General features: G+C 43.5%; 127 protein-coding genes and 1 pseudogene (1 of these 128 cut by a window edge). 83 read left to right on the top strand and 45 right to left on the bottom strand.

The features are described 5' to 3' along the window. The 5 genes from ICN48_RS02520 to ICN48_RS02500 form a co-directional block, all read left to right on the top strand. Positions 1–942: the 3' portion of a hypothetical protein gene (locus ICN48_RS02520; protein WP_216152187.1), read on the top strand. Its footprint begins 381 nt before the window's first position; the window shows 942 of its 1323 coding nt (coding positions 382–1323); its start codon lies beyond the left edge, outside the window; its stop codon occupies positions 940–942. A gap of 47 nt (positions 943–989) precedes the next feature. After that, positions 990–1910, top strand: coding sequence for a DUF6492 family protein (locus tag ICN48_RS02515; protein ID WP_255539430.1), 921 nt, complete (start codon positions 990–992; stop codon positions 1908–1910). 140 nt (positions 1911–2050) lie between these two features. Next, positions 2051–2734 carry a DUF5672 family protein gene (locus tag ICN48_RS02510; RefSeq protein ID WP_216152185.1) on the top strand — a complete coding sequence of 228 codons (684 nt, stop codon included), beginning with the start codon at positions 2051–2053 and terminating at the stop codon, positions 2732–2734. A 4-nt stretch (positions 2735–2738) separates the two neighbouring features. Continuing rightward, positions 2739–4085, top strand: a complete 1347-nt coding sequence (locus ICN48_RS02505; RefSeq protein ID WP_216152184.1) for an O-antigen ligase family protein — start codon at positions 2739–2741, stop codon at positions 4083–4085. Between the two features lie 14 nt (positions 4086–4099). Next, positions 4100–5008 carry a hypothetical protein gene (locus ICN48_RS02500; protein WP_216152183.1) on the top strand — a complete coding sequence of 303 codons (909 nt, stop codon included), beginning with the start codon at positions 4100–4102 and terminating at the stop codon, positions 5006–5008. Here ICN48_RS02500 and ICN48_RS02495 read toward each other — a convergent pair. Beyond that, positions 4995–5843 carry a hypothetical protein gene (locus ICN48_RS02495; RefSeq protein WP_216152182.1) on the bottom strand — a complete coding sequence of 283 codons (849 nt, stop codon included), beginning with the start codon at positions 5841–5843 and terminating at the stop codon, positions 4995–4997. The two genes, ICN48_RS02500 and ICN48_RS02495, sit on opposite strands and share 14 nt — an antisense overlap. Positions 5844–5853: 10 nt before the next feature. Continuing rightward, positions 5854–6651, bottom strand: coding sequence for a hypothetical protein (locus ICN48_RS02490; RefSeq protein WP_216152181.1), 798 nt, complete (start codon positions 6649–6651; stop codon positions 5854–5856). Positions 6652–6755: 104 nt separating this feature from the next. Between ICN48_RS02490 and rfbB the strand changes: the two genes are divergently transcribed. The 5 genes from rfbB to waaC are packed head-to-tail and all read left to right on the top strand — an operon-like array spanning position 6756 to position 11459. Further along, on the top strand, positions 6756–7814 hold the full coding sequence (gene rfbB / locus ICN48_RS02485; RefSeq protein WP_216152180.1) for a dTDP-glucose 4,6-dehydratase: 1059 nt from the start codon (positions 6756–6758) through the stop codon (positions 7812–7814). A gap of 27 nt (positions 7815–7841) precedes the next feature. Then, a complete protein-coding gene (rfbD, locus tag ICN48_RS02480; protein WP_216152179.1) occupies positions 7842–8816 on the top strand; it encodes a dTDP-4-dehydrorhamnose reductase in 975 nt (324 codons plus the stop codon). Between the two features lie 41 nt (positions 8817–8857). Next, positions 8858–9787: a glucose-1-phosphate thymidylyltransferase RfbA gene (gene rfbA / locus ICN48_RS02475; protein WP_216152178.1), complete on the top strand. Its 930-nt coding sequence runs from the start codon at positions 8858–8860 to the stop codon at positions 9785–9787. Beyond that, positions 9784–10350 carry a dTDP-4-dehydrorhamnose 3,5-epimerase gene (rfbC, locus tag ICN48_RS02470; protein WP_216152177.1) on the top strand — a complete coding sequence of 189 codons (567 nt, stop codon included), beginning with the start codon at positions 9784–9786 and terminating at the stop codon, positions 10348–10350. Before rfbA ends, rfbC begins: the two co-directional genes overlap by 4 nt. Before the next feature lie 41 nt (positions 10351–10391). Further along, positions 10392–11459, top strand: a complete 1068-nt coding sequence (waaC, locus tag ICN48_RS02465) for a lipopolysaccharide heptosyltransferase I (RefSeq protein ID WP_216152176.1) — start codon at positions 10392–10394, stop codon at positions 11457–11459. Here the strand turns inward: waaC and ICN48_RS02460 are convergent. After that, positions 11456–13081: a TolC family protein gene (locus ICN48_RS02460; protein WP_216152175.1), complete on the bottom strand. Its 1626-nt coding sequence runs from the start codon at positions 13079–13081 to the stop codon at positions 11456–11458. The genes waaC and ICN48_RS02460 overlap by 4 nt on opposite strands. Positions 13082–13201: 120 nt before the next feature. On the opposite strand from ICN48_RS02460, the gene ICN48_RS02455 reads away from it, so the two are divergent. Genes ICN48_RS02455 through trmB form a run of 4 tightly spaced genes read left to right on the top strand, consistent with a single transcriptional unit; the run spans position 13202 to position 16328 of the window. Beyond that, entirely contained in the window at positions 13202–14047 is an 846-nt protein-coding gene (locus ICN48_RS02455) for an undecaprenyl-diphosphate phosphatase (protein ID WP_216152174.1), read from the top strand. A gap of 39 nt (positions 14048–14086) precedes the next feature. Continuing rightward, positions 14087–14548: a DUF2721 domain-containing protein gene (locus tag ICN48_RS02450; RefSeq protein WP_216152173.1), complete on the top strand. Its 462-nt coding sequence runs from the start codon at positions 14087–14089 to the stop codon at positions 14546–14548. Between the two features lie 38 nt (positions 14549–14586). Next, on the top strand, positions 14587–15522 hold the full coding sequence (locus ICN48_RS02445; protein WP_216152172.1) for a UDP-glucuronic acid decarboxylase family protein: 936 nt from the start codon (positions 14587–14589) through the stop codon (positions 15520–15522). A 2-nt stretch (positions 15523–15524) separates the two neighbouring features. Then, entirely contained in the window at positions 15525–16328 is an 804-nt protein-coding gene (gene trmB, locus ICN48_RS02440) for a tRNA (guanosine(46)-N7)-methyltransferase TrmB (RefSeq protein WP_370624125.1), read from the top strand. Between the two features lie 64 nt (positions 16329–16392). On the opposite strand, the gene ICN48_RS02435 is transcribed toward trmB, so the two are convergent. The 4 genes from ICN48_RS02435 to ribBA form a co-directional block, all read right to left on the bottom strand. Beyond that, positions 16393–17865, bottom strand: coding sequence for an NAD-dependent succinate-semialdehyde dehydrogenase (locus ICN48_RS02435; protein WP_216152170.1), 1473 nt, complete (start codon positions 17863–17865; stop codon positions 16393–16395). A gap of 123 nt (positions 17866–17988) precedes the next feature. Next, entirely contained in the window at positions 17989–18498 is a 510-nt protein-coding gene (gene nusB / locus ICN48_RS02430) for a transcription antitermination factor NusB (protein WP_216152169.1), read from the bottom strand. Between the two features lie 5 nt (positions 18499–18503). Further along, a complete protein-coding gene (ribH, locus tag ICN48_RS02425) occupies positions 18504–19016 on the bottom strand; it encodes a 6,7-dimethyl-8-ribityllumazine synthase (RefSeq protein ID WP_216152168.1) in 513 nt (170 codons plus the stop codon). Between the two features lie 46 nt (positions 19017–19062). After that, positions 19063–20193 carry a bifunctional 3,4-dihydroxy-2-butanone-4-phosphate synthase/GTP cyclohydrolase II gene (gene ribBA, locus ICN48_RS02420; protein WP_216152167.1) on the bottom strand — a complete coding sequence of 377 codons (1131 nt, stop codon included), beginning with the start codon at positions 20191–20193 and terminating at the stop codon, positions 19063–19065. A gap of 375 nt (positions 20194–20568) precedes the next feature. Between ribBA and ICN48_RS02415 the strand changes: the two genes are divergently transcribed. From ICN48_RS02415 to ICN48_RS02395, 5 genes are all read left to right on the top strand, one after another. Beyond that, positions 20569–21222, top strand: a complete 654-nt coding sequence (locus ICN48_RS02415; protein ID WP_216152166.1) for a hypothetical protein — start codon at positions 20569–20571, stop codon at positions 21220–21222. 71 nt (positions 21223–21293) lie between these two features. Next, positions 21294–21548: a hypothetical protein gene (locus ICN48_RS02410; RefSeq protein WP_255539428.1), complete on the top strand. Its 255-nt coding sequence runs from the start codon at positions 21294–21296 to the stop codon at positions 21546–21548. Beyond that, positions 21541–22095 carry a Tfp pilus assembly protein FimT/FimU gene (locus tag ICN48_RS02405; protein WP_255539427.1) on the top strand — a complete coding sequence of 185 codons (555 nt, stop codon included), beginning with the start codon at positions 21541–21543 and terminating at the stop codon, positions 22093–22095. Before ICN48_RS02410 ends, ICN48_RS02405 begins: the two co-directional genes overlap by 8 nt. 17 nt (positions 22096–22112) lie before the next feature. Beyond that, the gene (gene ribD / locus ICN48_RS02400) at positions 22113–23228 is read left to right on the top strand and encodes a bifunctional diaminohydroxyphosphoribosylaminopyrimidine deaminase/5-amino-6-(5-phosphoribosylamino)uracil reductase RibD (protein ID WP_216152164.1); all 1116 of its coding nucleotides are present in this window, start codon (positions 22113–22115) and stop codon (positions 23226–23228) included. Positions 23229–23238: 10 nt separating this feature from the next. Continuing rightward, complete coding sequence (locus ICN48_RS02395; protein ID WP_216152163.1) at positions 23239–23850, top strand: riboflavin synthase; 612 nt, start codon at positions 23239–23241, stop codon at positions 23848–23850. On the opposite strand, the gene ICN48_RS02390 is transcribed toward ICN48_RS02395, so the two are convergent. Continuing rightward, a complete protein-coding gene (locus ICN48_RS02390; protein ID WP_216152162.1) occupies positions 23847–24092 on the bottom strand; it encodes a type II toxin-antitoxin system prevent-host-death family antitoxin in 246 nt (81 codons plus the stop codon). The genes ICN48_RS02395 and ICN48_RS02390 overlap by 4 nt on opposite strands. 93 nt (positions 24093–24185) lie before the next feature. Here ICN48_RS02390 and ICN48_RS02385 point away from each other — a divergent pair, with 93 nt between their 5' ends. Beyond that, on the top strand, positions 24186–24491 hold the full coding sequence (locus ICN48_RS02385; RefSeq protein ID WP_216152161.1) for a type II toxin-antitoxin system HigB family toxin: 306 nt from the start codon (positions 24186–24188) through the stop codon (positions 24489–24491). Further along, the gene (locus ICN48_RS02380; RefSeq protein WP_216152160.1) at positions 24488–24874 is read left to right on the top strand and encodes a type II toxin-antitoxin system HigA family antitoxin; all 387 of its coding nucleotides are present in this window, start codon (positions 24488–24490) and stop codon (positions 24872–24874) included. The genes ICN48_RS02385 and ICN48_RS02380 overlap by 4 nt, the downstream gene beginning before the upstream one ends. Positions 24875–24879: 5 nt before the next feature. Here the strand turns inward: ICN48_RS02380 and queC are convergent, their stop codons facing one another. The 7 genes from queC to tolQ form a co-directional block, all read right to left on the bottom strand. Then, a complete protein-coding gene (gene queC, locus ICN48_RS02375; protein ID WP_216152159.1) occupies positions 24880–25623 on the bottom strand; it encodes a 7-cyano-7-deazaguanine synthase QueC in 744 nt (247 codons plus the stop codon). Positions 25624–25633: 10 nt separating this feature from the next. Then, positions 25634–26365 carry a tol-pal system protein YbgF gene (gene ybgF, locus ICN48_RS02370; protein WP_216152158.1) on the bottom strand — a complete coding sequence of 244 codons (732 nt, stop codon included), beginning with the start codon at positions 26363–26365 and terminating at the stop codon, positions 25634–25636. After that, complete coding sequence (gene pal, locus ICN48_RS02365; protein WP_216152157.1) at positions 26366–26872, bottom strand: peptidoglycan-associated lipoprotein Pal; 507 nt, start codon at positions 26870–26872, stop codon at positions 26366–26368. A gap of 142 nt (positions 26873–27014) precedes the next feature. Continuing rightward, a complete protein-coding gene (gene tolB, locus ICN48_RS02360) occupies positions 27015–28337 on the bottom strand; it encodes a Tol-Pal system beta propeller repeat protein TolB (RefSeq protein WP_216152156.1) in 1323 nt (440 codons plus the stop codon). A gap of 3 nt (positions 28338–28340) precedes the next feature. After that, positions 28341–29171: a cell envelope integrity protein TolA gene (locus tag ICN48_RS02355; RefSeq protein ID WP_216152155.1), complete on the bottom strand. Its 831-nt coding sequence runs from the start codon at positions 29169–29171 to the stop codon at positions 28341–28343. Positions 29172–29194: 23 nt separating this feature from the next. Continuing rightward, positions 29195–29614: a protein TolR gene (tolR, locus tag ICN48_RS02350; protein ID WP_216152154.1), complete on the bottom strand. Its 420-nt coding sequence runs from the start codon at positions 29612–29614 to the stop codon at positions 29195–29197. 36 nt (positions 29615–29650) lie between these two features. After that, a complete protein-coding gene (tolQ, locus tag ICN48_RS02345) occupies positions 29651–30307 on the bottom strand; it encodes a protein TolQ (protein ID WP_215359106.1) in 657 nt (218 codons plus the stop codon). A gap of 76 nt (positions 30308–30383) precedes the next feature. On the opposite strand from tolQ, the gene glyA reads away from it, so the two are divergent. Together glyA and nrdR are read left to right on the top strand one after the other, a co-directional pair. Further along, positions 30384–31628, top strand: a complete 1245-nt coding sequence (gene glyA, locus ICN48_RS02340; protein WP_216152153.1) for a serine hydroxymethyltransferase — start codon at positions 30384–30386, stop codon at positions 31626–31628. 39 nt (positions 31629–31667) lie between these two features. After that, positions 31668–32114, top strand: coding sequence for a transcriptional regulator NrdR (gene nrdR, locus ICN48_RS02335; protein WP_216152152.1), 447 nt, complete (start codon positions 31668–31670; stop codon positions 32112–32114). A gap of 64 nt (positions 32115–32178) precedes the next feature. Here nrdR and adk read toward each other — a convergent pair whose 3' ends face one another. The 6 genes from adk to ICN48_RS02305 form a co-directional block, all read right to left on the bottom strand. After that, entirely contained in the window at positions 32179–32844 is a 666-nt protein-coding gene (adk, locus tag ICN48_RS02330; protein WP_216152151.1) for an adenylate kinase, read from the bottom strand. A gap of 124 nt (positions 32845–32968) precedes the next feature. Then, complete coding sequence (gene kdsB / locus ICN48_RS02325; RefSeq protein WP_216152378.1) at positions 32969–33733, bottom strand: 3-deoxy-manno-octulosonate cytidylyltransferase; 765 nt, start codon at positions 33731–33733, stop codon at positions 32969–32971. 20 nt (positions 33734–33753) lie between these two features. After that, positions 33754–33933, bottom strand: a complete 180-nt coding sequence (locus ICN48_RS02320) for a Trm112 family protein (RefSeq protein WP_216152150.1) — start codon at positions 33931–33933, stop codon at positions 33754–33756. Between the two features lie 75 nt (positions 33934–34008). Next, on the bottom strand, positions 34009–35100 hold the full coding sequence (gene lpxK / locus ICN48_RS02315) for a tetraacyldisaccharide 4'-kinase (RefSeq protein ID WP_216152149.1): 1092 nt from the start codon (positions 35098–35100) through the stop codon (positions 34009–34011). A gap of 26 nt (positions 35101–35126) precedes the next feature. Then, positions 35127–35603 (bottom strand): biopolymer transporter ExbD, encoded by a 477-nt coding sequence (locus ICN48_RS02310; RefSeq protein ID WP_216152148.1) that lies wholly within the window; start codon positions 35601–35603, stop codon positions 35127–35129. Further along, positions 35600–36250 carry a MotA/TolQ/ExbB proton channel family protein gene (locus ICN48_RS02305; protein ID WP_216152147.1) on the bottom strand — a complete coding sequence of 217 codons (651 nt, stop codon included), beginning with the start codon at positions 36248–36250 and terminating at the stop codon, positions 35600–35602. Before ICN48_RS02305 ends, ICN48_RS02310 begins: the two co-directional genes overlap by 4 nt. 313 nt (positions 36251–36563) lie before the next feature. On the opposite strand from ICN48_RS02305, the gene xseA reads away from it, so the two are divergent. After that, positions 36564–37772 carry an exodeoxyribonuclease VII large subunit gene (gene xseA / locus ICN48_RS02300; protein WP_216152146.1) on the top strand — a complete coding sequence of 403 codons (1209 nt, stop codon included), beginning with the start codon at positions 36564–36566 and terminating at the stop codon, positions 37770–37772. Positions 37773–37809: 37 nt separating this feature from the next. On the opposite strand, the gene murB is transcribed toward xseA, so the two are convergent. Next, on the bottom strand, positions 37810–38847 hold the full coding sequence (gene murB, locus ICN48_RS02295; protein WP_216152145.1) for a UDP-N-acetylmuramate dehydrogenase: 1038 nt from the start codon (positions 38845–38847) through the stop codon (positions 37810–37812). A 123-nt stretch (positions 38848–38970) separates the two neighbouring features. Between murB and ICN48_RS02290 the strand changes: the two genes are divergently transcribed. From ICN48_RS02290 to ICN48_RS02230, 13 genes are all read left to right on the top strand, one after another. After that, a complete protein-coding gene (locus ICN48_RS02290) occupies positions 38971–39456 on the top strand; it encodes a YajQ family cyclic di-GMP-binding protein (RefSeq protein WP_216152144.1) in 486 nt (161 codons plus the stop codon). Positions 39457–39525: 69 nt separating this feature from the next. Further along, positions 39526–39825, top strand: coding sequence for a BrnT family toxin (locus tag ICN48_RS02285; RefSeq protein WP_216152143.1), 300 nt, complete (start codon positions 39526–39528; stop codon positions 39823–39825). Next, the gene (locus tag ICN48_RS02280) at positions 39812–40084 is read left to right on the top strand and encodes a BrnA antitoxin family protein (protein WP_216152142.1); all 273 of its coding nucleotides are present in this window, start codon (positions 39812–39814) and stop codon (positions 40082–40084) included. Before ICN48_RS02285 ends, ICN48_RS02280 begins: the two co-directional genes overlap by 14 nt. Positions 40085–40114: 30 nt before the next feature. Further along, a complete protein-coding gene (gene xerD / locus ICN48_RS02275) occupies positions 40115–41038 on the top strand; it encodes a site-specific tyrosine recombinase XerD (RefSeq protein ID WP_216152141.1) in 924 nt (307 codons plus the stop codon). A 92-nt stretch (positions 41039–41130) separates the two neighbouring features. Next, on the top strand, positions 41131–42249 hold the full coding sequence (locus ICN48_RS02270; RefSeq protein WP_216152140.1) for a Fic family protein: 1119 nt from the start codon (positions 41131–41133) through the stop codon (positions 42247–42249). A 103-nt stretch (positions 42250–42352) separates the two neighbouring features. Next, complete coding sequence (plsY, locus tag ICN48_RS02265; protein WP_216152139.1) at positions 42353–42985, top strand: glycerol-3-phosphate 1-O-acyltransferase PlsY; 633 nt, start codon at positions 42353–42355, stop codon at positions 42983–42985. Further along, on the top strand, positions 42982–43353 hold the full coding sequence (locus tag ICN48_RS02260) for an MAPEG family protein (protein ID WP_216152138.1): 372 nt from the start codon (positions 42982–42984) through the stop codon (positions 43351–43353). Before plsY ends, ICN48_RS02260 begins: the two co-directional genes overlap by 4 nt. Before the next feature lie 142 nt (positions 43354–43495). Next, the gene (locus tag ICN48_RS02255; protein ID WP_216152137.1) at positions 43496–43747 is read left to right on the top strand and encodes an antitoxin; all 252 of its coding nucleotides are present in this window, start codon (positions 43496–43498) and stop codon (positions 43745–43747) included. Between the two features lies 1 nt (position 43748). After that, entirely contained in the window at positions 43749–44156 is a 408-nt protein-coding gene (locus ICN48_RS02250) for a type II toxin-antitoxin system VapC family toxin (RefSeq protein WP_216152136.1), read from the top strand. A 40-nt stretch (positions 44157–44196) separates the two neighbouring features. Continuing rightward, complete coding sequence (gene folE / locus ICN48_RS02245; protein ID WP_216152135.1) at positions 44197–45000, top strand: GTP cyclohydrolase I; 804 nt, start codon at positions 44197–44199, stop codon at positions 44998–45000. Between the two features lie 4 nt (positions 45001–45004). Then, positions 45005–45961 carry a hypothetical protein gene (locus ICN48_RS02240; protein WP_216152134.1) on the top strand — a complete coding sequence of 319 codons (957 nt, stop codon included), beginning with the start codon at positions 45005–45007 and terminating at the stop codon, positions 45959–45961. A gap of 67 nt (positions 45962–46028) precedes the next feature. After that, positions 46029–46184: a hypothetical protein gene (locus ICN48_RS02235; protein WP_255539424.1), complete on the top strand. Its 156-nt coding sequence runs from the start codon at positions 46029–46031 to the stop codon at positions 46182–46184. A gap of 194 nt (positions 46185–46378) precedes the next feature. Further along, positions 46379–46687 carry a high-potential iron-sulfur protein gene (locus tag ICN48_RS02230; protein WP_216152132.1) on the top strand — a complete coding sequence of 103 codons (309 nt, stop codon included), beginning with the start codon at positions 46379–46381 and terminating at the stop codon, positions 46685–46687. Between the two features lie 141 nt (positions 46688–46828). Here the strand turns inward: ICN48_RS02230 and ICN48_RS02225 are convergent, their stop codons facing one another. Then, positions 46829–46975 carry a hypothetical protein gene (locus ICN48_RS02225; RefSeq protein ID WP_216152131.1) on the bottom strand — a complete coding sequence of 49 codons (147 nt, stop codon included), beginning with the start codon at positions 46973–46975 and terminating at the stop codon, positions 46829–46831. A gap of 118 nt (positions 46976–47093) precedes the next feature. Further along, positions 47094–48452, bottom strand: coding sequence for an undecaprenyl-phosphate glucose phosphotransferase (locus ICN48_RS02220; RefSeq protein ID WP_216152130.1), 1359 nt, complete (start codon positions 48450–48452; stop codon positions 47094–47096). Positions 48453–48635: 183 nt separating this feature from the next. On the opposite strand from ICN48_RS02220, the gene ICN48_RS02215 reads away from it, so the two are divergent. The 22 genes and pseudogenes from ICN48_RS02215 to ICN48_RS02110 all read left to right on the top strand — a co-directional run bounded on the left by ICN48_RS02215 (position 48636) and on the right by ICN48_RS02110 (position 75867). After that, positions 48636–49955 carry an oligosaccharide flippase family protein gene (locus ICN48_RS02215; RefSeq protein WP_216152129.1) on the top strand — a complete coding sequence of 440 codons (1320 nt, stop codon included), beginning with the start codon at positions 48636–48638 and terminating at the stop codon, positions 49953–49955. A 27-nt stretch (positions 49956–49982) separates the two neighbouring features. Then, positions 49983–51143 (top strand): glycosyltransferase family 1 protein, encoded by a 1161-nt coding sequence (locus ICN48_RS02210; RefSeq protein WP_216152128.1) that lies wholly within the window; start codon positions 49983–49985, stop codon positions 51141–51143. A 150-nt stretch (positions 51144–51293) separates the two neighbouring features. Then, a pseudogene (locus tag ICN48_RS02205) lies at positions 51294–52394 on the top strand (glycosyltransferase family 4 protein); the annotation flags it as partial. A gap of 371 nt (positions 52395–52765) precedes the next feature. Next, the gene (locus ICN48_RS02200) at positions 52766–54205 is read left to right on the top strand and encodes a mannose-1-phosphate guanylyltransferase/mannose-6-phosphate isomerase (RefSeq protein WP_216152127.1); all 1440 of its coding nucleotides are present in this window, start codon (positions 52766–52768) and stop codon (positions 54203–54205) included. A gap of 36 nt (positions 54206–54241) precedes the next feature. Then, positions 54242–55276 (top strand): GDP-mannose 4,6-dehydratase, encoded by a 1035-nt coding sequence (gene gmd, locus ICN48_RS02195; protein ID WP_216152126.1) that lies wholly within the window; start codon positions 54242–54244, stop codon positions 55274–55276. A gap of 2 nt (positions 55277–55278) precedes the next feature. Next, on the top strand, positions 55279–56139 hold the full coding sequence (locus ICN48_RS02190) for an NAD-dependent epimerase/dehydratase family protein (RefSeq protein ID WP_216152125.1): 861 nt from the start codon (positions 55279–55281) through the stop codon (positions 56137–56139). An 88-nt stretch (positions 56140–56227) separates the two neighbouring features. Then, positions 56228–57019 carry an ABC transporter permease gene (locus ICN48_RS02185; RefSeq protein ID WP_370624124.1) on the top strand — a complete coding sequence of 264 codons (792 nt, stop codon included), beginning with the start codon at positions 56228–56230 and terminating at the stop codon, positions 57017–57019. Next, positions 57019–58239 (top strand): ABC transporter ATP-binding protein, encoded by a 1221-nt coding sequence (locus tag ICN48_RS02180; RefSeq protein WP_216152124.1) that lies wholly within the window; start codon positions 57019–57021, stop codon positions 58237–58239. Before ICN48_RS02185 ends, ICN48_RS02180 begins: the two co-directional genes overlap by 1 nt. A gap of 22 nt (positions 58240–58261) precedes the next feature. After that, positions 58262–59551, top strand: coding sequence for a glycosyltransferase family 1 protein (locus ICN48_RS02175; protein ID WP_216152123.1), 1290 nt, complete (start codon positions 58262–58264; stop codon positions 59549–59551). A 99-nt stretch (positions 59552–59650) separates the two neighbouring features. After that, positions 59651–61654 carry a hypothetical protein gene (locus tag ICN48_RS02170; protein WP_216152122.1) on the top strand — a complete coding sequence of 668 codons (2004 nt, stop codon included), beginning with the start codon at positions 59651–59653 and terminating at the stop codon, positions 61652–61654. Positions 61655–61662: 8 nt separating this feature from the next. Next, a complete protein-coding gene (locus ICN48_RS02165; protein ID WP_216152121.1) occupies positions 61663–63633 on the top strand; it encodes a hypothetical protein in 1971 nt (656 codons plus the stop codon). Between the two features lies 1 nt (position 63634). Next, on the top strand, positions 63635–65926 hold the full coding sequence (locus tag ICN48_RS02160; protein WP_216152120.1) for a hypothetical protein: 2292 nt from the start codon (positions 63635–63637) through the stop codon (positions 65924–65926). A 5-nt stretch (positions 65927–65931) separates the two neighbouring features. Then, the gene (locus tag ICN48_RS02155; protein WP_216152119.1) at positions 65932–66498 is read left to right on the top strand and encodes a hypothetical protein; all 567 of its coding nucleotides are present in this window, start codon (positions 65932–65934) and stop codon (positions 66496–66498) included. Between the two features lie 124 nt (positions 66499–66622). Further along, on the top strand, positions 66623–67390 hold the full coding sequence (gene rfbF, locus ICN48_RS02150; RefSeq protein WP_216152118.1) for a glucose-1-phosphate cytidylyltransferase: 768 nt from the start codon (positions 66623–66625) through the stop codon (positions 67388–67390). After that, positions 67387–68481, top strand: a complete 1095-nt coding sequence (gene rfbG, locus ICN48_RS02145) for a CDP-glucose 4,6-dehydratase (protein ID WP_216152117.1) — start codon at positions 67387–67389, stop codon at positions 68479–68481. The genes rfbF and rfbG overlap by 4 nt, the downstream gene beginning before the upstream one ends. 35 nt (positions 68482–68516) lie before the next feature. Continuing rightward, positions 68517–69860, top strand: a complete 1344-nt coding sequence (gene rfbH, locus ICN48_RS02140; RefSeq protein ID WP_216152116.1) for a lipopolysaccharide biosynthesis protein RfbH — start codon at positions 68517–68519, stop codon at positions 69858–69860. After that, a complete protein-coding gene (locus ICN48_RS02135; protein ID WP_216152115.1) occupies positions 69860–71728 on the top strand; it encodes a thiamine pyrophosphate-binding protein in 1869 nt (622 codons plus the stop codon). The genes rfbH and ICN48_RS02135 overlap by 1 nt, the downstream gene beginning before the upstream one ends. Further along, the gene (locus ICN48_RS02130) at positions 71728–72387 is read left to right on the top strand and encodes an HAD-IA family hydrolase (protein ID WP_216152114.1); all 660 of its coding nucleotides are present in this window, start codon (positions 71728–71730) and stop codon (positions 72385–72387) included. Before ICN48_RS02135 ends, ICN48_RS02130 begins: the two co-directional genes overlap by 1 nt. 57 nt (positions 72388–72444) lie before the next feature. Beyond that, positions 72445–73533 (top strand): N-acetylneuraminate synthase family protein, encoded by a 1089-nt coding sequence (locus ICN48_RS02125; RefSeq protein ID WP_216152113.1) that lies wholly within the window; start codon positions 72445–72447, stop codon positions 73531–73533. Positions 73534–73562: 29 nt separating this feature from the next. Continuing rightward, positions 73563–74519, top strand: coding sequence for an NAD(P)-dependent oxidoreductase (locus ICN48_RS02120; protein ID WP_216152112.1), 957 nt, complete (start codon positions 73563–73565; stop codon positions 74517–74519). Beyond that, positions 74512–74901 (top strand): GtrA family protein, encoded by a 390-nt coding sequence (locus ICN48_RS02115; RefSeq protein ID WP_216152111.1) that lies wholly within the window; start codon positions 74512–74514, stop codon positions 74899–74901. The genes ICN48_RS02120 and ICN48_RS02115 overlap by 8 nt, the downstream gene beginning before the upstream one ends. Before the next feature lie 27 nt (positions 74902–74928). Next, entirely contained in the window at positions 74929–75867 is a 939-nt protein-coding gene (locus tag ICN48_RS02110; protein WP_216152110.1) for a glycosyltransferase family 2 protein, read from the top strand. A gap of 40 nt (positions 75868–75907) precedes the next feature. Here ICN48_RS02110 and ICN48_RS02105 read toward each other — a convergent pair whose 3' ends face one another. After that, a complete protein-coding gene (locus tag ICN48_RS02105) occupies positions 75908–76927 on the bottom strand; it encodes a calcium:proton antiporter (RefSeq protein ID WP_216152109.1) in 1020 nt (339 codons plus the stop codon). A gap of 107 nt (positions 76928–77034) precedes the next feature. Between ICN48_RS02105 and ICN48_RS02100 the strand changes: the two genes are divergently transcribed. Then, the gene (locus ICN48_RS02100) at positions 77035–77397 is read left to right on the top strand and encodes a sirohydrochlorin chelatase (RefSeq protein ID WP_216152108.1); all 363 of its coding nucleotides are present in this window, start codon (positions 77035–77037) and stop codon (positions 77395–77397) included. Here ICN48_RS02100 and cobA read toward each other — a convergent pair. From cobA to ICN48_RS02085, 3 genes are read right to left on the bottom strand one after another with little or no spacing between them, the layout of a single operon-like run. Next, positions 77320–78204 carry a uroporphyrinogen-III C-methyltransferase gene (gene cobA / locus ICN48_RS02095; protein ID WP_216152107.1) on the bottom strand — a complete coding sequence of 295 codons (885 nt, stop codon included), beginning with the start codon at positions 78202–78204 and terminating at the stop codon, positions 77320–77322. The two genes, ICN48_RS02100 and cobA, sit on opposite strands and share 78 nt — an antisense overlap. Positions 78205–78217: 13 nt before the next feature. Beyond that, positions 78218–78799, bottom strand: coding sequence for a DUF934 domain-containing protein (locus tag ICN48_RS02090; RefSeq protein ID WP_216152106.1), 582 nt, complete (start codon positions 78797–78799; stop codon positions 78218–78220). After that, positions 78796–80505 carry a nitrite/sulfite reductase gene (locus ICN48_RS02085; protein WP_216152105.1) on the bottom strand — a complete coding sequence of 570 codons (1710 nt, stop codon included), beginning with the start codon at positions 80503–80505 and terminating at the stop codon, positions 78796–78798. The genes ICN48_RS02090 and ICN48_RS02085 overlap by 4 nt, the downstream gene beginning before the upstream one ends. Positions 80506–80688: 183 nt before the next feature. On the opposite strand from ICN48_RS02085, the gene ICN48_RS02080 reads away from it, so the two are divergent. The 4 genes from ICN48_RS02080 (at position 80689) to ICN48_RS02065 (ending at position 83737) form a co-directional block, all read left to right on the top strand. After that, on the top strand, positions 80689–81972 hold the full coding sequence (locus tag ICN48_RS02080; protein ID WP_216152104.1) for a serine hydrolase: 1284 nt from the start codon (positions 80689–80691) through the stop codon (positions 81970–81972). Positions 81973–82083: 111 nt separating this feature from the next. Continuing rightward, positions 82084–82278, top strand: a complete 195-nt coding sequence (locus ICN48_RS02075; protein ID WP_216152103.1) for a hypothetical protein — start codon at positions 82084–82086, stop codon at positions 82276–82278. 249 nt (positions 82279–82527) lie between these two features. Next, a complete protein-coding gene (locus tag ICN48_RS02070) occupies positions 82528–83019 on the top strand; it encodes a helix-turn-helix domain-containing protein (RefSeq protein WP_216152102.1) in 492 nt (163 codons plus the stop codon). Further along, positions 83012–83737 (top strand): nucleotidyl transferase AbiEii/AbiGii toxin family protein, encoded by a 726-nt coding sequence (locus ICN48_RS02065; protein ID WP_216152101.1) that lies wholly within the window; start codon positions 83012–83014, stop codon positions 83735–83737. The genes ICN48_RS02070 and ICN48_RS02065 overlap by 8 nt, the downstream gene beginning before the upstream one ends. Before the next feature lie 4 nt (positions 83738–83741). On the opposite strand, the gene ICN48_RS02060 is transcribed toward ICN48_RS02065, so the two are convergent. The 4 genes from ICN48_RS02060 to ICN48_RS02045 all read right to left on the bottom strand — a co-directional run bounded on the left by ICN48_RS02060 (position 83742) and on the right by ICN48_RS02045 (position 86319). After that, entirely contained in the window at positions 83742–84113 is a 372-nt protein-coding gene (locus ICN48_RS02060) for a hypothetical protein (protein ID WP_216152100.1), read from the bottom strand. A 15-nt stretch (positions 84114–84128) separates the two neighbouring features. Continuing rightward, positions 84129–84353, bottom strand: a complete 225-nt coding sequence (locus tag ICN48_RS02055; protein WP_216152099.1) for a hypothetical protein — start codon at positions 84351–84353, stop codon at positions 84129–84131. A gap of 72 nt (positions 84354–84425) precedes the next feature. Beyond that, a complete protein-coding gene (locus tag ICN48_RS02050; RefSeq protein WP_216152098.1) occupies positions 84426–85337 on the bottom strand; it encodes an amidohydrolase in 912 nt (303 codons plus the stop codon). Next, the gene (locus ICN48_RS02045; protein WP_216152097.1) at positions 85324–86319 is read right to left on the bottom strand and encodes a tripartite tricarboxylate transporter substrate binding protein; all 996 of its coding nucleotides are present in this window, start codon (positions 86317–86319) and stop codon (positions 85324–85326) included. Before ICN48_RS02045 ends, ICN48_RS02050 begins: the two co-directional genes overlap by 14 nt. Before the next feature lie 134 nt (positions 86320–86453). Here ICN48_RS02045 and pcaD point away from each other — a divergent pair, with 134 nt between their 5' ends. The 7 genes from pcaD to ICN48_RS02010 all read left to right on the top strand — a co-directional run bounded on the left by pcaD (position 86454) and on the right by ICN48_RS02010 (position 93415). Then, positions 86454–87269 (top strand): 3-oxoadipate enol-lactonase, encoded by an 816-nt coding sequence (gene pcaD / locus ICN48_RS02040; RefSeq protein ID WP_216152096.1) that lies wholly within the window; start codon positions 86454–86456, stop codon positions 87267–87269. A gap of 56 nt (positions 87270–87325) precedes the next feature. Beyond that, positions 87326–87904 (top strand): HdeD family acid-resistance protein, encoded by a 579-nt coding sequence (locus tag ICN48_RS02035; protein ID WP_216152095.1) that lies wholly within the window; start codon positions 87326–87328, stop codon positions 87902–87904. Between the two features lie 91 nt (positions 87905–87995). After that, positions 87996–88172 (top strand): hypothetical protein, encoded by a 177-nt coding sequence (locus ICN48_RS02030; RefSeq protein WP_215359267.1) that lies wholly within the window; start codon positions 87996–87998, stop codon positions 88170–88172. A gap of 21 nt (positions 88173–88193) precedes the next feature. After that, positions 88194–90353 carry a TonB-dependent receptor gene (locus ICN48_RS02025; protein WP_216152094.1) on the top strand — a complete coding sequence of 720 codons (2160 nt, stop codon included), beginning with the start codon at positions 88194–88196 and terminating at the stop codon, positions 90351–90353. Between the two features lie 108 nt (positions 90354–90461). Beyond that, positions 90462–91700 carry a sorbosone dehydrogenase family protein gene (locus ICN48_RS02020; RefSeq protein ID WP_255539423.1) on the top strand — a complete coding sequence of 413 codons (1239 nt, stop codon included), beginning with the start codon at positions 90462–90464 and terminating at the stop codon, positions 91698–91700. Between the two features lie 32 nt (positions 91701–91732). Further along, positions 91733–92296, top strand: a complete 564-nt coding sequence (locus ICN48_RS02015; protein WP_216152093.1) for a c-type cytochrome — start codon at positions 91733–91735, stop codon at positions 92294–92296. A 30-nt stretch (positions 92297–92326) separates the two neighbouring features. Beyond that, a complete protein-coding gene (locus ICN48_RS02010) occupies positions 92327–93415 on the top strand; it encodes an acyltransferase (RefSeq protein WP_216152092.1) in 1089 nt (362 codons plus the stop codon). Here ICN48_RS02010 and yjgA read toward each other — a convergent pair. From yjgA to ICN48_RS13790, 4 genes are read right to left on the bottom strand one after another with little or no spacing between them, the layout of a single operon-like run. Then, the gene (gene yjgA, locus ICN48_RS02005; protein ID WP_216152091.1) at positions 93412–93939 is read right to left on the bottom strand and encodes a ribosome biogenesis factor YjgA; all 528 of its coding nucleotides are present in this window, start codon (positions 93937–93939) and stop codon (positions 93412–93414) included. The two genes, ICN48_RS02010 and yjgA, sit on opposite strands and share 4 nt — an antisense overlap. A gap of 31 nt (positions 93940–93970) precedes the next feature. Next, complete coding sequence (locus ICN48_RS02000) at positions 93971–94288, bottom strand: helix-turn-helix domain-containing protein (RefSeq protein ID WP_216152090.1); 318 nt, start codon at positions 94286–94288, stop codon at positions 93971–93973. Positions 94289–94328: 40 nt separating this feature from the next. Continuing rightward, positions 94329–94448 (bottom strand): hypothetical protein, encoded by a 120-nt coding sequence (locus ICN48_RS13795; protein ID WP_255539421.1) that lies wholly within the window; start codon positions 94446–94448, stop codon positions 94329–94331. A gap of 46 nt (positions 94449–94494) precedes the next feature. Beyond that, a complete protein-coding gene (locus ICN48_RS13790) occupies positions 94495–94632 on the bottom strand; it encodes a type II toxin-antitoxin system RelE/ParE family toxin (protein WP_255539420.1) in 138 nt (45 codons plus the stop codon). A gap of 115 nt (positions 94633–94747) precedes the next feature. Between ICN48_RS13790 and ICN48_RS01990 the strand changes: the two genes are divergently transcribed. From ICN48_RS01990 to ICN48_RS01965, 6 genes are all read left to right on the top strand, one after another. Next, entirely contained in the window at positions 94748–96373 is a 1626-nt protein-coding gene (locus ICN48_RS01990) for a GMC family oxidoreductase (protein WP_216152089.1), read from the top strand. Positions 96374–96395: 22 nt separating this feature from the next. Then, positions 96396–97283, top strand: a complete 888-nt coding sequence (locus ICN48_RS01985) for an EamA family transporter (protein ID WP_216152374.1) — start codon at positions 96396–96398, stop codon at positions 97281–97283. 131 nt (positions 97284–97414) lie between these two features. After that, positions 97415–98599 carry an ABC transporter substrate-binding protein gene (locus ICN48_RS01980; protein WP_216152088.1) on the top strand — a complete coding sequence of 395 codons (1185 nt, stop codon included), beginning with the start codon at positions 97415–97417 and terminating at the stop codon, positions 98597–98599. 141 nt (positions 98600–98740) lie between these two features. Further along, positions 98741–99619 carry a branched-chain amino acid ABC transporter permease gene (locus tag ICN48_RS01975; protein ID WP_216152087.1) on the top strand — a complete coding sequence of 293 codons (879 nt, stop codon included), beginning with the start codon at positions 98741–98743 and terminating at the stop codon, positions 99617–99619. A 2-nt stretch (positions 99620–99621) separates the two neighbouring features. Continuing rightward, on the top strand, positions 99622–101550 hold the full coding sequence (locus ICN48_RS01970) for an ATP-binding cassette domain-containing protein (RefSeq protein ID WP_216152373.1): 1929 nt from the start codon (positions 99622–99624) through the stop codon (positions 101548–101550). A gap of 30 nt (positions 101551–101580) precedes the next feature. Next, a complete protein-coding gene (locus tag ICN48_RS01965; protein ID WP_215348454.1) occupies positions 101581–102309 on the top strand; it encodes an ABC transporter ATP-binding protein in 729 nt (242 codons plus the stop codon). A gap of 81 nt (positions 102310–102390) precedes the next feature. Here the strand turns inward: ICN48_RS01965 and ICN48_RS01960 are convergent, their stop codons facing one another. Together ICN48_RS01960 and ICN48_RS01955 are read right to left on the bottom strand one after the other, a co-directional pair. Next, positions 102391–102891: a hypothetical protein gene (locus tag ICN48_RS01960; protein ID WP_216152086.1), complete on the bottom strand. Its 501-nt coding sequence runs from the start codon at positions 102889–102891 to the stop codon at positions 102391–102393. Between the two features lie 59 nt (positions 102892–102950). Then, positions 102951–103772 (bottom strand): sulfite exporter TauE/SafE family protein, encoded by an 822-nt coding sequence (locus ICN48_RS01955; protein ID WP_216152085.1) that lies wholly within the window; start codon positions 103770–103772, stop codon positions 102951–102953. A 102-nt stretch (positions 103773–103874) separates the two neighbouring features. Here ICN48_RS01955 and ICN48_RS01950 point away from each other — a divergent pair, with 102 nt between their 5' ends. The 4 genes from ICN48_RS01950 (at position 103875) to ICN48_RS01935 (ending at position 105894) form a co-directional block, all read left to right on the top strand. Next, positions 103875–104735: an MBL fold metallo-hydrolase gene (locus tag ICN48_RS01950; RefSeq protein WP_216152372.1), complete on the top strand. Its 861-nt coding sequence runs from the start codon at positions 103875–103877 to the stop codon at positions 104733–104735. 1 nt (position 104736) lies between these two features. Further along, the gene (locus tag ICN48_RS01945; RefSeq protein ID WP_216152084.1) at positions 104737–105048 is read left to right on the top strand and encodes a metalloregulator ArsR/SmtB family transcription factor; all 312 of its coding nucleotides are present in this window, start codon (positions 104737–104739) and stop codon (positions 105046–105048) included. A gap of 45 nt (positions 105049–105093) precedes the next feature. Next, the gene (locus tag ICN48_RS01940; protein WP_216152083.1) at positions 105094–105306 is read left to right on the top strand and encodes a DUF2892 domain-containing protein; all 213 of its coding nucleotides are present in this window, start codon (positions 105094–105096) and stop codon (positions 105304–105306) included. 72 nt (positions 105307–105378) lie between these two features. Further along, entirely contained in the window at positions 105379–105894 is a 516-nt protein-coding gene (locus tag ICN48_RS01935; protein WP_216152082.1) for a DUF6803 family protein, read from the top strand. Here the strand turns inward: ICN48_RS01935 and ICN48_RS01930 are convergent. The 5 genes from ICN48_RS01930 to ICN48_RS01910 are packed head-to-tail and all read right to left on the bottom strand — an operon-like array spanning position 105891 to position 108820. Further along, positions 105891–106316: a hypothetical protein gene (locus ICN48_RS01930; RefSeq protein WP_216152081.1), complete on the bottom strand. Its 426-nt coding sequence runs from the start codon at positions 106314–106316 to the stop codon at positions 105891–105893. The genes ICN48_RS01935 and ICN48_RS01930 overlap by 4 nt on opposite strands. Further along, a complete protein-coding gene (locus ICN48_RS01925; protein WP_216152080.1) occupies positions 106313–107134 on the bottom strand; it encodes an FAD:protein FMN transferase in 822 nt (273 codons plus the stop codon). The genes ICN48_RS01930 and ICN48_RS01925 overlap by 4 nt, the downstream gene beginning before the upstream one ends. Next, the gene (locus ICN48_RS01920; protein ID WP_216152079.1) at positions 107131–107706 is read right to left on the bottom strand and encodes an FMN-binding protein; all 576 of its coding nucleotides are present in this window, start codon (positions 107704–107706) and stop codon (positions 107131–107133) included. The genes ICN48_RS01925 and ICN48_RS01920 overlap by 4 nt, the downstream gene beginning before the upstream one ends. Before the next feature lie 6 nt (positions 107707–107712). Then, positions 107713–107892: a hypothetical protein gene (locus ICN48_RS01915; protein ID WP_216152078.1), complete on the bottom strand. Its 180-nt coding sequence runs from the start codon at positions 107890–107892 to the stop codon at positions 107713–107715. Positions 107893–107911: 19 nt separating this feature from the next. Next, entirely contained in the window at positions 107912–108820 is a 909-nt protein-coding gene (locus tag ICN48_RS01910; RefSeq protein WP_255539419.1) for a DUF6662 family protein, read from the bottom strand. A gap of 157 nt (positions 108821–108977) precedes the next feature. Here ICN48_RS01910 and ICN48_RS01905 point away from each other — a divergent pair, with 157 nt between their 5' ends. Continuing rightward, positions 108978–109220, top strand: coding sequence for a DUF3820 family protein (locus ICN48_RS01905; protein WP_216152077.1), 243 nt, complete (start codon positions 108978–108980; stop codon positions 109218–109220). On the opposite strand, the gene ICN48_RS01900 is transcribed toward ICN48_RS01905, so the two are convergent. Continuing rightward, positions 109212–110237, bottom strand: a complete 1026-nt coding sequence (locus ICN48_RS01900; protein WP_216152076.1) for a DNA/RNA non-specific endonuclease — start codon at positions 110235–110237, stop codon at positions 109212–109214. The genes ICN48_RS01905 and ICN48_RS01900 overlap by 9 nt on opposite strands. 539 nt (positions 110238–110776) lie before the next feature. Between ICN48_RS01900 and ICN48_RS01895 the strand changes: the two genes are divergently transcribed. Further along, positions 110777–111736: a lytic transglycosylase domain-containing protein gene (locus ICN48_RS01895; RefSeq protein ID WP_255539446.1), complete on the top strand. Its 960-nt coding sequence runs from the start codon at positions 110777–110779 to the stop codon at positions 111734–111736. 76 nt (positions 111737–111812) lie between these two features. On the opposite strand, the gene ICN48_RS01890 is transcribed toward ICN48_RS01895, so the two are convergent. Beyond that, positions 111813–111895, bottom strand: an 83-nt coding sequence (locus ICN48_RS01890; protein WP_216152370.1) for an IS3 family transposase, incomplete at its 5' end; no start/stop codon positions are given.

Below are 111895 nucleotides of genomic sequence, written 5' to 3'. Positions count from 1 at the left end.
TCCGGTCAAATTGATGTGGTGTACTCTACGGGTGGAGCCTGGTCTGCGCATTTGGCAGGATTATGGTTAAAAAAGATGACTGGCGTCAAATGGATTGTAGAAGTTCATGATCCATTGGTGATTCGTACCAGCCCAGCGGATGATGGCAGGGGCAAATCCAAAAACAGAGATGCCCAATTTCGTCAATACCTAGAAAAGCAAATTACTAGATTTGCAGATTTTGCCTGGTGGTTTACGGATGGAGCGTTGCACTATGCCAAGGTTCGTAATACGAATTTAAATACAACTGCTGGCGCTCATGGATTTATGGTTCTGCCTGGTGCTGAGCCACCTGGGGGCTTAAAAAAAGATCAAGTTCATCAATACTCGGAGCACTTAAATCTTTGTCACTTCGGCTCTTTGGCAAGAGATCGCTCTTTGGCAACAGTTTTATATGCCATAGATGATTTGCTTAAAAAATATCCTCAAGCACGAAATCAAATTCGGGTTCACGCGTATGGTGCACCCTTAGATGCGCTAACGAATGAGGCGATAGAACAATTTGGATTTGAAGACATTCTGATTGCACATGGTCGACTTGAAAAAGATCCTCTTACTGGCAAGTCCGGTAGGGAGCAGATAGCAGAGAAGATGCAGAACGCGGATGTACTCGTCCTTCTTCATGGCAACGATGAATGGTGTGCAGAATACATCCCATCTAAGTTCTATGAATATTTATGGGCTGATCGCCCGATTTGGGGCATCACCCATCGAAACTCTCAATTGGATCAAATGCTCTTAGAGCGAGGCGCCTATTTAAGCCCTCAAGACAACCCTAGCGGTATTGGTATGGCTTTAGAAAGAATCTGGTTAGATTGGCGGCAAAAGAATCTATCAAGTCCTGTGGGTGAGCCTATTGGGGTTAGACAGGCTGTGACTACAATCTTAGATACCGTACAGTAAGTTAGAAGCCGATTAACCCCGCCACACATTTACTCTTTAAGTTAACTATGCTGAATATTGTTTTGTATTGCTGCACTTTCCGGAAGGACTTGAAAAGAACCGTCAAGCTTGCGCAAAGTATTCAGAAACACAATAAAGGAAATATTCCTTTCTATATTTCAGTGCCAGCTGAAGATGTAGATCTATTTAGAGGATATTTAAAGGATGTTGATGTCATCATCTTTGATGAAAAAGATATCTTTAAAGCCAATCCAAAGCTCGATATTCAAAAGCTCTATGAGATTCGTGGTGGCCTCAGACAGCAAGTGATTAAATCCGAGTTTTGGAGATTGGATATCTCTGAAAACTATCTAGTCTTAGACTCCGATTGCATCTTTATTCGCGATTTTGATGAGACAGATTTCATCGCTAATGGCGATGTACCGTATTCGGTCATTCACGAAGGGCGCGATGTATTGCAAGCAACAGAACGCTTTGGCCCCAAGAAAATTCGTCAACACTTTTTGGCTGACCGTGAACCCATCAAAGCTGCTTTGGGCCGTAAGGGTGTTACATACGATTTTGGATATGCCCCATTCTTGTGGAGTAGAAAAGTTTGGAGATCTTTAGACCAAAACTACCTTACTCCAAACCATATGAATTTCTTGGATGCCGTTTTTCTATGTGGATCAGAATTCACTTGGTATGGTGAAGCACTCATTAACTTCAGAGCCATTCCGATATATCCGCGCGAACAGTTATTCATGCACTATCACTATGAGCATCAATTATGGGCTCATCAAGTAATAGGATACAAAGAAGAGCTCCTCGCCCATGATTATTTGGGGGTTGTATATCAATCCAATTGGGAAAGTTGGGGAGACTTTGGCCCTTCGAATAAAAGCATCTCTTCCCGAGTGTGGAGAACAGTTAAGCGTGTACTGAAGAAGACTCAATTTAAGTTATCTTTATTGCTTGGCTTTATCTAACTAACCCCATAACCACTCTAAATCAGCAACGAATGCTCAATTTATCCAATATCACTTTGCTATGTGTGGAAACACGCGAGCCAGAGTTAGCACATTGGGCAATAGATCGCTGCTTAAGTGGCACGCAGTTTGCCAAAGTAGTGCTCATTACGAATTTAGATCGTCTTAAGGCAAAAAGAGCTGATATTGAGTATGCGCAAGCTCCGCCTATCAGAACTATCAAAGACTATTCTGAGCTTTTATTAACAGGACTTGATCAATACGTAGATGGCACCCATGTTTTAGTTATTCAGTGGGATAGTTTTGTAATTCATCCTCAGCTATGGAACGATGAGTTTCTCAAGTATGACTACATTGGACCTGTTTGGCCGCATCATCCCAAAACCCCGGTCGGCAATGGAGGATTCTCTTTGCGCTCAAAGAGGCTGCTCCAGATAATCCAACAACCCAATTTTGTGAAAAAGCATCCAGAGGACTACTGTATTTGTGCAGATAACAAAGATTTCTTGAAACAGAAAAATATCCAGATTGCCCCGGTTGATATTGCTGAGCAGTTTGCGGTTGAGCGAACAGCATGGCATCCAGCATTTGGGTTTCATGGATTTTTCAACTTCGGTAGAGTTCTGAATGATTCAGAATTAAAGACATTTATTAACATCCTGCCAGAAAATTATTTGAGCAGTCTTGATGCCTATGATTTGATTGCTTCATTATGCGAGCAAGGTAGAACTCGATTGGCAAAAGAGATTGCTGAAAAAGTACGATTCAAGTGGAAAATGCGAAAACATTATATGAAACTAAAATTTTGGCAACTAAGTACTTAAAAATATGAAAATTACTGAGAAACAGCTGGCCACCGCTTCAGTTGCAAGCATTGTTGGCTTGTTATTTATTTGGGTCGCCCCTAATACAATTGCTTTACGCCATGTTTTATTAGTTGCCGGATGTTTATCTGCTATTGGACTGATCCGCTACAACTGGGATATATTGAAAATCGCAGGCTCTAGATTGCTACCCCTACTTTGTATAGGTAGCTTGTTTTTCTGGGTACTTATTCATTACACCTTTTTCTCTTTAAATCCCGAACTTGAGCTCTCAGAAATTAAGGGTCTATGGATGAGGTCTTTGCTGGGTTCGGTTGCTGCAGTTGGTTTAGGCATTGCGATTATGAATGATTCCAGGCTACGACTTTATTTGTACATTGCCCTTTTCTTTACCCCATTCATTAATATGGCTTCTTATTGCTGGGCCTCCTACTTGAATCATGGTTTAGTAAAACCCAATGATTTTGTTCGTTTTCTATTTACCAAAATAGAGACAGCATATTTTGGTGCGATTGCTGCTGCAGTCGCGACTGGTAACCTCATCCTTTTGATGAGGGGTAGGATTGATAAAGCAAAAACAGTTCAGATTGTCTTATGGTTATTGGGGTTAGTGTTGGTTTTGGTATCGGCTTTAGTCTCTAGCACTAAAAACGGCATCGCCATCGCCCTGGCTCTGTGTGTACTCTTAGCAATTGTGGTTGTGATCAATTCTATCTTGCATCGGGGTGGCTCTAAGATGTTGTCTTGTGCAATTTTGGTGGTAATAGTTGTTTTATCTGCGGGAATATGGGAAGGCCATAAGTCACTGGCATCTAGAGGCTGGGATTCCGTCTTTCAAGATGCTGCATTGGGTCTTGATATTGATACGAATAAGCAATGGCAAAAGCGCGAAGGTAGTGTTCCTGCACCTTTAAATAGTAGGGGTGTTGAGGCTGCTCTGAACACTTACTCTAGGTTCGCCTATGCAGCTGTAGGTATTAGATTGATTTCACAATACCCTTTGGGATATGGCTCCATCAATCGATCTTTTAACGGACTCCAGGATCAAGCCCAAATACCTCATGAACACGTAGGTCAAGTGCATAGTGGTTGGATTGACTTTGGCTTGGCGTTTGGTATTCCTGGGTTGGTATTAATTTTCTCATCAATGTTTTCAATCATATACTTTGGTCTAAAAAGTAAGTCTTCAGTCGTATTGCCGTGGGTAATTGTTTGTCTTGCTTTTATTCCTTTTGGCTTAATTGCTGAGATTACCTGGAAGCAATATTTCGAAGCGACGCTATTTTTTATGACTCTCTCGGCTACTATGGTTGCTTTAGCTCCAGTGGTGAGTCCTAAGCTAAGGCGCTAAAGTAAATTCACTTTATGAAGCTCGAAAAAGGCCTACCTAAAAAATTAGCGATAGCTATTTGCTGTCATTTTAATGAGTCAAGACTTCTCTATTTAGATCAGATTAGTAATGATTTCGCTAATCTTGGATCTGAAGTATTGGTCATCATTGTTACCAATACTAAAAATTCAGACGAGTTAAAAAAATTGGAATCAGTGATAGCTGGTAAAGGCTATGAATTCAGATTTTTTATTCCCGACACGCTAGGCCATCCTTTGTTACTGACATGGGCCCATTTCCCAGTATTTAAAGACTTGCTTGAGGATAAATCATTCACCCATTTTATGTATCTGGAAGATGACACATTAATCACTCGTCAGAATATGAGTTATTGGGTTGAGAGTCGTGAGCTACTGAGGCCTTATGGTTTGATCCCATCTTTTTTGAGGGTAGAAAAGAAGATAAATGATGACCGATGGTTCAGTTCGGATTGCCCCCATCCGTTTTATATTTATGCGCTACCAAGGGTCCAGGTTAAAGAAAATTTGGCCTTTATTAATCTTCCTGAGCTTTACCAGGGCATGTATCTTATGGATCGTGAGCTCATGTTCGAGCATTTGAATGGCCCCACCTACAACCCAAATTCTGGGGTGTGGGGCATACAGGAAAAGGCGGCTCAAGGAGTAACATTCGCCAATGTGCCTCAGGGATTCAGCACTAGAAATCTTGTTCCCTACAAGCTAGATACGGTTCATGTAGATGAGCGCTGCCTCATTCATCATGTGCCCAATAACTACGCTCAGCCAGGACCCAATGGAAAAATTGTCATTACAGCGCCAGTTAATCAACTACTCTCGAAATTTCCGACTAAAGAATTTTTGGAGCCAAAAAAACTGAGGAAATGGCTGCGTCATTATCTTCAGAAAAGATTTACACGCAGTTAGGCAGATATTTCTGAAGCGCTATTTGTACCCTTTCAGGTATTTTGTGGCGCTCCTGGTCGCTTAATGTAGTGTTACGATCGTAAAGATCTGAACCAGACAATATTTTTTTCTGAATTTCTTCTTTAGATAAATTTTTAAAGTGACTTAAATTCTCAACATCACTAATCGCATAAATCTTATTCAGAATTTTCTCTTCCTCCATGAAGTAGGAAAAATGCCAGCCTCCAGATGCGATGTGCTCAAAATCGTTTTTCCCGCTTCTAAAGCGATGAGGTAGATACTTTCTGAATGTGCCCAGCGTTGTCATGACTGATCCATAAAATTGATCATTAGGCGCAGCATTATTGAGGTTGTAGTAATAAAAAGTCTGATTCAGGCTATAGGCGTGGGGTTCTTGATGTTGGAGATTATCTACCTTTAGGGCCTTGATTCCTTCGCCTAAAGCCGTCTCGCTTGGAAACTCATCTAAGTCACTAAAAACTACGATGTCATTTTGGCTAAAAGATCTTAGGGGGACTAGGGTGGAGTTCCTTTGGGCATCCTGAATCTTCCAAAGATAGCGTGTAAAACGGTTTCGATATTTCAGTTTTTTAAATAACCAAGGAATCGAGTTGAGATTGAGATATTCGCGGTGATAGATGATCTTTTCAGAAAACGGCAGAGTGTTTACAAGCTCTGTGCTTAGTAAAAATTCTTTCGGACGTCCCGAAAAGTCTACATTGGCTTCAGAAATGATGAAGTGATCAACTATGGGACCCAAATACTCAAGTCGAGCTTTGAGCAAATCGAGTTCGTTGTAGAACAAAAAAACGTCCAGTAGCTTGGGCTTAGTCATTCCGTGAATTCTATTTAACTTTGCTAGGGTAAGTCTGTGGGGGCAAAGTAAAGCGAACTTCATCATTCTTCTTTAGGTAGGCCTGTTCTAAATGAAGCGCTAAGCCTGGAATGCTAATGCCCAAGTAACGCCTAGGCTTAGACCAAAACTGGAGTCGGCGTGGAATTTGCTTGATATATCTTGATTTGGCCATCATGGGTTGCTTGGTGATGACGCAAAAGTTATCGAAATCAAAATCCTTTTTGGCTGTTTTGGTAATAGACCAAATATCAGCATCTGCCCTCAATGTTTTACCTGTTACAGCAAAGGTCATCGTGGTGGAGTTTGATGTGCGCCACCATTGAGTGGGACCTGCTACAACTTCAGTTGATTCAGAGTATTGATTGCGTTTAGCGTAAGGGTTTATGGGGCCATGGTGCAGCTTGTATTTATCGGGATGGTCATACAGAGTGACATAGTCAAAATAATGTAAGCCCTCTTCAAGAGCGCTTGGCGCCTCTGGAAGATGAAGGTAGTCATCCTCAATAAAGTAAAAGATGTCATCATCTTTTGCGATATCAAGAGCAATTTCATACAACTTCCAAAATGAGCCAGGATTACCGAGTTTTGTTTCAATCAATTGATCAAATTGATAATTTGCTTTGATGTGCCCAATTAATGCTTCATCACAGTTGTCAGCGACGCAAATAAATTTCCAACCTTGAAAAGTTTGAGCAAGGTTCTTCAGGGAGTCGTACTTATTGACCCCATCGACTTTAACCTTGGGATAACCTTTGCTACTAATTCGGAACAGGACAATTTTTTGCATGTATAGGTGAAATAGTGATTAAAATCAAAAACTTAAATATAGAGTTGACTTCTCTGCTTTGTAAGCAATGATAATCTAGGGTAACTTCATTAGTAGGGTTTTTTATGATTCTCGTAACGGGTGGTGCTGGCTTCATTGGCGGTAATTTTGTTCTGGACTGGTTGAAAGTGCCGGGCAATGAAGGTGTGGTGAATTTGGATAAATTAACCTATGCCGGTAATTTAGCGACCTTAGATCCTTTAAAAAATGATTCCCGCCATGTATTTGTTCATGGCGATATTGGCGATAAAGAGTTGGTCGCCAAATTATTGAAAGAACATCGGCCACGTGCCATTGTGAATTTCGCTGCCGAGAGTCATGTGGACCGCTCGATTCATGGACCTGCAGATTTCGTAGAAACCAATATTGTTGGCACATTCAATTTATTAGAGTGCGCGCGTGAATATTGGAATACTCTGGAAGGAGCGGCTAAAGAGGCGTTTCGCTTTCACCATGTATCTACCGATGAAGTATATGGTTCACTATCTTTGACTGATCCCGCTTTCACCGAAACAAATCCTTACGAGCCTAATAGTCCTTATTCAGCATCTAAGGCGGCTTCTGATCATTTAGTGCGCGCTTGGTTTCATACCTATGGTTTCCCAGTGGTAACCACTAACTGCTCTAATAACTACGGACCTTATCATTTCCCAGAAAAACTCATTCCCTTGGTCATTTTGAATGCCCTCAATAGCAAGCCATTACCTATTTATGGAGATGGTCAACAAATCCGTGATTGGCTCTATGTCGGCGATCATTGCTCAGCCATTCGGGAAGTATTAGCTAAGGGTAAATTGGGTGAGACTTACAACATTGGTGGCTGGAATGAAAAAGCCAATATGAATGTTGTAAAAACGATTTGTAGTATTTTGGATGAACTCAAGCCTCGCGCGGACGGTAAGTCCTACGCTGAGCAAATTACTTTTGTAAAAGACCGCCCGGGCCATGACCGTCGTTATGCGATTGATGCTAGCAAGGTTGAGCGTGATTTAGGCTGGCGTCCCGCCGAGACCTTTGATACTGGTATTCGTAAAACCGTGCAGTGGTATCTAGATAACCCAGTTTGGATTGATGGTGTGGTGAGCGGTTCTTATCGCGACTGGCTGCAAAAGCAGTACAACTAACAGTAAACATAGAGATTTAATAGTCACGTGAATATTTTAGTTTTCGGAAAAGATGGCCAGCTAGGTAAAGCGTTTAAAGCTCTATTTGAGCAACTGCCTAGCCATAGTAATTTCCACATCACTTACCTTGGTAGAGCGCAATGTGACCTTAGTAAAGAGGTCGATGTACTTGCACAATTAAATGTAGCAAAACCTAATCTCATTATTAACGCCTCTGCTTATACGGCAGTTGATAAAGCAGAAACTGAAATCGATTTAGCTTATGCAGTGAATGCAAAAGCTCCCGAATTAATGGCGCACTATGCTACTGAAAATAACGCTACCTTCCTTCATTATTCAACGGATTATGTATTCGATGGCAGTAAGGATGGTGTCTATATTGAAACCGACATGCGTAATCCATTAGGTGTTTATGGAAAAAGTAAGGCCGCGGGTGAAGAGGCCATAGAGCTGGCATTTACAAATTCATCCAAAGGTCAATTCGCTATTTTCCGTACCAGCTGGGTTTATGGCGATGGCGGTAATTTCATTCGCACGATGTTGCGCTTAGCAAAAGAGCGCGAAGAGTTAAAAGTGATTCATGACCAGCATGGCGTGCCAACTAGTGCGGAGTGGCTGGCTCAGATCAGTCTCGGTTTGGCGCTAGACTCTCAAGGAAAGTTAAAACAGTTTCCATCGGGTATTTATCATGCCGTACCCGCTGGCGAGACTACTTGGCATGGCCTAGCCAGTTTTGCTGTTCAGACAGCCATAAATGCCGGCATTGAGCTCAGAGCCAAACCAGAAACCATCAAGCCTATTCTGGCCGTTGAATACCCCTTGCCAGCCCCAAGGCCGATGAATTCTCGTATGGAGAGCGCCAAACTGCGCTCTGCCCTGCAAAATGCAGGTTTAAACGCTTCAAACTCTTATAATGAACTCCAAAATGTGCCAGAGTTCCCAGTTTGGGATGGCATGGTTCAAGAATATGTATCCAAGTTGGCTGCAAAAGGTTTGATTTAAGAGCCTATAGCTCACTTGAGGTACAAAAATAGGGGATATGGATGGCTGTAAATCGTAAAGGCATTATTTTGGCGGGCGGGTCTGGTACCCGTCTTTACCCAGTCACACAGGCAGTTTCTAAGCAATTAATGCCAGTCTACGATAAGCCCATGGTGTATTACCCATTAAGCACCTTGATGCTGGCGGGTATTCGCGATATTTTGTTGATTTCCACGCCGCACGATACCCCACGTTTTTCTGAACTCCTAGGTGATGGTTCCCAATGGGGTCTCAATATTGAGTATTGCGTGCAGCCATCCCCGGATGGTTTGGCACAAGCATTCACCTTGGGCAAGAATTTCGTTGGCAATAGTCCGAGTGCTTTAGTGCTTGGCGACAATATTTTCTATGGCCATGAATTGGTAGATCAACTCAATAGTGCAAACGATCGCACTTCGGGCGCATCTGTATTTGCGTATCACGTGAATGATCCAGAGCGTTACGGTGTAGTGGAGTTTGATAGGGACTACAAAGCACTATCCATTGAAGAGAAACCACTAAAGCCACGCAGTAACTATGCAGTAACCGGTTTATATTTCTATGACAACCAAGTCTGTGATATCGCCGCCTCTATTAAGCCTAGCGCGCGTGGCGAGCTCGAAATTACGGATGTGAATCGTGTCTATCTTGAAAAGAATGAATTGAGTGTTGAGATCATGGGTCGCGGCTTTGCCTGGTTGGATACTGGAACACATGATTCTTTGTTGGATGCGGCAGGCTTTATTGCTACCTTGCAAAAGCGCCAAGGTTTGATGGTGGCTTGCCCTGAAGAAATTGCCTATCGCCAGAGTTGGATTACTGCAGAGGCCGTTCAAAAGGTTGCAGCACAGTTAAGCAAGAATAGCTATGGTCAGTATCTTGGTAAGATTTTGAATGAGCTCAATACTTCTCCTCAGCCTATTTCACTCTCAGCAAAGAAGTCTGTTAAATGACCGCCTCATCTAAGTTGCAGTTAACGCCTACTGCCATTCATGATGTTTTTATTGTCGAGCCTAAGGTATTTGGTGACGAGCGTGGTTGGTTTACTGAATCATTTAATGCGGAAGACTTTGCTAAGGCAACCGGTCTTGATGTGCAGTTTGTGCAAGATAACCATTCCTTTTCCCGCCAGTGGACTTTGCGTGGCTTGCATTATCAAATGGAAAAGACTCAAGGTAAATTAGTTCGAGTGGTTGCAGGAAGTGTGTTTGATGTGGCTGTAGATATTCGTAAAGATTCGCCAACTTATGGCAAATGGGTAGGTGTTGAATTAAGTGCAGAGAACCATAAGCAATTGTGGATTCCGGCTCAGTTAGCCCATGGCTTTTTAGTGCTTACTCCAACAGCTGAGTTTTTGTATAAAACGACTGATTACTATCACCCACAGAGCGAAGCTTGCCTTGCTTGGAATGATGTAACAGTTGGCATAGAGTGGCCTTTACCTGCTGGTATTTTGCCTAATATGAATGACAAAGATGCTGCTGGCTTGGTCTGGGATGCTGCGCCTAAGTTCTAATCTTTAGCTGGGTCACTTCGAAAAGATAAGATAATCCTCCCATGAGCGATTTATCTTCGACCCATTCAAAGGCTAACCCCTCAAACCCTAAGATTTTGTTAGTGAAGCTCTCTTCCTTAGGGGATGTGCTTCATAACCTTCCTATTGTTTGGGATTTGCGGGCACGTCTACCAAACGCTCAAATTGATTGGGTGGTTGAAGAGGGTTATGTTCACTTGCTTACACCGCTGCTATCTAAGGGCGACTTTAAGGGCATTGATCGCATCATTCCCTTTGGTTTACGTCGCTGGAAAAAGAATCTATTGATGCTCGCTACATGGCGGCAATTTTTTGCCTTCAAAAAAGATTTGCAAGCAGTGACTTATGACGTCGTCATAGAAACGCAAGGGCTACTCAAGTCAGCCATCGTTTGCTCTCTTGCAAGCAAGACACCAGATGCGATAGTTGCTGGCTTGGCTAATGCAACTGAGTTTTCTGGATATGAACCCATTGCTCGATATTTTTATAACCAGTCTGTGCAAATACCAGTGCAGTGTCATGCGGTAGAGCGCTCACGCTGGGTGATGTCTTCCGCTTTAAATTGGCCGCTGATTGATCGCACCGATGCCCCTCATTTTTACTCAAAGACTTATATTGATTCTTTGAGCGTCAATTCAGGTGCGGTCTTAAAAGAATTAAAGTTGCCTTATGTTTTGTTTTTTCATTCAACTGCTAGAGAAGCCAAGCGTTGGCCGAATGAAAACTGGGTGGCTTTAGGAAACCAGCTTGCCAGCAAAGGATATCAGGTGGTATTTCCTTGGGGTAGTGCAGCGGAGAGAGTGGTGAGCAATGATCTTGCTGCTCAAATACCGGGTGCAATCGTACCGAGAGCCTTTTCCATTGAAGAAGCTTTTGCAGTGATTGCAGGGGCCGTACTGGCAGTAGGTGTTGATACCGGCCTCACACATCTTGCAGCTGTTTTAGGAAAGCCTACTGTCGAGATCTATTGCGACTCACCAAGATGGAAGACCGAGGGTTATTGGTCCAATAACATTCGCAATGTGGGTGATATTCAGGCGCCACCGACAGTGGCAGAAGCCATTGAAGTCTCTTTAAGTTTGTTAGCCTAGCGCAGTAAAGAGTTAATCGCTATTAAATCTTCATCCGTTAATGCAGCGGCGGATGCTTTCAATCTGATTGCATTTAGGATAGTGTTATACCTTGCTTGTTGTAATAAAGAGCGAGTATTGATAACAGAATCCAATGCAATTAATACATCAATATTAATTAAGGTGCCTACTTGGAATCCGAGCTTGCTGGACTCTAATGCGGATGTGGTGGAGCGTTCTGCTGCTTCATAAGCCTTTACGCTTGCTAAGCCACCATAAAAGCCTGTAAATGCCGTGCGGGTGCTTTGTGCGGCCGTACGACGATAGTTATCGTAATTGGCTTTAGCTGCGTCCACCAAGGCTGCATTTTGACGAATAACAGAACTGTTATATCCACCTGAAACCAGTGGAATCGTCATTTGTAGGCCCAAGGTATTGTTGTACACATTGGTGCTCGATGGCGTGTAGTTGTTAGGCGTGCCATTCGAGGTGTTGTATCCCGATGTGCCAACTAAGTTGATGGTTGGGTAATTTAAAGCTTGTGCGCCGCGATATGTGCTTTCTGCAAGACTCACTGATAGCTGTCCTGCTAAGACATTAAAGTTTGCAGATTCAGCTTGATTGATCCAGTCGTCGAGAGTTTGTCCAGGAGGAAGTGGTGGGTTGACGCTCTCAGCAATAGGATAGCCTTTGGAATCTTTACTCTTGCTGCGTGGATCTTTGAGTACGCCTTCAATTTTGGCATCCTTCACCAGTGGCTTTAATGCTCCTACGGGGCGCCCAACAATTTGTTCTAGTGCACCACGCTTCACAATCAGATCAGCCTGAGCGGTGATCTCTTGAGAGTTTGCTAGATCAAGGGCTGCTTGAGCAGTATTTACATCCACAATCGTTGCTAAGCCGGCATCAAATTTTGCCTGAGCAGCTTCAAGCTGTTGCTTAATCAAGTCCTTCTTACTTTTATAGAGTGCTACGTTATCTTGACTAGTCAGCGCATCAAAGTAGGCCTGCGATACCCGCAAGATTAAATCTTGCTGCGCCAAGAAAAAACGCATATCTGCCAGCTTGGTATTGAGATAGCCCTGTTTGAAAAGTTCTAATGCGCCAACGTTAAAAACAGGTTGAGTGAGTGTGACGGTGTAACTTTTTTGATCAAAGACACGTGAGTTACCAGAGTTGTTTGAAACCACGGTGCTACCCACGCCATGTTGATAGTAGCGGGTACCACCAGGGGTGGCATTAGCTTGCGGCATCAACAAGGAAAAGCCTTGCCAGTAGAGCTCTTTGCTTGCTTGGTAATTAAAGCGGGCAGCGGTTAATACTGGGTCGCTAAAAGCGGCTTCTTGATACAGCTGAATTAAATCGTTTAATTGCCCTTTGGTATCTGCACTTTTATTGCCATTCAAATTAGAGGGTGCTGTAACTGCCGGTACCGCTAGTTTGTTTGACGGCGGAATCATCTGTGGGGGCTGCTCAAGTCCAATCAGGGTAGATGCACTCATTGGAGTAGGTAAAGCGGGTCTTGCGGCAGCATTGGGGCTTTGCGCCAATGCCTGAGATGACCATGTGCCAAGACCGAGCGATTGACTCAGGATCAAACCAAAGGCGGTAAGTCGAGAAAGTCTAAAGCGGGCTGGGGTCATGTAATTCGGATACTTTTCAATGTGCCATGCAGTTTAAGGCTAATTTATTCAAAATGCTCATTTAGACGCTATTTTGCCAAATCTCCGAAATTGCATCCATATGCCTATAAAATTTGGCCTATGGATCTAATTTTGTTACTAAAAGCAGTCATTCTGGGTGTGGTCGAGGGATTGACGGAGTTTTTACCTATCTCGAGCACCGGGCACCTTATCTTGGTTGGTGATTTGCTCGACTTTAATGATGATCGGGGCAAGGCTTTTGAGGTCATTATTCAGTTTGGTGCGATTTTGGCAGTTTGCTGGGAGTTTCGCCAAAAGCTCATCAAAGTTGTCTCTTCTTTTTCCGGCAGCACCATTGCGCGACGCTTTGTTTTAAACCTATTGATTGCCTCCGTTCCGGCTATGGGTTTGGCTTTCTTATTTGGAAAATATATCAAAGCAGTATTGTTTTCACCGATTCCGGTGGCTAGTGCTTTTATTGTGGGGGCCTTAGTTATTTTTTGGGCTGAACGTCGCCAGCAAAATCGTGCTGATATTTCTAGTCATATTAAAACAGTAGATGACCTCACACCTTTAGATGCGTTAAAGGTTGGCATAGCCCAATGTGCTGCATTAATTCCGGGAACATCCCGTTCGGGCGCAACGATTATTGGTGGCATGTTGTTTGGCTTACCTCGCGCTGTTGCTACAGAGTTCTCATTCTTTTTGGCAATTCCGGTCATCGGCGGCGCTACTGCTTATGAGTTACTTAAGCTTTGGAAAGCGCCAGTAGCCTTCTCCGGAGAATTTACGCTAGCGATTATTGTTGGTTTCATTGCTGCGTTTATCTCTGCGTTTATTTGTGTACGTTGGTTGATTCATTATGTGGCACACCATAACTTCATTCCATTTGCTTGGTATCGAATTGCTTTTGGTTTTCTAGTGCTATTTACCTCTTACAGCGGACTGATTGCCTGGTCTCACTGATCTAAACAATATCTTTAATCAAAGCTAACGGAATTTAATATGGATGTATCAATAGACGCAATTACCAATAATATTCAGCTGGCACTTGCCCCTGTATTTTTGTTAACTGCTGTAGCCACTTTGATTAATGCGATTTCTGGACGCTTAGCCCGTTCGGTTGATCGCATGCGCGCAATTCGGCATTCTATTGATAGGGGAGAGGTAAAAGATGCTGTGCTTTTGCAGCATATGAACAAAGAGGCTGATGAAGCTCAAATTCGGGGTCGTCTTTGTACTGCCGCTATCTTTTTTGACGTGCTTAGCGGTGTATTTATTTCCTTGACGGTTCTTGAGCTGTTTTTCTTTCAAGCGGGTGCAGTGCGTTCACTACAGACAGCTTATGTCATTTGGACATTTGTACTGGGCCTCATATTTTTTATGACATCTTTATCAATTGTATTGACTGAAGTTGTCTATGCTTACCGATCAGCTGGCTGGAATACTCCAAAAAAAGGTAAATAGCTGCTTGATTAAATTTTACCTTCTATAAAAGATCAAATATGAACAAAATCCTCATCACTGGCGGCGCTGGCTTCTTGGGTTCTCACCTAACCGAGAAACTCCTTAAAGAGGGAAATGATGTCTTGGTAGTGGATAACTATTTCACAGGTACTAAAGAGAACTTAGCGCATTTATTGCCCAATTCTCGTTTAGAGCTGATGCGTCACGATGTCACCTTCCCGCTCTATGTAGAAACCAATCAGATCTATAACCTGGCTTGCCCAGCTTCGCCAGTGCACTATCAATATGATCCTGTGCAAACTACTAAGACTAGTGTGCACGGCGCTATTAATATGCTCGGTCTAGCTAAGAGAACGAGAGCTCGTATTTTGCAAGCCTCTACGAGTGAGGTCTATGGTGACCCCGAAGTGCATCCACAGCCAGAAGAGTACTGGGGTAGGGTGAACCCGATTGGTATTCGCTCTTGCTATGACGAAGGCAAACGCTGTGCCGAAACCCTCTTTTTTGATTACCACCGCCAGCACAACTTAGATATCAAAGTCGTACGCATCTTTAATACCTATGGCCCACGCATGCATCCTAATGATGGCCGTGTGGTGAGTAATTTCATTGTGCAAGCATTGCAAGGCAAAGACATCACCATTTATGGTGATGGCCAGCAAACCCGCAGCTTTTGCTATGTCGATGACTTAATCGATGCCATGGTAGCCATGATGAACTCAGAAGAGGGTTTTACAGGGCCAGTCAATATTGGCAACCCTGGTGAGTTCACGATGCTCCAGTTAGCCGAGACCATTCTCAAGCTCTCTGGTAGCAAATCGAAGATCATTCATCAGCCATTGCCATCGGATGATCCCAAGCAGCGTCAGCCCAATATCGAGCTAGCAAAAGCAAAGCTTGGCTGGGAGCCTAAGGTCAATTTAGAGGATGGCCTTAAAGAGACGATTGCTTACTTTAAGAAGGTTGTTGGTTAGTGGTGGTTGAAAGCAATACTTCTGGGAGGCGCTTTGATGAGCGTATTCGCTCCTTTGTATTAAGAGCTGGTAGAACTACCGCTGGTCAGCAACGTGCCATTGAAGAATTAGGCCCTCAGTTTTTAGTTCCATATCAATCCTCCAATCTCAATCTAATAGAGGCGTTCCAGGGCTCAAACAAGCCAAAGATTCTGGAGATAGGCTTTGGCATGGGCGAGACTACTGCCAAGATCGCCGCCTTAAGGTCGGATGATGATTTTTTAGCAATCGAGGTTCATCCTCCAGGCGTCGGAGCCTTGCTAAAACTCATTGGTGAAAACCAGCTGAGTAATCTCAGACTCATTCGCCACGATGCTGTTGAGGTTTTGGAAAATATGATTGCTCCAGATTCTTTGGATGGTATTCATATTTACTTTGCCGACCCTTGGCATAAGAGGCGTCATCACAAGCGTCGTCTAATCCAGGCTGAGTTAGTGAAGTTGTTGGTCTCTAGATTGAAGCCCGGCGCATATTTGCATTTAGCAACTGATTGGCATAACTATGCTGAGCAAATGCTCTTAGTCCTCAATGCAGAATCTACTTTACAAAATACTTCTAGCGAATTTGTGAAGGTGGAAACTTTTACCCCTGAAGATATTGCTAAGCCTGGTGAGGTTTGTAATGAATTTAAACCCACTCTTGAACAGATCAATGCTCAGCATCCGGGTTATGTGGTGCGACCAGGCTATCGCCCAGTCACCAAATTTGAGAACCGTGGCATCAAGCTAGGCCATGGTGTTTGGGACTTGGTTTATAAAAAGAAATAGAAAATGAAGAAACTAAGGTGCTAAGAAAAAATCAAGCACCTTTTAGACTCATAGGTTCATAGGCTCATAGACCTACGCAGACGTATTTCATTTCGAGGTATTCATCCATGCCGTAGACGCTGCCTTCACGCCCGAGACCGGATTGCTTGATACCGCCAAAGGGGGCTACCTCATTAGAGATTAATCCCGTATTAACGCCCACCATGCCGTATTCCAGTGCTTCAGCTACTTTCCAAACGCGGCCAATGTCACGGCTGTAAAAATAGGACGCCAGACCAAACTGACTGCTGTTTGCGAGCTTGATAACTTCTTCGTCACTCTCAAATGGAATAATCGGCGCTATCGGACCAAAGGTTTCCTCATAGGTAATCAGCATTTGACTGTTTACATTGGCGAGGATGGTCGGTTCATAAAAGTTCTTACCTTCAATCGACTGTTTGCCGCCAGTCACTAGTGTTGCACCCTTGCTGAGAGCATCTGCAACATGTTTCTTTACTTTATCAAGGGCAGCAGTTTCAATCAGGGGGCCTTGAGTAACACCGGCATCCATGCCGTTACCAACTTTAATAATGGCAAGCGCTTTGGCAAACTTTTCAACAAACTGATCATGTACTTTTTTATGAACATAAAAGCGGTTTGCACATACACAGGTTTGGCCTGAGTTTCTAAACTTCGAAGCCATGGCACCACTAACTGCAGCATCAATGTCAGCATCTTCAAAGACGATAAACGGTGCGTGTCCGCCTAACTCAAGAGCGAGCTTCTTAACAGTAGGGGCGCACTGTTCCATCAGAATGCGCCCAACTTCTGTGGAGCCTGTGAAAGACAGGTGGCGTACTGTAGGAGAAGAGCATAGGGTTTTGCCTATAACAATCGATTGATCCGCATCAGCAGTCACAATATTGATCACCCCATCCGGAATACCCGCACGCTTGGCAAGTTCGGCAAGAGCCAATGCGGATAGCGGAGTCAATTCAGCAGGTTTAATCACAATTGTGCAGCCAGCAGCTAATGCAGGTGCAATCTTGCGGGTAATCATGGCAATCGGAAAGTTCCACGGAGTAATAGCTACGCAGACACCTATCGGTTGCTTCAAAACCATCAGGCGCTTATCGCTCCAGGTGGTTCCTAAAATTGAACCCTCTACACGTTTCGCTTCTTCAGCAAACCACTCTACAAAAGAGGCCCCATAAATGACTTCACCAGCAGCTTCAGCCAAAGGCTTGCCTTGCTCAAGCGTCATCAGCTTTGCAAGGTCTTGCGTATTTTCAATGATGAGATCAAACCAATTGCGCATGATCGAGGCGCGTTCTTTAGCTAGTTTGCTGCGCCATGCTGGCAGAGCTTTTTCTGCTGCAGCGATAGCTTGTTCAGCATCATGGGTTTCTAAGTTAGCAACGTTAGCAATAATTTCATCAGTCGCTGGGTTGCTTACTGCAAAAGTCTTTTTTGAATCAATCCATTTGCCATCGATAAAAGCGTCTTCTCTAAAAAGACTGGAATCTTTGAGTTGGCTGCGGATATCTACTTTTTGCATGATCTATTGCCCTGTTCTTACTCTGTAATCGATGCAGATCATTTTATCCCCCTATAAATAAAAAAGCCTCCAAGCCGTTTGAGCTTGAAGGCAGATATTGTGGGCTGCTAATTTGAGGGTTATTTAGCTTGCCTGAGTTTCCGTGGTTCGCAGTTTCTGGGCTAGTAGGTCTAATACGCCGTTCACATACTTATGGCCATCTGTGCCACCAAAGGTTTTGGCAAGCTCTACCGCTTCATTGATTGCCACTTTGTAGGGCACTGAGAGGTCTATGGCTAGCTCATATGCGCCAATGAGTAGCGCTGCGTGTTCTACAGGAGAAAGCTCATTAATCGGGCGATCTAGGGCCGGGGTGATGATAGCCTCTAATTCATCGGTGCGAGCTAATACACCATCAAAGATGCCCTGAAAGAGCTCGAGTTGACAGCGACGGAATGCAGGATCTTCGGCAAGTTGTTTGGCAATTGCGGCGCCATTCGGAATGCTGCCGGCACGACGCATCACAAGACTTTGATAAACACCTTGAAGGGCGTACTCACGAGCGCGACGACGTGGCGTCAGTGAACGCTTTGGTGCTGGCTTTAATTCTTTACTAGCTTGCGGATTGAGTGGATTCTGGCTAGATGTAGGCATGCGAATTATTCTTCTTCACTCGAGTTGATTTCGATATCGATATCAGGGGTCAATGCCAAGGCTAAGTTCGCCATTTCTACTACCGCTTGAGCGCATTCCGCACCTTTAACCTGAACACGCACAAGCGCTTGCTCATCGGTGTCACAAGTGAGTACACCATTAGCGATTGGCAATCCAGAGTCAATAGAGATGCGTGTAATGCCAGCAGCAGACTCATTAGAGACCAGCTCAAAGTGGTATGTCTCGCCGCGGATCACAGCACCAAGGGCAACCAAACCATCAAACTCGCCGGTCTCAACTAGCTTTTGCAGTGCAAAGGGAATCTCAAGTGCCCCAGGTACGGTCACGAGCTTGATATCGGATTGACTAACGCCAAGAGAGATGAGCTCATTAATGCAAGAGTTCGTTAGGGCAACGCAATGATCTTCATTAAAACGAGCCTGTACAACGCCAATACGTAAATCCTGGCCGTTAAGATCTATTTCTAATACGCCTACAAAGTCATTAGTGCTAGTCATGTCAATTTTCTAAAGTTATTTAATACAGTGATGATTGTCAGATTTGTTAGGAAGTGTAGGGCTTATAGCCTGTCACTTCGAGCTTATAACCAGACAGACTTGGAACAGGGCTTGGATTGGCTAGTAAACGCATTTTGCCTACGCCGATATCTTTTAATATTTGGGCGCCAATACCGTAGCTTCTGAAATCGGTTTTTCTGGCCAAAGGCTTCTTGGCTTCTTCATGGGATTGATTTAGTTTCTGGAACTGCGCCAACCAATCTTGATCATTTGGAGCGGCGATGCCAGAGGCATTGAGAAGTACTGCAACACCAGTCGATGAAGAGGCAATCTCCTCCAAAGCTTTAGCAAGTGGCCAAGAATGGGTGCTGACGTTAGAGTCTAGGAAATCTAAGACGGTAACTGGCTCATGCACACGCACCAAGGTTTCTTGAGCTTCAGAAGGTTTGCCATGCACCAATGCAATATGAATGCATGAGCTTGGAGTATCGCGATAAATAATGCCTTGGAATTTCCCCCAAGGTGTGATGAATTCTCTACTACCCTCGCGCATCACAATACTTTCATGCTGGCTGCGGTATTGAATAAGGTCTGCAATGCTGCCAATTTTTAATTGATGCTCTTCTGCAAATTCAAGAAGATCTGGAAGGCGCGCCATGCTGCCATCGTCTTTCATGATTTCGCAAATTACCGAAGTAGGTGAGCATCCTGCCATTGCTGCTAAGTCACAGCCCGCTTCAGTATGGCCAGAGCGAATGAGTACGCCACCAGGTTGCGCCATCAATGGGAAGATATGTCCAGGTTGAACTAAATCACTAGGCTTGGCATTTGGTGCTACGGCAGTTTTAATAGTAAGGGCGCGATCGGCTGCTGAGATTCCAGTAGTTACCCCAGTTGCTGCCTCAATAGATACCGTGAAATTAGTTTGCATAGACGTGCCGTTATCACGCACCATCAGTGGAAGGTTCAATTGTTGGCAGCGCTCACGTGTCAAAGTTAGGCAAATCAAGCCGCGCCCATGTTTTGCCATGAAATTCACGGCTTCTGGAGTGACATGATCGGCAGCAAGGACTAAATCACCTTCATTCTCACGATCTTCTTCATCGACGAGAATCACCATTTTTCCGGCGCGGAGCTCGGCAATGATTTCTTCGGTGGAGGCAAGGGTATTTGGCATAGCCCTCTATTTTAAGCGCAGGACCTACTTGTTGGTTACTCCTACTGCAATATCCCATCTTTCTGACGGCAAGAGCCTTAGATAGAAGTTTCAACTCCTGAGCCCGCCTTTGAAAATGGGCGATGCCTCCTAAAAAGCGATTGAACTCAGGACTCGGCCCTCGGAATTGCCAGGGATTCATCTTGCTGGAGGTTTTGGTGGCTATGAGCATGATTTTGGGGGTCTGGATGGCCTCGGCAGGAGTCTATCAGCGTCTTGCTTTAAACCTAGTCCAACAAGAGGCTAAAAGATCGCAATTGCGAAAGGAATTGGATGTCTTTGAAACACAAGAACAAGTTAGAGCGAATTCCTATTTATCTAGCAAAACTTTAATCAATGAGCCTGCTCGAATGCCTAGTCGGAATCGCTCTGTGCGCACTACTACTCAATCCGTTGCTAAAAACCAGCGCTGATTTAGTTATCAAGCAAATTGAGTTTGAAAAAACACAATTATTAATCTCAGAAGCAGACCGTGCCTTCGAGCTGATTGGTCGCGCTATTCGCATGGCTGGCTATCGCAATATTCAAAATACACAAATCAGAAGCCAAACTTCAGGACACAAAGCAAATGCAATTCTATTTCTTGAAGTAAATAAAAAATCAGGATTTCGAGGATCTGATGCTTTGACTATCCGTCATGAATTATCAGATGGAGTAGATTTTGATTGTATTGGTAATGCGTTAACAAAAGATCGCACTAAAAATAATTTAGCTATGCAAGGTTTCTTGGTCGATCGTCAAGCGGGAGTTCCAAAAGGTCAAAAAGTAAATGGTGGCTCGCTGATATGTCAGTCGCTGGATCGTCAGGGACGGATTCAAAATACCACTTTGATGAATGGTATTAATGGACTTTTTATTGAGGAGCTTACTACCCCTCACGCCCAATCTATCAAGCGTCAAAGGCTATTTAAGATCAAGCTGCAAATGACTGACGGGGCCAAGCTCAATGTGGACCTAGAGCGTACTTTTGTGACTAGGAATCTGCTGTGATCTTAGCTTGGGTAATTTCACTGCTCTTACTCTGTTCCTCTTTGGTGACTTATTTAGAGGGGTTGAACGCAATGCGCATCGTGGAAGTAAAAACAATAGAAGTAGCACAAAGAAATTTTATTTCCGCTGAGAACGCGGTATCAGAGTGCGAGAAAAATTTAACAGCGCTTGCTGATCTCAAAGAGAATAGATGTTTTATTCAGTCAGCCGGTAAAAACTATTGGTTGATCTCCAGTAAAGAAAAGCCAGCAATTCAGGTAAGTGTTTTCATTGATGAAAAGACTGGTGTTGCAACTCGCATGAATTGGCGACAAGTATTTGAATAAAGAAAATTCACATTTAGGGTTTAGTCTTTTGGAGTTGATGGCTGTAGTCTTAATTATTGCTATTGCTGCTATGGCGACGATGCCTCTTTTGCAAGAGCAAATAGCAGTTAGAGAAATCGATACTATCGCCAGAAGATTTATTAACCATGCGCACTTTGCTCGTCAGCAAGCGCTTCATTTGGGTCAGCCAGTGCACCTTGTTCCCATTTCTGGTGATCAGTGGGAGGCGGGTTGGGTTGTCAAAAGTGGCTGTATCGGAAAGTATGTGCAACCCGGATGTATTGATAAGCCCTGGTTCACGCAGGCAGGTATTAAGCCTATTTACTTTAAGGGCGGTGGTAAGCAGTTCATTGACCCCCACTCAGGCAAGAAGGGTATTTTATTTAACGCGGCTGGCGCTGCTAAAACGGCTCAAGGTGGGTTTGTGGCCAATAGATTGATCCTGGGGCACAGTCGGAGCCCGGACTTGGAGCGGCAAATGATTCTGGGTAGCGGCGGTCGCTGGCGCATCTGTGATCCTGCGAGAGATGCAAAGCGCTGCCATTGAATGGTTTAATAGACCCCATGTACAGCGCAGTTGACCACCAGTTCATGAGCGAGGCAATAGCCGAGGCTCAAAAAGCACTTTATTTATCCAACCCTAATCCCAGGGTGGGTTGCGTCATCGTTAAAGATGGCCAAGTGATTGGCAAAGGTTTTACACAAAAGGTGGGTAGCTCCCATGCCGAAGTACAAGCTCTGGCTAATACTAAAGCGCTCGGAAATGATCCTATTGGATCAACTATCTATGTAACCCTAGAGCCATGCAATCACACTGGTCGTACACCGCCGTGTGTAGATGCACTAATTGCAGCTAAGCCGGCCACTGTATTTGTAGCGATGTCAGATCCTAATCCGCTGGTTTCCGGTAAAGGCATTGAGCGTTTAAAAGCAGTAGGGATTAATGTTCATTGTGGGCTTATGGAGTTAGAAGCCCATGCTTTAAATCCAGGATTTATTTCACGTATGACTCGAGGTTTACCTTGGGTGCGAATGAAGATTGCCGCAAGTCTTGATGGTAAGACAGCTTTACCTGATGGTCGCAGTCAGTGGATTACTGGACTGCTTGCAAGAGCCGATGGCCATCATTGGCGTGCACAAGCATGTGCCATTGTGACTGGTGTAGGTACTGTTAAAGAGGATGACCCTAGTCTGAATGTACGTGATGCGCAAACCGAACGTCAGCCTTGGCGCATCATCGTTGATTCCAAATTAGAAACACCACTTACTGCAAAGATCCTAGATGGGCTTGATCAATCTGGCGTCATCATTGTTTGCGCCAGTCTAGATGGCTCTGAGATGCAGCAAAAAGCCAAGGCATTTACAGAACGCGGCATTGAAGTAATTGCTATGGCAAACCCCTTTGGTAAGGTCGATCTGCCAAAGCTATTCTCGTATCTGGCCAAAGAGCGTGAGATGAATGAGATTCATGTTGAGGCTGGCTTTAAGCTTAATGGTTCTTTGCTCAGGGAAAACTGCGTAGATGAGTTATTGCTCTACTACGCGCCTTTCTTCATGGGAGATGGTATTGGCATGGCCAATGTTTCACCTCTGAATTCCTTGAATGACAAAGATCAGTGGCAAGTCATTGATCACACTCTCTTTGGCTCCGATCTTCGACTACGTTTAATTAAGAATTAAAATTACATCTATGTTTACTGGAATCATTACCGCAGTTGGTCAAATTAAAAGCGCTCAAGCAAAAGGCGATGGCTTGTATTTAGTTGTTGAAGTTCCAACAGGCTATCTGGATGATGTTGCCTTAGGTGACAGTATTGCGATTCAGGGTGCTTGCATGACAGCCACCCAGCTAACAAATAATTCCTTTGCCCTAGATATCTCTCGTGAGTCCCTCAATAAAACTGTTGGTCTGGATAAAGTTGGCCCAGTTAATCTTGAAAAAGCCATGCGCTTAAATGATCGCCTGGGTGGACATTTGGTGAGCGGGCACGTAGACGGCGTTGGCAAAGTCGCGCACTTTGCACAGGTAGTTAATGATGCTTATGGTTCTTGGTTATTGCGCATTGAGGCGCCGAAAGAACTGGCGCAATACTTGGCTTACAAAGGTTCTATTGTCGTCAATGGCGTATCACTCACCGTCAATCAGACTGAAGACACAGCAAACGCTTGCATCATCGATATCAATATCATTCCACATACCTTAGAAAACACTACGCTAGGTAACTTGAAGCAAGGTGACGCTGTAAATCTAGAAGTGGATCTTATTGCGCGCTATGTGGCGAGGATGCTCAACAAAACTTAAATTTTTATTTTTATAGTTTTGCCACCTTTACGGGCCTTGATGGTTTTTATTAGCGAGGCGTCATCAATTAAATCAAGCAATACTTCATATGCCTTGGCAGGGAAAAGATAGGCCTTAGGTTTATTGCGACTTAAGATGACCACAGGCAGATTTTCTGCAATCTTAATAATCTCTCCGGGATTGCGCCTTAATTCAGTCATGCTAATTGTAGTTTTGATGTGAAGAATGTCTGAAATATTCATCTAGATGGTAATTTTATATTGCTAAAGTCTTAATTGGGATGTGGTTATATAGCCCTACTTGCAATAGTCCCATTTTGGGACTAAAATAGCTCGATGAGAATAATAGCCAAAAAACAGCTAGTTAATTTTTGGCGCACTCATCCCGATGCTGAACAGCAACTAAAGGCTTGGCATGACGAAGTAGCGCATGCAAGTTGGAAAAGGCCGCAGGATATAAAGAATCAGTATAGAAATGCGAGTTTTATTGCAGGTAATAGAGTTGTCTTTAATATCAAAGGAAATAACTACCGTTTAGTAGTAGCGGTTGCCTATAGTTTTGGGGCGGTATATGTGAAATTTATTGGTAGCCATGCTGCATACGATCGAATTGATGCTTGCACAGTTCAGCCGGAGGAATGATGAAAGAATTAAAACCTATTCGTAATAAGCTTGAATATAAAGAGGCTCTAGCTCAAGCGTCTTACTATTTCGATCACGAGCCAAAATCTGGAACTAAGGATGGGGATAGATTTGAGATCCTCCTAATGCTTATAGAGGCTTACGAGAGCAAGCACTATGCGATTCTTCCGCCCGATCCAATTGAGGCAATTAAATTTAGAATGGAGCAATCTGGCCTGAGCCCAAAGGATTTGCAGCCGATGATCGGTGGCTTAAATCGCGTATATGAGATCTTAAATCGCAAACGCCCACTTACATTGAAAATGATTTGGAGACTGCACTCAATGTTAGGAATCCCCGCCGATAGTCTAATTCAGCAGGATGATGAGCTGCGCGCAGCTTAATATCGCTAATACTTTTTTTGATAGCGAGTAGGATCGCTCACATTAGCTTGCTTAAAGCCTGCCTGCCTTAGGCGGCAAGACTCACATTCTCCACAGGCTTCACCCAAATCATTTGCTTGGTAGCAAGAAACGGTTTGGGAGTAATCCACGCCTAGAGTGCTGCCCAGTTGAATGATTTCGGCTTTAGTGAGGCTGATGATCGGTGCGTGTACCCGAAAGCGATTCGCATCATTGATCGCCTCTACACCCGCCTTGGTAGCTAGGTTGGCCATATGTTCAAAAGAGGCTACATATTCTGGTCGGCAATCAGGATAGCCTGAGTAATCCACTGCATTAGCGCCATAGAAAACATCGAGACCACCTAATGATTCTGCCCAGCCCAATGCAAGTGATAGCAAGATCGTATTGCGTGCTGGTACATAAGTGATGGGAATTTCTTGATCTTTCCCAGGGGTAATGGGAACTGCGATTGAAGAATCAGTTAAGGCTGATCCCCCAAAGCGGGTGAGATCTAAATTCACTACTTCATGACGAGCAACACCAATTTGTTTGGCAATATGTTTAGCTGCAGCTAATTCAGAGGAGTGACGTTGACCATAGCCAACTGATAATGCATAAGGCGTGTAACCAAGATCTTTAGCAAGTGCTAGTACGGTAGTGGAGTCTAAGCCGCCAGAAAATAAGATGACCGCTGGAGCACCTTTTTTACGAGGCGCCAGCGATTCAAATGCAGCGGACAAATTAGACATGGCTGATGAATTACTTGGTACCAGCAATAAGTTGCTGCGCATCTTTGGCTGCTTCAGTATCTGGATACTTGGCAATAATCTCGCTAAAGGTTTTCTTGGCCGCAGCTTTATTGCCACTCTCTAATTGAGAGTTTCCTAATGTGACCATTGCCGCAGGAACGCGTGGATGATTAGGGAATCTCTTAATCAGACTTTGCAGTTGGCTAATCGCGCCGGAGTAATCTTTATTTGCATATTTGCTGTTCCCGCTCCAGTACAAAGCAAGCGGTAAGTAGGGGCTCTTGGGATATTTGATGGCAAATGCTGTAAATCCTTCGTCAGCCTTTTTGAGATTACCTGCTTGAAATGACTTTAAAGCATCGTCATACGCTTTCTTTTCACCAGGCTGTACTGTGCCGCTCACGCCTTCGATAGTGACGGTGCGTGGCTCAAAGTTACCTAAGCGAGTATCAAGATCTTGGTAGTAAGTCTTCTGACTATTGTTAATATCTTCACCTTGCTTTTCAAGCTCCTCAACCTTGCCACGCAACTCTGCATTCTCAGTTTTGAGTTTGTCAATCTGACCCTGCAACTCAAGCTGGGTGGTTGCTAGAGACTTTCGTAGGTCCAGAATAGCCTTGCGCGCTTCATCATCAGAGAAGAGGGCCCAAGCGCTATTAGAAACGCCTAAACAGATCAGCGCAGCACTTAAACAAAACGCTCGTGAGAGCGTTTGTTTTGCAGAGTAAGAAAGCATCTTCATTTAGTTTGTGATGTAAACAATGTCAGCGCGGCGATTTTCTGCCCAAGCTGCCTCATTGTCACCTTCAGCTTTTGGTTTTTCTTTACCAAAACTAACCGCTTCCATTTGGTCGTCAGAAACACCCATCAAATTCAACGATTTGCGCACAGCATCAGAACGGCGTTGGCCAAGTGCCAAGTTGTATTCAGCAGTACCGCGTTCATCAGTATTGCCTTGAATAATGACTTTCTGCTTAGGGTTGGCTTTTAAGTAGCTTGCGTGAGCAGATAACATTTTTTGGTATTTAGTCTGAACGGTATATTCATCAAAGCCAAAGTACACACTTTTCTCAAAGAGTGGGCTGCTTGGGTCATTCCATGGTTGTGAGCCAAACTTGCCGCTACCGCTACCGTTGCCATTAGCGCCATCTGTGTCATCTAGCTTGACGCTGGAGCATGCCGCCATGAGAAGTGCTGTTGCGCCGATCAGGGCAAATGTCGCTGCGCGACGTGCGATAGAAATCTTCATGAATTTTCCTTTTACCTACGAACTGAATCTATAAATGAATCAATAAATGAATCAATAGACAATATTATGCCCCTAAGAGCATCAAAAGTGACTATTTCAACCCCTAAAAAAGGGTTTAGGTGAGCGTGAGGGTGCCCTTGGCTTAATCCATGAATGGACCCCAGGACGGCTGACGAACATCAGATCCTGGAATGCTGAGTACCTGCTTAGAATTGCCATCCACTGAAACGGCAGCAAGAACGCGTTTGCCACCCACCTTGGTGGAATAGAGGACATAGCGACCATTGGCAGCGAAAGAAGGGGATTCATCGCTAGTGCCATCGGTAAGTGCCTGACCATCACCAGTAGCTAAGTTCAGAATATAGAGGCGATAAGCGCCACCAATATTGGCGATATAAGCTAAATATTTACCATCTGGAGAGATGCGAGGGGATGTCACAAAACCTTGTTTAAAGGTAATGCGCTTGACGCCTTCAGATTGTTCACCTTCAGCACTCATCCGATAGATCTGTGGATTACCACCACGATCGCTAGTGAAGTAGATGTAGCGACCATCAGCAGAATATTGGGGCTCTGTATCAATCGTATTGCCACGAGTTAGGCGATGTAAACCAGTTCCGTCCGCATTGATGCTATAGATCTGGGTGTTGCCATCTTTAGACAATGAGATGGCGAGCTTCTTGCCATCGGGTGACCACGCTGGCGCACTGTTATTTCCCTTTTGATTCGAAAGAGAAATGCGACGACCAGTAGCAAGTTCATGAACATAGATAACTGGTTTTCGATCTTCGAAAGAAACGTAAGCAACTTTCTTGCCATCAGGTGACCATGATGGAGAAATAATTGGCTCGCCACTGTTCATGGCATTGCGAATATTTTGTCCATCCGCATCCGAGATGACTAGGCGATAGCGCTTACCATCCTTGATGACATAGGAGAGGCGGGTAGAGAATACGCCACGCTCGCCCAGTAATTTAAAGATGATGTCATCGGCAATCTTATGGGCTACGGCACGTAAATTATCTGTGCTGGAGTTGAGATTTAAGCCGCCAAGACTTTGAGATTTACGAACATCAAAAAGTTTGTAATGAATATCAAATTGATTGTTGCCAGTTTGTACAACTGAGCCCACTACCAACGCATCGGCGCCACGTGCGGCCCAAGACTTATAGTTTGGCGTACCTTCATCGCTCTCAACGGCATTGCCGTTCTCGGTATTTTTAAAGTAACCACTGCGAGCTAAATCTTGACGAATGATTTCAGTAACGCTGGTGGGTAACTTGTTTTCATCTTTAAAACGCATTACTGCGATTGGATAGAGCGATTGACCTACACCAGTGATTTCAATATTCATCTGCGCCAGCGCAGGTGTTGCCAAGCTAATAAATAGCGCAAATATGACTAAGCCAAAAGAATTCAGTTTTGATGCTTGTTTCTGTATCTGTCTTTTCGCTATGTGCAGCATGCATTAATCCTTGGGTTTGAAAGTCAGTTTTACTTCGCGTTGAGGAATTTTGCCATTGTCGTCTTTCGGCAGGCTTTCTGCGCGAGAGAGGGCAAGTAGTACTGCACGATCCCAGCCGGCATTACCGCTAGAAGACTGGATGCTGGTGCTCAAAATAGCCCCATCTGGAGCAAGGCTTACCAAAACGACTGCTGCAGGGTTACCGCTCACGGATTCTGGATTAAAGACAATTAGAGGCCTAACCTTCTTAATGACTTTGTCGGTCCAGCCTGGGGGGGCGTTGCCACCACCTCCAACTCCACTGCCAACTGTGCCACCACTACCACCTTCGGCACCAGCTGCAGCACGTAAGCGCGCTAATTGATCGGCGCGGACTTTTTCTGCCGCGGCATTGGCTTTGGTTTCTGCTGGCGATACTGCTTTTGGAGCATCAACCTTTTTCGGTGGCTCTTCCTTCTTTGGCTCTTTTTCTTTTGCCTTCTCTTTGGGCGGAGGAGGCTTTACTGTTTTAGGAGTTTCTTTCGCTACCTCTTTTTTGGGGGGCTCTTTCTCAATCATCTTTTTCTTGATCGCGATATCGGCAGCTTCTTCTTTCACTTCTGTTTTAAGTTCTGGCTCAGGAGGTGCCTCAACCTGTGGAGCAGAATCCCAAAGTTCAACTTCAACACCAGAAGAAGTGGAGTTATTCCAGCTAATGCCAATCATCAAAAAAGCAAGCAAACCCAAATGCGCGATCAGTGAGAAAGTAAAGGCGCGTTTAGTGCTTTCAGATTTGGTATATCGACCTCGCTTAAACGGCGAGAGCGATGGCTGAAAAGAGGGTGCGCTATTCATGAGCAGCTATGAAGGCCAAAGCCTTACTGGGTCTTGACCGCAAGGCCAACGCGCTTAACGCCATTCTCTTTGAGCTTGGACATGACCTCCATCACTGTTTCATATTTAATGGATTTATCAGCAGCAATGACGATAGGTTGATCGGCAGATTTTTCTGCTTGTGATCTCGCAAAGGCACCAAGCTCAAATTTATTCAGTGTTTGTGTTGGGTCGCCATCTTTGCGTACGATGACATTTTCGTTTGCATCAATAGTTAAGAAGACGGGTGGCAAAGATTGCACTTTAGCGCCACCAACCGTTGGTAAATTAACAACGCCTGGATTAACCATTGGAGCTGTGACCATGAAGATCACCAGTAATACCAACATCACGTCGATATAGGGAACGACGTTGATGTCAGACATCGCCCGACGTTTGTTTTTACGTAATGTAGATCCGGCCATAATTTTTTTCGCCTATCGATTCACTTATCAGCTCAATCAGCGTCCAGCAGTTTGACGCTGCAAGATATTGGTGAACTCTTCAATAAAAGTTTCGAAACGAATGGAGAGGCGATCGACATCAGTAGCCGATCGGTTGTAAGCAACCACTGCTGGAATCGCTGCAAACAAACCAATCGCTGTTGCGATCAACGCCTCGGCAATACCCGGGGCTACAGCTGAAAGAGTAGCGTTTTGTACATTAGCCAAACCCCGAAAGGAATGCATGATGCCCCAGACAGTACCAAAGAGGCCGATATAAGGCGAGACTGAGCCTACAGATGCTAAGAACGGTAGATTGGCTTCCAGGAGGTCCATTTCGCGCTGGTAGGTGGCTTTCATGGCGCGGCGGGCAGCATCAATCTCGCGACCTTTGTTGAACTCCTGCATCCCAGCCTCAAAAATATGCTCCAGCACGGCATCGCTGCGGGTATTGCGCTGGGCGGCCTCTAGAAGGGTATTGAGGTCTCCACCGGCCCAAAAGTCACGTTCAAAGCGCTCGGTATCCTGGCGGACGCCACGTAAAACAGCGGTTTTCTTGAAAATAATGGTCCAAGAGGCCACGGACATGCTGAGTAATAACAACATTACCAACTGTACTAATAGGCTGGCATTGAGGACTAGGGAGAGGAATGAGAGGTCTTGTGTAGAGGTCATGGTGGATTTTGTATGATGTAGGTAGATTTTACTAAGTTAATTAACGCAGCAATCCAACTTCATCAGGATTATCACCATGTTTGACCATCAAAACACTTTAGACAAAACCGATCCCGAGTTATGGGCAGCTATTCAGAGCGAAAACAAGCGTCAGGAAGACCATATTGAGCTCATTGCTTCTGAAAACTATGCTTCGCCAGCAGTAATGCAGGCGCAGGGCTCTCAGTTAACCAATAAGTATGCTGAAGGTTATCCTGGTAAGCGATATTACGGTGGTTGTGAGTTTGTGGACGTTGCTGAGCAACTGGCGATTGATCGTGTAAAAGCGCTTTATGGTGCTGAAGCTGCTAACGTACAACCGCATTGCGGCGCATCCGCCAATCAAGCAGTGTTCTTGGCCTTCTTGAAGCCAGGTGATACCTTTATGGGTATGAGCTTGGCCGAGGGTGGTCACTTAACTCATGGCATGGCTCTGAATATGAGCGGTAAATGGTTTAACCCTATTTCTTATGGTCTCGATAAGAATGAAGCAATCGACTATGAGCAAATGGAGCGTTTGGCGCGTGAGCACAAACCTAAATTGATTATTGCTGGTGCATCTGCCTACTCTCTTGTCATTGATTGGGAGCGTATTGGTAAGTTAGCAAAAGAAGTGGGCGCGATTTTTATGGTGGACATGGCGCATTACTCTGGTTTGATTGCTGCTGGTGTTTATCCAAACCCAGTGCCACATGCAGATATTGTTACTTCTACAACTCATAAGAGCTTACGTGGTCCCCGTGGCGGCATCATCTTGATGAAGGCTGAGCACGAGAAGGCGATTAACTCCGCGGTGTTCCCAGGCTTACAGGGTGGTCCTTTGATGCACGTGATTGCTGCTAAGGCAGTGGCATTTAAAGAGGCGCAGGAACCGAGCTTTAAGGATTATCAAAAGCAAGTGATTGCGAATGCAAAAGCCCTTGCAGAAACTTTAATTGCTCGTGGATTGCGCATTGTTTCTGGCGGTACAGATTCTCACGTGATGTTGGTTGATCTGCGTGCCAAGAAAATGACCGGCAAAGAAGCTGAGCGTGTTTTAGGTGAAGCGCATATCACTTGCAACAAAAACGGTATTCCAAATGATCCAGAAAAACCAATGGTGACGAGTGGTATTCGTTTGGGTTCACCTGCGATGACAACACGTGGATTTAAAGAGGCAGAAGCAAGACAGGTAGGTAACTTTATTGCAGATGTTTTAGATAATCCAAATGATCCGGACAACATTGCCAAGGTGCGCGCTCAAGTTTCTGAGCTCACGAAGCGTTTCCCAGTTTACGGTTAAGTAAGCACTCAGCAACCCAACCAATAAAAGAAGAGCTCATTGCGCTGCCCCTTTTGCCATAACGAAGATACCCAGGTATTGGATACCCGGGTTTCTGACGAGGGCGATACTATTCGTCGTCGTCGCCGTTGTGCTAAATGCGATAAACGTTTTACAACTTATGAACGGGTTGAGTTGGTGCTACCGGCCATTGTTAAGAAGAATGGTAGCCGCGTTGAATATAGTCATGAGAAGTTAGCAAGCTCTATTAAGCTTGCTTTGCGTAAGCGCCCAGTCTCTTCAGACTCTGTCGACGAATCTATTGCACGCATTGAAGAAAAGCTGCTGAGCCTCGGTGAAAAAGAGATTCCGAGTGAACGTGTTGGCGAATTAGTAATGCGTGAACTCAAGCGCCTTGATAAAGTGGCTTACATTCGCTTTGCTTCGGTCTATCGAAGCTTTGCGGATATTGAATCTTTTGAGAGCGCTCTTAAAGAGCTGAAATAATCATCAAGGAGCACGCAAATAAAAAAGACTGCACTTGCAGTCTTTTTTATTAAGTGGAGTCTGTTTACTTCAATTCAGCCAAAATCGAAGCAGTAATGTCCTCGACGTTACCAGTACCGCTGACCTTACGATAGGCTGGTGCTTTTACCTTATCCGCTGGATTGGCTTGTACAGCCCAAGTAGAGTAGTACTCAACTAAAGGGCGGGTCTGGTCATCGTAAACCTGCAAACGCTTACGAACCGTTTCTTCTTTATCGTCATCACGCTGAATTAAATCTTCGCCAGTTACATCATCCTTGCCAGCCACTTTTGGTGGGTTGTATTTGATGTGATAAGTACGACCAGAGGCTGGGTGTACGCGGCGTCCACCCATACGATCGATGATGGCATCAAATGGCACGTCAATTTCCAAAACGTAATCGATTGGAACGCCAGCATCTTTCATGGCTTGAGCTTGTGGAATAGTTCTTGGGAAACCATCAAACAAATAGCCTTTACTGCAATCCGGCTGAGTAAGGCGATCTTTTACGAGACCAATGATGATGTCATCGGATACTAAGCCGCCAGCATCCATAATTTTTTTGGCAGTAATACCCAGTTCAGTTCCTGCTTTCACGGCAGCACGCAGCATGTCACCTGTGGAGATTTGTGGAATAGCGAACTTTTCGCAAATAAACTGAGCTTGTGTGCCTTTTCCAGCACCTGGTGCACCGAGCAGAATCAACCGCATTGTTTTCCCCTTAGAAGAGCTGACATTGTCCCGTATTTTGTTGGGATCTTAGTTGCTTATTGCCTAGGATTATCCCCGAGAAGCTTCAAAGTGCCGAGGTTTTGGGCGCTTGGCTGAGATTGGCCTATAAGCGAGCCAGCAACTGCCGAACTCTTTCTAGGTCTTCAGGGGTATCTACCCCAGCTGGTGGGGCTTCTAAGGCGGTATAAACCGCTATACGGTAGCCATTCCAGAGGGCGCGTAGTTGCTCTAAGGCTTCAGATTCCTCAGGAGGGGCTGGTTCGAGGCGGGTATAGGCTTGTAAAAAGTCAGCCCGATATGCGTAGATACCTAGGTGCCGTAAGTACTCAGTTTTTAGAATCGCTTGTGGATCTCTTGCAAAGGGGATGGATGCTCTTGAAAAATAGAGGGCCTCACCAGAGCGGTTAAGGACAACTTTAACAACATTGGGATTATGAATCTCTGCAATATTCGTCATTGGTACAGCAATAGTAGAGATAGCGCACTGCTCATGCTCTGCCAAAGTACTGGCAACCTGATTAATCAGCTCCGGCGGAATTAACGGTTCATCACCTTGTACATTCACCACCAATGCATTGCTGGGCAATTTAAGTAACTGAGCAACTTCTGCAATGCGATCTGTACCCGTAGGGTGATCTGCACTGGTCAGTAAACACTCAATACGATGTTCATCGCAAGCAGCTTGTATTTCTGTTGAATCGGTTGCCACTACAACGCTTTGTGCAAGTGATTGCTGAGCGCGCTCTGCTACCCGAATCACCATGGGTTTGCCACCAATGTCTGCCAAAGGCTTGCGCGGCAGGCGAGTGGATCCCAATCTAGCGGGGATCACTACTAAAAAATCGGGGGCTTTGAAGGAGGAGCTCATTGTGTCAAGCGAGGAGTTCATTACCCAAGCTCATCGGCATTGAGACTTCGAGCTTCATCCACCAGCATGACTGGGACATCATCTCGAATGGGATAAGCCAAGCGATCTGCTTTGCAAATCAGCTCATGTTTATCTACATCCAAATGCAGTTGGCTTTTGCATAAAGGGCAAACCAAAATATCGAGTAGTCGTTTATCCATGATTTCTGTAAGAGTAATCCTGAAATAGTAAGTCTAAATCAGTGATGAGACAGTGTAGTGCTATGTGGGTAAAACCTACAAGGTGTAGCGATAGGGGTCTGGTCTTTGCAAGATCGATTGTAGCCAGTCAGCAAAGCTATCCGGGAGAGAAAGGAGCATTGGCAGCACCCAAATGCGCTCATCCGTAATAGTGGCGCATTTGACAGCATCCTTTTCGGTAATGAGGATGCATTGAGCATTGATCTTGCTGAAAAATTCAGGGGTATAAGTAGCATGATCAGGCAAAGCGATCGATTTTCCTGCGATACCTTGCTTCAGTAGATCATCAAAAAAGCGTTGTGGATTACCTAGGGCTGCGACGGCAGTAATCTTGTTAGGTAAATAGGCTTCCGCGATTTGATTCAGTGTTTGATGATTACTTGGGTTGATGAGTTGATAGGCATTACCTAAGTTACTCACGAGTGAGAATGCACGACGCCCCAAGAAGTATTCATCCTGTGGACCTAGTTTGGATTCACTACCTTTAGTTTTTCCGGTAAAAAGAGTGGCATCACGTTCACGTGTAGCAGGTTCACGTAGAGGACCAGCAGGCAGTAAAAAGCGATTGCCCTCTCCACGACCATCGCGTACTACCAATTCAATATCACGACCGCCTTCGCGAGCAGGCCAGCGCGCCAGGCTAGTACTTTGTAAGCCATCATCACTAATAATGACATTCACATCAGGCGAATGTTTGAGTAACGATCGAATGCTTTTCTGGCGCTTTGGAAAAACCCAAATTGGAAATTGATCCCGTGTACGCTTTGCAATTAAGACGGGCTCATCACCAACAATTGCTGGCTCAGAACTACTGTTGACTTGCAGTGGAGAAATTCGTGAAGAAGAGCCATAACCTCTGCTAATGATGCCGGGGTTCCACCCCAATTGCTGCAAGCGTTCTGCTAATGCAATCACGATAGGGGTTTTACCTGTACCGCCTACACGAATGTTGCCTACGATGATGACAGGCACTGGGGCAGGTTTTGGTTTTAGTAGGCCAATGTCTTGAATGAGTTTGCGAATAAGTAATACCAAGCCATAAAGCCATGATAGCGGCCACAGCAATAAGCTAGTAGGGCCGCGTCTTTCCCAGAGCTTGGGTGCTTTACGGAAAAAAGAAAATGACATGAAGGAATAGTTTCTTTGTTCGGAAATTATTTCTTAGCTTGGTTATTCAATTGGCTGCTAAAGACGATATTAGAGAGATTGGCATCGCGTGCCGCCTCTAGCGCGTTCATGACAGCTTGATGGGGCGCTCTAGCATCAGCGTCAATATTGACCTGTAGTGAGATGACATTTTCCTTTTGGCTGCTTTGTTCGCTGAGCTGAGTCAACGCCTTACTCAATTGGGATCGATCAGTTACTTTGCCATTAATGGCAAAACGACCATCCCGACTCACGGCAATATGAATTTGTTTTACTTCTGCTTGACTCTCATTGCCATTTGCAGTTGGCAGTGTAATAGCCAATTCTTGATAGCGAGTGAAGGTGGTGGAGATCATTAAAAAGATGAGCACTACTAATAGCACATCAATAAAGGGGATGAGATTAATTTCTGGCTCTACAGATTCAGCATTCCCCCCAAGAGAAAATTTTCTCTTTGCATGGGGATGTGTTTCTAACCAACTCATTTGTTAATTTCAACAGCGTCGTGTGGATAGAGCTTCTTAAATAGTTGACGAGTAAATTCTTCACATTCACGTCGACGTTCATTAGCCATTGCACGCAATCCACGCCAAGCAGCTAAAGCAGGAATCGCAATCAACAAACCAAATGCAGTGTTGTACAGAGCGACGGAAATACCATGTGCCAATTGTTGCGGGCTACCAGCAGCACCATTGATCGCACCCTGACTACCAAAGATTTCGATCATGCCCACTACAGTGCCAAATAAGCCCAGCAATGGGGCGATCGTCGTAATCGTGGCTAAGGCACCAAGATAGCGGTCTAATTTGAGCCAAGTAGTTTGAGCAGTCGCCTGCAGCTCTTCTAGTGCAGCATCCGAGCTGCTGCCAGCCAGCTTCTCTTTGAGGGTGCAGGCGAACAAGGGGCTCGCAGGAGAGATATTCGCCAATTCTGCAATTTGTTGCTCAGAAATCGTGGATTTGGCTCCAAGAATCTGGTTGGCAAGGGAAAAAGCAGTTTCCAGACAATTTTTAGGGAAGATATGGATTTGTCTCAGATACCATGCGCGCTCTATGGCAATTGCTAAGCCCAAAATAGAAATGATGAGAAGAGGCCAAATAGGCCAGCCAGCAGATAGTAAGATGGAGTACATAAGCTCAGTACTTTAGCTGAATTAAAAAGCCTGTTTCAGAAAGCTAGCCTGTGGATAACTCTATGCAAAACTTTTTTGAATGCGTGCTGTAAGTCCTTGATTGATGGTGATCTCTTTTGTAAATTAATTTAATTGCAGTTTTTTGCCTAGATTAATTATCATTTAAATCAATGACTTAGTATTATTATGTTGGATTTATGAGACGTTTTGGGTCAGTAAATACTTACTTATGAGCATTCAACCCAGAGTGGATCCGTATCTGTGGATATTTATTGGCCCTCAAGCCCAGTAGCCATCTTATTAAAGAGAAAAAATGTCGGAAATATCAAGGGAAATTCTGAGTGTTGGCGATCTAAACCGCGCCATTGCAGCATCTTTGGAGGATCGCTTCGATACGGTTTGGGTTAGCGGGGAGATTTCTAACTTCAAGGCATATGACAGTGGGCACTGGTATTTCTCACTCAAGGATGAAGAAGGGCAAATTCGTTGCGTCATGTTCCGTGGCCGCAATGGCCAAGTGGGTTTTATGCCGCAATCAGGGGATTTGGTAGAGGTTAGTGCTAGCTTGGGAATGTATGTACCCCGTGGGGATATTCAGCTCACCATTCAGACCTTGCGACGGGCAGGCATGGGTGGCCTATATGAAGCTTTTTTAAAGCTCAAAGCCAAGTTAGCAAAAGCAGGTTTGTTTGATGAAGAACGTAAACGCGAGATTCCAACTCACCCAAGATCGATCGGCATTATTACTTCACCTCAAGCAGCTGCACTTAAAGATGTTTTAAGCACTTTAGCAAGGCGAGCACCACACGTTCCGATTGTGATTTATCCCACCTTGGTACAAGGCCCCGATGCACCTGCGGGAATTATTTCTGCACTGAAAGCAGCTAATAAAGAAAATGCAGTCGACGTGATCTTGATGGTGCGTGGTGGTGGCAGTATTGAAGATCTCTGGGCGTTTAACGATGAACAGCTGGCCTATGCCATTGCAGATTCATCTATTCCAGTGGTGAGTGGTGTAGGTCATGAAACCGATTTCACGATTGCAGACTTTGTTGCAGACCTAAGGGCACCAACTCCGACGGGCGCAGCAGAATTAGCCGCCCCACGCAGAGATCAAATGCTGCAAGAGCTCGATGCCATCATGCAGGCACTCCTCCAGCGCATTAGTCAGCGGGTTGAACGTGAAGCGCAAACCTTGGATCAATTAGCGCTAAGGCTTAGTCATGCTTTACCCAATCCGGATCGTATGCGTGAACAAATGCATGGCTGGCAGCAGCGCTTAAACCAAGCTTGGTCTGTAAGGCTGGACAATTGGAAGCGCAATCAATCGCACTACCAATCACAGTTAGAGATGCTTAATCCTCAAAGAACGCTTGAACGTGGTTATGCGGTGATTTTGAGCAAAGAAGAAAGTCAGCTGTATGCAGTTCGCAAGCCAAATGAACTCAACACTGAAAATGTATTTCAGGTAAGGCTAGCTGAAGGTGAGGCTGAGGTCAGGTTTTCAGACGTAAAGCTGTAAAGCGCTAAGTCAAGGCAAGAGGACGACTAGACAACGACTAGAGAATATTAGGCTCTATTTCTAAGCTCACACCAAACTCACGATGTACTTTGTCCTGAATGCATTTAGCAAGACCTAAAATATCTTGCGCTGTACCACCACCATGGTTGACTAGTACTAGCGCTTGGTTTTCATAGACGCCAACGTCACCCATGCGCTGACCTTTAAAGCCGCACTGATCAATCAGCCACCCAGCTGCAAGCTTGCGTTTGCCTGGGGCATCTGGGTAGGAGACTAGGCTTGTATGCTTCTTCAGCAGAGTTTCATATTGCTCATTTGGTATGACCGGGTTTTGAAAGAAGCTGCCAGCATTACCAATGACATTGGGGGCTGGCAATTTATACATCCGAATTTTGCATACAGCTAAAAAAATATCTTCTGGGGTCGGGTTTGGATTATTAGCAAATTGCTGTGCTAAATCTGCGTAATGAATCCGTGCTTGCCAAGTTTTGGGAATTCTAAAGACGACCTTTGTCACGATAAAGCGATTGGGATTTTGCTTGAAGTAGCTATCGCGATAAGCAAATTGGCATGCCTCTTTTGAGAGAGTGACAAAGGCATGGGCCATGGTATCAAAGGCTTCGATGTAGTCTATGTAATCTGCGATCTCTACACCATAAGCACCAATATTTTGAATAGGCGCGGCTCCAACCGTTCCGGGAATCAGTGCTAAATTTTCAAGGCCGTGAAAATGATTTTCTAAAGCCCAAGTAACAAACTCATGCCAGTTAACACCACCACCCACCCCTATAAAACTAGCTTCTTTATCGGTGGCGATGATTTCTTGTCCGGCAATATTCATGAGAAGGGTTGCCCCCGGCAGAACATTGGGGAGTATGACGTTGCTGCCACCCCCCAAAACCCGCCATACCATTTTTCTTTCAGCTACTTCAGTAATTACTCCTGGAATTTGCTCTGGAGCGGTAATTTCATAGGCCAGTTCTGCGCTGACATCAAAGCCAAAGGTATTGCGGTGCTTCAACCCTAAATTTAGGGTTGATTTTGCGGGCTGGGACGCATTTTGAGCACGGTTCATGCCACAATCTTATTCGTAAAAGAATCTAGAGCATATTTTTTGGGGCAAAGCCAATAGGAGGCGCCAAAATATCCAGAAAATATGAAGATTACGAAAATATTCAAGTAAATATAGGGAGTAAAAATGCCAACATTTGACGTTGTATGCGAACCAGACATGGTTGAGCTGAAAAATGCCATCGAGCAATCTAATAAAGAAATCACCAATCGTTTTGACTTTAAGGGTTCTGATAGCCGCGTAGAGCAAAAAGACGAGGCCTTAATTTTATTTGGTGACGACGACTTTAAGTTGGGTCAAGTGCGCGATGTGCTCATTAGTAAAATGGCTAAACGCAATGTGGATGTACGCTACCTCAAAGACGAGAAAACAGAAACGATTGGTAGCGATAAGCGCAAGCAGACCATGAAGATTCAAAAAGGTATTACTTCAGACTTGGCTAAAAAAGTCGTGCGCATTATCAAAGACAGCAAGCTCAAAGTGCAGGCGAGTATTCAGGGGGATGCAGTACGAGTCACTGGTGCAAAGCGTGATGACTTACAAGAAACTATGGCCTTACTGAAAAAAGAAGTAACAGAAGCGCCATTGGGCTTTAATAATTTCCGTGACTAATTTCATATTAGCTATCGGTTTATATCCACTTGCTTTATGGGCTAATGTATATTATGATAATATACATGCATGATTGATTTTCATCGAATAGTCGGATTTCAGTGGGATGCTGGAAACGCTTATAAAAGCGAAGAAAAGCATGGTGTAACGCAGGGAGAGGCCGAAGAAGTTTTCTTTAATCAGCCTCTCTTGATTTCTGGTGATGAAAAGCATAGTGAAGATGAGCGGCGTTATTTGGCTCTTGGCATTACTGCAGTAGGCGTGCTTTTATCTATCGTTTTTACCTTGCGAAAGAATGAAACTCTGATTAGGGTGGTCTCCGCAAGGGCGATGAGTAAGAAGGAGAGGGTGCTTTATGAAAAAGCCTAGCAAGACAATACCTAAGTTTAAGAACGAGAAAGAGGAGCGCACCTTCTGGGAGAGGCATGATGCTTCTGAGTATTTTGATTTATCAAAGGCGGTGCGTGTAACGATGCCAAATCTTAAGCCAAGTACAGCCTCAATCTCACTTCGACTCTCTCAAAGCTTTTTGGAAAATATCAAGTTACAAGCTAATAAGATTGATGTGCCCTATCAATCCCTTATGAAAATTTGGCTTGCTGAAAAGCTAGAAGAGGCAACCAAGTAATTTATACAATTTTTATTTTTCTACTTATTTATGCTGGCTGATAAAAAGAGCGCCTCTCTAGTAAGCCAGGAAGCCATAGAGCGCTTCTGCGATGCTTGTTGGCTGGAAGACGGCCTGGCCCAAAATAGTTTGGCCGCATACCGCAGGGACTTATTGTTATTGGCCCAGTGGCTATATAAGGAATCGGGTGCCGATCTTTATGGGGTCACAGAAAAAGACCTCACAGCTTATATAGCCTATCGACGTGCGGACAAAGCAACTACTGCAAATCGCCGATTGACAGTATTCAAGCGCTTTTATCGTCACGCACTAAGGATCAATTCAGTGAAGAGTGATCCTTGCATTGGATTACGCGCCGCAAAACAGGCGCTACGCTTTCCAAAAATACTGAGTGAAGGCCAAGTTACTGCATTGCTCAATGCCCCTGATATCGAGACCCCTTTGGGTTTACGTGACCGCACCATGCTGGAATTAATGTATGCCAGTGGCTTACGCGTTTCCGAAATCGTCTCTTTAAAAACTGTTGCACTTGGTTTGAATGAAGGCGTAGTCAGAGTAGTTAACGGCAAAGGCGGTAAAGAGCGCTTAGTACCATTTGGAGGTGAAGCAGGGCAGTGGTTAAGGCGCTATTTGGCCGACGCGCGTACTCCCTTATTAGAAGGTAAAACAACTGATGCTGTATTTATAGGTCGACACACCGGTACCAGCTTAACTCGACAAGCATTCTGGGCGCTGATTAAGCGCTATGCAACATTGGCCAACATTCCGGTTGCCTTATCGCCCCACACTCTACGCCATGCATTTGCTACTCATTTACTCAATCATGGAGCGGATTTAAGGGTGGTTCAGCTTCTTTTGGGCCATGCCGATATCTCTACTACCCAGATATACACTCATGTGGCTAGGGAAAGACTCAAATCTATTCACCAACAGCACCATCCTCGAGGTACTTAATGATCTTAGTGTTGCGGTAATTAGACTCATTTAATCCGCAATAAGTGCGGAGAATAATGGACTTTTCAGTGATTATTCCTTATAATCTCCGCATGAATAGCGGAGTTAAAAAGTACATTTGGCAAGATTCCCAATGGCCTCATTGGGAGTATGACCTCAGGCAACTCACTGGCTTATTGACTCAGGCTTACCATGCTCAGGGGCGCCTGCTGGGACGATTACACGATATCGGTATTGATTTGCGCGATCAAGAGTCCTTACGTGTACTCACTGAGGATGTCATCAAAACTAGCGAGATCGAGGGCGAAAAGCTTGATCCAAGCTCGGTTCGATCATCCATTGCCAGACGATTGGGTATCGATATTGTAGCCTTAGCTCCAGCAGATCGTTATGTCGATGGTGTAGTAGACATGGTGCTTGATGCTACACAGCACCATCAAAAAAATTTAACGCAGGAACGTCTCTTTGGTTGGCATGCCGCCCTCTTTTCTTCGGGTCACAGTTGTTTATCTAAAATTCTAGTTGGCGCTTGGCGTGATGATGCCCTCGGTCCAATGCAGGTTGTTTCAGGCCCCGTTAGTCGTCAACAGATTCACTTCGAAGCGCCACCAGCACCATTCATGCCAACAGAAATGGAGCAGTTTTTACTCTGGTTCAATATAGATCAGCAAGATGATCCAATTATTAAGGCGGGCTTAGCACACCTCTGGTTTGTGACGCTGCACCCTTTTGACGATGGTAATGGTCGCATTGCAAGGGCAATTGGAGATATGGCTTTGGCCCGAGCTGATGGATCGGCGCAGCGGTTTTATAGCTTATCAGCTCAAATTGGGCGCGATCGTAAAAATTATTACGAGCTTCTTGAGAAAACTCAAAAGGGAGCGTTGGATGTAACGCAGTGGCTTACTTGGTTTTTAAGTAGTTTGCTGTCTGCCATTGAAGTTGCCGAAGCAGCACTATCCACAACCCTATTTAAAACCAATTTCTGGCAACGCTGGTCTAGAACCCCATTGAATGAAAGGCAAATTAAGCTGCTGAATAAATTGCTCGATGGGTTTGATGGAAAACTGACTACTAGTAAATGGGCGATTATTGCTAAATGCTCCCCAGATACTGCGTTACGAGATATCACCGACTTATTAGAGCGTGGCGCTTTGGTGAAATCAAATGCTGGAGGGCGGAGTACTAGTTATGAGCTGTATTGTCCCTAATCTCGCGTATGCTGTATTTAGGGCTGTGCAGACTGAATGTGCTTTGGAGGTCCTCTATTTGGCATGCTGACTGAGCCATTCAATAAGTGATTAAGATAGCAGTATGACTTTTAGCTTAGATATCCTCCTGATTCCATTAGCCTACTTAATAGGCTCCATTTCATTTGCTGTAGTGGTCAGTAAATGCATGCACCTACCTGACCCCCATACTTATGGTTCTGGCAATCCAGGCGCTACCAATGTATTACGCACAGGCAATAAATTAGCGGCCGTACTGACCTTAATTGGTGATGCACTAAAGGGTTTCTTTGCTGTCATGTTGGCTCGAGTGTTGTTGGGTGATGAGTCTCTTACCGCTACTCTGAGCTCTTGGGTTTTATGTGGCGTAGTACTTGCAGTATTTTTAGGACATTTATTTCCGATATTTCATGGCTTCAAAGGTGGCAAAGGTGTCGCTACTGCTTGTGGCATTTTATTTGGCGTGAACTGGGTCTTGGGGCTTGCTACCTTGGGTACTTGGATTATCGTGGCGACGTTTATGCGCTACTCATCTTTAGCTGCCTTAGCGGCTGCTGTGTTTGGTCCCATCTATTTTGTCTTTTTGTTTGGTTTTCAGCCAATGGGCTTAGCGCTCCTAGTCGTTTGCGCACTGCTGATTTGGCGTCATCGCAGCAACATTGCTAACTTACTTAACGGAACTGAAAGCCGAATTGGCTCCAAGAAAACCCCATCATGACTATTGCCTACTATTGTGTTCTCTTTATGGGCTTATTGCCTATCGTAGCCGCTGGCATTGCTAAAAAAGGTTTTGATGGTTATGACAATGGCGCGCCAAGAGAGTGGCTGGCTAAGCAAACAGGTTTTAGGGCGCGTGCCAATGCTGCACAGGCCAACCTGTTTGAGTCTTTGCCGCTATTTTTTGCCGCAGTCATCATTGCTTCCATTGCTCATGCGCCACAAGACAGAATTGACTTATTGGCAATGGGCTTTGTGCTGGCTCGTATTGCTTATTTGATTTGCTATGTCGCTAATTGGCCGACAACGAGAACCACAGTTTGGTTTTTTGGAATCATTTGCGTCGTAGCGTTGTTTTTCCAGATTTAGGGCTTTTTAGGGGTATTTACCTGATCCTTAAATGTGATATATCATTGCTATATTACATACAGCTCTATACCACCCCTTAAAGTATCTCTTAAGTTGTCTTTTAAGTTATCCCTTACGTATCCCCAGCTCTTAGGAGGCTCTAATGACCAGTATTGCGAAGTTATTCATGAGTGGGCGTAGCCAGGCAATTCGTTTGCCGGCTAAGTTACGCTTTACGGCTAAGCAAGTCCGCATTGAGCAAGTGGGCAATGCCCTTTGGGTAACGCCCGATGATGAGAGAGAGCACAATTTGGGTCAATGGCTCAGTTCCTTTTACGAACAGACTGAGCCACTGCCGGAAGATTTTTTAGAGCATCGGGATGACCTACCTGCCCAAGAGCGTGATTGGACATAGATTGGCAAAGCAACAAAAAACTTTAGACACCAATATTTGCAGTTATATATTGCGCCGACATCCGCAAAAAATGTTGGAACGTTTTACACAGTTAGAGTACGACGAGGTCTGGCTATCTGCCATTGTTGCGGCTGAGCTGAGGTTTGGAGCAGCAAAATTAGCATCCCCACGTTTTAGCGCTGCAATTGAAGCATGGATTGATGGCTTTGAAATTCGTCCATGGCCAGTTGAGGCTACACACCATTACGCTCAAATACGCTCTGGGCTTGAGAAAGCTGGCCAGCCAATTGGTGGTATGGATTTAATGATTGCGGCTCATGCGCTCTCTGAATCGAGTAACTTAATAACCAATAACGCACGAGAGTTTCATCGTATTGCCAATCTTCAAGTAGAAGAATGGCTTATTTAAAAGCAATCCACATAACGACTATTTTCCCTGGAAAGAATGCATGCCAACCCCTAAAAAAACTGCAATCAAAACGCCCGCCAAAAAAACAGTTGGCAAAACAGTTAGCAAAAGTGTCGCTCTTAAGTCTACCGATAAAACTACCAAGGCTAACATCAATAAAGATGAAAGCGGTACCCCATTATCTGTAGTCATTCGTCGTCGAATTGAAGCGCAAAAAGCGCGTTTTCATGCAAATGACAATATTGCGGCATTTATTAAGCCGGGCGAATTGGAAGGTTTGGTAGATGAGGTTGCCGAGAAGATGCAGGCCGTATTAGAGAGTTTAGTCATCGATACTAAAAATGATCACAATACTCAAAATACCAGTCGTCGTGTAGCGAAGATGTATGTACAAGAAGTCTTTAATGGGCGCTATGTAGATCAGCCGACCTTAACTAAGTTTCCTAATGTAAGTCGCTTAAATGAGCTCATGATTATTGGCCCTATTACCGTGCGTAGCGCCTGTTCTCATCACCTATGCCCCATCATGGGCCGTATATGGATTGGCGTCCTACCAAATAAAGGTTCTGCCTTAATTGGCTTATCGAAGTACTCTAGGCTGACGGAGTGGGTAATGTGTCGTCCACAGATACAGGAAGAGGCTGTGGTGGAGCTGGCAGATATGCTTGAGAAGAAGATTAAGCCTATCGGTGTAGCGGTAGTAATGGATGCTGATCACTTTTGTATGCAATGGCGTGGCGTTAAAGATCGTGACTCGAAGATGATCAATAGTGTGATGCGTGGTGCTTTTTTGAAAGACTTCAATCTGCGTAGAGAATTTCTGGCTCTGATTGATCGAAAATAAGCGTATGAAAAAACTCCTCATCTTGGCTATTTTGTTCATTGTGGGCTGTACCTCAGGACCCATGCGACAGAACTATCAAGCTATGATGAATGAGGAAGTAGAGTCACCCTTCTTTTATATTCCGCCACTCAATCAAAAAGACTACAGTGACCGCACATGGATTTTGCTGGCAGAATCTAAAACTAAGGTTTGGTTCTATGATCCTTACAGTTTGACTGAGGATGAGGACGGTGTCTTAACGTATGACGCTTTCATCGCACCAAGAGCGAAAAGTAATTTAGCGACTTATAACGCCACAATGGTCGGACCATATCGCCAAAAAATAGATTGCTTTAGTAATCATCAGTGGTCTGAAACCCTCTACACCCAAAATATTGTTTCCCAGCGACCATTAGTGGGTGATACCAAGCCAGTAAATGGTTCTGGCTGGGTCAAGATTGCTCCCAGAACAGCCATGGCATATGTGCGCTCTCGACTGTGCGGTAGAAAATTTATCGATGATCAAAATATTAACTATTTTCTATATCAAGACGGCGCTTTACCAGCGCCAATAGCTCAGAAAGCGCCTGTAGAAGTATTTGATGAAAAGGAAAAAAAGCAGCTTACCAATGCCAAGCAAGATGCAACACTTGGGTCTACTAATTCAAAGCCACCAGTCTTTTACGAAGTCATTAACAACGAAGTCAGTATTGTTGATGCTAAAAAAGATGTGCGGCAAATGAAATTGAGCTCCTACGTTTTAAGTAGGGATTTCACGAAAGAAGCAGATTACATTTTTATGGCTAATTGCCAGGAAAATTCATATGCGCTAATGACTCAAGGCCAAAAGGAAAAATCTCGCGGTGCGATTAGTGCTGTGGGTGCGATTGGTGCAAAAGATTCGATGTCTGCAGTGGCATTTAATAGGGCGTGTGGTGATCACGGTGCGTATATGAAGCTGGCCAATAAGAGTGGGAGGTAGTTTGCTTCATTCAAATACCACCCTGAAAATCGTATGCCTTCTCGTTACTGTAGGAGTTATCGGGTGCGTGAGTATGCCGACAGAAAATCAAGACCCTGCTAAAAATAATAGAGCCACGTACAACAAAGATCTGAAAGAGTGCAAAGAGGATTACCCAGAAGTAGGGTCCGGAGTCCATATTAGGCAGTGGGTTAATTGCATGAAACTCAAGGGCTGGAAGTAACGCTTAGTAGCCTTAACTTCAGCGCCTTATTTTTTCTGAGAACAATTCTCATCTATATTTCCATATAAATCATTGACTTAGGCGTTAGCTAGCAGCCCCAAATCTTCTCCACTATGATCGTGCTTAGCTTTTAAGGTGCGTATTGCTCTTCAATGCGTTTGCTTGTTAATCACTGATTTATCTTTGGAGAATCCATGAAAAATAGTCGTCGCCAATTTATGATTTTGTCTGCTGCTGGTGCCTGTACTTTGGCATTGAACGGTAAAGTTCAAGCTCAAGCTATGGTTGCAGAAACCGATCCACAAGCTGCTGCATTGGGTTACAAAGCAGATGCATCAAAAGTAGATAAAGCAAAGTTTCCAAAGTACGCTGCTGGTCAACAGTGCTCTAACTGTGCTCTGTTCCAAGGTAAAGCTGACGCAGCTGCTGGTGGTTGCTCATTGTTTGCTGGTAAGCAAGTTGCTGGTAAAGGTTGGTGCTCAGCTTACGCTAAAAAAGCCTAAGCAAATATTAGGCTCTAGAGAAGGCTGCCTTGGCAGCCTTTTTTCATGCCAAAAATATACTTTGCTTCTGTAAGATCAGTACCATAGCTACCCGGCTGCACCTAATGGAATATTTGCTAGCCTTGAGAACCCAAAGGTAACCTATTGAATTCGACTAGCTGCAATCGAGGCTTTGCAGTCTTTTATACCGTAATTTTGGTATTTACCTGCATTTTCCTTACGTATGGATTGGCCGCACTCACTTAATGAGTTGCGCAGATTAATTTTGGGAATGTTGTTGGTTGCCATGGAGAGAGTTTTTCTATTCAAGCTAAGGGTGACTGATTAAAAGGCAATTTCAAAAGCATAATGAACCACCTTATCTTATTGCAATACCGCCAATTTACAGAATTACCTCGCCTATTCTTTAGTAAGCCGCTTTACTCTTGAATCCATTGATAATCGTGAGGAAAATAATTTTTAAATCTAGACCAACCGACCAGTGATTAATGTAATAAAGGTCATAGTCAACTCTCTTCTTCATTTTTTCAATAGTGTCAGTTTCTCCGCGCAAACCATGCGCCTGCGCCCATCCTGTTATCCCTGGTTTTACCTTATGGCGTTGCATATAACTTCCAATGAGCTGACGATAATGTTCATTGTGGGCTAGAGCATGTGGGCGGGGACCAACGATAGACATATCACCCTGCAGTACGTTAATAAATTGTGGTAATTCGTCTAAGGAATGTTGACGCAAGAATTTGCCAACCTTGGTAACGCGAGCATCGCGCTCTGTTGCTTGAATGACAACATCACCATCATCTAATGAGGCCATAGTTCTAAACTTTAAGACCTTTATTACCTCACCATTTAGTCCATGCCGCCGTTGTTTAAATAGCACTGGTCCGGGAGAGCTTAGTTTCACAGCGATTGCTATTATCAACATTAGCGGAAAAATGAGGATAAAAATCAGAAGGCCTAATATTAAATCTTCCAATTTTTTTAAAACCCATTGACCCCCATAAAACGGGTGATCGTTAATCACAATTAAGGGCGTATCGCCCAACATAATCCAGCGGGAGCCATGTAGATCAGATAGCAGAAGGTCTGGCACTAAATAGATTGATGCTGTTGAATTATTGAGTGCCTTAATGGCGGCAATTATCTTATCTTGCTCATGGCTGTCATAGCATAAAAATACATAGTCTATTGCTTGTGTACTTAAGGCATTTAATGTAGCCGACAAATTATTAAAAGTTCCCACTAGCCGTAATCTGGCACCGGGTGCTTGCGAAATTTTTTCGGGTAAATTAATCACTGATTCATCATTGCCCAAGATGACATATGAACGAAAATGATTTTCTTGGCTGCTGAAATGATGAAATAACTGGTAAATACTGACATGCGATAGTATGAGGGCGATGGGGCACAAAGTAAGCCACCAACCTATTGTTAGTCGTGAATAATCAGTTGAGGACTTCGTTATTAATGCAATGAGGATGATTGAGAGCGCAACAATGCCCCAAATCAGAAATATTTTCTTTGTAATCTCACCTAAGGAGGTAAGGCGAAAAAGGTGATAAAGAGAGAATAATTCGGCTACTAGAAAATAAATAATAATGGCTAGCAACGCTGGTAAGACATAGAGTTGCTGATTAATGGACTCTATTTGAAAAAAAGTGCGCAATGCATAAAGGCTAAACCAAATAATAGCGGCATCAAGCACTCGATTAATGTGAGCTAGCTCAAATTGAAATCCACGGGGATGGTTATTGTTAATTGGCATTAATGTGGTGCTTGCTATTCAGACCATGGAATATTGCTATTTAAAAAGGCTTACTTAGTATAAGGGCTTCCGTTGGATAGCAATATCTAGAATTAGGCGGTTATTGGACGTTTGTTGCAGGTCGTCACTATCAGTGGAAAATAGACATATTGGTATTAAGCGGTTAGCCTACAACCTTCAATAATGATGAACACCCAAAAAAACTCAGTCGAACGTATGGCTTCAGCTTCAGGCTGGCTCCTATTTGATCGCGTCATCAGGCTGGGGCTTGGCTTTGCTGTAGGCATCTTGGTAGCGCGTCATTATGGCCCTAGTGACTGGGGCGCATTAAATTATGTTCTTGCTTCTGCCATCTTATTTGGCTCAATTGCATCGGCTGGTAGTGAAAATCTAATTTTGCGTGACCTCGCTAAAAGTAACTCAGAGCAAGAGCGCGAAGATATTCAAAAAACAGCCATCATTTTGCGCCTTGCATTCGGTGTTTTATCCTACGCCGGCCTCGTGACCCTCGTTTTAACCACGCAAGGATTCGGATTACCTCTCTATTTGGCCATGGTGTATGGACTTGTTTTTATTTTTCAAGCTAGTGAAGTTTGGGAATATCGGCTTCGGATAGAGGGCCATCTTCCTGTAGTCGCTGGCATGCATATAGTGACTGGTCTATGTTCGAGCATATTAAAGCTAGTCACCATTATCTTGTCTTGGCCTCTTATTGCCATTGCAGCTTTTATGTCTGGGGAGTATGCAGCTAATTGGGGTTTCTTGGCGCGCTATAGATTGCGGAATTGGTCTGGCTTTACCGGAAAATTCCAGTCGGAATATGCCCGAACATTGTTGCTTTCTTCATCAATGGTAATGCTCAGCGGTTTTTTAGTTGCCTGCCAAAGTCGTAGTGAATATTATTTGATAGCCCACTACATGGATTTAGAGTCACTAGGTCTGTATGCGGCCGTCCTAAAATTCATGGAAGTCATTGATGTCCTGCTCTTGGTGTTGACTATGGCATTAGTGCCAGAGCTTGCCAAGCGAGATCATATGGAATTACCCATTTTAGCAAAGCGAACCTATCTTTTGGGTCTCATTTTTTTTGCAGGAGCGCTTCTGCTGATGGCGTTAATTTATATTTTGTTCCCATGGATTTATGGACCAAAATATCTGCCAGCACAAGAGTTGATCCCTTGGTTGGCTTTAAGGCCATTATTTATTGCTCTTGGTGCGATACGAGGTATTTTTTTGGTGATGGAAGGCCGCTTACGTTATGCGCCTGTTTGTGCAGCCGTTGGTTTACTGACTACTATAGCCTCTAGTGCAGTCTTAATCCCTATTTGGGGGTTAAAGGGTGCGGCAATTTCAGGATTAATTGGTTTAATTATTTCTAATTTTGTTCTTGATATTTTTTTCAAGCCTCAAAATATCATTTTTATCTTCACTTGTTATCGCCAGTTTCCCTATGTTTTTCAGCGTGTTCTAGACGTAGTGAAAATGAGAAAAAATCATGTTTAGTAGATTACCCTCAACCAAGAACGATCTATGAAGTTAATATTTTGTTTAGACCCATTGCGAGTATCTATTACTGGAATTGGTCGTTATACCTATGAGCTTGCAAAGGGATTGCGAGATTCATGTCAACTGGAAAGCATTAAATTTCAGTTTTTATTGGGCTGGACAGATGGGCCAGAAACCCTTATTAAAAAGTACCATTCTGCTGAGCAAGTACAGGGAAAAAATCAGCGCGCAAGTTGGTTAAGAAGCTCCGTCTACCATGCGTTGCGCTCGGGATATCGGGTAACTTCTCCCGCGGCGAAGGGTCTCATAACTTTGCCGTACAAGGACCACATTTATCACTCGCCGAATTATGAGATTCCGCACTTCGCTGGTAAATGCGTAAGTACAGTACATGACTTGTCAGTGCTGCGTTGCCCTCAATATCATCCTGCGGTTCGGGTGAGTTATCAAGAAGCTATGTTTCCCAATTTGATGCAAAAAGGGAGCCTTTTTATTACGGATTCCGAGTTCTCTAAAAATGAACTTTTGGATTTTTACCCATCAGCTCAAGGACGTGTTATGAGTGTGCCTTTGGGTGCTGACCCCTTATTTTGTGTACGAGATCCTTTAACTATTGCACCAACATTAGCGCGCTATGGATTAAGTCCCGGCAATTACGCCTTATCTGTAGGTACCGTTGAGCCCCGTAAAAATGTTGATCGCTTAATTGAGGCTTATGCCCAATTGCCTCTCAGTTTGCGCGCGCAATATCCTTTGGTGCTGATAGGTGGCGCAGGTTGGAATAGTGAGCATATTCATGCTCTTATTGCGAAATATTCTCAGGAGGGCTGGCTCAAATATTTGCGCTTTGTTCCGGATCTAGATATGGCAGCCATTTATTCGGGTGCCCGCGTCTTTGCCTGTGTCTCTCATTACGAAGGTTTTGGTTTGCCTGTTTTGGAAGCCATGGCATCTGGTATCCCAGTGATTTCTTCAGATGTTGCCTCCCTACCTGAAGTGGGTGGTGAGGCAGTCGTGTATGTCAACCCCAATCAAACTGAGCAGATTACTCACGCCTTAAAGACTGTCTTGGAGGATGACCTGTATTGCCAAACTCTCTCGCAGAAAGGTTTAGAGCGAGCCAAGTTGTTTAGCTGGGATAGAACGGTTCAAGAGACTCTTCAAGCGTATAGTCAAATTACCTAAAAGATCAAAGAGGTCAAACAGGGTTTGCTATATTGGGGTAAATAGCATTTTAATGAAACAATAAGCAAATTATTAGGCAACTAAGCAGTCATCTAAGTAACTAAAACTCCTATTCATTTCTTGTCTACCACCACTACCATCCCTGCCAATTTGCGCATCGCCATTGTTCATGACTGGCTTACGGTGTATGCCGGTGCCGAGAGGGTGCTCGAGCAAATGTTACTCTGCTATCCCCAGGCGGACATGTTTAGTTTGGTTGATTTTTTACCAGATTCTCAGCGAGCGTTTTTGCAGGGAAAAAAGGTAACTACTTCTTTTATTCAAAAATTACCTTTTTCTAAATCTAAATACCGCGCCTATCTGCCATTAATGCCCTTGGCCATTGAGCAGTTGGATTTATCTGCATATGATCTGATTCTGTCTAGTAGTCATGCTGTAGCTAAGGGAGTACTTACGGGGCCCGATCAATTGAATATCTGTATGTGCTACTCACCAGTGCGATATGCATGGGATTTGCAGCATCAGTATCTGAAGGAAAGCGGCCTGGATAAAGGGATTAAAGGCTGGGTTGCTAAATACCTGCTCCATAGACTACGTATTTGGGACTTGCGCACTGTTAATGGCGTCGATCAATTTATTGCGATTTCCAAGTTTGTAGCGCGTCGTATCCATAAAGTTTATCGACGTGACTCAGTAGTCATTTACCCTCCGGTAGCTGCTGAAGACTTTGTTCTGACAAAGAACAAAGAGGATTTTTATTTCACAGCCTCACGCTTAGTTCCTTATAAGAAAATTGAACTGATCGTACAAGCGTTTGCCAGCATGCCAAGCAAGCGTTTGATTGTGATTGGCGCGGGGCCTGACTTTGCAAAAATCCAAAAAGTTGCCACCTCAAATGTCACCATGCTGGGTTACCAGTCCCATGAGGTGCTACTGGAGCATTTACAAAAGGCAAAAGCGTTTATCTTTGCGGCCGAAGAGGATTTTGGAATTGCTCCCTTGGAGGCGCAAGCCTGTGGAACTCCAGTCATTGCCTACGGCAAGGGAGGGGCGCTGGAAACCATTCGGGGTGGGGAAAACCAGACTCCAAGGACGGGTGTGTTCTTTGATCGGCAAACTGTACCCTCTCTGTGCGCTGCAATTGAGGCCTTTGAAACGCTTTCCTCAGCCATTGCACCTCAAGACTGCCGAGACCAGGCCTTGAAATTTTCCCCAGAAATCTTCCGTAAGGCTTTGGTGGATTGTGTTGATAAAGAGGTTCGGGCCTTTTACCAGCGTGCATAGGGTATCAACCAAAATAAATAGATAAGTAATTGATTTTATTGATATTTTTACTAAAATATCGACAATTAAATCGTTTATAAGATCGTTTTTATGGTGAAAATGCTTAATTTTTAGGCAACTACCCCTTTTACGTCAATAGACTCAATAAGAGCCCCAGAGTCAAAAGCACCTTAGTTGAGTGCTGTCAAATAAGTTAATTTTTACCAGTTTTTCCCTGTATAGCGCTCAGGCTCAATGGGCCAATGAATCAAGTAAATCAAGGGGTTTCCAGGGGGGGGTAGTGAATCAATTTGGTGCTTTTATACTCTATAATCAACGATCGTCTTGAATCTAACTATATGAATTTATTGGTACCCGTCATTCTCTCTGGTGGTGCAGGAAGCCGCCTTTGGCCAGTTTCCCGTGAGGGCCATCCAAAGCCGTTTATGAAGTTGGCAGATGGTCAAACCCTATTGGAGAAGACGTACCGCCGTGCGGCTAATCTTCCAGATGTTCTTAGTGAAAACGGTAAATCCAAAATATTGACCGTCACTAACCGCAACTATTACTTTATGAGTCGCGATGAGTTGGCAAAAGCCAGTGCTGAGGGTGCCTTTTTGCTGGAACCCTTCGGTCGTAATACTGCTCCAGCCATTGCGCTTGCAGCCCACCGTTTATTAAAAAAGTACGGTGACGATGTCATCATGCTGGTTTTACCTTCTGACCATTTGATTGGTGATGAAGCGGCCTTTTCTGTGTGCGTTAAAAAGGCCTGCCATTTGGCTAAAGATGGTTATTTAGTTACTTTTGGCATTACTCCAACAGCCCCAGAAATAGGCTTTGGTTATATAGAGCAGGGCCAAGCTATTACAGATGGATTTTTGGTGAAGCGTTTTGTTGAAAAGCCTGATGCTCAAACTGCTCAGCAGTATTTAGACGCTGGTGATTATTTATGGAATTCTGGAATGTTTTGCTTTAAAGCGAAAACATTTCTAGAGGAATTGCGCGCCCATTCTCCAAAGATTGCTGATCATGCTGCACAGTGCTGGGATGCTGTTCCAGATAACGGGAATGATTCTACTTACCTAGAAATTCCAGAGGCAGTCTTTGATAGCGCCCCAAATGACTCTATCGATTACGCCTTAATGGAGAAGTCCAATAAGGTTGCGGTAGTGCCTGGTAGTTTTGGTTGGAATGATATTGGCTCGTGGAATGCGGTGCGAGATCTAGCAATTCCGGATGCTGCTAATAATCGCGCTATAGGCGAAGCAATTTTCATTAACTCATCAAATACCTTTATTCAATCAGAAGATCGCTTAGTAGCGGCTGTTGGATTGAATAACCTCATGATTATTGACACACCAGACGCACTCTTGGTGGCCAATCCTGATTATGCTCAGGATGTGAAGGCGGTTGTCTCTAAATTAAAAGAATTGGGTCATGATGCCGCTAAGCTGCATAAAACAGTTGCTCGTCCTTGGGGTACTTATACGGTTTTAGAGGATCATCCAGGCTTTAAAATTAAGCGCATCGAAGTCAAACCTGGTGGAAAGCTGAGCTTGCAAATGCATCATCATCGCAGCGAGCATTGGATTGTGGTTAAGGGTCAAGCCCAAGTGGTCAATGGCGACGAGAGCATCACGCTTTTACCAAATCAATCTACCTATATTCCGGCTGGACATAAGCACCGGTTATCAAACCCCATTCAAGAAGATTTAGTCATGATTGAGGTGCAGTGTGGTGGCTATCTTGGCGAAGACGATATTGTTCGTTTTGAAGATAACTATGGGCGAGCTTAAAAAATATGAAACCAATACTATTTACGTTTTGAGGAAATGATGATTGCTGTTATTACAGGTATTACTGGTCAAGATGGCGCCTATTTAGCAGAGTTATTGCTTGAAAAAGGCTACACGGTCTATGGCACTTATCGCCGTACCAGCTCCACTAACTTTTGGCGCATTGAAGAATTAGGCATTCAGAATCATCCCAATTTACATTTGCGTGAGTATGATTTAACCGATATCTCTACTGCGATTCGATTGCTGCAAAGTACTAATGCAACGGAAGTCTATAACCTCGCTGCTCAAAGCTTTGTGGGGGTTTCTTTTGACCAGCCGTTAACCACTGCTGAGATTACTGGTATTGGCGCAGTGCACTTGCTAGAAGCCATTCGTATTGTTAATCCTAAGATACGCTTTTATCAAGCCTCGACTTCAGAGATGTTTGGAAAAGTACAGGCTATTCCCCAGATTGAGACCACACCCTTCTATCCTCGCAGTCCCTATGGCGTAGCAAAGTTGTACGCTCACTGGATGACTGTGAACTATAGAGAGAGTTATGACATTTTTGCTTCTAGCGGAATTTTGTTTAACCACGAATCTCCATTGCGAGGTCGCGAATTTGTGACTCGCAAAATTACTGATTCTTTTGCCAAGATCAAACTAGGTCAGTTGGATGTATTAGAGCTTGGCAACTTGGATGCTAAGCGTGATTGGGGTTACGCAAAAGATTACGTTGAAGGTATGTGGAGAATTTTGCAGGCCAAAGAGGCGGATACTTTTGTCTTAGCTACGAATCGTACTGAAACTATTCGTGACTTTGCGACGATGGCAGCTAAGGCTGCTGGCTTTGAATTGGTATGGAGTGGTGCCGGTGAAAATGAAGTTGCTAAAGATGCTAAAACCGGCAAAACTTTAGTGCGCATTAATCCTAAATTTAATCGCCCTTCAGAAGTAGATCTTTTGATTGGCAACCCGGAGAAGGCCAAAACCGTTCTGGGTTGGGAGCCAAAGACCAATTTAGAACAGCTCTGTGAAATGATGGTTCAAGCAGATATCCGTCGCAATCAAGCAGGAAATTCTTTCTAGTAATGCGGCTTTTGCTAACTGGTTCCGATGGCTTTACAGGAGTTCATCTTAGTAAGGCAGCAAGTAATGCTGGTTATGAGGTATTCCCCTTAAAGTCTGATTTAAGTGATGCTGTAGCTATTTCAGAAGAAGTAACTCGGATTGCGCCAACGCATGTGATTCATCTAGCTGGTATTAGTGCGGTCACGCACGAGGATCAACAAGAGCTTTATAAAGTCAATTTATTTGGCACCTTAAATCTTTTGGATGCGCTCCAGAAGGTAAGCGGACCAATACAAAAAATTATCTTGGCTAGCAGCGCTAATGTATATGGTAGCGTGATTAAAGGTGGCGATTCGATTGGTGAGGATTATTGTCCGATGCCAGTTAATCAATATGCTATGAGTAAGTTAGCCATGGAATATATGGCGCGCTCGTATCTTGATCAGCTGCCAATTGTCATTGCCCGCCCCTTTAATTACACAGGAGTTGGGCACGATAATCGTTTTGTTATCCCTAAGATTGTCGAGCATTTTTCAAATGGGAAAAGTCAGATTGAGCTCGGTAATTTAAAAGTTGAACGTGAATACAATGATGTTAGAAATGTGGCTCAAATCTATCTTGATTTATTGCAAAAAGGACACAAGGGCGAGATTTACAATATTGCTTCTGGCAGAGCCTATTCTTTAGAGGTTGTTATTGACCTCCTTCGGAATATCTTCGGTCAATCAATGCATGTAAGCGTTAATCCAGCCTTTGTGCGCAAGAATGATATCCCTGTGCTTTCTGGCAACCCAGAAAAGTTGGAGCGCTGCATTGGGAAAATTCATTGGCATGAATTGAAGGATACCCTGGCCTGGATGCTGACTAATTCTAAAAAATAGAGCTTTAGGCAATAGAAATCTCTACTAGGTTAATTAAATTGGAATTAATCGCTAGCAGTGCATATGTTTTCCAATAAAATAGACTCCTGTGAATATACTTAAATCTCTCTGGAGTTATCGCGGTTTCATAACTGGAACTATTAAGCGGGACTTTCAAGCAAAATATCAGAACTCACTTTTTGGTGTGGTTTGGGCGGTATTAAGCCCTTTGGCTTTGATTGTGGTCTACACCGTCGTGTTTTCTCAGGTCATGAAGGCCAAGTTACCGGGTGTTGAGAGTAACGTTGCCTATAGTATTTATTTATGTGCAGGGGCTCTCACTTGGGGGTTATTCAGTGAAATTGTTCAGCGTATGCAAGTGTGCTTTCTTGAGAATGCCAATTTACTCAAAAAGCTAATATTTCCAAGAATGTGTTTGCCAGTCATTGTTTTGGGTAATGCGCTTGTTAACTTTGCAATTATTTTTGGGCTTTTTATAATCTTTCTAATAATCACTGGAAATTTTCCTGGCATCTTTTTTTTCGCTCTAATTCCACCATTGCTTATCTTATTGTTATTTGCGATTGGTTTGGGTGTGACATTGGGGGTGCTTAATGTTTTTTTTCGGGATGTAGGTCAATTCTTTGGTATTTTTCTACAGTTTTGGTTTTGGCTAACGCCCATTGTTTATCCAATTAGTATCTTGCCTTCAAAAGTGCAAAGCCTCATGAGTCTAAATCCACTTGTTCCGGTTATCGGCGCATTCCAAGGCATCTTGGTGATGAAGGCTATGCCTGAATGGATTGATTTGGTCTATCCATTGATCTTAAGTATTTGCTTATGTTTCCTTGGTCTCTATTTATTCAGACGTCATGCTGGCGATATGGTGGATGAACTGTAATGAGTGCAATCATCGTTTCTGACTTAAGCAAGGCCTATAAGCAGTACAGCTCAAAGTGGGCTAGGTTTGCAGAATGGGTAGTCCCATTTTTTGGAGATAGGCATAAATTAAAGTGGGTATTAAAAGATATTAGTTTTTCAGTAAAGCCAGGAGAGGCTCTCGGTATTATTGGTATTAATGGTGCGGGTAAAAGTACCCTTCTAAAAATGATTACTGGAACTGTGAAGCCCACAACAGGCGAAGTAATAATCAATGGAAAGGTGGCCGCACTTCTTGAATTGGGTATGGGGTTTCATCCAGACTTTACTGGCAGGCAAAATGCATACATGGCTGGGCAGCTCATGGGGATTAGTACAGAAGAATTATCAAGTTTAATGCCTAGTGTTGAGAGTTTTGCTGAGATTGGCGATTATTTTGATCGACCAGTACGAGTCTACAGCAGTGGAATGCAGGTGCGACTGGCATTTGCCGTTGCAACCGCCATACGTCCAGATGTATTAATTATCGATGAGGCCCTCTCAGTGGGCGACGCTTATTTTCAACATAAAAGTTTTGAGCGTATTCGAGAGTTTCAGAGGCTTGGCACTACCTTATTGATTGTTAGTCACGATAAAGCAGCCATTCAGTCAATCTGTTCGCGCGCTATTTTATTGGGTGATGGAAAGGTATTAATGGAGGGCGAGCCTGAAGGGGTAATGGATTACTACAATGCAATGTTGTCAGGCCATCAAGACGCGCAAAAAATTCTTCAGGGGTCAAGTATTGATGGACGCCTTAAAATTAAGTCTGGTAGTGGAGAAATTCAATTCGAAAGCATCTCTCTTCAGAATCTAGACGGTCAAGACATTGAGGTTATAGGGGTTGGACAAACTGTCATCCTGAGAATCGTCTTTCGGACATTTGTTGATATACCTCAATTAACAGTAGGTTATTCCATTAAAGATAGGTTGGGTCTAATCTTATATGGAACCAATACACACCACCTAGGTTTTCCATTGGAAAACTTGAAAGCTCAGCAGGAGGTGGCGGTTGAGTTTAAGTTTGTCGCAAATATGGGGGTTGGAACCTTTTCTATTGCTTGTTCTTTGCATACTGGCGATACTCATTTGAGTAAAAATTTTGCTTGGCAGGATTTGGCACTGGTATTTACGGCGATAAACATAGATAAACCATTCTTTTTAGGGTCTAGTTGGCTGCCCCCTCAGGTAGTAAAAAAGTAGTTATTTGATGCATGTAAAGACAATGACAATAATCTATTTGGAATGCGGAACAACGATAAGGTCTAGTTTTAATACTGGCATTCAACGCGTAGTTAGAAATATTATCAATAACAAGAAGAGTATTGAGGATCTAAGTTTTGTTGATGAGTGTCATCTGGTTGAGTATGTAGATCAAGACTTTTACATTTTACCCAAAACAACCATTGCCCCAGATGTTGTTAAGGCGGATGCGGTACTGAGATTTTTACAATCGACTAATATATTTTTTAAGAAGAAGTGCAACCCACATTTACATAAGATATTTAAATATATTTTGCACGGCACCTATGCAGAATTAGTTAATGCACGTATTCGCTGGGGTCATGTAAAGGCTGCCAAGAAGGGGCGTTCAGAACTTCTGAAACTTAACAAACACAAAACTCCCTCTGAAGCCAAAAAGATACTAATCCTACTCGACTCATCATGGCACGATGATATGTGGCCCCGAGTATCTGATTTTCAGAAATCTGGTGGCTTTGTTTATGCCGTGCTGTATGACTTAATTCCTTTCTCCCATCCTGAAACCGTCGAGATCACTACTAGGAAATTGCATACCAATTGGTGGAGAAGTGCTATTAAAAAATTAGATGGCGTCGTCTGTATTTCAAAAGCCGTACAGAATGAGCTTAATGAGTGGCAGTTAAAAATTACTCACAATAAGTTGCCTGTAGATTATTTTTATCTAGGGTCTGAGCTGAATGAAAGTGACCCTGTAATCAAAGTTCTTAATACCCCCTCTCCTTTCTTTTTGATGGTGGGTTCCATTGAGCCAAGAAAAAATCACTCTATAGTTCTTGATGCTTTTGAGTCCTTATGGCTAAGGGGGATTTCAGGGAGTTTGGTAATTTGCGCTAATAATTCATGGATGTCAGAAGAATTAATGGAGCGCATTAAAGCTCACCCACAGTTAAATCAGCAATTATTTCTCGTTGAAAAGGCTTCGGATAGGGATCTTGTGTACCTTAATAAAAGTTGTTGCGCCCTAATAATGGCCTCTATTGCGGAGGGATTTGGTTTGCCAATTGTGGAAGCTCTGCAACTGGGTGCTAAGGTAATTTGTAACGATATCCCGGTATTTAGGGAAATTGGCGAGCAGAATGTTACTTATTTTTCATTTAATAACAGCCATTCTTTAGAGTTGCTGATTGAGGATCATATTAATCAGTATTTACCCACTAGGGAGCTTGAGAAAAAGTGGATCAGCTGGCCTGAGAGCGCGCGGATGCTCGGGGAAAAATGTTTAGGCTTATCTATTAAGAATGAGGTTAGGTAAGTGCTAAATAAATTGAGGCCCTCACAAATTTTGATTGTATTGCTGCCACTTCTGCTTCTTTTGCAGTACTTGTTTAGATTTCATCTTCTGGATTTGAGGGTGCCATTTAGTTACGATGGTGATGCATTATTGAGTTTGGCTGCCATTAAAACAATGATTAGTGATGGCTGGGTATTTCGTGGAACTCAACTGGGTGCCCCATTCGGTTTTAACTTTTTAGATTTCCCTGGAGCGGATAACTTTTTTTTAGTTGTCTTAAAAATGTTCACAATTTTTTCAAGTGATCATTTTTTAATCCTTAACATATTCTATATATTTGGGTTTGCCCTTATTTATTTTGCGACATATTGGTCCCTTAGAAAATATGAAGTGAATATTTTTCTCTCGGTTGCATTTGCAATTGCATTTACGGTGGCGCCATACCATTTTTTAAGAAATGCCAAGCATTTATTTCTGGCAACCTATTTTATAGTCCCAATAATTAGTGCAGTCATGATTGATCTCACTAATGGCATTTTAAAAAACTCTAGCGGTAGGTTTGGAAAGTTAACATTAAGTTATTTTTTCATCTTAGTGCTGGCTGGAATGTGCGGTATTTACTATGCTTTTTTTAGTATTCTTATATTTTCTTTATTAGGAATAATCGGTTATTTACGCTACAAAGATTTAGCTGTTATTAAAAATACAGTCATTGGCATCTTTGTGATTCTTTTGGCTGCATTATCTAACTTATTGCCATCCCTCTATTACAGATTGGTTGAAGGCCCCAATCTCTTGGTGGCTCAACGTAGTTTTATCGAGAGCGAACTTTACGGGCTAAAGTTAATTCAATTGATATTGCCAATCTGGGGCCACAGTAGCAACCTATTTGCCAGTTTGAATCATCGATATCAGGAGCAAATATTAATCACTGAGGCAACTTCAAGTGCGTTAGGAATCTTAGCATCAGTGGGATTTTTTTACTTACTCATCTCATTGATTGCTAGATTACGCCCAGTGTTGGATGAGAGGTTGCAAGTTTTATCCAGAATCAATTTATTTGCATTTTTAATTGGAACTGTCGGTGGCCTTGGCGGGATTTTTGCTTTTTTTATCACGCCTGAGTTTAGGGGTTTAAACAGGATAAGTATTTTTATTGCATTTTTCTCTCTCCTGGCTTTGGCAATTATCTTAGACAAAATTTTGAATGCCATTAATTCCCAATACAAGAAAGTTTATTTTCTAGCTTTGAGTTTATGCATTAGTGTATTCGCTTTATTTGATCAAGTGCCGAAGGGCGTAATAGGTCAAAATCCAGAATTGATCAAGAGCTTTTATGTTGAGAAGAAATTTTATAAAGACCTCGAAGATTTGGTACCCCCGGGATCAGTTATTTATCAGTATCCTTATGTTCAGTTTCCTGAAAGCGCTGAACTTTATAAGGAGGGGTATTACTCATACTTCAAGCCATATCTCCAGACGATAGGCATCAGCTGGAGTTATGGGGCAATAAAAGGCAGGCCCGCTGATTTTTGGAATAATGCCATAAGTACACTAGATCCTAATGAGCGGGTTAAAAGCCTTCGGAAATCAGGATTCTCGGGGGTTTTAGTAAATACAGATGCTTGTAAAAATGGCTGCATTGATATGTTGCAAGCCTTAAAGAGTGTGAGTCGATTTGATCCGCTGATTAGTCCTGATGGGGTTAATGTTTTTTATCCAATCCAGCCTGCAAGACTTCCGGAAATAACGCCGAAGCTATCTTATATACCGGCAGATGGCTTTTATGGTCTTGAATCTAATCGGAACGGTGAGAGCTGGAGTTGGGCTGGTGCAAATGCAAAATTATTGGTCTATAACTTTTCTAAAGATCCGGTGAAGGCTGTGTTTGAGGCGAGGATTTCAGTTGTGAACTCATCGAAGTTAAGCATTGACAATCGATCAACTTTACAAGAAATAGCCTTCATACCGAATGAAGAGCAGCGGGTGACGTTAGAATTCCAGCTAGCACCGGGAAAGAATATTATTGCATTCAATACTGGCATGCCTCCAGTTGAAATTAAACCTGACCCTAGAAAATTTGGGTTTAGATTAAGCTCTATCCGGATTGTGGCTTTAGATTGAAGATTTCAATGGGTGGATATTTAAATCGTCCTCTTGTTGCGAGGTTTTGTTTTTATTTTGCGGTAATTGGTTGTTTTGGAATATGTCTATATCCATATGCAATCTCTGGATTTTATTTTGACGACATATATAACAGTCTTATCTCGGGAAGAATTAAGTACGAAGAAGTAACTCTTAGTAGATTTGTTGCCTCCCAATTTCAGCAGTGGTTCGCCGTTGGTCGATTCTTTCCAGTTGCCATCATTGTTGTGTCTTATATCTGGGATGTCTGTGATACCCTTCTAAAATATAGAGCGATCCATCTTGCGTTCATCTGCCTAAATGGCTTCACCTTTTTTCTTCTGATTAAAAAGCTCTCTGGTGATTTGCTTATCGCAGGGTTCACTATCGTCTTTTTACCAATGCTATTTCAGTTCAATCCTAGGTGGGATGGCATCACTAGCTTTGGGCCATTAAATCAACTGGCATTTTTATTGGTTACATGCTCTTGTTTATCTCTAGTCAATTATTTAGACCAAAGTAAAAAAATATTCCTAGTGCTTGCGCTGGTTTTAGAGTTTTTGGCTTTGTCTACCTATGAGGTAAGTATTGTAATTATTCCAGTTCAAATATTAATATGTTTTTTTTGGAGGCAGAAAAATGAGAAGCTCAATAAGCCTGCATTGATATCAACCCTATTGGTTGCATTGACACATGGAATTATTTGCTTGTTACTTATTGCGATGCGGTCATCTTCCTATGACGGAATTAATGTTAGCCATCATCCATCTGTTGCAACGTTTTTCTATCAGTTTTTTTCTGCGCTACCCCTGAGCTTTCTTGGAAATAAAGTTCTTCCAATAAACTTAAATTTCGAAACATTTTTTGGATTAAGTCTCACTTACTTTTTATTGAGTTTTCTATTCAACGCTACTCTTTCTAGGCTGGATGGGGTTGGTAAACATCGACTGCCAAAGAAGAGTTTGCTAATAATATTTATCGGAATTTTGCTCGCATGCGTGCCCCCATTTTTATTGGCGCTATCTTCTAGATATCAGACTATAGTTTCTTATGGCGATCCATACATCATCGTATATTTTCAATATTGGGGTGTAGCCCTATTATTTGCTATATGTGCTACCTACTTGTGTACTCGCTTTTCAGCATATATTTTTATAATTCCCCTCTTTTTGCTCATTTCTGCAATTTGTGGTTTAACTACCGCAACTAATATTTCAAGGATCGAACAAAAAAATATAGATTTTCTAAATCCAAGAAAAGAAATCCAAACTGCCGTTGATATGGGGTTTATGGAGCAGGTTAAAAGCAGTGATACGCTAATTGTGGATTCCTTGCTTCCTTGGGAGACCGGTGACTCTTGCGTCACATTCTTTTCCATGATTTTAGGCAGAAAAGTCGATTGTATTTTTGTTAAAGATCTATTAAATAATGCATCAAGCTCGTCAAGTCTTACGGATATAAAAACTGATCCCAAAAATCGCTTCATATTTTCTAGGCAAACTACGAAGGGTAATGAAGAGCAAATTCGAATTGGATCTCTTGAAGGCACCTGGGAGGTTAAAAAAAATACAATTCATTTCTTGGAAGATGTGCCTGGTTTGGTATTGGGACCAGTTCTTGGAAGTGGGTTTTATGGTTGGGAGCCAACACAAAGAAAAGAATGGGCTTGGTCAAGCGGAAATTCAGAGATTAGTTTCTATAACTATGCAGGTAGTCCCGTTGAGGTTAAGTTAACTATTCCCTTGCAGTCAGCAATTAACCAAGTCCTATCTGGTTTCTTAAATGGCAAACCTCTCTTTACAAAAACTTTAAATTCATCTGCAATGGAGAATGTGGTTGTAGAGGCAGTTCTTCGCCCTGGAATGAATTCCGTGCTCCTTAAATCTGCTGGTAATGCGATAACATTATCTGAAAGGGACCCTCGTCTATTTAGCTTTAGGATCTTCAGTCCTCATATATTAAATAATAATAAAAATTAAAATGCTCATAAAAGAAAATATAATAAATTACTTATTAAGGGCTTTTAAATATTTTTCTTTTGAAAATTTACTGTTTATCTGCTATTTAAGTATATATATTAGGCAATATTTTTGGAGCTTTAATGGGTTGGTCGTTTGGATCACTTCTTTGATTATAGCTACCTCAATCATTCTTTATTTACGCCCTCCCAATGGCGACATTCAAAATGAAAATAAGAAATTTAATACTCCATTTTTATTAATTGTTGTTCTACCACTTTGCTTATTTTATCTATTGAGATTCCCGTTCCCGGATAGCTCATGGGATGTCATCAATTATCACTTTATTAATGGGGAAAGGGCGGTTGTAGGATTTCCCTTTATTCAGGGAGACTTTTTTTATCTCTCCTACTCAAATCCAATAAGCGATATGTTGACGACAGTTTTTCGTCACACTCTTGGTCATCGCCTTGGAACTGTTCTCAATTTACTAGTTCTTATTTGGTCAGGACTTATTCTGGAGAAAATTTTAAAATTTTTTACTCATAGAAACTATTTAAGATGTATTTTTATTATTACATTACTATCTTTTGAAGGCATTATTTATGAGATAAGTAACTATTGGGTTGACTTATTGGCAATTCCCCTCATTCTTGAAATCACCTACTTGCTTTCTTTTGTTAAGCACAAAACAAAGCGCCAATATTTCTTTATCTCCCTCCTAATGGGGATGGCAGTTGGCTTAAAACTGACAAACTTATATATTATTTTGCCGGCTTTGGCGATTGCTCTTTATCAATACACAAAAAATAATAATTTAAAGTCTCCCTCCACTTATTATTCTTTTTTAGTATGTGTTGTCTTTTTTGCGCTGCCCATTATTCCATTTCATTCATATGTTTTTTGGATAACTGGAAATCCGATTTATCCCCATTACAACTGGATTTTCCGGTCTCCTTACGCAAGTTTGAAAGTTATGTCTGATGATACTTTGGGGCCAGAAAGTAGATTTGATGCTTATTTTTGGCCGATAGTGATGCTTTATAAGGTTGGTAGACTATCGCCTACACCAACATATCCCTTTTTTGCCAGCCTTGGGTACCTGACATCTATCGGTCTATTTTTATTTATTGCCCTGAGAAAAATAAGAGTACCTAATAATATTCAAATTCTTTGCCTCTTGTTTGCTCCATCGGTTTTTATATGGGGAGTCGTTTCTGGAGATTTTAGATATGTTACTGTTTTTGAAATTCTCGGGGGTGTAATTCTGATTAGTGTCGGACAATTATTTTTAAGGGAAAATCACTGGCTTAGTAATAAAAGGTTTGTTTCTATTTCAGTCTTAAAAATACTTAAGATCATCATCGTTGTTTTTTGCGTTTTAAAATGTACCTTTTCTATCAACAATATACTGAAATATGAATGGGCTGGAAGACCGACAGTATTTTCTAACTTTAGCGGGTATATCAAAGAACTTAGATATGTTTTAAAAGATTACTCTTTGTATGAGTTTTTGCCAGAGCAGTCTAAAAGCATAGTTAACCTGGCGCAGGTCTGGATTCCAAGTAGCCCAGTAGTAAGTGGTTATATGGTTTTGCTTAATCCATTTATCCCCTATGTAGATCTTCATCATCTTTCCATGAGGGGGGCAGCAGGGACTAATAAATTCAATGAAACTATTCATGACTTGGGTGCGAAGAGATATTTTTCTTTAATTAATCCCGGTACTTTGGGCTTATCTCTTGATTGGTCTTTGAATGAACTCGCTAAAAGCGGCTTTGTTCCATTGCGTTTGCAGAACTTCGTTGTTCCTTATTTCTCAAGCAGTCCTGAGTACAAGTATGACTTTAAGATTGTTGAGCTTGTTCCCAGAGAATTTGAGGCTGATATTGAGCGTCAGAGTGATTCGAAAAAAATTGCTGAAATGAAATCAACTCTAGTTTTAGACCAATGGCTATCAGGCTGTTACCCTGAAGAGATGTCTGGGGCTAATAGCTGGAGATGGTGCGGTAAATCATCATCACTAGCATTTAAGAATTACGCAAATATTCCTATCTTAGTAAACTTTAACTTTTACGTACAAACTGGGTCAGAAAAATTCTCTAACTTAACTATTAAAGGTAAGGCTATAAGTGACTCCATTAAAGTCAACAATAGGGCATCCCAATTTAATGGGTCTGTAAAAGTTCAGGCTGGAGAAACATATGTGATTTCGTTATTCACTGACGCAGATGCTATTGTCGCCCCGTCTGATCCAAGGTCTTTGCATATAAAGATCAATAATTTTACTTACTCCAAGAGTCTCCCAAAGTGAGGGTTATGATGAAAAATATAGGGGAAATATTAAAATTAGGATGCATATATCTCATTACAATTATTGCTGGAACTGGACTTTTTTTATCTCTCTTTTGGATTAATTTTCTAAATAGTGGAGATATTTTATTTTTTAAATCACTCATATATCTATTTACAGTCTGTTTATTAATAATATTTATACTGATTTTTCTAAAGTTTAAAGTATCATCTTTAAAATCGTTAACGTATAGAGATATATTATTAATAACAATAATATTTTTTACTACAAACCATATTTTTTATGGATTAATTCCCTTTAATGCCTCAAGATCTGTCTCGGTCATGATTGTTGGATATTTATTCAATCATCAAGATACGCTGGTGTCAGAGAAGGATATGGACACATACATAGATGAGCTCTATTTCAAGAAGGAGAACGCTGTTCAACGACGCCTGTTAGAGCAAGTAGAAATCGGAAATGTTGAAAAGTTTGAAGGTGGTTACAAGTTAACCCCTAAAGGCATTGAGACTGTCAAGTTGATGGGGCTTATTACCTCTGTATATAATACTGATAAAAATTATGCTAAGTAATTAAATTAATAATTATCTAAATTTTATTAGACATAATCATTAATAATTTTTAGGGCAAAAATTAATGCGTATTTTATTTTTATAATTTGATATAATTCGAGCATTAAATTTTAGGCTACATATTATGAAAGCTGTAATTCTTGCTGGCGGTCTAGGTACCCGCATTTCAGAAGAGAGTGTCTCTAAGCCCAAACCTATGATTGAAATTGGTGGAAAGCCAATTCTCTGGCATATTATGAAGATGTACTCCGCCCATGGGGTGAATGATTTTGTAATTTGTTGCGGCTACAAAGGGTATGTCATCAAAGAGTACTTTGCAAATTACTTCTTGCATATGTCCGACGTTACGATTGATATGACCAATAACAGTATAGAAGTGCACCATAAGAAAGCCGAGCCTTGGAAGGTGGCGCTTGTCGACACAGGCGAAACCACTCAGACCGGGGGTCGACTTAAACGTGTTGGGGATTACATTGATGGTGACTTTTGCATGACTTATGGCGACGGCGTTGGCTCGGTAGATATTTCAGCCTTAGTAAAGTTTCATAAGGCCCATGGAAAATCAGCTACCATGACTGCTGTGCAGCCTCCAGGTCGATTTGGCGCCTTGGAAATTGATGGTACCCAAATTAATTCCTTTTTAGAGAAGCCCCAAGGTGATGGCGGCTGGATCAATGGCGGCTTTTTTGTACTCAATCCAAAAGTGTTAAGTTTGATTGAGGGCGATGAAACGCTTTGGGAAAAGCAGCCCCTAGAGAGTCTAGCTAAACAAGGTCAATTACAGTCATATTTCCATTCAGGTTTTTGGCAGCCGATGGATACCTTGCGAGATAAGAACCACCTTGAAGAATTGTGGGCAACGGGCAAAGCCCCTTGGAAATTCTGGGCATGAGCTCTCTGAAAACTGCGACTATTGATTCTGCATTCTGGCAGGGCAAGCGCGTTTTTATGACGGGCCATACCGGCTTTAAAGGAGGATGGCTTTCTCTTTGGTTATCTTCCATGGGTGCAAAAGTAACGGGTTATTCCTTGGCGCCAAATACCACCCCCAGTTTTTTTGAGGTTGCTGGTGTTGAAAGCGTAATGGAGAGGTCACTTATTGCAGACATTCGTGACTTAGAAAAGTTACGCTCCGCGATGACTGCTTCAAATCCTGAAATTGTGATCCATATGGCCGCTCAGCCATTGGTGCGTTATTCGTATCTCAACCCAGTCGAAACCTATGCAACGAATGTCATGGGTACAGTGAATGTATTGGAAAGCATTCGAGGCTTGGACTGTGTCCGTGCAACAGTAGTTGTTACAACGGATAAGTGTTACGAAAATAAAGAGTGGGTTTGGGGTTATCGTGAGAATGAGCCCATGGGTGGCTACGATCCTTACAGCAATAGCAAGGGCTGTGCAGAGTTAGTTACTTCAGCTTTTCGTCAATCCTATTTTTCAGATTCACTTTATGCAAAACATCGTCACGCATTGGCTTCAGCTAGGGCTGGTAATGTGATTGGTGGAGGTGACTGGTCAGAGGATCGTTTAATTCCGGATGCCCTAAGGGCATTCGATAGCGGCAAGCCTTTGATGATTCGCAACCCATTGGCCACTCGCCCTTGGCAGCATGTCCTTGAGCCTTTATCGGGATATTTGGTGCTTGCGCAAGCTTTGTATAAAGATGGCGTGAAGTTTGCAAGTAGTTGGAACTTTGGACCACGCGATGAAGATGCGCGGCCTGTTAAAGAGGTTATTCATCTGCTAATCGAGAAATCGCCGGCTGGTGCAAAGTGGGAGCAGGATCAAGGTGAGCAACCTCATGAAGCCCATTCACTAAAGTTGGATTGCTCTAAAGCAGATCAATTGTTAGGTTGGAGACCCCGCTGGTCTCTGGAGGTGGCTATACAAAATATTGCTGAGTGGCAAAGGGCGCACTTAGCAAAAGAAAACATGCAAGAAGTCTCTTTGCAGCAAATCAAGGCTTACCAAGCCAGTTAATCAGCCCCATTTAGTTTTTTTCTCATAAGATAATCATGACAGAAACGAATATTCCAGCCAGTCAATTTGCAAAAGATAAATTGCGTAAACAAATTTTGGCGTTGGTAAAAGATTACGCCGCATTAGAATTTGTGCCAAAAACATTTGTACCTGGTCAAACAGTAGTTCCACCTTCGGGAAAGTTGATTGGCTCCGAAGAGTTGGAAAACATGGTCGAAGCCTCTTTGGACGGCTGGCTGACTACAGGGCGCTTTAATGACTTATTTGAAAAAAAGCTAGCCGAGTTTATTGGCGTTAAACATCTGATTACCGTCAACTCTGGATCTTCAGCAAACCTAGTTGCCTTTTCAGCACTGACATCTTCTAAGTTGGGCGATCGTGCAATTAAAAAGGGCGATGAAGTCATCGGTGTTGCTGCAGGTTTCCCCACAACCGTTAATCCAATTGTGCAATTTGGCGCTATTCCGGTCTTTGTAGACGTTGATCCCATTACGCACAATATTGATGCATCCAAGATTGAGGCGGCGATTAGCTCTAAGACTAAGGCGATCATGTTGGCGCACTCATTGGGTAATCCATTTAACTTGGATGTAGTTACAGCGCTTTGTAAAAAATATAATCTCTGGCTGGTAGAGGATTGCTGCGATGCACTTGGTACCACCTACAAAGGTCAAATGGTTGGCACCTTTGGCGACATTGCAACTTTAAGTTTTTATCCGGCGCATCACATCACTATGGGTGAGGGTGGGGCGGTATTTACGAATAACTACGAACTCAAACAGATTGCCGAAAGCTTCCGTGACTGGGGTCGAGATTGCTACTGTCCTCCAGGCAAAGACAATACTTGCGGCAAACGCTTTGCGTGGAAATTAGGTGACCTTCCTTATGGCTATGATCATAAGTACACCTATAGTCATTTAGGTTACAACCTGAAGATTACTGATATGCAAGCTGCTTGCGCATTAGCTCAGTTAGAAAAAGCGCCAGCATTTATTCAGGCGCGTAAGGATAATTTCAAATTCTTAAAAAAGCGTCTTGCTACCTGTACGGAATTTTTACAATTACCTGAGGCAGCCCCAGATTCAGATCCTTCTTGGTTTGGTTTTCCAATTACCCTAAAGGCAGATTGCCCTGTTTCAAGAGTTGATCTCACAACTTATCTTGATCAACATAAGATTGGCACTCGTCTTCTATTCGCTGGTAATTTAATTCGTCAGCCCTACATAGCAGATGCCGAATATCGCATTAGTGGCGAATTAACCAATACCGATATCGTGATGAACAATACATTTTGGATTGGTGTTCAACCCTCCCTTACTCCTGAAATGCTTGAGTACGCAGCATCTCAGATTGAAACATTCTTAGGCGTGAACTTCTAATGTCCGTGGACGCAAAAAAAGTAAGGGTTGCTGACTATATTGCTACACGTTGCGTAGAGGCTGGTGCAAGCCATGTCTTTTTAGTTACTGGCGGTGGTGCAATGCATTTAAATGATGCATTTGGCAGAAATAAAGCCTTAGAGCCTATTTGCTTTCATCATGAGCAAGCGGCAGCAATTGCAGCTGAAAGCTATTTCAGATTGAGCAACAAATTAGCTGTTTTAAATGTTACTACCGGCCCTGGGGGCATTAATGCCTTGAATGGCGTATACGGCGCCTATGTTGACTCTTTGGGAATGCTCGTAATTTCTGGACAGGTCAAAAGGGAAACTTATTTGCGCAACTACCCCATACCTATGAGGCAGTTGGGTGACCAAGAGGTTGATATTGTTAGCATGGCTCAACCAGCGGTGAAGTATGCTACGGTTTTGCAAGATCCCCTTTTAGTTGGCGAAGTAATGGATAAGGCGATCTTCCTAGCAACAAACGGCAGGCCTGGTCCAGTATGGGTTGATGTTCCCGTTGATATACAGGGCGCCTTAATTGATCCGAGCCAACTCAGTCATTTTGATTGCACAAACTTGCAAGCCTTAGCAAAAGATCCAGCACTTACTCCAAATACTGTTTTAGAGCTACAAACATTGGGTTCTAACGATTTAGGTAAATCGATTGCACTTATTATTGAGCATTTAAAAAAAGCAAAGTTTCCAGTAATTATGGCTGGATCTGGTGTGCGCATTTCAGGTATGCATCCCGAGTTCTTAAAGTTAATTGAAGCACTCAAGATTCCAGTAGTCACTGGATGGAATGCGCATGACGCACTGGAGAATAATCATCCTTGCTATGCTGGTAGACCAGGAACTGTGGGTAACCGTGCGGGTAATTTTGTTATTCAAAATGCGGATTTCTTATTGGTACTGGGATGTCGTTTAAACATTAGGCAAGTAAGCTATAACTGGAAGAGTTTTGCTAATAAAGCTTGGATTGCCATGGTGGATGTAGACGAGGCGGAGTTGAAAAAACCGACGCTAGATCTTGATCTGCCTGTACAGCAAACTCTGCAAAAGTTCATTCCAGCAATGCAGCAGGCCCTGCAAGGCTATACAGTACCTTCAGCACATCAAGCATTTTTAATATGGGCTAAAGAGCGTCTCATGAAGTACCCGACTGTACTGCCTGGGTACAAACAGAAATCCAATCCAGTCAATCCGTATGTATTTATTGAGGCGCTTTTTGCTAAATTAGACGGTAATGATGTAGTGGTTGCTGGCAATGGATCTGCATGCGTAGTTGGATTTCAGGCTGCAGATTTGAAGAAGGGCCAGCGTCTTTATACCAACTCTGGCAATGCCTCAATGGGCTATGACTTACCCGCAGCCATTGGCGCTGCAGTGGCAAATGACAAAAAACGTGTTGTCTGCCTTGCGGGCGATGGCAGCTTGATGATGAATCTGCAAGAGCTGCAGACAGTAGTTGGATACAAACTGCCTATAAAAATCGTTATTTTGAATAACGATGGGTACCACTCCATTCGTCAAACTCAGGAGGCTTATTTCTCAGATAGCTTGATAGGAATTGGTCCGGATACGGGCGTTAGCTTGCCTAATTTTGTTGAGCTCGGAAAAGCCTTCAACATTCCCTCAAAGCAGGTGTCTAGTTCTCAGGATTTATCCACCGCATTAGAGTGGTTTTTGAATAAAGAAAAAGGCGCTGCAATCTTGGAGGTGATGTTAGATATCGAACAAACCTTCTCACCCAAGCTTGCTTCGCGTAAGTTGCCCGATGGAACGATGGTTTCGCCGTCTTTAGAAGATATGGCCCCATTCCTATCCAGAGAAGAGCTCAGTGAAAATATTATCAATCCTTAATGGCTAAGTTAATTGTTTATGACCTCGATGGCACGCTAATTGATAGCGCCAAAATTGTCACTAGTGTATTAAACCAAATGCGCACTGAGAGAGGGCTTGAGCATCTGGAGGCTGAACAACTGGTTCCTTGGTTAAGTATGGGTGGCGAAGATTTAGTGGCAAATGCCTTGGGGTTGCCAGTGAAAGGTATTCAGTCGCATTTGACTGATTTTAGAAAGAGATATTCCGAGATAGATACCCCAAACGATTCAATTTATCCAGGAATTAAAGAGACTTTGAATCATTTTGTAAATTCGGGATTTCAGCTGGCTGTTTGCACTAATAAACCTAGAGTACTGGCTGAAAAAGTTTTAAAAGAGACCCAACTGTATGATTATTTTGGGTATATGAATGCGGGTGGTGATTTGCCTTACAAAAAACCACACCCCCAGACCCTTTTATCGTGTCTAGAGTTTTTTGGTGTGGATTCAAGAGAAGCAATTTTGGTTGGGGATAGTACGGTGGATCAGAGTTTGGCTCAGGCTACTGATGTGGCTTTTGTGCAATATTTGCCAGGTTACGATGATGGAATTGAGTTATTTAACCCCCAAATGAAGATAAACCATCATAGGGATCTAAAAAATTTGATTCCGAGTTTGGGTAATGTAATCAATTCTTAATATAATGAGTTTTTTAATGCGCTTAGAAAGTGCATGAATCTGATATAAGGTATAGCGATGGGTAATCAAATATTCGAAGATTTATTTGTACTAGAGATGGCAAGTAATCACCAAGGCAGTCTTGAGAGAGGTTTGGCCATTATCGACCGCTTTTCTAAAGTGGTTCGATTCAATAATGTGCGTGCTGCCATTAAGTTGCAATTCAGAGATATCGATAACTTTATCCACAAGGACTTTTTGGATCGTCAAGACATTCGCTATGTAAAACGCCTGTCTGATACAAAGATGTCTAAAGAAGATTTTGCAAAATTGGTGAACGCAATCCGTCAGAGTGGCTGTATTCCGATGTCTACTCCATTTGATGAAAAATCAGTTGATTGGTGTGTTGAGTTTGATATGCCAATTATTAAGGTGGCTAGTGCCGACAACAACGACTGGACACTGCTTGAGAAAATTGCAAAAACTCGCCGTCCAGTAATTATTTCTACTGGCGGAATGTCGCAAAAAGACATGGATGACGTAGTGACATTCTTTGCGCATCGTTCAATTCCTTTATCTCTCAATCACTGTATTGCTGCTTATCCGCATGAGGATAAAGAATGCGAATTGAATCAAATTGATTACCTCAAGAAGCGCTATCCTGATACTGTCATTGGTTATTCATGTCATGAGTACCACGACTGGTCGGCCTCAATGTATATTGCCTATGGAAAGGGTGCTCGAACTTTTGAGCGCCATGTCGATATAGATGATGACGGCTTTCAGGTTGCTACCTACTCTTCTTTGCCTGGCCAAATTGATACTTGGTTTAAGGCTTGGCATAAGGCGGTTGAGATGTGTGGAACGTCCTCCACTCAGAGACGTAATTTCTTAGATAGAGAAATTACTTATCTTGATTCTTACGTCCGTGGTGTTTACGCAAAACGTGATTTAGAGGCTGGTCAAACACTCACCGAAGATGACTGCTACTTGGCGATCCCTTTGCAAAAAGGGCAAGTGTCTAGTCGCGAATTGATGCTTGGCAAGTTCGGGCATAAGCTATTAAATTCCTGCAAGAAGGATGAGCCAATTACTGTTGATATTTTGGATACCCCTTACTCTGAAGATCCGAAAATGCTCAAGAGCTTTAAGGAGCGCGGTTTATAAAGTCGGATTTAAGTAAAGGTAAATAGTTAGTGGCTAAGCTCTTAGTGATTGGCGGATCTGGATTTTTTGGAAAGTCGATTTTAAGTGCTTTTAAAAGGGGGTTACTACACCCCTGGGGTGTTGATAGAGTCGCTGTAGTAGCTAGACGGGCCTCACAGCTAGCAATTGATCACCCTGAGCTTGTTGGCGCAGTTATTGAACTATTGGATGTGGATATTGGCAGTACAAAAATCATTCCAGATGCTGACTACATCATTCACGCGGCAGCATCTACCAATGCTGCCAACTACCTGTCTCAACCTCAGGTGGAGCGAGATAATATCCAGGCAGCTACTTATAATTTCTGTCGTTTAATTCAAAATAAACAAAACAACCCCAGGATTGTGTATACCAGTTCAGGCGCTGTCTATGGGCAACAGGACGCTAAACGTGAGTTTCTTAGTGAGTCTGCCCCACTTAAGCCTGTTGAGTCCTTGGCAATTAATAAACGCGACTATGCATTGGCTAAGCGCGATGCTGAAGCGGCAATCGAGAAGCTTGGACAGCAGGGGTTTTCTGTCAGTATTGCCCGCTGCTTTGCTTTTGTTGGCCAATATCTTCCAAGGGATCAGCATTTTGCGATTGGAAACTTCATTGGTGATGGATTGGCTGTAAAGCCAATCACGGTAAGTGCAACTAAGTCCGTTTATCGTAGCTATATGTATGCTGATGATTTGGTTAAGTGGCTGATGACTATTGCACATTCAAGTAGCCCTCAATGTCCAATCTATAACGTTGGCTCAGATGATGCGGTTGAGATTAGGGAATTGGCTAAGATGGTGGGCGATTATTTTGGTGTCAATATTGATGCAGCAGAAATCAATAGCCCCGACACAGATCGTTACGTACCCTCAGTTGAGAAAGCATTTGCCGAGCTTGGTCTGAAAGTCGAATACGATTTATCCTCCTCCATTTCTGAAACGGCAAAGCAAATTCAGGGTGCGTAAATATTTAGAGCATAAACCTCTGCGCTATTTGTTGGCGGGCGGCTGGAATACAGTTTTTGGGTACGGGATTAGTGTCGGCCTATATGCCTTGCTTGCAGATATGTTGCATATAACTGTAATTGCAGCGATTGCCAATATTTTTGCTATCACGATGTCCTTTTTGACTTATAAGTTATTCGTATTTAAAACCTCTGGAAATTGGCTACTTGAGTATGGCCGTAGCTATATTGTTTATGGAGGAATGGCTATATTCGGCATCATCCTGATATGGATATTCGTTGATATATTGGGGTGGCAGATTTGGTATGCGCAAGCGCTGGTAATATTGATTACTGTTGGGGCATCTTATCTAGGCCATAAATTCTTTACCTTTAAAAAATAATCGTTCCTTACCCTTTGCGATCTATATATGACTATTAAAAAAACAATCAGCTTCATATCACCCTGCTTTAATGAGGAAGATAACGTCGATGATCTATACCAAAGAGTCAGCGCAATATGGGATGCGAATCCACAATTTAATTATGAATATGTAATTATCGATAATGCATCGACAGATAGAACGGTTGAAAAGTTAAAAGCGATTGCTTCTAAAGATTCCAGATTAAAAGTAATTGTCAATACTCGTAATTTTGGCCACATTCGTTCTCCATACTGGGGCATCTTACAAACGAGTGGTGATGCTACTATTTATATGGCTTCAGACCTGCAGGATCCTCCTGAATTGGCCATGGAGTTTATTAGGGAGTGGGAGGCCGGTTATAAGATCGTGCTAGCTACTAAGCCAGTATCTGAGGGAAATCAATTCGTACATTTTTTGCGCAAAATGTATTACCGCATTTTAGATAAAATTTCGGATATTAAGTTAATTAGGGATGCAACTGGATTTGGTCTCTACGATAAAAAAGTACTTAATGAAATACGAAAAATTAATGACCCTTATCCTTATTTAAGAGGACTTATTTGTGAGTTGGGTTACCCGATTAAGACTATAGAATTTAAGCAGCCGCGTCGTGTGAGAGGAATCTCCAAAAATAACTTCTACACCTTATACGATATCGCAATGTTGGGTTTGGTTAGCCACTCTCTAGTGCCCATCAGAATTGCCTCATTCTTAGGTTTAGTGATTGGCCTCCTGAGTATCTTTATGGGCGGAGTATTTTTAATCGCTAAACTGATTTGGTGGGATTATTTCCCGGTAGGAGTGGCTCCAATTGCAATAGCTCTATTTGGGCTATTTGGACTTCTTTTCATCTTTATGGGCCTTCTTGGCGAATATATTGGAGTTATACAAACTCATGTAAGCAAGAGGCCAATTGTTGTAGAAGAAGAGCGAATTAACTTCTAATATATTAAGAAAAAGTTTTTGCTTCGGATTTCAGCTAGTACTAAGGAACCAGACTTAAGAACAAAAACTCCAAGAAAATAATGATATGGACTATCCCTTGCAGGAGGGTGGTTCTTCCGATTGCTAGTGTGAGTGCCCCAATAAAGAATGACAAATACATCAGCGTCATATTGAGGGTGCTAATACCTAAGCTGAGATTTAAGTCAAAGAAGATGGCAATGGCAGCCACCGTTGGAATCGTTAAGCCAATACTGGCTAAGGCCGAGCCTAGCGCTAAGTTCAAACTACTTTGCAATCGATTGGCCCTTGCGGCTCTAACGGCCGCAAAGCCCTCCGGCATCAATACCAATAGTGCAATCGCAATACCCACAATCGTTTTTGGGGCGCCGGCAGCGGCGACCCCTTTTTCAATTGCTGGACTCAGTAACTCCGCCAGGCCAACCACTGTGATGAGTGAGAGGATGAGTAAAACGCTACTGACTGTAGTCTTGAGATTGCTAGGCTTGATTGCATGAATACTGTTATCAGTCTTTTTATCTTTCGTTTTAGGTAGGTAATAGTCGCGATGACTTACTGTTTGGAAGAATAAAAAAGCGATGTACAGCGCAAACGAAGCAATACCTGCAAATGCCAGCTGACTCTTCGTGAAATCTGGTCCAGGTGTGCTCACAGTGACGATTGGCATGACCAAAATAAATGTGGCTAGGGCAGTAAGTACTGCTAGCGCTGAATTTGTACCCTCATTACGAAAGCTCATTTCATGATGGGTTAGTCCGCCCATAAAAATACAAAGACCAATCACACCATTAATCACAATCATGACGGTGGCAAATACTGCATCTCTTGCTATGAATTCAGAGCCTTCGTGACCTGTGAGCATCATCGAAATGATGAGAGAGACCTCAATGATGGTGACGCTAATCGACAGTATCAAGGTGCCAAATGGCTCGCCGGTTTTATGGGCAATCACTTCTGCATGGTGAACTGCTGAGAGAACTGCTCCAATGAGCGTGACGCTCATCAGGGCGATAAACCAAGTTTGACTGAGTAAGCTAGACATAGAGTGGCAATGGGATCTTTAAAAGAAGGTTAAGCTATTGGTTTATATCGTAAAGAAGTTCAATCTTATAGTACCAAAACACTTTTACTGAAAGTTTATAAGCATCCATGAAAGCCATTATCTTGTTTGGGCATGGTGCCCGCGATAGCCGCTGGCGTGAGCCTTTTGATCGCCTAGCTACCCTATGGCAAGAGCAGCATCCTGCCACTCCTGTTGCACTCGCTTTCTTGGAAATGATGCAACCTTCACTGGAGGAGGCTGTGGCTAGCCTCAGCGCTCAGGGTGCTACTGAATTAACGGTGGTGCCTGTTTTCTTTGGGCAGGGCGGACACCTGCGAAATGACTTCCCAGTACTGCTTGAAGAATGTCGGGGTAAATTCCCCGGCGTGACATTAAGCGCTACGCCGGCCGTTGGTGAGGATTTGGCGGTCTTGCAAGCCATTGTCGATTTCGGAGCCAGGGCTCTCTAGATTCTGGATACTTTGAGCTTTATCTCTTAGCGCTTCACCAATCATGATGAGGGCGGGTGATCTGCTATCAAACCATTGATCCGCTTTACCAAAAGCCAATTCTTGTAGAGTGCTAGTCCATAAGCGCTCACGTGGAGTGCTTACAGCCTCTAAGATCTGTACTGGCGTATTACTGCTTTGATTAGGGCTTTGCTCAATCAGTTGCTGTGCAATACGCGCGGCATCTTTGCGGCCCATGTAATACACCAGGGTATCAGCGCTAGGGTTAGAGATCGGCTGTCCGGGAGCAAGATTTTCAGCACCTTGGGCTAAGGTAATAAATGCCACACTACGGGATACTCCACGCAATGTCAGTGATTGCTGAATGCTTGCCGCTCCCGCCAAGGCTGCGGTAATACCGGGGACTACTGCAACTTCAATCCCAGCGGCTTTCAGAGTCTGGATTTCTTCATCGGCACGCCCAAATAACATGGGATCACCACCTTTGAGACGCACAATCACTTGATGTTTCTGCGCAGCATCTACTAAGCGCTTATTAATAAATTGCTGTGCTGAAGATAGCTTGCCACAACGCTTACCAACCTCGATCTTCTCGGCTTGTGGGCAGAGCGTCAGCATTTCTGGATCTACTAAAGCATCATAAAAAACAATATTTGCTTGGGCTAGCAGCTTGGCACCACGAACGGTAATGAGATCAACCGCGCCTGGACCAGCTCCAACTAAATACACTTTACCCCGTGGGGTAGCGGATGTATTAGTTGAGTTAGTCCTATTAGCTAAGTGAGCTATATTAGAAAATTGCGTCATGACGGTCATTTGCTTAAACAGTTTCTGCAATGAAAGTTCTTTTGTCGCGCCAGCTGTTCTGAGTTGTTACTGAATACAAGTCAAACTGCTTTAAGGCAACATCCAAATTCTGATCAGGGCGCAAAGCAAAGCTATCAAAGCCAACACGAGCACCCTGAAGGAGCTGGTCAATCAACACATCACCAATAGCACGGATCTCACCTTGCCAAGCAAAACGATCACGCAATAAAGCTGCAGTACTAAAGCTGCGACCATCTCTAAAAATGGGGAAGTGCGCTGCCACTAAAGGCCAAGCCTGTTTACCTACTTCAATCACATCGGCATGTTTCAGAATGTCATCATCGGCGGCAAACCATACACCAATCTGACCATTCTTGGCGAGCGCTTGAATGTCGACTTCATGATGATGCTCAAGCCACCAAGTAAACGGCACCAATGCTTTGTGGGCACCATGCTCCAAGTCAGGTAAACCACCCTCATCTTGGCTGCCGCTCCATACTTGCCAATCATTTGGAGCTAGGGAAGGTTTGCCACCTTTAGGGAAATGCAAAATCTCCTGATGGGAGGCGATAGCATTCAATCGATCTTGACTCATGCATCCACCCCCGCTTTATCTTTTTTCTTTGCGTTTTCGCTTTTATCTTTATAAGCCGCCTCTTTGAACAACGTAACCCCTAGGCGTTTGTAGGTTTGGATAAAGGACTCATCATCAGTACGCTGCTTTACATACGTATTGATCACATTAGTAATGACATCCGGGATTTCATCGGCGTAGAAGGAGGGACCAATTACTTTGCCGATAGAGGCGTCATTGCCTTGCTCGCCACCTAATGTGATTTGATACCACTCTTCTCCATCTTTATCGACACCAAGTACGCCAATATTGCCAACGTGGTGGTGGCCGCAAGAATTAATGCAGCCAGAGATATTAAGACTAATGTCACCTAAATCAAATAAATAATCTAAATCATCAAAACGCTCTTGAATGGCCTTAGCAATCGGAAGGGATTTAGCATTAGCGAGCGAACAGAAGTCTCCGCCAGGGCAAGCGATGATGTCAGTGAGCAAGCCAATGTTTGGTAAGGCTACTTTTTGCTTCTTCGCTTCTTGCCACAGTTCATATAACTTGGACTGCTCAACATCTGCAAGCACTAAGTTTTGTTCATGGGTGGCACGTAGTTCGCCAAAACTATATTGATCAGCTAAATCTGCAATGGCCAACATTTGTGCTGTAGTGGCATCACCAGGTGCAACTGTTCCATGGGGTTTGAGTGACAGAATCACGCTGGCATAACCAGGAATTTGATGTGGTTTTACATTGCGCTCAATCCAACGAGCAAATGCAGCTCGTTCTGCTTCTGGTGCGCTATTTAATACTTGCTCAGCGCTGAGAGCCGGCAAGGACTTATATGCCGGTTTAGTAAAATGCTGAGCAACGCGATCCCACTCTGCTTGCGTGAAATTATCATCACTGTTTTTAATATGAGCCCATTCACCTTCAACTTGACGAGCAAACTCTTCTGGTCCTAAGGCTTTGACCAAAATCTTAATACGCGCCTTATAGAGGTTATCTCTTCTACCAAAGCGGTTGTATACGCGCAGTAAGGCAGTGAGATAACTCGGTAGTACATTCCAAGGCAGTCCTTGTTTAATCAGGGATCCAAGGATTGGAGTGCGACCCATGCCACCGCCAGCATAGATATCTGCCGTTAATAGACCGGCGGCATTCTTTCGAAGTTCAATGCCCACATCATGACAAAGGAGTACTGTACGATCTTCTTTTGCACCATTGACTGCAAACTTAAATTTACGCGGTAGATGGGCAAATTCAGGATGCAGCGTTGACCATTGACGTAAGAGTTCACAAACCGGACGGGTGTCTACATATTCATCGGCGGCTACACCAGCAAAGGCGTCGCTCGTAATATTGCGAATACAGTTACCCGAAGTTTGGATGGCATGCATTTCTACTTTAGCCAGCTCAGCCAAAATATCGGGAGTATCTTCTAGTGTGACCCAGTTGTATTGAATGTTCTGACGTGTTGTGAAGTGGCCATAACCGCGGTCATACTTTTCGGAGATGAGCGCCAAGGTGCGCAATTGTTTTGCACTAAATAAACCATAGGGAATGGCAACGCGCAACATATAAGCATGGCGTTGATGGTACAGACCATTTTGCAAACGCAGGGGGCGAAATTCTTCTTCTGCAAGAGTGCCGTCTAGGCGCCTCGCAACCTGGTCGCGAAATTGGGCAACTCGTTGATCTACCAGGGTTTGGTCAATGGCGTCATATTTATACATAAGACCGCTATTGTCATATTTGATAGATATTTCTACAAATAATTAAAAGTTGATTCTATATACGAAAAAAAGTATATAAAACAGGTGAATACCACTATCTCCTAAAAAGTCTGCTTCAATAGCTCAAGAGGGGGATAAATTCCCCCCGAAATGCCATATAAAACAATAAAAAGTGGAGATAGTATGAGAAAAATGCAGGCAACTAGCCTAATCGCTGGTTTATTAGTTAGTGCAAGTTTATTTGCAGCCGATACATCAAAAGCGCCCTTCCCGCTCCCCCTTAGTGCTACCCCGGGGCAAGGATTTAGCCAAGAAGGTCTCAAAAGAATCGATGCCTTCTTTGCCGATCAGATTGCTGCCAACAATATGGCTGGTGCCGTTCTGGCAGTTTCTAAAAATGGCAAGCTAACTATTTTTAAACCTTATGGCTATTTGGATAAAGCAAATAACAAGCCGATGACTACGGATGCCGTTTTTAATTTGGCATCGATGACTAAGGTAATGGCTTCAGTGAGTGCCCTCACTTTTTATGAAGAAGGCAAACTTCCATTAAATGCACCGATCTCCAATTGGTTGCCGCAATTTAAGGATATGAAAGTTGGCCAAGTGGATGCCGATGGAAAGCTCAATCTAGTTCCTGCAAAAAATCCGATCACTGTGCAAGACTTGATGCGCCATACCAATGGCCTTACCTATGGCGGCCGTGGCGCCACTCCAGTACATAAGACATATCCGGCAGGTTCTGCACCAGCAGCAGTGCAATACACCGCACAAGAATTTATTGACAAGTTAGCAAGTAATCCCTTGCTGTATGAGCCAGGCACTGCTTGGGACTATGGATTTGGCCTCGATGTGCTCGGCATTATTGAAGAGAAGATTGCCGGCAAACCTTTGGGTGCAGTAATGCAAGAGCGCATCTGGAATAAAGTTGGAATGCCGAACACCACTTTTGATCTTGCTGAAAAAGATCGTCCACGTTTAGCGCAACCATTACCAACAGATCCATTGACAGGTAAGGCACAGAAGGTCGATATCCATACGCAGAAAGTAAAGTTTGATTGCGGCGGATCATGTGCGTACTCAACAGCTGGCGATTACATTCGCTTTGGTCAAATGTTGCTCAATGGTGGAAGTCTCGATGGCAAGAAGGTGTTAGGCCCTCAAACAGTTGCCTTTATGACATCAAACCATCTCAACAAAGACATTAAAAATAATGTGAGCGGTACTGAGCCAGGCCGTATGGGTTATGGATTTGGTTTGGGTGTAGCGGTACGCACTGATAGGGGTCTTTCAGCTATCAACGGTAACGTCGGCGATTTCACATGGAATGGCGCTTACGGAACGATCTTCTGGGCTGATCCAAAAGAACAGATGGTGGTTGTCATGATGGGTGTTGCACCGGGAGAAATTCGCAAGGTGCATCGTGAGCAACTCAATGCAGTGATTTATGGAGCGCTAGAAAAATAATCTATCTAAGCGCCATTATTTGAGTATGGTTTTTCTGCTCTTTAAAATAAACGCAGTCACTAAATATGACTGCGTTTTTTTATTGTTTCAATTTTTCCTAAGGAGCTCAATATGATGCCAATTACTCGTGTGGGTAATCAAACTGTTGCCATTCTGAGTCGGAATAAAGTTGCTGGCTATTTTGTGCCTAAAAGTGCTCTGGATATTATTGAATTAGAGCTTGCCTCAACAGTTCAAGTGACTGCATTTATTGAGTTTAAGCTGGCCAAGATAGGTCATGTTATTGACTATCTTGACGATAAATAACAAGAACCTGGTGTGACTTTCGGCGCTTGGGGGATTGATATCACCCCCGATAAAAGGCTGAAATTGTGTTGGTGTAGAGGTTAGGAAGTTAGTTGCCTCAATTCTTTGGCGTGAAAGCCCATATTTCAGAAAGCGCTATAAAAGATTTCTGACATGGGCAACTCAGTATATGACTAATATGTCGATTATTTCAAAATATTGTTTCTTATAATTTACAAATATATATAAATGTATATAATAAGAAACATCATGACTATACCTCCCAATAATCAAACCATACAGAATCTACCTGTCCTTGTGCGCTTGGGAGGGCAGATTACCGCTAGAAGAAAGGCCTTGAAAATTCGCGCTCAATCATGTGCTGGAGCGGCTGGTATTTCAAGGGTCACATTGCACCGTATTGAGAAGGGTGAGTCAGGTGTCAATATGGGTGCCTATCTGCAGGTATGCGAGGTACTGGATTTGCATTTGGGTTTAGTTCCCCTGGGTAATCAAGCGATTGAGGGGGGCACAAAACAAATTGCAGGCCCTGATACTCCGCACCTTCGAATTAAAGACTATCCGCAATTAAAGACATTAGCTTGGCAGTTAGATGAGGAGGAGTATTTAACGGATGCTGAGGCAATGTCAATTTATGAGCGGAATAAACGTTTTTTGGATTTGGAGCACCTCGAAAATCATGAGAGAGAGTTAATGCAAAGACTGACTATCAATAGAGGTATGGAGCAGTTGTTTGTTTAAGCGTAAACACCATCAAAATATTGAACATGTTTTGGGTCAGTTAAATCATCATTTATTAAAAGAGCATTGCTGTTACTTTGGTGGCGGCACTGCGATTGCGCTATTACAAGATGAGTATCGTGAGTCCGTAGATATTGATTTTTTAGTTTCTGATGTGGAGGGCTATCGAAATCTACGCCAACTTTTGACTGGACCTGATGGTATCCATGCAATTAGCAGCGGAGGTAGGGGTCTGATGCTGGCCCGCGAGCTTAGGGCTGACCAATATGGAATCCGCACAATCATTCAGTCGGGCGAAAGTAAAATTAAATTTGAGATTGTTTTGGAGGGACGTATTTTATTTGACGACCCCGGCCCCAAAGATCGAATTGGTAATATTTTTACATTAACGAGAGTTGATCTATTGGCAAGTAAGTTGCTAGCTAACTCTGATCGCTGGAATGATGATGCGGTGTTCAGTAGAGACGTCATTGATCTTGTCATGCTTAACCCAAGTAAGTCAGAGTTAAATGATGCACTTGAAAAATCTTATATTGCTTATGGAGATAGCATTCATAGGGATCTCCAAAGGGCTATAGATGCTTTGTTATCTCGTGAGGGTAAGCTGGAGAATTCAATGAAAAAACTACAAATGAATTTACCAAGAGCATCGCTATGGCAAAAACTTACCGACTTAAAAACAAATCACAATCAATACTTGAATGATCGGCAAAGCTAGTTTGTTAAAATTTAAACTCTCGATAGTGTCTGTAGAGATTGGCGATAGAGGCAAATCCAAGAACCACAATCAGTACTGAAAATAAGTACTCAGTAGTGAGGTAAGTAAAGATACCCATCTGAATCAATACAGCCGCACCAATAAAGGCTGCGATCGCACCAAATACAACGAGTTTGAAATTAGGGATAAAAGCACCCAAAGTAATTGCAACAAAGATGAGATACAACTCCGACAGCAATTGATCGGCAGTGATAAAGATGCTATTGGTCAGTTCTGGGTTGGTAAATTTCCCCAATACGGCAATCACCAAGATGGCAGCTAAGATCGCAAAGTTTAGCTTTGCTTTAAGGAGAATAGTTTTAAATTGATCACTCATGCTGATATTTTTCTTCTATGAAGCGCTACCGTTAAATACCAGGCTCATACCAATCCACAAAATAACAAATGCAACTAAAACAGTGGAACCAATCTTTTTGAGAAAATATTCAAGAGTATCCATATAGACCTCATCACCTCTACCAAAGTAATGATCGAAACGTTTCCAGAAAAGGCGCCCTACAACTAGGGGCAGGAGTATTGCAACGATTCCTAAAATAACGGTGAGCGTGTTATCCATAATGATTTTTAATCTCTCTTACTAAATTCATAAATGTAGACCTACCTCTTATTTCGTAGGGATTTAGGTCCTCTAGCTTTTGGGGGCCGGAAAGTCATACAGGATACAGGGGTTGCTGACCAGTATGGAATTTCTGAGGGTGTCGTCCTGTACCCATGTCCCTAGAAGGTCACATAGGTCGGCATCGTGCGGCATTTGCTTCTTTACCATGACGTGCGGCCAGTCACTTCCCCAGATCAAGCGATGGGAATTTGCCTCAACGACAGCATCGTTAAATGGACGCATATCAACATAAGGAAGATCACCATCGCAGATACGATAAGGTCCTGTCATTTTGACCCAGGCACGCTGATGTTTCATTAAATCTAGAAGACCCTGAAATCCCTTATCGGCAACGCCATACTTTGCATGGGTATAACCAAAGTGACCGAATACTAAATCCACCGGAAAATCTTCAAAGGTCTTAGCAAGATCGGGGTATTCATTCACATGCATCAATAGTTCTAGATGCCAGCCAAATCCTTGAATCCGTTTTGCTAAGTTTTTTAGTTGCTCAATTGGGAGTCCGGCAGATTTATCAGCGATGTCGACAATATTGCAACGCAGTCCTCTTACTCCCGCCGCATGCAAGTCAGCAAAATCTTGATCCTTTACTTTATGGGGATCGTTAGAGATAACTGCAACACCTCTAAATTGCTGGGGGTTGGATTTCAGCGCAGCCAGCATCGCCCGGTTGTCAGTGCCATACACGCTGGGTTGCACTAAAACCGAACGATCTACCCCTAACATCTTTAAGAGTGCTTGATAGTTTTCAAGGGTGGCATCAGGCGGTGTATATATGCGTTCCTGAGCATACGGAAATTGCGTAGCAGGACCGCATACATGAGCATGACAGTCCACAGCCCCTGCCGGGAACTGGATCAGGGGTGAGCGGACCTCACTACTCGGAGCTTGGCAAAGAGGCGCCAAATTACTGGGGTTCAATGGCTGCTTCTTTAGCGATCTTTTGATATTTACCCATTTCTTCGCGAACAAACTTTGTAAACTCCGCAGGACTCATTGGTGTTGCCTTGATGCCTTTGCTTTCATAAGCAGTTTTGACTTCAGGGTCTAGCATTGCTTGATTAATATCTTGATTAATCTTTTTCACGATTGCAGGGGGCGTGGCTGCTGGTGCCCACACACCAAACCATAGGCCAATTTCAAAATTGGCATAGCCCTGTTCAGCAACACTGGGAATCTCGGGAACTGCAGCATTGCGAGTTTTGCTGGTGACTCCTAAGGCGCGCAGTTTTCCGCCTTTAAGTTGACTAATAGCGGTATCTAGAGGGGCCATGTAAAAAGCGGTGCGCCCAGACATCGTATCCTGAATGGCTTCAGGCGATCCCTTGTAAGGAACGTGAATGAGTTTGATTCCCATGACTTGATTGAAATATTCAGCAGCTAGGTGGGTTGAACTGCCAACACCGGCAGAAGCAAAAGTAATTTCATTGGGTTTGGATTTGGCTGCAATGACAAGTTCGCGAATAGATTGATAGGGACCATCTGCGGCAGTAATCATCACATAAGGTGTCTGTCCCAAAATAGCGACATCAACCAAACTCTTGAGAGGGTCATATGGCAACTTCTTGTAGATTGCGGGATTGGCTGCATACGAGGCTGATTGAACTAATAAGGTGTATCCATCGGGTTCAGAGTTCACAACCACTCCAGTGCCAATGAGTCCCCCAGCACCAGGCCGGTTTTCAACAATGACGGGTTGTTTCCAGGTCTCAGTGAGGCTTTTGGCTACAACCCGACCTGCAATATCGGCACCTGAGCCTGTAGTTAGGGGTACGATCATTTTTACGGTGCGGTTAGGATAGCTTTGCGCGTTGGCAAGGCTCACCCCAAAAGCAAGGCAAAACGCCAGGATAAGACTATTGCGCTTATGGGTGTCTCTCCCCCACTTAGGTGTTGTAAACATCTTGTCTCCTTAGTATTTTTATAGTTTCGTTGGATAATCTAACATGCTCTGACAAATAGATAAATAGAAGTTGAATAGAGGTTAAATAGAAGTTAAAGAGAAGATGAGCAGAACTTGAGAGAGGGTGGAGATAAATGACTCAAATGCAGGATCAGAAAATCATTAAGGTAAATGGCGTCGATGTTGCCTATCGCTTTGATGGCCCCAAAGACGGCCCCGTTTTATTAGTCGCCAATAGTTTGATGGCTAATGGCAGCATGTGGGATGGCAATGTTCCTGCATTAGAAGACCGCTATCGCGTATTACGCTATGACAAAAGAGGGCATGGCGGCTCTGGTCTTAGCGCTGGTCCTTACACCATTGCTCAATTGGCGGATGATGCTATCGGATTACTAGATGCTCTTGGCATTCAGAAAGCGCACTTCATGGGTTTATCTATTGGCGGCATGATCGGTCAGCAACTAGGAGCTCGCTTTCCTGACCGCATCCTCTCGTTGTCACTTTGTAATACCGCCTCAGAAATGCCGCCACGCAGTTTGTGGGAGGAGCGTTTTGAAATTGCGCGCTCACAAGGCATTGCTGGATTGGTGGAAGGCACGATTAAGCGCTGGTTTACCGCTCCATTTATTGAGCGTGCTCCCCAAGAAATTGAGAAAGTGCGCCAAATGATTTTGGGTACTAGTGTTGAGGGCTACATGGCGTGCGGTAGCGCGGTACGCGATATGGCGCAAAGTACAATGTTGCTAAAGATTAAGACGCCCACCCTAGTGCTGTCAGGGCGCGATGATCCAGCATGTACCGTTGATCAAGGTATTGTTTTACATCGCTTAATAGATCACTCCAAAATGGTGATACTGGAGGAGGCGGCACATTTATCGAATATTGAGCAGCCAGAAGCCTTTAATAAGACAGTGCGTCGATTTATAGATTCCGTTCAAGACACTTTGTAGTGCTTAGCAATATTTAGATTTTATTAATAACATTCATTTAGAAAAAAGGTACCTTTATGGCCGAACTATCAAATGCTCAGATTCAAGAGCTCCGTACAAAAGTATTGGGTGCAGCAGCAAAAATCCCCGGCGCATTAATTGGCCTTGGAATTTTATTCATCGTATTAGGCATGATTGGCATTGCGGGCCAAACTTTGTTCTCTTTTATCTCAGTCAATGTCTTGGGAATTTTCTTGTTCGCGGGCGGCATTCTCCAAGGTGCGCATGCTCTTAAATCACAGGGTTGGAAAAGCGTAGGCATTCAACTGATCTTGGCAGCGCTTTATATTGCTGCAGCGATCTTTACCTGGGCGTTTCCAATTCCAGCGCTTGAGGCAATTACTTTATGGCTAGCTGCAATCTTTTTTGTGACTGGTGTACTGCGCTTGATCTCAGCATTTCAGCATCGTCATTTTCGCGAATGGTTCTGGTTGGTTTTGTCATCAGCAATTTCCATCTTGATGGGCGTTCTCATCATAAACGGCTACCCAGACTCTAGCCTTTGGCTTCCAGGCATGTTGATTGCGATCGAGTTGCTGTTACAAGGTTGGTCATTGTTATTTATGGGTTTGGCAGCACGCTCACTCACGAAATAACTAACTAAGTAACTAACTAACTAAGTAATTAACTAAGTAACTTAGTAACCAAATAAGAGAGTAATTTGATCAAGAACAGGAGACCTTCATCATGACAATGAAAAAAACAGATCTCTATAAAAACTTGGCTTTGAAAACTGCGCAGGGAATGAAAAATGCTGCTAAGAATCCTAAGTTGGGTGCAGATGAGAAGGCAAAATCCAAAAAAGAACTAGCAAGCGCCAATCCCTTGCTAGCTTCTCTGATGGGCAAGACCAAGTCTAAGTAGTTGCCTGCTTAGTTATCTGAAATGCGTCAAGGGACACTCTCCAGTTTTTGTCTTTTGACGCTTATTTTGCTCGTTCCGCAGTATGGGGCGATTGCACAAGTTGCGCCACCTCCGGATTACGATCAAAAGCTCAGCGATGTTGTTGTCAATGCAACGCGTTCAGGTACTCCGCTTGATCAGATGTCCTTAAATACCACCATCCTGACTAAGGAGGTTTTAGAGGCCTCTCCTGATCAAACAATTGACCAAGTGCTTAAGAATGTCCCTGGGGTTTTTCTAAATGATGTGCCCTACTATCAAAAAGATCCAACAGGGCAGAGTATTAATGTGCGCGGCTTGGGTTACGGTCGTACCCTTGTCTTAATAGATGGCTTACCGGCGAATGATGCCTTCTATGGAACGGTGCAATGGAATTTAGTTCCCATGTCCTCAATTGAATCTGTGGAATTTGTGCGTGGCGGCGTTTCTAGTTTGTGGGGTAACTATGGCATGGGCGGTGTCATTAATATCAACACTAAGACACCCAAAAATAGCTCCCAAGATATATCTGCCAGCTATGGATCATTTGCCACGGGCAATGTTGCAGCATCAAAAGATTTAATTGTTTCAGATGCCGTGCAGATGCGTTTCTCGGCAGACTATTTCTCGAGCGAAGGTTTTCAGAATTACGCTACGATTTCACCGGGATCGCCAGGTAATATTAAAAATGGCATGGGGACAGATGCCGTCAAGAATTCGAATATCCGGTTACAAAATTACTTTAAACCCACTCAAGATACGAATGCCTTTCTAAGATTGGGCTATAGCACTATGGCCGATTTAAGCAATAACTATGCGATTGCCCCAAATTTGATTCAGATGGCAGATGTAGCGGGAGGTTCCACTACTAATCTGGATGTCAATAAAAAAGTGCAGGTTAATGTTTACTATCAAGCAACCAATTTCTATAAGCAAACTGCCAACAATTTAGCGGCACCATCATATAAACCATACATCAATGCCAATTACACGGATCCTTATTCTACGGTAGGTGCATCAGCGCAATATACGCACGACCTAAATTTTGCTGGAATCGACCAATACATCGTTGGGCTTGATGCCAGAAATATTTCTGCATCCAATCAGACGAATAATCTTGCTTCATCGGGTGCTGTGAACTCTGTAAGCTATGCCCAGGGTCAGCAAAACTTTTATGGATTATTGGGTCAGATTAAATCCAGTGCAAATGCAATTCCTCTTGAGGCAACTCTGGGTGCACGCGTGGATGCTTGGAACAGCCAAACTCCAACTTCATACAACGCTGGCGCCAATGGTGTAAACCCTTTGTACCAAGCTATACCCAATCAGAGTAAAACGCAATTGAGCCCATCCTTGGGATTGCTCTATAAGGCGACATCAAATTGGGATTTGCGCGGTGCTGCTTATCAAGCCTTCCATGCGCCCAGTATGAATAACACTCTTCGCAGCTATGGCAACTCAGTGAGCGGCTATTCGTTAGCAAATCCGAATTTAACGCCTGAAACAATGACTGGCTATGAAATTGGTACGGACTATCGATGGAAGAGTGGCTTTGCGCAATTAACTGCTTTTAACAATTACATTCAGAATGCAATTGCCAGTTATAAGATCACCAATGCAAATGTAGCTTTTGCAACTAGCCTATGTGCTGGGGTAGGTATTTCGGGTTGTGGTGCGAGTACGGGCGGCTTCACAAACGTCAGCTACTACACAAACCAGCAAAATTTATTAAGTCGCGGTATTGAGCTGCAGTATCACCACGATGTGAATGCGCAGTGGGCTTTAGATGGCGGTTACAGCTATACCAACACGATCCTGACTTGGAGTGCTACAACAGATCCCACTAATACCCAGGTTGGTGGCGTCCCAAGAAATATGGCTAATGCGGGCATTACTTATTACCCAGTTCCACAAGCGAGCCTCACCACAACAGTTCGGTATGTTGGTAATTCGTGGATGTCTACGGGCTCATTGCCGGTGCCAGCTTATGCGATTGTAGGCCTCAGAGCCAATTATCAAGTAACACAGCAGGCCTCTGTTTTTGCCTCGGTAGTTAACTTATTTAACCGGCAGTACGTGACATTTAATATTGCCTCTCAAGCATCAGCCTATCAAGCTGGCATGCCTCAGGCGATTTCAGTGGGCGCGCGCTTTCAGTTTTAAGCAATGGATTTGTTGCGGTGCAGTAGATTGAATCGGTTAAATTAGACACACAAAATGCTATAGCATTGCTTTATCCATAAAAACAAACAAAATCATGGGAGATTCAGAATGAAGCACAATATGAAGAACAGCGCTCTTCACGCATTAATGTTTGCTGCCGGTATGGCAGTTGTTAGCATTGCAGGCGCGCAGGCTCCGGCCGCTCCACCAGCAAGCGGTATTCCGCCAACCTGGGCCCAAGGCAGAACGCCAGATGGTATGAATCCTTCATTGGCGCCTAATCCTCCTGGTATCTCTGCGATGCCTGCGGATGAAATTCCAGTTAGCAAGCTGAAAGTTCCTGCGGGCTTTAAGGTGGAGCTGTGGGCATCGGGCATGCCTAATGGTCGTTCCATGACTGAGTCTCCAAGTGGCACTGTTTATGTGGGCACTCGCTTTACTGGAAATGTCTATGCGGTAGTGACAAAAGATGGCAAGCGCGAAGTGAAGACAATTGCCAAAGGCTTACATCGTCCTAATGGCGTTGCATTTGTAAACGGCTCACTTTATGTTGCTGAACTCTCGCGCATTATTCGCTATGACAATATTGAGCAGAATTTAGATAATCCGCCAGCTCCGGTGGTAGTGTTCGATGCGCTTCCTAAGGATGAGCCGCATGGCTGGAAGTTTATGAAGCTCAGCCCTGACGGTCAATATCTGTATTTCCAAATTGGTACTCCTGCGAATATTGTTGTGCAACCAGTTACACATGCCACGATCGTAAGGCTGAATCTCAAAACCAATATTTTGGAAACAGTGGCATCTGGCGTGCGTAATAGTGTTGGCATGGATTTCCAGCCGGGTAGCAAAGAGCTTTGGTTTACGAACAATGGACGTGACTGGGCTGCTGAAGATAAGCCAGGTGACACTTTGAATCGTTTGGTGCGTCCTAAAGGGATGAACTTCGGCTATCCGTTCTGTCATCAAGGAGACTTCTTGGATCCTGAGTTCGGCAAAGGTCGTTCATGTGAGGAGTTTGATAAGCCTGTATATAACTTAGGCGCTCACGTAGCAGCACTGGGTATGCGTTTTTACAACGGTAAACAATTTCCGGCGGATTACAAAGGCAATATTTTTATTGCTGAACATGGATCTTGGAATAAAACACAGCGCGTAGGCTACCAAGTTGTTCGTGTGGTATTGGATTCTAATAATAAGGTTGTTAAATCTGAACCATTTGTTACAGGCTGGCTGGAGGGCGATAAGTTCTGGGGCCGTCCAGTAGATGTACAAATGCTCAAAGACGGTTCTATGTTGGTATCCGATGATGAGACTGGTGCAATCTTCCGCGTGTCTTACGGTAAATGAGGTTTGTAATTAACACTAAGGCCATCCTCGGGGTGGCCTTTTTTACTACCCTGGGTCTATCACCAGTTGCCTATGCTGCACCTCCTGATGCAGTGGCCGGCAAAGCAAAAGCACAAACTTGTTTTGCTTGTCATGGCGAAGACGGAATTTCTGTATCACCGGATATCCCTAATCTTGCTGCGCAACCACCACTGTCTGTTACTTATCAACTGATCCAATTTAGAGGGCAGCAACGTAAGGGTGGCGCAATGGAGGCTCTTGCCGCACCACTTAGTGATCAGGATATGCGAGACATTGCCGCTTACTTTGCTAGCCTACCTGCACCGCCTGCAAAATCAGGTAATGCTGATCAAATTGCGAGGGGGCAGCAAATCTCTGGCACACAGTATTGCAATTCATGTCATGGCGCACAACTGCAAGGCCAGAAACACATTGCACGATTGGCTGGGCAATCCAAGGAATATCTCATTGCGCAGCTAAAGAATATTCGTTCCGGAGCTCGCATCGATATGGATGGCACAATGGGAAGTGCTGCACGTGGCTTAAGCGATGAGGATATTCAAGACTTGGCTGCATATGCTGCCTCACTCAAGTAGGTCTTGACCAACCCTTTATTCAAATTTTCATTGCAGTCAAAAAACCATTTTCTTCTCGTCGATTTTTTAAAGACCTTCGCAGCGTTAATCATCATCCTGCATCATTTCTCGAGTTATGGGCAAATTGCAGAAGATGCAAGGCTGCTACTTCCAGGGGTGATGACTTGGTTATTTGAGTATGGCCGTTACGCAGTGCAAATCTTTTTAGTGATGGGCGGCTATTTGGCAGCCCAATCATTGACTCGTTCCACTGACCTGAAGAGTGTCCGCAATGTGTTGAAGGTAATCTTTAATCGTTACCTGCGTTTATTTGCACCCTATGTAGTTGCACTCATCATCACAATTATCTGTGCCTGGATTGCGCGCTTTTGGGTTCAGGATGAATTTGTTGGTGAATCAGAAACCCTAGGGCAGTTCTTAGCCCATTTATTTTTTCTCCAGGGCATCTTAGGATTAGATTCGATTTCTGCTGGTGTTTGGTATGTGGCAATTGATTGGCAGCTTTATGCCATTCTGGCAATCATGTTGAGCATGTTTTCCAGTTTTCGTTCCCTGATATGGATTCTGTTGGTGCTCTGCGTAGCATCCTTGCTATTTTTTAATCGCTCTGGCGCTTATGAAAACTACTTCATTTACTTTATGGGTGCTTATGGACTTGGGGTACTGGCACAGCTTTGTAAAAACTATCCTGACCCTAAGGTAAATCGATTTGCCAAAATGATGTTTGTAGGAATTGGTGTAGTTATCGTTATTTCAAGCTTTCACCAAATTTGGCCCAGAAACATTTTGGCCTACATAGTCGCCATTGCTCTTATCCTATGGGGGGACTCGGCTTACAAAGATCAGAAGCAAGATCAGAAGCGTCCTCAACATCAGTCTAGAAAACATAAGCTGGTCAATGTCATTCTCTGGGGAAGCAGAAGATCGTACTGCGCTTTCTTGATTCATTTCTCGTTTGTATTACTGGCAAATACGCTATATATCGCCTGGGGAATGAGTCGCCCTCATGATGGTGTCATGGCGCTTGCTTTGATGTTGGTTGCTATAGTAGCTAGTTGGTTAGCGGCAACCTATCTTTATCGGTGGGTGGAAGTACCAGCCCGCAAGATTAAACTTTAAAGACCCATATCTTTAAGAACGCGGAAGATTTCGCGGTAGGCCTTAGGCGGCTTGTTTAGTTCTTTTTCACGACGCGCATTACGAATTAAAGTGCGCATATTCTGAATATCCATATCGGGATATTGCTCAATCATTTTAGTAAACGCTTCATCATTCGCAATCAGTCTATCGCGATAGCTCTCTAAAAAATGTAACTTAGCGGCCTCCGCTTTACTAACGCCCTGAATCGCATCCAAGCGTTTCTGAATTGCGTCTAATTCTTCATCATCCAAAAAACGCATTAGCTTGCCAAGGTATTGCTTATGACGACGAATCGCCTCAAAACTCTTGATCTTATTTGTCTCGGCAATAGCGGTTTTAATTGCCTCGTCCAAGGGGATGGTCTTTAAGGCATCGCTACTCAGGGCAGCCAAAACTTCCGCCAATTTCTGGCGCTCTGTCATTTGGCGCTTTAGCTCAGACTTGCTGGGCCCGTCATCAGCTTCAACAAGCTTAGGAGTGCGATTCTTCTCATTAATATGCATATCGCTATTTTAGACGTGTATTGGACTTTAGCTATGCTTTGCTGATTTTCTGCTTTAGTAGTTTCAGATCGGCACTAGAAAATAGCTGGCTTCTTCCAATGAGTGATGTAGGCTTTAATCTGCCAGCCTGAACGTACCTTCGCAAGGTGGGAAGTGAGATTTCTAAAAATTCTGCTGCCTCTTCTGCTGAGAACGTCGCGTTTCGGAGGTGTCCAAATACTTGCTCATGCGTATAGTCATTCTCCTGAAAGGCATTGATAGCAATTAATGAGAAAAATTTAATACGTTCTTTTGAGGGCATTTTTTGCACGTGAGCATATAGATCCTCTGCTGTCATGGATTGAGTCATATGTAGTACTCACTTTCTCTATTGAGGTAGATTGAAGTCGTCATTTGAGTCGAATAGATTTTTTTAACTGGGTATAAAAATTTTCATGAGATCCAATTTGGTAAAACTCAATCCAGGTTATTTTTATTTCATCAGCAAAATGATCAAACTGGTAAGCCATCAAATATTCCTGTGCATTAAAGCGAAATTTATAAACAAAATACCCCCTAAAGATCTCCTTGCTTTTGTTGACCTATCCTCGGGTTATTGCAAACTTCATCGACTCTGATTTCAATTGCTAGCTGTAAAGGCTTAGAGGCCTTTTTTACAAATTGGGCAAATGCTTTTTTAAAGGTGGTTCTCATGATCTAATATTAGATCAAATATGATTCTATAACAAATCAAAAAAAATGCCAAGAAATACCTGAAGTTTTGTATTGGTAAATAATGAGAGCGTGACAAATAAACTTAAATAAAAAGATGGCTCAAGCAAATACTTACGATTACATCATCATCGGAGCAGGTAGTGCTGGCTGCATGCTTGCTAAGCGCTTGACTGAGAACCCCAATAAAAAAGTCCTGCTGATTGAGGCGGGTAAGAATGACAACTACATCTGGATCCATATTCCAGTTGGATACTTATATTGCATTGATAACCCAAGGGCAGATTGGCGTTTTAAAACGGCTTCTGAAAAAGGTTTGAATGGTCGTTCCTTGTTGTATCCCCGTGGGCGCGTTTTAGGTGGATGCTCATCCATTAACGGCATGATTTATATGCGCGGCCAAGCGGGTGATTATGAGTCTTGGGTGCAAGCAACTGGTGATGAGTCTTGGTCTTGGGAAAACGCACTGAAGCGTTACAAATCATTTGAGGATTACCACAGTGCTGCAAATGAGTGGCATGGCAAAGGTGGTGAGTGGACTGTTTCTAAGCAACGCTTACGTTGGCCCATTATGGATCGCTTTAAGGATGCCGCAGTTGAGGCCGGTATTCCGGCTTCGGAAGACTTCAATCGTGGTGATAACTTTGGCGTAGGCTATTTCGATGTGAGTCAGCGTGCTGGTTGGCGCCTAAATACTTCAAAAGCTTTTTTAAGGGATGCTGCAACGCGTCCTAATCTCACAGTATTAACTCAAGCCATTGTGACCAAGCTCAAAATTGATTCTGCTACTAAAAATTGTCTTGGGGTTGAATACATCAAGGATGGCCAATCCCGCGAAGCCTTATGTGCCATCGAGCGGGATGGTGAAGTATTGCTAAGCGCCGGTGCAATTGGTAGTGTGCAAATTCTAGAGCGCTCTGGTGTTGGTGCTGCTGCACACTTAAACCAATTAGGAGTCCCCGTTATTGCTGATCTTCCAGGGGTTGGTGAGAACCTGCAAGACCATTTGCAACTTCGAATGATTTTCAAGGTGAACGGGATTAAGACCTTGAACACCAAAGCCAATAAGCTCTGGGGCAAGATGATGATTGGTTTGGAGTATGTGCTCAAGCGCTCTGGGCCAATGTCCATGGCGCCATCACAGCTCGGTGCATTTGCTTATAGTTCACCGGAACAAAAGCGCGCTAATGTGGAATATCACGTGCAACCTTTGTCATTAGAAAAGTTTGGCGAAGACTTGCATTCGTTTAATGCATTTACTGCAAGTGTTTGTAACCTGCGTCCCACTTCGCGCGGCAGTGTGCACATTAATTCAATTAACCCAGAAGCACCACCAGTCATTAGCCCCAATTATTTATCAACAGATGAAGACCGTAAGGTAGCAGTAGAATCTTTGCGCCTTACTCGCAAGATTGTGGGGCAGGCTGCGTTGGGATCATACACCCCTGAAGAATATAAGCCTGGTATGCAATATCAAACTGATGCCGAATTAATCAAGGCGGCTGGTGATATTGGAACCACCATCTTCCATCCAGTTGGCACATGCAAGATGGGTCGCGAAGACAATCCGATGGCAGTGCTTGACTCAGAGTTGCGCGTGAGGGGTATTCATCATCTTCGCGTAGTGGATGCTTCAGCAATGCCAACAATTACTTCGGGTAATACTGCTGCACCTACGATGATGATTGCTGAGCGTGTCGCAGAATTGCTGACGAGTGCCTAAGACTTCGCAGAAGGTTTACTCACTGCCAGCCAGTCATTTATTGCTGGCACTCGCTATCGTGGCAGTGTGGGGAACGAACTTTGTGGTGATCAAGTTATCGCTTGGCGTATTTCCACCATTTTTATTTGCTGCCCTTCGCTACACCTTTGCCTTTTTGCCCTTAGTGTTTTTTTTGCCCAGACCCAAAGTGTCTTGGGTTAACTTATGTATTTACGGGTTAGCAGTTGGCGTGGGGCAGTTTGGTATTTTGTATTTTGCGATTGACGGCCGCATTTCCCCGGGCCTAGCTTCCTTAGTCATTCAGACGCAGGTATTTTTTACTATCGGCTTTGCGATGTTTTTTGCCAAAGAGCGATTACGCACCTATCAGACGCTAGCAGTGCTTGTGGCTATGACTGGTTTAGGAACTATTGCGCTGCATACTGATGCAAGTACTACTTTTCTTGGCTTGGCATTGGTAGTGTTTACCGGCTTTTCTTGGGGTGTCGCAAATACTGTCAGTCGCAGGGCAGGTTCTATCAATATGCTTTCCTATGTGGTTTGGGCCAGCGCTTTTGCAATTCCACCCTTATTTGCTATCTCCCTTGTATTTGAAGGGGGATGGGAGCACATGAATAACTCATTAACCTCAGCGCCTGTAGGGGCATGGGCAGGAGTTCTTTGGCAGTCTTGGGCGAACACTATCTTTGGATACTCAGCTTGGGCCTGGTTACTTTCTAGGCATCCCGCAGCCGTAGTAGCTCCAGCACCCCTGCTGGTACCTATCTTTGGAATGGGAGCAGCTGCTTATTTCTTGGCTGAGCCCTTGCCGCTATGGAAGATCTTGGCGGCCGGATTGGTAATTGTCGGATTGGTTATTAACCTTTTTTGGCCCAATATTGAAACCAGCCTTAAGAGACGGCTCTCCTAAGGCCTTGGAGCTAATGTAAAACCCTAATACAAAGCCCTTTTTTTGCCTTTGTATTAACAGTAAGATAACTATTCGTTTCGGTTTTACTTATAAAAAATTATTTATTAGCAATTTTTAGTCATGGAGACTTTATGAACATTCGTCATCACATTTTTGCAGTAGCTGCTACTGCAATGCTCTCAACCGGTGCTTATGCCGCCGATATCAAGCTTGGTGTTGCAGGTCCATTTACCGGTGGTTCATCCTCAATGGGTGTCAGTATGCGTGACGGTGTTCGCCTTGCTGCAAAAGAAATTAATGCTGCTGGTGGTATCAACGGAAACAAAATCGTTTTGGTTGAGCGCGACGATGAAGCGAAAAACGAGCGTGGTGTACAAATTGCACAAGAATTGATTAACAATGAAAAAGTAGTTGCTACTTTGGGCTACATCAATACTGGCGTTGCATTGGCTTCACAACGCTTCTATCAGGAGGCAAAGATTCCGGTATTTAACAACGTTGCTACTGGCTCTTTAATTACTCATCAGTTCCCAAATGCCGCCGAAAACTATGTTTTCCGTAATGCTGCAGCTGACAATATTCAAGCGCCAATGATCGCTAAAGAAGCGGTTGAGAAGCGTGGCTTGAAGAAAGTAGCCATTTTGGCTGACTCAACAAACTACGGTCAGTTAGGCCGCGAGGACTTAGAGAAGGCATTGAAAAGTTACGGCGTAACTCCAGTTGCAACTGAAAAGTTCAATATTGGTGACGTGGATATGACTTCACAATTGCTCAAGGCAAAGAACGCTGGTGCCGATGTAGTTTTGACATACGCAATTGGACCTGAGTTGGCGCAAATTGCTAACGGTATGGCGAAGTTGGGTTGGAAAAAACCAATGATTGGTAGCTGGACATTGTCTATGGCTAGCTTTATTGATACAGCAGGTAAAAATGGTGATGGCGCAACTATGCCTGAGACTTTCATTCAACAGCCTGCAACAACTCCAAAGCGCAAAGCTTTCGTTGATGCTTACTTGAAAGACTTCAAGCCTAAGAATGGCATCATTGCTTCTCCGGTTTCTGCTGCTCAAGGATATGACTCTGTTTATTTACTGGCTGCCGCTATCAAGCAGGCAAACAGTACAGAGGGACCAAAGATTTTGGCGGCATTGCAAGATCTGAAGACCCCAGTTGAAGGCGTTGTGATTACTTATAACAAGCCATTCACTGCAACAGACCATGAAGCCATCAAGTCAAAAGACGTAGTGATGGGTGTAGTTGAAAGCGGCCGTGTTCAGTTCTTAAATGCTGAGGACGCTACAGCGAAAAAGAAGTAATTTAAGTTCTAGGGCAGGCAATCTAAATACTTATTTTGCACTGCAGCATTAGATAAAGCAAAACGCCGCCCACAAGCGGCGTTTTGCTTACAATGTTGGATTCGTTAATAAAACAGTTTTTTGAATATTTAGGCCAATAACATGGACATGTTTGCACAAATCCTCTCGAGCGGTATAGCGGTGGGGATGATCTACGCGGTCATCGCCTTCGGCTTCCAGCTCACTTTTGCCACATCTGGTACCTTGAATTTCGGTCAAGGTGAAGCTTTGATGCTTGGCGCTTTGGTAGGCTTAACCTGCGTTGACACTTTTGGCATGAACTACTGGGTAATGATTCCTGTAGTTTGTTTATTCGGAATGATCCAAGGTAGCTTCGTTGAATTAATTGGTGTGCGTCCTGCAATCAAGATTAAATCCGAATTTGGTTGGATTATGTCCACCATTGCGCTCGGTATTATTTTCAAGAACGTAGCTGAAAACATCTGGGGACGCGATGCATTGCCGTTCCCATCACCATTGCCAATGGAGCCAATGAATTTCATGGGGGCTAATATTCTCCCGATGGAAATTTTGGTAGTAGTTGGTGCATTGGTCATGATGTTGTTGGTAGAGTTCTTTAACCGTAAAACGATTTACGGTAAAGCGGTTGTTGCTACCGCAAACGACCGTGATGCAGCTGGCCTCATGGGCATCAACACTAGCGTAGTTATTACGTTTTCTTATGCGCTCTCTTCATTGACAGCAGCGTTCGCAGGCGTATTGATCGCGCCTCTAACCTTGACTGGTGCGACTATGGGTGGCGCCTTAGGTTTAAAGGCTTTTGCAGTTGCGATTATTGGCGGCTTGTCTAGCGGACTCGGAATTATTGTTGGTGGTTTGATTCTGGGTATTGTTGAGACAGCAACTGGTTTCTATATTTCTACTGGTTACAAAGATGTTCCAGGTTTGATTTTGTTATTGCTTGTTTTGGCATACAAACCATCTGGTCTCTTCGGCAAATCTGCAATTAAGAAAGTTTAATGATGAAATTGAAGTCTCTATTACCCATATTAATTGCGATTGCGGGGCTATTCGTATTACCCCTATTTATCCATAATCCCTATTACATTCACTTAGTTGAAACGATTCTGATCTACACCATTTTGTTATTTGGTTTGGATATTGTGGTGGGTTATGTAGGTCAGGTTTCTTTGGGGCATGCAGCCCTTTTTGGAATCGGTTCCTATACCGCTGGTGTTTTGTATTTTCACTTTGGCTTCCCAATTTGGATCAACATTCCAGCTTCCATTATTGTGACTGCGATCTTTGGTGGAATTTTGGCTTTGCCAGCGCTGAAGGTAATCGGACCTTACTTGGCGATGGTGACCTTGGCGTTTGGTACGATCGCTCAGATTCTCATTAACGAGATGACTTGGTTGACTGAAGGCCCTTTGGGTATCAAGATTCCTAAGCCTGAGTTGATGGGTGTACCAATGACCAAAGCAGAGTATTTCTGGTTGGTTTCCATTGTTCTGATTATTTCCCTTATCGTAGTTGACCGTTTTGTGAAATCTCAAATCGGTCGTGCATTTGAAGCCTTGCGCGATTCCCCAATTGCTTGTGACTGTATGGGTGTATCCGTATATCGCTTTAAGGTGATTGCATTTGTGATTAGCGCTGGCTTTGCTGGCTTGGCTGGTTGCTTGTATGCCTACTCAGAGCAATATATTTCACCAAACACCTATAACAATGAACTGGCTGTTCTGTTCTTGCTCGGCATCATCATGGGCGGACGTAAGTCACGTTTGGGTGCGGTGATTGGTGCTGCCATTATTGTGTTGTTGCCAAAACTGCTGGACGATATCTTCTTATTCCGCATTGTTGCTTCTATTATTGCAATCGTAGTAGTAGCGGGAGCGGCGCTGGCCTTGTCTAAGCAAGCCACTACTCCACGACGTGTTGCAGTTCCTATCATCGGCGTGGTTGGCTTGGCTGCGTTCTCATTTTGGCTCAATAGCATCTCTGACTGGCGCTTGAGTATTTTCGGCTTCATGATTTTGTTAGTGGTTTACTACTTGCAAAACGGTATCGTTGGTTTTACCAAGAGCTTCTACCAAACTATCGTTGGTAAAGCTAAAACTACTCGCGGCGGTGATGCTGAAGTGGTAGATGATTCCATCAGCTTTATTAGTACTGTTGCCAATCAAAATACTGGTGCTGAGCTCTTAAAAGTAGATTCTGTATTAATGCAGTTCGGTGGCTTGAAGGCCTTGAACAATGTAGATCTAAGTATCAAGCGCGGCACTATTCATGGTTTGATCGGCCCTAACGGCTCCGGTAAGAGCACCATGATGAACGTGTTGACTGGTATTTATGTGCCTACAGCAGGTAACGTGTTGTACGCAGGTGAAAGCGTAGTTGGTAAGACATCTTCTGACATCGCCTTGTCCGGCATTGCGCGTACCTTCCAAAACGTTCAGCTCTTCGGTGAAATGACAGCAATCCAAAATATTTTGGTTGGCCTACATCACACCTTCAAATCGAACATGGTAGAAATTGCGTTACATCTACCACGTTACAAGAAAGAAGAAGCTGAAGCTTATGCTCGTGCAATGGCTTTGCTTAAATTCGTTGGTCTAGATGATTTAGCGAATGAAGAAGCGCGCAACTTGCCTTATGGTAAGCAACGTTTGCTTGAGATTGCTCGTGCCTTGGCATTGGATCCTGAGTTGCTCTTGTTAGATGAGCCAGCTGCAGGTTTGACAGCTCCTGACATTAAAGAGCTCTTGCGCATTATTCGCAAGATCCGCGATAGCGGTATTACCTTCATCCTGATTGAGCATCATATGGATGTGGTGATGTCAGTTTGCGATACCGTTTCTGTATTGGACTTCGGTCAGAAGATTGCAGAAGGTAAACCAGCTGAAGTTCAGGCAGACGAGAAGGTGATTCATGCCTACTTGGGTACTTAATCACTAGAACATATTGAATCGGTAAATACCATGTTATCTATTAAGAATCTTGAAGCAGGCTACGGCAAAGTAAAGGTCCTCCACGGCATCAATATTGATGTTCCTAAAGGACAAGTAATTACTTTGATTGGCTCAAACGGTGCTGGCAAAACCACTACCATGCGCGCTATCACGGGTATGATCAAACCAACAGCCGGCGAAGTGACATTAGGCGGCGAAAAAATCGACGGTTACGATTCTCATAAAATCGCTCGTTTAGGTTTGGCTCACAGTCCTGAAGGTCGCCGTGTGTTTACAACCATGTCTGTAACTGACAATTTGTTGTTAGGCGCATTTCCACGCTTTACAGGTAGCCGTCCAAAAGGCGACATTAAGAACGATCTTGAGAAGTCTCTCGAAATGTTCCCGCGCCTTAAAGAGCGTCGCAACCAGTTGGCTGGAACACTATCTGGTGGCGAGCAACAGATGTTGGCTATGGCTCGTGCTGTGATGTTGAATCCTGAGATCATTCTCTTGGATGAGCCATCAATGGGTCTCGCGCCAATCTTGGTTGAGGAGGTGTTTAAGATCATCTCTAACCTCAAATCACAAGGCGTAACGATGTTGTTGGTTGAACAGTTCGCTGCTGCTGCCTTGAATGTAGCTGATTACGGTTATGTACTTGAGAACGGTAAGATCGCTACTCACGGACCTGCTGCTAAGCTCAAAGATGACCCAGCTGTGAAAGCGGCTTACTTAGGTGGTGCTGGTGGTCACTAAGTAGCGTAACAAGCAGATCACTAAACTGTAAGCAATAAAAAGGCCCTTAGTAATAAGGGCTTTTTCTATTTCAGTGCCAATTTAATTGGAGATCAGCTTAATGGCCTCGCGTATCAAGAGTGCTCGGTAGCCCATATAAATTGCTACCAAAGTAAATCCAAATAGAAAGAGCTTAGGAATTAGAGCGCCTTCAGCAACTATTTCACTATTAAGTAAGCCAATAGCTACAGCAAAGAAAAATAGGGCGCCCAATCCCAGTACGATCCAATTTTCATTGCTAGTAACTTGCTGCGTTTGATTGTTATAGGCCAGAACTTGAAAAGCACCATCTCTTTGATATCCCGACACGGTGATTTGATCGTCTTCAGCAATCTTCATTGGGGCTGAAAATTTTGCTTCGATTGCTTTATCGCCTAAGTTAAATTTGGAGATGAAGAAGCGCTTGTAATAGACCGAGGAATGATCGTGAGTAGGTTTTTCGGGATTAACGTATTCAAGCAACTCACTATTGAGATTACTAACGGTCCCGGATATTGAGCTGATAGAGCTAGACAACAAAGAGCTAGGTTTAGATATCGACATCAGTAGAGCTCCTAACATGATGAATACAAGAATATAGATAAAAGATGCCAAAGGCTTTCTCATAGACTATTAACGCCTTTGAGAATGAGGCTGATGGCAACAAAAAACGTTAATACAGAAAAAATTTGTTGCAATCTAGGCCCGCTGAGTTTTTTACCAAAACCTCTGCCAATCAATAAGCCAAGTAAGGTGCCCAGTGCAAAAGGTGTTGCAATTACTAGGTCAAGATTTCCGGATATGGCAGAGAAAAGAGTGCCACCCCCCGCAATAATGGTAAGCACACCCAATGATGTGGCAACTATAGAGTTTATGGGTAAATCGGTATAGCGCTTAAGTGCAGGGACAATTACAAAGCCTCCACCCACACCTAAGAGTCCGGATAGTAGGCCTGCTAGTCCACCAGAAAACATGAGTGCTCTGGCGCAGGGAATATTCCACGATAACTTTCCTCTGGAAGAATCCAGTAAGCATGGTGGCGGAGGCTTTCCTTCAAAATCAGGTATGCCATGAATTTCTTTATACGCTTGCCTATAGAGGCGAATAGATACATAGAATAGTGTGCAGCTAAATAGAATTAATAGTGGAGCATTTGGAATGCGTTGTGATGCCCATAAGCCGATTGGAGAAAGTATCAGCCCAAACATCGCCATAAATCCTGCGGCTTTATACCGGAGAATTTTGTTTTTTAGCCCTAATAGGGCACCAACTCCTGCAGAGAGTGCAATTGCTGAGAGAGAAATTGGAGCAGCCTCAGCTACCGGCAAATGCAGGAAAAACACCAGCAAAGGAACTGATAGGATCCCACCGCCAGCACCGGTTAGACCCATTAATAAGCCCACAAAAAGACCTAAGCAGGGGCTGATGAAGATTGAGTAGTCCATTGCAATTAATTTTATATTAAGATAATATATAAATAAATATATTAATTACTCTTTTAAAGTGTAATTGCGATATTGTCAGGAAAGAATGCTATGAAATCACATATTCCAGCCAATGTTAAGGCTTTTTTCGATCCAGAAACCTGGACTTTTAGCTATGTCGTTTATGCAGGTAAGCAAAGCCCATGCATAGTGATTGATTCGGTAATGAACTTTGACCCTAAATCAGGTCGAACCTCAACAAAATCTGCTGATGAAGTAATTGCTTTTATACAAAGCGAGCAATTACAGCTAACTTGGGTTTTAGAAACTCATGCCCACGCAGACCACCTAACGGCAGCTCCCTACATTCAAAGCAAGTTAGGTGGCAAGATTGTTATTGGAGATCACATCACTAGTGTTCAGAATGTTTTTAAGGAGGTCTTTAATCTAGATGATCAGTTTGCTGTTGACGGATCTCAATTTGATTATTTATTGGAAGACGGCGAATCCCTTTCATTTGGAGGCCTCTCCTTAAAAGCGCTTTATTTGCCAGGACATACTCCTGCTTGCATGGCTTATGAGATTGGCGATGCCTTATTTGTTGGGGATACACTATTTATGCCTGATGTTGGCACAGCGCGCTGCGACTTTCCTGGGGGTAGCGCTCAGACTTTATACAAGTCTATTCAGAAAGTATTGGCTTACCCTGATGAGATGAAGCTATATATGTGCCATGACTATCCCCCTACAGATCGCCCTGTAGCCTATTGCACAACAGTTCGCGAAGAGAAAAAGTCTAATATCCATGTGCACGAGGGTATTGGTGAAGAGCAATTTGTGCAAATGCGCAATAAACGTGATGCTACCTTAGATATGCCCAATCTCATGCTGCCATCTATTCAGGTCAATATTCGCGCAGGCCACCTGCCTGAGCCAGAGGCTAATGGCACATCGTATTTAAAAATTCCGTTGAATGCTCTTTAATATGACTATTACAAAATCTGAACTGAAAAAAATGCAGGCATCAGCTGCGGATGCCTGCAAACTAATGAAGGTCTTATCCAATAGTAACCGCATGATGCTGTTATGCGAAATCGGCCAAGGTGAGAAATGCGTCAGTGAATTGGAGGATGCATTAGATTTGCATCAACCCACTTTATCCCAGCAACTAACGGTCCTGCGCAAGGAAAAGTTAGTAAAGACACGCAGAGCAGGTAAGCAAATCTACTATTCCCTAGCTAGTGAGGTTGCCGTAGCTGTGATGAGCTTGCTTTACAAATACTATTGCAAAAGGTAATGGTTAGACCACATCAAAGTCATTTTTTACCAAAAGGAGTTCAATATGAAATGCAATGTCGGCGGTATTGATCGGATTCTCAGAATTGCTGTAGGCGCATTATTAGTCGGTCTAGCTGCAAATGGAGTAGTGGGTTGGTGGGCTTGGCTTGGCTTTATTCCACTTGCAACGGGCTTATTTCGTTTTTGCCCTGCCTATCCTTTGTTAGGAATTAATTCGTGTGGAAACGCTTCCAATAAAGACTCTTGCTGCAAGTAATCCTGAAATAGATTTAAGGGGTATATGCTTAATGTATATACCCTTTATTTTTGGATACTTTAGGAATTAAGCATGAATATGACCCACTACATGCAGTTATTGGCAGAGAATCAGCCATGGAATCTCATGATCTTTATGGCCATTCCGATTGTGCTCGCTGAAACTTTAGCAATTACAGAGCTCTATATTTTATTTACAAGAAAATTTCATGGTTTTGGGTGGAGCCTTAACCGCTTCGCAGGAGCTGCGGTTGGCATTTACTTCATTGGAGTTATTGGCTATCTCTTGTTTACTGCGGTTATTCCCATTACTAAAGCTGGGGAGTGGAGAACAGTAATTGATGTGGTGGCAGTGGGATCTTATTTAATTGGTGGATTGCCGTTGATCTGGATTGCCTTGCAAGAAATGGGTTTCGTGAACAAGCAATTAGATCAAGAGGGTAAGCTCAAGATTCATGCAATCTGTGTTGCATTGTTTTTAGTCTTCGGCCACATTGCAATGATTAGTGGAATGCTTGATCCAGGATTGCTTGGGTATCAAGGTGGCGCGCATTCAGTAGATGCACATATGCCTGCTCATGAGCGCTAACTGCGATGGCTAACACTACGTACTTTAGTGAATGCATGCAGTATAAAAATGGAAAAAAATAGGAGACCCACTATCCAGTGGGTATCTAGCACTTCATCCCTTATCTCTTCAGGGCCGTAGTACAGAAGGGCTCCAGAAATAAGTAGTACGGCAAGAAAAATGAGCTGACTAAAGCCGCTCCACCACTGCTTCTTGGACTTGTAGCCCGCCTTAATATGAAAGGGCAGCACTGAGCCAATAGCTAAGGTAGCAAGCATGGCTGCAATTCCATGGGCAGCCAAGATGCTATGGGTGCCAAGAGCAGATCGTTGAATTTGGAATTGATGGCCTAGTAGATACATGAGGCCTGTAATAGAGCAAGTCATCAGGCCGCAAATGACAAATGTTCTTTGCCAGTTGGGCATCTTCCCAAGGCGGCTCATGCTGCAATCCTCAGTGCTTGTGCCGAGAAACGACTAAAGCAGGGGTGATGCTCATTATTGGACAAAGCCAAAACCTTAGTTAGTGCATCTGCATATACACACTCTTTAGCAAGAATTGAGAATGATCCCAAAACCTCGGCATGCACTTCAGAACAATGCTGAGCTAGGGGGTTGATGATGTGACTCTTCTGATGATCTCTTTTTGCAAAATAAAGACTACTGGTGGCAATGGCCCCATCTTTCAATAAGCCAATTTCAATTAACTCCTCAGGGGTTTCGGGGTGACGAATTTGAATAGGAAAAGAGGTATTTCCGAATACCCGCATATCTCCACCAGCATTCACTAAACCAGATGTAATACCCTCTGATATTAAGACTCTTACCGCCATATCTACTGCAAACCCTTTAGCAATTCCGCCAAGATCTAGACAAACTGGGCGTGAAGACTGTATCAAGTCAGGTGCCAAGAAGTGAATATCTTCAATGCCGCCGAGATCATGATTGGCAAAGGTAATATGTTGCGGCAATAAGCCTGCAGCAACTAAGCGATGTCCGATACCGCAATTAAATAAACCCATAGATTCAAGGTGAACCTCTTTCGCTATTCGAATCACTTGAGCGGTCCATGGATGAATTTCAACTGCTTGTGTATGAGCGCGTAGATTGATTTCGCTGAGCTCGCTTTTAGGGTTGTGAAACCCCATGAGGTCATGGACATGCTGAATAGCTGTAAAAGCATTCTCAATAGCTATATGTCCATCTTCTTGGGTCACGGAGATTTCAACAAATGTCCCAAGGAGAGGTTTGCAGCGAATCATTTTGTTTTGGATATCTGAGTTGGAGCTGTTAATGGGGAGACATTCCTCAGGGCTAGGTCATATAAAACCGTTATCCGCTTCACGCCATCGGTGAGATGCTTACAGGATAGCGTGGCACCACCAATGTTTTGAATATCCTGATTGAGCTTAATAGGATCATTTGCAGTCTTGCCTACAAACTGTTTGCGCCATTGTGCTTCCGCTACTTCATAGCCATAAGACTCAACGTATTCCAAAATCTCAATACCAGCAACGCTACCATTAGGGTTAATGGCAACAGCATAGGTAATCATTTCATGTTTACCAACGACTTCATCAATTATTAGCCAGCTACCATCAGGCCCCTTCCAGATACGATCACCTTGAAAGGGGTGCCGGATGCTAGAGGCAGAGCGCATTTTGTCTTGTAGATCATCAGTAATGATGATGGAATTTTTTGTGAGTGTTTTGTTGGGGAAAAGAATCTTTTGTGCTTGCTCGGCAGAAACATAAATTTTTGCATGGGCAATGATTGGTGCGCTAATCATTGCTATGCCAATAAGCGCTAAGGGGTTAGGTTTCCAGATCTTCATTTCAATTTAAGCGGCAAGTAATTCGTTGGCTTCATTACAAAGCGCTTGGATATCGGGGTTAACGCCTTTGAGGTTAGAGAGTGTTTCAAACATCATTAATGCTCTCTCCTTGGCTGTTTGGCATTGGGTGGCTTGAAACTTCAACAAGTGAGTCAGGGCTGCAACTAATAGGTTCTGAGTTTCCATAAGTTTTTTCGTTTAGTTTTTAGTTAAGAGGAAAACCAACTTTGACGATGAATTCATTTACTGAATGACTATCCCAAACGCGGGCGTTAGAGCACTCTGCCTCACCACCACCCATGCAGGTTCCGCCTGCAAGTTGGTAGCGCCATGCGCCTGTGACCCACCAGTCTTTAGCTGCGTAATGGATATTAGGACCTACAAAAGTAGCTCTTTGCACTTGATTGCGTAAGTTCAACTCTGAATAATCGTTATGAAAGCGAGCCTCTACTCCAGCGGACCATTTAGGTGCAAATCGATAGTTTGCACCAACTAGGAAATCCAACATCGATTCGGGCACGTTTCCGTTCTCAATAAACTTCAGGCGTTCGTTTGCAACCACGACGTTGCCTGCCAAAATCAAGCGGTCGTCGATAAAATTGGATTGCAGCAACAGCCTTGCTTCTAATTCATCTTTATTTCTGCCCCATGTTGGCTCTAGATAAAGTCCTACACCTACTGGTGAAGTCACTGGATTAGTGATGCGATAGATTGCTTCTAGGGAGCCACCTTCAATCCCACTTTTTTTATACGCCGTTGATGGATCGTGTGAGGAGGGGACTCCATAGCCACCTGTGCAGGTTGGTGAGTCCCCGCATGCCTCAGGGTTTGTGTAATTTTGATTGGCGCTTGTGTAGTAGGAGTTGATGTACCCGGCTATCTGTAAGTCATTAGTTAGTCCGTATTCCAATTCTGTTCTGGCAGTCCATGCATCGTAGGTTCCCGCCGCTTGTTGTTTATTCAGCTGGAGGCGCTGCTCAAACTCCACCTTACCCTTGGGCTGCAAATCCAAGGTGTATATCCAGCCAAATGCTCCCTCACCAGCGTGAACAAACGAACAATGCAGAGTGGCTACTAATAAAAGGCTAAAGGCGAGAAGTCTATTAATGGTCAATTTCAGGGTCTCTTAAGGTTGATGGTTAAAAATCTAAATGAGAACGGTTCTCAATATATCATCAAATGAGAATGATTCTCAAATAGATAAATGACCATTCTCTTAAAAATGGTGAAATCCTTAGGCCTATTCCTCTTTGCTTGTAAGATTTCTCTCCATGAACGCTGAGTCCTTGGAAAAATTGGTCTTGATGAAGATGCCCTTTGGAAAGCATGCGGGCCGAGCATTGGCTGATTTGCCTGGAAACTACCTAGCGTGGTTTGCTCGTGAAGGTTTCCCTAAAGGCGAGCTTGGTGAGTTGTTGGAGTTAATGCATACCCTAGACCACAATGGTTTACGTGGACTATTGGCTCCAATACAGAGGGCTCATGGCATACAAGCCAAATCTAAATTACTTTGAATGAATGATTAGCGTAACGCGCTTACGTTCATAAGTCACCGCTGACGATTCGGGTGGGCTGCTGTGAATGGGACTTACCTTTAGGTTAGTCTGAGATTCAATTTGAGTGGCTATTTGGTTTGCAAGACCTTCATTTTGATCATATTGAATCTGGATGCTTGCTACCTTGCCTGACTTGATATTGCTGATGACATCGTTTAGTTTGCTCGGGACATATTCATCAAAAAATACGGGATACCATCCACCAAGCAATGGCTTCTGAGTCTTTGTTTTAATGGGTTCTGTCGATAAAAGAGGTGGTTTATTGGCACTGCCATCCACCGGCAAATGAAAATCAATCCCTGTTTTTTGAGTCAACTCTTGATAGGATATGGGCGCACTCATTCTTGCTTCATTGGCGTTTTCAATCCAATAGCCCCACGCAGTATTTTTATGAGGGTCGTAAACCAGTTTATATAGATAAGTAGGAATGGTGACTTGCCCTCTGCCAATACTCCCGCCATTTCCAATTGACCCTGTAAATACATAAACATCGCCATCAGCTCTTTTGACATAAGCCCTAGTTGGTTCTTCGACGTTCTTAGCCCAGATGCCCTGATTGTTCTGCCTGGCTTGGGGCATCATGTTGGCCAAAGAAAATGATTGAGACATGGAGCGTTCATTGCTCATATCCTCAGCTGGAGCGTTATGACCCCGGTCATAGCCGCTGCCGCGGTAATCTGAAAGCAGGGCTCTTTCCGAGAAAGGCAACCTAGCTTCCTCGTAAAACTGATTGCTTCTCCGAGGGCGCTGAGCAGAAAGTTGCTCTTTGTTGAGTTTCTCAACTGTATAGATCGGCTTCTTATCTTGAGGGGAGTAATAAACCGCAAAACTATCAAAGCAAAGGTCACGTCCAGCTTGAGGTGTTGTTGGTATTTGCTGGGCTGGAAACAGATCTTTGCAGTCTTCAAAAGCTGCCAGCGTATTGAACGAGATAGAAATCGCTATTAGGGCAAGAAGGTTGCTAAGGAATTTCATGGCTTCTAAGTGTATGACCTCTGCCTCAGGTATCCCATTTTTTGTCTTTTGCTAGCTTAAGAGCTGGTAATAATCAGGGGGTCTTCCGATATTTTTCTAGAGGTAAGACCTGTATTTTTAATGCGAGGCGTTGAGTAAACGGCCCTTCGCAGTAACCTTTAGCACGCTACTATCCCTAGAAAATAAAAGACTTCAAAGTACTAGATGTATGGTTTTTGAGGCTGAATTTTTGGTCTAAAACGTAAAAAAGTCCCTTTTTAGTCAATTTTTTACAGAGTGAAATTAGTGCCCCCTAACTTTTATATGTTGTTGATTTAATTGATTTATATACCTATTTTAATGAGCATCTATAGGATCTCCCGGATTTCTAGATCAAAAAGTTATGGGTTTGATATTCCTTATTCTTGACTTGATATAAGAAACTTCTTAGGATGACCCATGTTTTTAAGATATTGCAATGCAGCATAAAACGGCAGTCTCGTTTTTTGAGGCCTTGCAAACAATGAATGAGTAAATGTTTAACTAACAATTTGAGCGACATGCAGAATGCGCAGCCAACTATGTTGACTGCCAATGAGCTGCTAGCGCATGCCATGGCTCCAGTCTATCGAGTCATTAATGGCGTTCTCGCTGTTACCGTATTTATGGTCGTAGGTCTCTGGCTCTCAGGTAATGGTACCAATGCCGGTCCTTTTGACTTGGCTCGCATCCTAGTCCCTGACGAAGCTCGGCACATGTTTTGGAGTAATGGCTTTGGCATGCTCAACCAATATAAAGATTCCAATGAGGTGGCAGCCGCTCAAGTTGCTGATACTGAAATAGCTGCTGTTATCTATAGCAAAGCAAAAGCGCAAACTGCTACCGGCTTGGCGAGCGCCAAACAGCAAACAGTTGCTCTGTTAATGCCTTCTGTAGCCCAAATGCAGGTGAAGTCAATATCCCACCTTTCTGATCGCATCCCAGCTTCAAAGATGGATCCCCAGGCCTTAGATAGCAATTTGATGGGCTCTATTCAAAATCAACGTGCGGTTGCAGACTTTTTCGAAAAGAAATACAGCTTAGATCGCGCCAAGATTGAAGAGTACGTATCGAACACCATTTTGATTGCAAAAGAAGTCAATATTGATCCGGTGCTTTTATTAGCTGTCATCTCAGTTGAATCTAATTTCAATCCAAATACCAAGAGTCATGCTGGCGCTGAGGGACTCATGCAGGTAATGACTTCAGTGCATAAGGATAAATATGCCATCTTCGGTGGAACTTCTGAGGCCGCCAAACCAGAAGTCAACATCCGCGTTGGTGCCTATATTCTGAAATACCTCATTGCTACTGCAGGCTCATTACGCAATGGCTTGAAGTACTACGTTGGCGCTGCTAATGCTGATGATGATGGCGGCTATGCCGATAAGGTCATGGCCGAAAGAAATCGCCTCATTGGCTTATGCCAAAACCGCTCATCTAATCGCTTAACATTAAACGGCAAGGATCTGCGCTCTTAAGTAGCTAAAGTTTTGCTTGTTTGCGGAATATAAAAAGCCACCCGATGAACTGACCCCCAAAAGTTAGACAGTTTAGTTAGGTTAGCACGAGGGATTGAGTTCGGTATTGCACCGGGCTTAATCCCTTTAGTTTTTGTTTGATTCGATCATGGTTGTAGT

It is taken from the genome of Polynucleobacter sp. JS-Safj-400b-B2 (assembly GCF_018881975.1).
In the GTDB taxonomy this organism is placed as follows: Bacteria; Pseudomonadota; Gammaproteobacteria; order Burkholderiales; family Burkholderiaceae; genus Polynucleobacter.
This window is presented reverse-complemented; position numbering and strand designations above follow the sequence as displayed.

Excerpts from the sequence above, each read along its gene's own strand:
- ICN48_RS02515 (WP_255539430.1), top strand. The coding sequence starts at position 990 with ATGCTGAATATTGTTTTGTATTGCTGCACTTTCCGGAAGGACTTGAAA.
- ICN48_RS02505 (WP_216152184.1), top strand. The coding sequence starts at position 2,739 with ATGAAAATTACTGAGAAACAGCTGGCCACCGCTTCAGTTGCAAGCATT.
- ICN48_RS02500 (WP_216152183.1), top strand. The coding sequence starts at position 4,100 with ATGAAGCTCGAAAAAGGCCTACCTAAAAAATTAGCGATAGCTATTTGC.
- ICN48_RS02495 (WP_216152182.1), bottom strand. The coding sequence starts at position 5,843 with ATGACTAAGCCCAAGCTACTGGACGTTTTTTTGTTCTACAACGAACTC.
- ICN48_RS02490 (WP_216152181.1), bottom strand. The coding sequence starts at position 6,651 with ATGCAAAAAATTGTCCTGTTCCGAATTAGTAGCAAAGGTTATCCCAAG.
- rfbB (WP_216152180.1), top strand. The coding sequence starts at position 6,756 with ATGATTCTCGTAACGGGTGGTGCTGGCTTCATTGGCGGTAATTTTGTT.
- rfbA (WP_216152178.1), top strand. The coding sequence starts at position 8,858 with ATGGCTGTAAATCGTAAAGGCATTATTTTGGCGGGCGGGTCTGGTACC.
- rfbC (WP_216152177.1), top strand. The coding sequence starts at position 9,784 with ATGACCGCCTCATCTAAGTTGCAGTTAACGCCTACTGCCATTCATGAT.
- waaC (WP_216152176.1), top strand. The coding sequence starts at position 10,392 with ATGAGCGATTTATCTTCGACCCATTCAAAGGCTAACCCCTCAAACCCT.
- ICN48_RS02460 (WP_216152175.1), bottom strand. The coding sequence starts at position 13,081 with ATGACCCCAGCCCGCTTTAGACTTTCTCGACTTACCGCCTTTGGTTTG.
- ICN48_RS02455 (WP_216152174.1), top strand. The coding sequence starts at position 13,202 with ATGGATCTAATTTTGTTACTAAAAGCAGTCATTCTGGGTGTGGTCGAG.
- ICN48_RS02450 (WP_216152173.1), top strand. The coding sequence starts at position 14,087 with ATGGATGTATCAATAGACGCAATTACCAATAATATTCAGCTGGCACTT.
- ICN48_RS02445 (WP_216152172.1), top strand. The coding sequence starts at position 14,587 with ATGAACAAAATCCTCATCACTGGCGGCGCTGGCTTCTTGGGTTCTCAC.
- ICN48_RS02435 (WP_216152170.1), bottom strand. The coding sequence starts at position 17,865 with ATGCAAAAAGTAGATATCCGCAGCCAACTCAAAGATTCCAGTCTTTTT.
- nusB (WP_216152169.1), bottom strand. The coding sequence starts at position 18,498 with ATGCCTACATCTAGCCAGAATCCACTCAATCCGCAAGCTAGTAAAGAA.
- ribH (WP_216152168.1), bottom strand. The coding sequence starts at position 19,016 with ATGACTAGCACTAATGACTTTGTAGGCGTATTAGAAATAGATCTTAAC.
- ribBA (WP_216152167.1), bottom strand. The coding sequence starts at position 20,193 with ATGCCAAATACCCTTGCCTCCACCGAAGAAATCATTGCCGAGCTCCGC.
- ICN48_RS02415 (WP_216152166.1), top strand. The coding sequence starts at position 20,569 with ATGAGCCTGCTCGAATGCCTAGTCGGAATCGCTCTGTGCGCACTACTA.
- ICN48_RS02410 (WP_255539428.1), top strand. The coding sequence starts at position 21,294 with ATGCGCATCGTGGAAGTAAAAACAATAGAAGTAGCACAAAGAAATTTT.
- ribD (WP_216152164.1), top strand. The coding sequence starts at position 22,113 with ATGTACAGCGCAGTTGACCACCAGTTCATGAGCGAGGCAATAGCCGAG.
- ICN48_RS02395 (WP_216152163.1), top strand. The coding sequence starts at position 23,239 with ATGTTTACTGGAATCATTACCGCAGTTGGTCAAATTAAAAGCGCTCAA.
- ICN48_RS02390 (WP_216152162.1), bottom strand. The coding sequence starts at position 24,092 with ATGAATATTTCAGACATTCTTCACATCAAAACTACAATTAGCATGACT.
- ICN48_RS02385 (WP_216152161.1), top strand. The coding sequence starts at position 24,186 with ATGAGAATAATAGCCAAAAAACAGCTAGTTAATTTTTGGCGCACTCAT.
- ICN48_RS02380 (WP_216152160.1), top strand. The coding sequence starts at position 24,488 with ATGATGAAAGAATTAAAACCTATTCGTAATAAGCTTGAATATAAAGAG.
- queC (WP_216152159.1), bottom strand. The coding sequence starts at position 25,623 with ATGTCTAATTTGTCCGCTGCATTTGAATCGCTGGCGCCTCGTAAAAAA.
- ybgF (WP_216152158.1), bottom strand. The coding sequence starts at position 26,365 with ATGAAGATGCTTTCTTACTCTGCAAAACAAACGCTCTCACGAGCGTTT.
- pal (WP_216152157.1), bottom strand. The coding sequence starts at position 26,872 with ATGAAGATTTCTATCGCACGTCGCGCAGCGACATTTGCCCTGATCGGC.
- tolB (WP_216152156.1), bottom strand. The coding sequence starts at position 28,337 with ATGCTGCACATAGCGAAAAGACAGATACAGAAACAAGCATCAAAACTG.
- ICN48_RS02355 (WP_216152155.1), bottom strand. The coding sequence starts at position 29,171 with ATGAATAGCGCACCCTCTTTTCAGCCATCGCTCTCGCCGTTTAAGCGA.
- tolR (WP_216152154.1), bottom strand. The coding sequence starts at position 29,614 with ATGGCCGGATCTACATTACGTAAAAACAAACGTCGGGCGATGTCTGAC.
- tolQ (WP_215359106.1), bottom strand. The coding sequence starts at position 30,307 with ATGACCTCTACACAAGACCTCTCATTCCTCTCCCTAGTCCTCAATGCC.
- glyA (WP_216152153.1), top strand. The coding sequence starts at position 30,384 with ATGTTTGACCATCAAAACACTTTAGACAAAACCGATCCCGAGTTATGG.
- adk (WP_216152151.1), bottom strand. The coding sequence starts at position 32,844 with ATGCGGTTGATTCTGCTCGGTGCACCAGGTGCTGGAAAAGGCACACAA.
- kdsB (WP_216152378.1), bottom strand. The coding sequence starts at position 33,733 with ATGAGCTCCTCCTTCAAAGCCCCCGATTTTTTAGTAGTGATCCCCGCT.
- ICN48_RS02320 (WP_216152150.1), bottom strand. The coding sequence starts at position 33,933 with ATGGATAAACGACTACTCGATATTTTGGTTTGCCCTTTATGCAAAAGC.
- lpxK (WP_216152149.1), bottom strand. The coding sequence starts at position 35,100 with ATGTCATTTTCTTTTTTCCGTAAAGCACCCAAGCTCTGGGAAAGACGC.
- ICN48_RS02310 (WP_216152148.1), bottom strand. The coding sequence starts at position 35,603 with ATGAGTTGGTTAGAAACACATCCCCATGCAAAGAGAAAATTTTCTCTT.
- ICN48_RS02305 (WP_216152147.1), bottom strand. The coding sequence starts at position 36,250 with ATGTACTCCATCTTACTATCTGCTGGCTGGCCTATTTGGCCTCTTCTC.
- xseA (WP_216152146.1), top strand. The coding sequence starts at position 36,564 with ATGTCGGAAATATCAAGGGAAATTCTGAGTGTTGGCGATCTAAACCGC.
- murB (WP_216152145.1), bottom strand. The coding sequence starts at position 38,847 with ATGAACCGTGCTCAAAATGCGTCCCAGCCCGCAAAATCAACCCTAAAT.
- ICN48_RS02290 (WP_216152144.1), top strand. The coding sequence starts at position 38,971 with ATGCCAACATTTGACGTTGTATGCGAACCAGACATGGTTGAGCTGAAA.
- ICN48_RS02285 (WP_216152143.1), top strand. The coding sequence starts at position 39,526 with ATGATTGATTTTCATCGAATAGTCGGATTTCAGTGGGATGCTGGAAAC.
- ICN48_RS02280 (WP_216152142.1), top strand. The coding sequence starts at position 39,812 with ATGAAAAAGCCTAGCAAGACAATACCTAAGTTTAAGAACGAGAAAGAG.
- xerD (WP_216152141.1), top strand. The coding sequence starts at position 40,115 with ATGCTGGCTGATAAAAAGAGCGCCTCTCTAGTAAGCCAGGAAGCCATA.
- ICN48_RS02270 (WP_216152140.1), top strand. The coding sequence starts at position 41,131 with ATGAATAGCGGAGTTAAAAAGTACATTTGGCAAGATTCCCAATGGCCT.
- plsY (WP_216152139.1), top strand. The coding sequence starts at position 42,353 with ATGACTTTTAGCTTAGATATCCTCCTGATTCCATTAGCCTACTTAATA.
- ICN48_RS02260 (WP_216152138.1), top strand. The coding sequence starts at position 42,982 with ATGACTATTGCCTACTATTGTGTTCTCTTTATGGGCTTATTGCCTATC.
- ICN48_RS02255 (WP_216152137.1), top strand. The coding sequence starts at position 43,496 with ATGACCAGTATTGCGAAGTTATTCATGAGTGGGCGTAGCCAGGCAATT.
- folE (WP_216152135.1), top strand. The coding sequence starts at position 44,197 with ATGCCAACCCCTAAAAAAACTGCAATCAAAACGCCCGCCAAAAAAACA.
- ICN48_RS02240 (WP_216152134.1), top strand. The coding sequence starts at position 45,005 with ATGAAAAAACTCCTCATCTTGGCTATTTTGTTCATTGTGGGCTGTACC.
- ICN48_RS02230 (WP_216152132.1), top strand. The coding sequence starts at position 46,379 with ATGAAAAATAGTCGTCGCCAATTTATGATTTTGTCTGCTGCTGGTGCC.
- ICN48_RS02225 (WP_216152131.1), bottom strand. The coding sequence starts at position 46,975 with ATGGCAACCAACAACATTCCCAAAATTAATCTGCGCAACTCATTAAGT.
- ICN48_RS02220 (WP_216152130.1), bottom strand. The coding sequence starts at position 48,452 with ATGCCAATTAACAATAACCATCCCCGTGGATTTCAATTTGAGCTAGCT.
- ICN48_RS02215 (WP_216152129.1), top strand. The coding sequence starts at position 48,636 with ATGATGAACACCCAAAAAAACTCAGTCGAACGTATGGCTTCAGCTTCA.
- ICN48_RS02210 (WP_216152128.1), top strand. The coding sequence starts at position 49,983 with ATGAAGTTAATATTTTGTTTAGACCCATTGCGAGTATCTATTACTGGA.
- ICN48_RS02200 (WP_216152127.1), top strand. The coding sequence starts at position 52,766 with ATGAATTTATTGGTACCCGTCATTCTCTCTGGTGGTGCAGGAAGCCGC.
- gmd (WP_216152126.1), top strand. The coding sequence starts at position 54,242 with ATGATGATTGCTGTTATTACAGGTATTACTGGTCAAGATGGCGCCTAT.
- ICN48_RS02190 (WP_216152125.1), top strand. The coding sequence starts at position 55,279 with ATGCGGCTTTTGCTAACTGGTTCCGATGGCTTTACAGGAGTTCATCTT.
- ICN48_RS02180 (WP_216152124.1), top strand. The coding sequence starts at position 57,019 with ATGAGTGCAATCATCGTTTCTGACTTAAGCAAGGCCTATAAGCAGTAC.
- ICN48_RS02175 (WP_216152123.1), top strand. The coding sequence starts at position 58,262 with ATGACAATAATCTATTTGGAATGCGGAACAACGATAAGGTCTAGTTTT.
- ICN48_RS02165 (WP_216152121.1), top strand. The coding sequence starts at position 61,663 with ATGGGTGGATATTTAAATCGTCCTCTTGTTGCGAGGTTTTGTTTTTAT.
- ICN48_RS02160 (WP_216152120.1), top strand. The coding sequence starts at position 63,635 with ATGCTCATAAAAGAAAATATAATAAATTACTTATTAAGGGCTTTTAAA.
- ICN48_RS02155 (WP_216152119.1), top strand. The coding sequence starts at position 65,932 with ATGATGAAAAATATAGGGGAAATATTAAAATTAGGATGCATATATCTC.
- rfbF (WP_216152118.1), top strand. The coding sequence starts at position 66,623 with ATGAAAGCTGTAATTCTTGCTGGCGGTCTAGGTACCCGCATTTCAGAA.
- rfbG (WP_216152117.1), top strand. The coding sequence starts at position 67,387 with ATGAGCTCTCTGAAAACTGCGACTATTGATTCTGCATTCTGGCAGGGC.
- rfbH (WP_216152116.1), top strand. The coding sequence starts at position 68,517 with ATGACAGAAACGAATATTCCAGCCAGTCAATTTGCAAAAGATAAATTG.
- ICN48_RS02135 (WP_216152115.1), top strand. The coding sequence starts at position 69,860 with ATGTCCGTGGACGCAAAAAAAGTAAGGGTTGCTGACTATATTGCTACA.
- ICN48_RS02130 (WP_216152114.1), top strand. The coding sequence starts at position 71,728 with ATGGCTAAGTTAATTGTTTATGACCTCGATGGCACGCTAATTGATAGC.
- ICN48_RS02125 (WP_216152113.1), top strand. The coding sequence starts at position 72,445 with ATGGGTAATCAAATATTCGAAGATTTATTTGTACTAGAGATGGCAAGT.
- ICN48_RS02110 (WP_216152110.1), top strand. The coding sequence starts at position 74,929 with ATGACTATTAAAAAAACAATCAGCTTCATATCACCCTGCTTTAATGAG.
- ICN48_RS02105 (WP_216152109.1), bottom strand. The coding sequence starts at position 76,927 with ATGTCTAGCTTACTCAGTCAAACTTGGTTTATCGCCCTGATGAGCGTC.
- ICN48_RS02100 (WP_216152108.1), top strand. The coding sequence starts at position 77,035 with ATGAAAGCCATTATCTTGTTTGGGCATGGTGCCCGCGATAGCCGCTGG.
- cobA (WP_216152107.1), bottom strand. The coding sequence starts at position 78,204 with ATGACGCAATTTTCTAATATAGCTCACTTAGCTAATAGGACTAACTCA.
- ICN48_RS02090 (WP_216152106.1), bottom strand. The coding sequence starts at position 78,799 with ATGAGTCAAGATCGATTGAATGCTATCGCCTCCCATCAGGAGATTTTG.
- ICN48_RS02085 (WP_216152105.1), bottom strand. The coding sequence starts at position 80,505 with ATGTATAAATATGACGCCATTGACCAAACCCTGGTAGATCAACGAGTT.
- ICN48_RS02080 (WP_216152104.1), top strand. The coding sequence starts at position 80,689 with ATGAGAAAAATGCAGGCAACTAGCCTAATCGCTGGTTTATTAGTTAGT.
- ICN48_RS02075 (WP_216152103.1), top strand. The coding sequence starts at position 82,084 with ATGATGCCAATTACTCGTGTGGGTAATCAAACTGTTGCCATTCTGAGT.
- ICN48_RS02070 (WP_216152102.1), top strand. The coding sequence starts at position 82,528 with ATGACTATACCTCCCAATAATCAAACCATACAGAATCTACCTGTCCTT.
- ICN48_RS02060 (WP_216152100.1), bottom strand. The coding sequence starts at position 84,113 with ATGAGTGATCAATTTAAAACTATTCTCCTTAAAGCAAAGCTAAACTTT.
- ICN48_RS02055 (WP_216152099.1), bottom strand. The coding sequence starts at position 84,353 with ATGGATAACACGCTCACCGTTATTTTAGGAATCGTTGCAATACTCCTG.
- ICN48_RS02045 (WP_216152097.1), bottom strand. The coding sequence starts at position 86,319 with ATGTTTACAACACCTAAGTGGGGGAGAGACACCCATAAGCGCAATAGT.
- pcaD (WP_216152096.1), top strand. The coding sequence starts at position 86,454 with ATGACTCAAATGCAGGATCAGAAAATCATTAAGGTAAATGGCGTCGAT.
- ICN48_RS02035 (WP_216152095.1), top strand. The coding sequence starts at position 87,326 with ATGGCCGAACTATCAAATGCTCAGATTCAAGAGCTCCGTACAAAAGTA.
- ICN48_RS02030 (WP_215359267.1), top strand. The coding sequence starts at position 87,996 with ATGACAATGAAAAAAACAGATCTCTATAAAAACTTGGCTTTGAAAACT.
- ICN48_RS02025 (WP_216152094.1), top strand. The coding sequence starts at position 88,194 with ATGCGTCAAGGGACACTCTCCAGTTTTTGTCTTTTGACGCTTATTTTG.
- ICN48_RS02020 (WP_255539423.1), top strand. The coding sequence starts at position 90,462 with ATGAAGCACAATATGAAGAACAGCGCTCTTCACGCATTAATGTTTGCT.
- yjgA (WP_216152091.1), bottom strand. The coding sequence starts at position 93,939 with ATGCATATTAATGAGAAGAATCGCACTCCTAAGCTTGTTGAAGCTGAT.
- ICN48_RS02000 (WP_216152090.1), bottom strand. The coding sequence starts at position 94,288 with ATGACTCAATCCATGACAGCAGAGGATCTATATGCTCACGTGCAAAAA.
- ICN48_RS13795 (WP_255539421.1), bottom strand. The coding sequence starts at position 94,448 with ATGGCTTACCAGTTTGATCATTTTGCTGATGAAATAAAAATAACCTGG.
- ICN48_RS13790 (WP_255539420.1), bottom strand. The coding sequence starts at position 94,632 with ATGAGAACCACCTTTAAAAAAGCATTTGCCCAATTTGTAAAAAAGGCC.
- ICN48_RS01990 (WP_216152089.1), top strand. The coding sequence starts at position 94,748 with ATGGCTCAAGCAAATACTTACGATTACATCATCATCGGAGCAGGTAGT.
- ICN48_RS01980 (WP_216152088.1), top strand. The coding sequence starts at position 97,415 with ATGAACATTCGTCATCACATTTTTGCAGTAGCTGCTACTGCAATGCTC.
- ICN48_RS01975 (WP_216152087.1), top strand. The coding sequence starts at position 98,741 with ATGGACATGTTTGCACAAATCCTCTCGAGCGGTATAGCGGTGGGGATG.
- ICN48_RS01970 (WP_216152373.1), top strand. The coding sequence starts at position 99,622 with ATGAAATTGAAGTCTCTATTACCCATATTAATTGCGATTGCGGGGCTA.
- ICN48_RS01965 (WP_215348454.1), top strand. The coding sequence starts at position 101,581 with ATGTTATCTATTAAGAATCTTGAAGCAGGCTACGGCAAAGTAAAGGTC.
- ICN48_RS01960 (WP_216152086.1), bottom strand. The coding sequence starts at position 102,891 with ATGTCGATATCTAAACCTAGCTCTTTGTTGTCTAGCTCTATCAGCTCA.
- ICN48_RS01955 (WP_216152085.1), bottom strand. The coding sequence starts at position 103,772 with ATGGACTACTCAATCTTCATCAGCCCCTGCTTAGGTCTTTTTGTGGGC.
- ICN48_RS01945 (WP_216152084.1), top strand. The coding sequence starts at position 104,737 with ATGACTATTACAAAATCTGAACTGAAAAAAATGCAGGCATCAGCTGCG.
- ICN48_RS01940 (WP_216152083.1), top strand. The coding sequence starts at position 105,094 with ATGAAATGCAATGTCGGCGGTATTGATCGGATTCTCAGAATTGCTGTA.
- ICN48_RS01935 (WP_216152082.1), top strand. The coding sequence starts at position 105,379 with ATGAATATGACCCACTACATGCAGTTATTGGCAGAGAATCAGCCATGG.
- ICN48_RS01930 (WP_216152081.1), bottom strand. The coding sequence starts at position 106,316 with ATGAGCCGCCTTGGGAAGATGCCCAACTGGCAAAGAACATTTGTCATT.
- ICN48_RS01925 (WP_216152080.1), bottom strand. The coding sequence starts at position 107,134 with ATGATTCGCTGCAAACCTCTCCTTGGGACATTTGTTGAAATCTCCGTG.
- ICN48_RS01920 (WP_216152079.1), bottom strand. The coding sequence starts at position 107,706 with ATGAAGATCTGGAAACCTAACCCCTTAGCGCTTATTGGCATAGCAATG.
- ICN48_RS01915 (WP_216152078.1), bottom strand. The coding sequence starts at position 107,892 with ATGGAAACTCAGAACCTATTAGTTGCAGCCCTGACTCACTTGTTGAAG.
- ICN48_RS01905 (WP_216152077.1), top strand. The coding sequence starts at position 108,978 with ATGAACGCTGAGTCCTTGGAAAAATTGGTCTTGATGAAGATGCCCTTT.
- ICN48_RS01900 (WP_216152076.1), bottom strand. The coding sequence starts at position 110,237 with ATGAAATTCCTTAGCAACCTTCTTGCCCTAATAGCGATTTCTATCTCG.
- ICN48_RS01895 (WP_255539446.1), top strand. The coding sequence starts at position 110,777 with ATGCAGAATGCGCAGCCAACTATGTTGACTGCCAATGAGCTGCTAGCG.